Source organism: Sphingobacterium sp. 1.A.5 (genome assembly GCF_002734235.1).
Classification (GTDB): Bacteria; Bacteroidota; Bacteroidia; order Sphingobacteriales; family Sphingobacteriaceae; genus Sphingobacterium; species Sphingobacterium daejeonense.
Genome location: NZ_PEBA01000023.1, coordinates 1 through 115,343 on the forward strand (window position 1 = coordinate 1; position 115,343 = coordinate 115,343).

At 34.6% G+C, this 115,343-nt stretch carries 98 protein-coding genes and 1 other RNA gene (1 of these 99 running past the window's edge); 42 read left to right on the top strand and 57 right to left on the bottom strand.

The window, feature by feature from the left end:
* Positions 1-855: 855 nt before the first annotated feature.
* Complete coding sequence (locus CRT24_RS10490) at positions 856-1,926, bottom strand: hypothetical protein (protein WP_099371194.1); 1,071 nt, start codon at positions 1,924-1,926, stop codon at positions 856-858.
* A 274-nt stretch (positions 1,927-2,200) separates the two neighbouring features.
* Entirely contained in the window at positions 2,201-2,593 is a 393-nt protein-coding gene (locus tag CRT24_RS10495; RefSeq protein ID WP_257214017.1) for a RidA family protein, read from the bottom strand.
* 301 nt (positions 2,594-2,894) lie between these two features.
* Here CRT24_RS10495 and ssrA point away from each other — a divergent pair.
* Positions 2,895-3,263: a transfer-messenger RNA gene (ssrA, locus tag CRT24_RS10500) on the top strand.
* 310 nt (positions 3,264-3,573) lie between these two features.
* On the opposite strand, the gene CRT24_RS10505 is transcribed toward ssrA, so the two are convergent.
* A complete protein-coding gene (locus CRT24_RS10505) occupies positions 3,574-4,413 on the bottom strand; it encodes a tyrosine-type recombinase/integrase (RefSeq protein ID WP_099371196.1) in 840 nt (279 codons plus the stop codon).
* Between the two features lie 210 nt (positions 4,414-4,623).
* Between CRT24_RS10505 and CRT24_RS10510 the strand changes: the two genes are divergently transcribed.
* The 6 genes from CRT24_RS10510 (at position 4,624) to def (ending at position 9,195) form a co-directional block, all read left to right on the top strand.
* Positions 4,624-5,358, top strand: a complete 735-nt coding sequence (locus tag CRT24_RS10510; RefSeq protein WP_099371197.1) for an AraC family transcriptional regulator — start codon at positions 4,624-4,626, stop codon at positions 5,356-5,358.
* 72 nt (positions 5,359-5,430) lie between these two features.
* Positions 5,431-5,964 carry a dihydrofolate reductase family protein gene (locus tag CRT24_RS10515; RefSeq protein ID WP_099371198.1) on the top strand — a complete coding sequence of 178 codons (534 nt, stop codon included), beginning with the start codon at positions 5,431-5,433 and terminating at the stop codon, positions 5,962-5,964.
* Positions 5,965-6,218: 254 nt separating this feature from the next.
* Positions 6,219-6,662 (top strand): VOC family protein, encoded by a 444-nt coding sequence (locus CRT24_RS10520; RefSeq protein WP_099371199.1) that lies wholly within the window; start codon positions 6,219-6,221, stop codon positions 6,660-6,662.
* Positions 6,663-6,672: 10 nt separating this feature from the next.
* Positions 6,673-7,749: a winged helix DNA-binding domain-containing protein gene (locus CRT24_RS10525; RefSeq protein ID WP_144034559.1), complete on the top strand. Its 1,077-nt coding sequence runs from the start codon at positions 6,673-6,675 to the stop codon at positions 7,747-7,749.
* 239 nt (positions 7,750-7,988) lie between these two features.
* Positions 7,989-8,555: a Crp/Fnr family transcriptional regulator gene (locus CRT24_RS10530; protein ID WP_099371450.1), complete on the top strand. Its 567-nt coding sequence runs from the start codon at positions 7,989-7,991 to the stop codon at positions 8,553-8,555.
* Positions 8,556-8,613: 58 nt separating this feature from the next.
* Positions 8,614-9,195, top strand: a complete 582-nt coding sequence (gene def / locus CRT24_RS10535; protein WP_073582486.1) for a peptide deformylase — start codon at positions 8,614-8,616, stop codon at positions 9,193-9,195.
* A 186-nt stretch (positions 9,196-9,381) separates the two neighbouring features.
* Here the strand turns inward: def and CRT24_RS10540 are convergent, their stop codons facing one another.
* The 13 genes from CRT24_RS10540 to CRT24_RS20660 form a co-directional block, all read right to left on the bottom strand.
* Positions 9,382-10,002 carry a hypothetical protein gene (locus tag CRT24_RS10540; protein ID WP_257214018.1) on the bottom strand — a complete coding sequence of 207 codons (621 nt, stop codon included), beginning with the start codon at positions 10,000-10,002 and terminating at the stop codon, positions 9,382-9,384.
* A 4-nt stretch (positions 10,003-10,006) separates the two neighbouring features.
* Positions 10,007-10,918: a relaxase/mobilization nuclease domain-containing protein gene (locus CRT24_RS10545; protein ID WP_099371201.1), complete on the bottom strand. Its 912-nt coding sequence runs from the start codon at positions 10,916-10,918 to the stop codon at positions 10,007-10,009.
* Positions 10,899-11,288: a MobC family plasmid mobilization relaxosome protein gene (locus CRT24_RS10550; RefSeq protein ID WP_257214019.1), complete on the bottom strand. Its 390-nt coding sequence runs from the start codon at positions 11,286-11,288 to the stop codon at positions 10,899-10,901. Before CRT24_RS10550 ends, CRT24_RS10545 begins: the two co-directional genes overlap by 20 nt.
* A 45-nt stretch (positions 11,289-11,333) precedes the next feature.
* On the bottom strand, positions 11,334-12,287 hold the full coding sequence (locus CRT24_RS10555; RefSeq protein ID WP_180269114.1) for a toprim domain-containing protein: 954 nt from the start codon (positions 12,285-12,287) through the stop codon (positions 11,334-11,336).
* Positions 12,288-12,356: 69 nt separating this feature from the next.
* Positions 12,357-13,403, bottom strand: coding sequence for an AAA family ATPase (locus CRT24_RS10560; protein ID WP_099371203.1), 1,047 nt, complete (start codon positions 13,401-13,403; stop codon positions 12,357-12,359).
* Positions 13,400-13,738, bottom strand: a complete 339-nt coding sequence (locus CRT24_RS21415) for a DUF3853 family protein (protein ID WP_099371204.1) — start codon at positions 13,736-13,738, stop codon at positions 13,400-13,402. Before CRT24_RS21415 ends, CRT24_RS10560 begins: the two co-directional genes overlap by 4 nt.
* Positions 13,739-13,978: 240 nt before the next feature.
* Positions 13,979-14,365, bottom strand: coding sequence for a hypothetical protein (locus CRT24_RS10575; RefSeq protein ID WP_099371206.1), 387 nt, complete (start codon positions 14,363-14,365; stop codon positions 13,979-13,981).
* Positions 14,366-14,642: 277 nt separating this feature from the next.
* Complete coding sequence (locus CRT24_RS10580; protein ID WP_099371207.1) at positions 14,643-15,731, bottom strand: ImmA/IrrE family metallo-endopeptidase; 1,089 nt, start codon at positions 15,729-15,731, stop codon at positions 14,643-14,645.
* A gap of 20 nt (positions 15,732-15,751) precedes the next feature.
* Complete coding sequence (locus CRT24_RS10585; RefSeq protein WP_099371208.1) at positions 15,752-16,084, bottom strand: type II toxin-antitoxin system RelE/ParE family toxin; 333 nt, start codon at positions 16,082-16,084, stop codon at positions 15,752-15,754.
* A 167-nt stretch (positions 16,085-16,251) separates the two neighbouring features.
* Positions 16,252-18,219, bottom strand: coding sequence for a DUF262 domain-containing protein (locus CRT24_RS10590; protein WP_180269115.1), 1,968 nt, complete (start codon positions 18,217-18,219; stop codon positions 16,252-16,254).
* A 26-nt stretch (positions 18,220-18,245) separates the two neighbouring features.
* Positions 18,246-19,577 (bottom strand): DUF262 domain-containing protein, encoded by a 1,332-nt coding sequence (locus CRT24_RS10595; RefSeq protein ID WP_099371210.1) that lies wholly within the window; start codon positions 19,575-19,577, stop codon positions 18,246-18,248.
* 252 nt (positions 19,578-19,829) lie between these two features.
* The gene (locus tag CRT24_RS10600; protein WP_099371211.1) at positions 19,830-20,378 is read right to left on the bottom strand and encodes a hypothetical protein; all 549 of its coding nucleotides are present in this window, start codon (positions 20,376-20,378) and stop codon (positions 19,830-19,832) included.
* Entirely contained in the window at positions 20,333-20,518 is a 186-nt protein-coding gene (locus CRT24_RS20660; RefSeq protein WP_144034561.1) for a hypothetical protein, read from the bottom strand. Before CRT24_RS20660 ends, CRT24_RS10600 begins: the two co-directional genes overlap by 46 nt.
* 405 nt (positions 20,519-20,923) lie before the next feature.
* Between CRT24_RS20660 and CRT24_RS10605 the strand changes: the two genes are divergently transcribed.
* Positions 20,924-21,340: a DUF5367 domain-containing protein gene (locus CRT24_RS10605; protein WP_099371212.1), complete on the top strand. Its 417-nt coding sequence runs from the start codon at positions 20,924-20,926 to the stop codon at positions 21,338-21,340.
* 88 nt (positions 21,341-21,428) lie between these two features.
* Here CRT24_RS10605 and CRT24_RS10610 read toward each other — a convergent pair whose 3' ends face one another.
* The 3 genes from CRT24_RS10610 to CRT24_RS10620 form a co-directional block, all read right to left on the bottom strand.
* Complete coding sequence (locus CRT24_RS10610; protein WP_099371213.1) at positions 21,429-21,779, bottom strand: YciI family protein; 351 nt, start codon at positions 21,777-21,779, stop codon at positions 21,429-21,431.
* A 73-nt stretch (positions 21,780-21,852) separates the two neighbouring features.
* On the bottom strand, positions 21,853-22,425 hold the full coding sequence (locus CRT24_RS10615; RefSeq protein ID WP_099371214.1) for a Crp/Fnr family transcriptional regulator: 573 nt from the start codon (positions 22,423-22,425) through the stop codon (positions 21,853-21,855).
* A gap of 236 nt (positions 22,426-22,661) precedes the next feature.
* A complete protein-coding gene (locus tag CRT24_RS10620; RefSeq protein ID WP_144034562.1) occupies positions 22,662-23,447 on the bottom strand; it encodes a hypothetical protein in 786 nt (261 codons plus the stop codon).
* Positions 23,448-23,581: 134 nt separating this feature from the next.
* Here CRT24_RS10620 and CRT24_RS10625 point away from each other — a divergent pair, with 134 nt between their 5' ends.
* The 7 genes from CRT24_RS10625 to CRT24_RS10655 all read left to right on the top strand — a co-directional run bounded on the left by CRT24_RS10625 (position 23,582) and on the right by CRT24_RS10655 (position 32,467).
* Positions 23,582-24,343 (top strand): NYN domain-containing protein, encoded by a 762-nt coding sequence (locus CRT24_RS10625; RefSeq protein ID WP_099371216.1) that lies wholly within the window; start codon positions 23,582-23,584, stop codon positions 24,341-24,343.
* 116 nt (positions 24,344-24,459) lie between these two features.
* Complete coding sequence (locus CRT24_RS10630) at positions 24,460-25,716, top strand: acetylxylan esterase (protein ID WP_099371452.1); 1,257 nt, start codon at positions 24,460-24,462, stop codon at positions 25,714-25,716.
* A 159-nt stretch (positions 25,717-25,875) separates the two neighbouring features.
* Positions 25,876-26,898 (top strand): pirin family protein, encoded by a 1,023-nt coding sequence (locus tag CRT24_RS10635; RefSeq protein WP_099371217.1) that lies wholly within the window; start codon positions 25,876-25,878, stop codon positions 26,896-26,898.
* 177 nt (positions 26,899-27,075) lie between these two features.
* Positions 27,076-27,663: a hypothetical protein gene (locus CRT24_RS10640; protein ID WP_099371218.1), complete on the top strand. Its 588-nt coding sequence runs from the start codon at positions 27,076-27,078 to the stop codon at positions 27,661-27,663.
* Positions 27,664-28,010: 347 nt separating this feature from the next.
* On the top strand, positions 28,011-30,272 hold the full coding sequence (gene ggpS / locus CRT24_RS10645) for a glucosylglycerol-phosphate synthase (protein ID WP_099371219.1): 2,262 nt from the start codon (positions 28,011-28,013) through the stop codon (positions 30,270-30,272).
* Positions 30,273-30,282: 10 nt separating this feature from the next.
* Entirely contained in the window at positions 30,283-31,125 is an 843-nt protein-coding gene (locus CRT24_RS10650; protein ID WP_099371220.1) for a mechanosensitive ion channel family protein, read from the top strand.
* Positions 31,126-31,213: 88 nt separating this feature from the next.
* Positions 31,214-32,467 (top strand): YaiO family outer membrane beta-barrel protein, encoded by a 1,254-nt coding sequence (locus tag CRT24_RS10655; RefSeq protein ID WP_099371221.1) that lies wholly within the window; start codon positions 31,214-31,216, stop codon positions 32,465-32,467.
* Here the strand turns inward: CRT24_RS10655 and CRT24_RS10660 are convergent.
* From CRT24_RS10660 to CRT24_RS10710, 11 genes are all read right to left on the bottom strand, one after another.
* Positions 32,464-35,871 carry a sulfatase-like hydrolase/transferase gene (locus CRT24_RS10660; RefSeq protein WP_099371222.1) on the bottom strand — a complete coding sequence of 1,136 codons (3,408 nt, stop codon included), beginning with the start codon at positions 35,869-35,871 and terminating at the stop codon, positions 32,464-32,466. The two genes, CRT24_RS10655 and CRT24_RS10660, sit on opposite strands and share 4 nt — an antisense overlap.
* On the bottom strand, positions 35,868-36,935 hold the full coding sequence (locus tag CRT24_RS10665; protein WP_099371223.1) for a hypothetical protein: 1,068 nt from the start codon (positions 36,933-36,935) through the stop codon (positions 35,868-35,870). Before CRT24_RS10665 ends, CRT24_RS10660 begins: the two co-directional genes overlap by 4 nt.
* 3 nt (positions 36,936-36,938) lie before the next feature.
* Positions 36,939-37,295, bottom strand: coding sequence for a response regulator transcription factor (locus tag CRT24_RS10670; protein ID WP_099371224.1), 357 nt, complete (start codon positions 37,293-37,295; stop codon positions 36,939-36,941).
* A gap of 6 nt (positions 37,296-37,301) precedes the next feature.
* Entirely contained in the window at positions 37,302-41,195 is a 3,894-nt protein-coding gene (locus CRT24_RS10675) for a response regulator (RefSeq protein WP_099371225.1), read from the bottom strand.
* A gap of 325 nt (positions 41,196-41,520) precedes the next feature.
* The gene (locus CRT24_RS10680; RefSeq protein WP_099371226.1) at positions 41,521-43,968 is read right to left on the bottom strand and encodes a ThuA domain-containing protein; all 2,448 of its coding nucleotides are present in this window, start codon (positions 43,966-43,968) and stop codon (positions 41,521-41,523) included.
* A 140-nt stretch (positions 43,969-44,108) separates the two neighbouring features.
* Positions 44,109-45,245 carry an NAD(P)-binding domain-containing protein gene (locus CRT24_RS10685; protein WP_099371227.1) on the bottom strand — a complete coding sequence of 379 codons (1,137 nt, stop codon included), beginning with the start codon at positions 45,243-45,245 and terminating at the stop codon, positions 44,109-44,111.
* Between the two features lie 148 nt (positions 45,246-45,393).
* Positions 45,394-50,223 carry a DNA repair ATPase gene (locus tag CRT24_RS10690; protein WP_099371228.1) on the bottom strand — a complete coding sequence of 1,610 codons (4,830 nt, stop codon included), beginning with the start codon at positions 50,221-50,223 and terminating at the stop codon, positions 45,394-45,396.
* Between the two features lie 16 nt (positions 50,224-50,239).
* A complete protein-coding gene (locus tag CRT24_RS10695) occupies positions 50,240-52,357 on the bottom strand; it encodes a flotillin family protein (RefSeq protein WP_099371229.1) in 2,118 nt (705 codons plus the stop codon).
* Positions 52,358-52,380: 23 nt separating this feature from the next.
* Entirely contained in the window at positions 52,381-53,067 is a 687-nt protein-coding gene (locus CRT24_RS10700) for an OB-fold-containig protein (RefSeq protein ID WP_099371230.1), read from the bottom strand.
* Between the two features lie 34 nt (positions 53,068-53,101).
* Positions 53,102-53,794 (bottom strand): PspA/IM30 family protein, encoded by a 693-nt coding sequence (locus tag CRT24_RS10705; protein WP_099371231.1) that lies wholly within the window; start codon positions 53,792-53,794, stop codon positions 53,102-53,104.
* A gap of 2 nt (positions 53,795-53,796) precedes the next feature.
* A complete protein-coding gene (locus CRT24_RS10710; RefSeq protein ID WP_099371232.1) occupies positions 53,797-54,189 on the bottom strand; it encodes a YbjN domain-containing protein in 393 nt (130 codons plus the stop codon).
* Positions 54,190-54,294: 105 nt separating this feature from the next.
* On the opposite strand from CRT24_RS10710, the gene CRT24_RS10715 reads away from it, so the two are divergent.
* Positions 54,295-54,954 (top strand): helix-turn-helix domain-containing protein, encoded by a 660-nt coding sequence (locus CRT24_RS10715; RefSeq protein ID WP_099371233.1) that lies wholly within the window; start codon positions 54,295-54,297, stop codon positions 54,952-54,954.
* Between the two features lie 59 nt (positions 54,955-55,013).
* Here CRT24_RS10715 and CRT24_RS10720 read toward each other — a convergent pair whose 3' ends face one another.
* On the bottom strand, positions 55,014-56,516 hold the full coding sequence (locus CRT24_RS10720; protein ID WP_099371234.1) for an acyl-CoA dehydrogenase family protein: 1,503 nt from the start codon (positions 56,514-56,516) through the stop codon (positions 55,014-55,016).
* Between the two features lie 180 nt (positions 56,517-56,696).
* Positions 56,697-57,566, bottom strand: coding sequence for an AraC family transcriptional regulator (locus CRT24_RS10725; RefSeq protein ID WP_099371235.1), 870 nt, complete (start codon positions 57,564-57,566; stop codon positions 56,697-56,699).
* A gap of 271 nt (positions 57,567-57,837) precedes the next feature.
* Between CRT24_RS10725 and CRT24_RS10730 the strand changes: the two genes are divergently transcribed.
* A complete protein-coding gene (locus CRT24_RS10730) occupies positions 57,838-58,305 on the top strand; it encodes a response regulator (RefSeq protein WP_099371236.1) in 468 nt (155 codons plus the stop codon).
* A 16-nt stretch (positions 58,306-58,321) separates the two neighbouring features.
* Here the strand turns inward: CRT24_RS10730 and CRT24_RS10735 are convergent, their stop codons facing one another.
* From CRT24_RS10735 to CRT24_RS10750, 4 genes are read right to left on the bottom strand one after another with little or no spacing between them, the layout of a single operon-like run.
* A complete protein-coding gene (locus CRT24_RS10735) occupies positions 58,322-59,407 on the bottom strand; it encodes a hybrid sensor histidine kinase/response regulator (RefSeq protein WP_099371237.1) in 1,086 nt (361 codons plus the stop codon).
* A gap of 60 nt (positions 59,408-59,467) precedes the next feature.
* Entirely contained in the window at positions 59,468-61,639 is a 2,172-nt protein-coding gene (locus CRT24_RS10740) for a 7TM diverse intracellular signaling domain-containing protein (RefSeq protein WP_099371238.1), read from the bottom strand.
* Positions 61,640-61,659: 20 nt separating this feature from the next.
* Positions 61,660-62,742, bottom strand: coding sequence for a ThiF family adenylyltransferase (locus tag CRT24_RS10745; protein ID WP_099371239.1), 1,083 nt, complete (start codon positions 62,740-62,742; stop codon positions 61,660-61,662).
* Between the two features lie 3 nt (positions 62,743-62,745).
* The gene (locus tag CRT24_RS10750; RefSeq protein ID WP_099371240.1) at positions 62,746-63,558 is read right to left on the bottom strand and encodes a hypothetical protein; all 813 of its coding nucleotides are present in this window, start codon (positions 63,556-63,558) and stop codon (positions 62,746-62,748) included.
* A gap of 749 nt (positions 63,559-64,307) precedes the next feature.
* On the opposite strand from CRT24_RS10750, the gene CRT24_RS10755 reads away from it, so the two are divergent.
* Entirely contained in the window at positions 64,308-65,810 is a 1,503-nt protein-coding gene (locus CRT24_RS10755; RefSeq protein ID WP_099371241.1) for a PAS domain S-box protein, read from the top strand.
* Between the two features lie 10 nt (positions 65,811-65,820).
* A complete protein-coding gene (locus CRT24_RS10760; RefSeq protein WP_099371242.1) occupies positions 65,821-66,225 on the top strand; it encodes a response regulator in 405 nt (134 codons plus the stop codon).
* A 34-nt stretch (positions 66,226-66,259) separates the two neighbouring features.
* Here the strand turns inward: CRT24_RS10760 and CRT24_RS10765 are convergent, their stop codons facing one another.
* Positions 66,260-67,048 carry a methyltransferase domain-containing protein gene (locus tag CRT24_RS10765; RefSeq protein ID WP_099371243.1) on the bottom strand — a complete coding sequence of 263 codons (789 nt, stop codon included), beginning with the start codon at positions 67,046-67,048 and terminating at the stop codon, positions 66,260-66,262.
* A gap of 72 nt (positions 67,049-67,120) precedes the next feature.
* Here CRT24_RS10765 and CRT24_RS10770 point away from each other — a divergent pair, with 72 nt between their 5' ends.
* The 4 genes from CRT24_RS10770 (at position 67,121) to CRT24_RS10785 (ending at position 73,948) form a co-directional block, all read left to right on the top strand.
* Positions 67,121-67,468: a hypothetical protein gene (locus tag CRT24_RS10770; protein WP_144034563.1), complete on the top strand. Its 348-nt coding sequence runs from the start codon at positions 67,121-67,123 to the stop codon at positions 67,466-67,468.
* Between the two features lie 110 nt (positions 67,469-67,578).
* Positions 67,579-71,931 carry a CusA/CzcA family heavy metal efflux RND transporter gene (locus CRT24_RS10775; protein ID WP_099371245.1) on the top strand — a complete coding sequence of 1,451 codons (4,353 nt, stop codon included), beginning with the start codon at positions 67,579-67,581 and terminating at the stop codon, positions 71,929-71,931.
* A 1-nt stretch (position 71,932) separates the two neighbouring features.
* On the top strand, positions 71,933-73,267 hold the full coding sequence (locus CRT24_RS10780; protein ID WP_099371453.1) for an efflux RND transporter periplasmic adaptor subunit: 1,335 nt from the start codon (positions 71,933-71,935) through the stop codon (positions 73,265-73,267).
* Positions 73,268-73,348: 81 nt separating this feature from the next.
* Positions 73,349-73,948, top strand: a complete 600-nt coding sequence (locus tag CRT24_RS10785) for a hypothetical protein (protein ID WP_099371246.1) — start codon at positions 73,349-73,351, stop codon at positions 73,946-73,948.
* A gap of 1 nt (position 73,949) precedes the next feature.
* Here the strand turns inward: CRT24_RS10785 and CRT24_RS10790 are convergent, their stop codons facing one another.
* Entirely contained in the window at positions 73,950-75,425 is a 1,476-nt protein-coding gene (locus CRT24_RS10790) for a glycoside hydrolase family 130 protein (protein WP_099371247.1), read from the bottom strand.
* A gap of 171 nt (positions 75,426-75,596) precedes the next feature.
* Here CRT24_RS10790 and CRT24_RS10795 point away from each other — a divergent pair, with 171 nt between their 5' ends.
* The 6 genes from CRT24_RS10795 (at position 75,597) to CRT24_RS10820 (ending at position 81,487) form a co-directional block, all read left to right on the top strand.
* Positions 75,597-76,799 (top strand): glycosyltransferase family 4 protein, encoded by a 1,203-nt coding sequence (locus CRT24_RS10795; RefSeq protein WP_099371248.1) that lies wholly within the window; start codon positions 75,597-75,599, stop codon positions 76,797-76,799.
* Positions 76,800-76,816: 17 nt separating this feature from the next.
* Positions 76,817-77,890, top strand: a complete 1,074-nt coding sequence (locus CRT24_RS10800; protein WP_099371249.1) for a hypothetical protein — start codon at positions 76,817-76,819, stop codon at positions 77,888-77,890.
* Between the two features lie 84 nt (positions 77,891-77,974).
* Positions 77,975-78,184 carry a Rho termination factor N-terminal domain-containing protein gene (locus CRT24_RS10805; protein WP_099371250.1) on the top strand — a complete coding sequence of 70 codons (210 nt, stop codon included), beginning with the start codon at positions 77,975-77,977 and terminating at the stop codon, positions 78,182-78,184.
* The gene (locus CRT24_RS10810; RefSeq protein ID WP_099371251.1) at positions 78,184-79,215 is read left to right on the top strand and encodes a DNA topoisomerase IB; all 1,032 of its coding nucleotides are present in this window, start codon (positions 78,184-78,186) and stop codon (positions 79,213-79,215) included. The genes CRT24_RS10805 and CRT24_RS10810 overlap by 1 nt, the downstream gene beginning before the upstream one ends.
* 100 nt (positions 79,216-79,315) lie before the next feature.
* Complete coding sequence (locus tag CRT24_RS10815) at positions 79,316-79,774, top strand: PA2169 family four-helix-bundle protein (RefSeq protein ID WP_099371252.1); 459 nt, start codon at positions 79,316-79,318, stop codon at positions 79,772-79,774.
* Positions 79,775-80,371: 597 nt separating this feature from the next.
* Entirely contained in the window at positions 80,372-81,487 is a 1,116-nt protein-coding gene (locus CRT24_RS10820) for a PAS domain-containing sensor histidine kinase (RefSeq protein WP_099371253.1), read from the top strand.
* Here the strand turns inward: CRT24_RS10820 and CRT24_RS10825 are convergent.
* Complete coding sequence (locus CRT24_RS10825) at positions 81,468-82,151, bottom strand: DUF421 domain-containing protein (RefSeq protein ID WP_099371254.1); 684 nt, start codon at positions 82,149-82,151, stop codon at positions 81,468-81,470. The genes CRT24_RS10820 and CRT24_RS10825 overlap by 20 nt on opposite strands.
* Positions 82,152-82,240: 89 nt before the next feature.
* Between CRT24_RS10825 and CRT24_RS10830 the strand changes: the two genes are divergently transcribed.
* Positions 82,241-83,131, top strand: coding sequence for an SDR family oxidoreductase (locus tag CRT24_RS10830; protein ID WP_099371454.1), 891 nt, complete (start codon positions 82,241-82,243; stop codon positions 83,129-83,131).
* Here the strand turns inward: CRT24_RS10830 and CRT24_RS10835 are convergent.
* Positions 83,124-83,621 carry a CinA family protein gene (locus CRT24_RS10835; protein WP_099371255.1) on the bottom strand — a complete coding sequence of 166 codons (498 nt, stop codon included), beginning with the start codon at positions 83,619-83,621 and terminating at the stop codon, positions 83,124-83,126. The two genes, CRT24_RS10830 and CRT24_RS10835, sit on opposite strands and share 8 nt — an antisense overlap.
* Before the next feature lie 115 nt (positions 83,622-83,736).
* Between CRT24_RS10835 and CRT24_RS10840 the strand changes: the two genes are divergently transcribed.
* Positions 83,737-84,492 carry a Ku protein gene (locus CRT24_RS10840; protein WP_099371256.1) on the top strand — a complete coding sequence of 252 codons (756 nt, stop codon included), beginning with the start codon at positions 83,737-83,739 and terminating at the stop codon, positions 84,490-84,492.
* Here the strand turns inward: CRT24_RS10840 and ligD are convergent.
* Genes ligD through CRT24_RS10855 form a run of 3 tightly spaced genes read right to left on the bottom strand, consistent with a single transcriptional unit; the run spans position 84,489 to position 88,739 of the window.
* A complete protein-coding gene (gene ligD / locus CRT24_RS10845) occupies positions 84,489-86,987 on the bottom strand; it encodes a DNA ligase D (RefSeq protein ID WP_257214020.1) in 2,499 nt (832 codons plus the stop codon). The genes CRT24_RS10840 and ligD overlap by 4 nt on opposite strands.
* A gap of 14 nt (positions 86,988-87,001) precedes the next feature.
* A complete protein-coding gene (locus tag CRT24_RS10850) occupies positions 87,002-87,661 on the bottom strand; it encodes a response regulator transcription factor (RefSeq protein ID WP_099371258.1) in 660 nt (219 codons plus the stop codon).
* A complete protein-coding gene (locus CRT24_RS10855) occupies positions 87,654-88,739 on the bottom strand; it encodes an ATP-binding protein (RefSeq protein ID WP_099371259.1) in 1,086 nt (361 codons plus the stop codon). Before CRT24_RS10855 ends, CRT24_RS10850 begins: the two co-directional genes overlap by 8 nt.
* A 464-nt stretch (positions 88,740-89,203) precedes the next feature.
* Between CRT24_RS10855 and CRT24_RS10860 the strand changes: the two genes are divergently transcribed.
* On the top strand, positions 89,204-89,698 hold the full coding sequence (locus tag CRT24_RS10860; protein ID WP_099371260.1) for an RNA polymerase sigma factor: 495 nt from the start codon (positions 89,204-89,206) through the stop codon (positions 89,696-89,698).
* A gap of 119 nt (positions 89,699-89,817) precedes the next feature.
* On the opposite strand, the gene CRT24_RS10865 is transcribed toward CRT24_RS10860, so the two are convergent.
* The gene (locus CRT24_RS10865; protein WP_099371261.1) at positions 89,818-90,036 is read right to left on the bottom strand and encodes a hypothetical protein; all 219 of its coding nucleotides are present in this window, start codon (positions 90,034-90,036) and stop codon (positions 89,818-89,820) included.
* Between the two features lie 305 nt (positions 90,037-90,341).
* On the opposite strand from CRT24_RS10865, the gene CRT24_RS10870 reads away from it, so the two are divergent.
* The 7 genes from CRT24_RS10870 (at position 90,342) to CRT24_RS10900 (ending at position 95,912) form a co-directional block, all read left to right on the top strand.
* A complete protein-coding gene (locus CRT24_RS10870; protein WP_099371262.1) occupies positions 90,342-91,289 on the top strand; it encodes an aldo/keto reductase in 948 nt (315 codons plus the stop codon).
* 18 nt (positions 91,290-91,307) lie between these two features.
* Positions 91,308-92,030 (top strand): metallophosphoesterase, encoded by a 723-nt coding sequence (locus CRT24_RS10875; RefSeq protein ID WP_257214021.1) that lies wholly within the window; start codon positions 91,308-91,310, stop codon positions 92,028-92,030.
* 83 nt (positions 92,031-92,113) lie between these two features.
* Positions 92,114-92,566 carry a GNAT family N-acetyltransferase gene (locus tag CRT24_RS10880; RefSeq protein WP_099371264.1) on the top strand — a complete coding sequence of 151 codons (453 nt, stop codon included), beginning with the start codon at positions 92,114-92,116 and terminating at the stop codon, positions 92,564-92,566.
* A gap of 63 nt (positions 92,567-92,629) precedes the next feature.
* Entirely contained in the window at positions 92,630-93,634 is a 1,005-nt protein-coding gene (gene moaA, locus CRT24_RS10885; protein ID WP_218962611.1) for a GTP 3',8-cyclase MoaA, read from the top strand.
* A 2-nt stretch (positions 93,635-93,636) separates the two neighbouring features.
* Positions 93,637-94,830: a molybdopterin molybdotransferase MoeA gene (locus CRT24_RS10890; RefSeq protein ID WP_218962612.1), complete on the top strand. Its 1,194-nt coding sequence runs from the start codon at positions 93,637-93,639 to the stop codon at positions 94,828-94,830.
* Positions 94,799-95,320 (top strand): cyclic pyranopterin monophosphate synthase MoaC, encoded by a 522-nt coding sequence (gene moaC, locus CRT24_RS10895; RefSeq protein WP_257214022.1) that lies wholly within the window; start codon positions 94,799-94,801, stop codon positions 95,318-95,320. The genes CRT24_RS10890 and moaC overlap by 32 nt, the downstream gene beginning before the upstream one ends.
* Entirely contained in the window at positions 95,301-95,912 is a 612-nt protein-coding gene (locus tag CRT24_RS10900) for an NTP transferase domain-containing protein (RefSeq protein WP_099371267.1), read from the top strand. Before moaC ends, CRT24_RS10900 begins: the two co-directional genes overlap by 20 nt.
* Before the next feature lie 18 nt (positions 95,913-95,930).
* Here CRT24_RS10900 and CRT24_RS10905 read toward each other — a convergent pair whose 3' ends face one another.
* From CRT24_RS10905 to CRT24_RS10950, 10 genes are all read right to left on the bottom strand, one after another.
* Complete coding sequence (locus tag CRT24_RS10905; RefSeq protein WP_099371268.1) at positions 95,931-96,848, bottom strand: bestrophin family protein; 918 nt, start codon at positions 96,846-96,848, stop codon at positions 95,931-95,933.
* Between the two features lie 116 nt (positions 96,849-96,964).
* A complete protein-coding gene (locus CRT24_RS10910) occupies positions 96,965-99,364 on the bottom strand; it encodes an FdhF/YdeP family oxidoreductase (RefSeq protein ID WP_099371269.1) in 2,400 nt (799 codons plus the stop codon).
* Between the two features lie 17 nt (positions 99,365-99,381).
* A complete protein-coding gene (locus tag CRT24_RS10915; RefSeq protein ID WP_099371270.1) occupies positions 99,382-99,732 on the bottom strand; it encodes a hypothetical protein in 351 nt (116 codons plus the stop codon).
* Positions 99,729-100,598 carry a formate dehydrogenase accessory sulfurtransferase FdhD gene (gene fdhD / locus CRT24_RS10920; RefSeq protein ID WP_180269116.1) on the bottom strand — a complete coding sequence of 290 codons (870 nt, stop codon included), beginning with the start codon at positions 100,596-100,598 and terminating at the stop codon, positions 99,729-99,731. Before fdhD ends, CRT24_RS10915 begins: the two co-directional genes overlap by 4 nt.
* A 65-nt stretch (positions 100,599-100,663) precedes the next feature.
* Positions 100,664-101,080, bottom strand: coding sequence for a molybdenum cofactor biosynthesis protein MoaE (locus CRT24_RS10925; RefSeq protein ID WP_099371272.1), 417 nt, complete (start codon positions 101,078-101,080; stop codon positions 100,664-100,666).
* Position 101,081: 1 nt separating this feature from the next.
* The gene (locus CRT24_RS10930) at positions 101,082-101,324 is read right to left on the bottom strand and encodes a MoaD/ThiS family protein (protein ID WP_099371273.1); all 243 of its coding nucleotides are present in this window, start codon (positions 101,322-101,324) and stop codon (positions 101,082-101,084) included.
* A gap of 2 nt (positions 101,325-101,326) precedes the next feature.
* The gene (locus CRT24_RS10935; RefSeq protein ID WP_099371274.1) at positions 101,327-102,079 is read right to left on the bottom strand and encodes a sulfite exporter TauE/SafE family protein; all 753 of its coding nucleotides are present in this window, start codon (positions 102,077-102,079) and stop codon (positions 101,327-101,329) included.
* Positions 102,080-102,218: 139 nt separating this feature from the next.
* Positions 102,219-102,644, bottom strand: coding sequence for a hypothetical protein (locus CRT24_RS10940; protein WP_099371275.1), 426 nt, complete (start codon positions 102,642-102,644; stop codon positions 102,219-102,221).
* Between the two features lie 117 nt (positions 102,645-102,761).
* Positions 102,762-103,280, bottom strand: coding sequence for a hypothetical protein (locus CRT24_RS10945; protein ID WP_099371276.1), 519 nt, complete (start codon positions 103,278-103,280; stop codon positions 102,762-102,764).
* 81 nt (positions 103,281-103,361) lie between these two features.
* Positions 103,362-104,234, bottom strand: coding sequence for a DUF808 domain-containing protein (locus tag CRT24_RS10950; RefSeq protein WP_099371277.1), 873 nt, complete (start codon positions 104,232-104,234; stop codon positions 103,362-103,364).
* A gap of 467 nt (positions 104,235-104,701) precedes the next feature.
* On the opposite strand from CRT24_RS10950, the gene CRT24_RS10955 reads away from it, so the two are divergent.
* The 3 genes from CRT24_RS10955 (at position 104,702) to CRT24_RS10965 (ending at position 108,990) form a co-directional block, all read left to right on the top strand.
* Positions 104,702-106,090, top strand: coding sequence for an NAD(P)-binding domain-containing protein (locus CRT24_RS10955; protein ID WP_099371278.1), 1,389 nt, complete (start codon positions 104,702-104,704; stop codon positions 106,088-106,090).
* Positions 106,091-106,240: 150 nt separating this feature from the next.
* Positions 106,241-107,179: a Dyp-type peroxidase gene (locus CRT24_RS10960; RefSeq protein ID WP_099371279.1), complete on the top strand. Its 939-nt coding sequence runs from the start codon at positions 106,241-106,243 to the stop codon at positions 107,177-107,179.
* 119 nt (positions 107,180-107,298) lie between these two features.
* On the top strand, positions 107,299-108,990 hold the full coding sequence (locus CRT24_RS10965) for an APC family permease (protein WP_099371280.1): 1,692 nt from the start codon (positions 107,299-107,301) through the stop codon (positions 108,988-108,990).
* Here CRT24_RS10965 and CRT24_RS10970 read toward each other — a convergent pair.
* The 3 genes from CRT24_RS10970 to CRT24_RS10980 form a co-directional block, all read right to left on the bottom strand.
* Positions 108,987-110,321, bottom strand: a complete 1,335-nt coding sequence (locus CRT24_RS10970) for an SWIM zinc finger family protein (RefSeq protein WP_099371281.1) — start codon at positions 110,319-110,321, stop codon at positions 108,987-108,989. The two genes, CRT24_RS10965 and CRT24_RS10970, sit on opposite strands and share 4 nt — an antisense overlap.
* 2 nt (positions 110,322-110,323) lie before the next feature.
* Positions 110,324-113,491, bottom strand: a complete 3,168-nt coding sequence (locus CRT24_RS10975; protein WP_099371282.1) for a DUF6493 family protein — start codon at positions 113,489-113,491, stop codon at positions 110,324-110,326.
* 182 nt (positions 113,492-113,673) lie between these two features.
* On the bottom strand, positions 113,674-115,343 hold the 3' portion of the coding sequence (locus tag CRT24_RS10980) for a RagB/SusD family nutrient uptake outer membrane protein (protein WP_180269117.1). 7 nt of this gene lie beyond the right edge of the window; only the last 1,670 of its 1,677 coding nucleotides appear in the window; the start codon falls outside the window, past its right edge — the gene reads right to left on this strand; it ends in the stop codon at positions 113,674-113,676.

Genomic DNA, 115,343 nt, shown 5'->3' on the forward strand with positions numbered 1-115,343 from the left:
GGACCAGGGAAAAATATGTTATCGGAATAGTGAAATGACGGTACTTGGATAGACACATAAAATGGGTGACCGCTATACACCCCTTGCGGCATTGCGTCCGCTCTCATTGTAGTTTGCGGCACCCATACTTTACAAACTGAAAAAGACACTGCAGCCATAGGTCTGCTCATAGAAGGCTGTTTGAAAAGTAACTGTCATTTGGCTACCGGCGGAAAATCCGTCGGGCGGAAGGTCTATGGCCCAAAGCAAGGGAAAGGGAACGGAAAAACAACCATAGAGGCAAATAATCAAAAAAAAAATTTGGAATACAACATAGAAGGGGTGTAACTATTATAGAAAACGATTATATCAACCTACAACCCTTTAGGGGTGTAACTATAATAACCACTAATTATTTTGCCATTCCATGGCATGGGATGTTACTTTTGAAGCGCAAAAGTAACCAAAAACGCTTGCTCATTTAAGGTGGCTTGTCGCACAATCCCTCGCACATGAACAAAATGCCTTATTGCCGAGGATGCCGTTCTAATCTATTATCTCTTTTTTTGGAGATAATAGATTGAAAGCATCCAAGGTCAATCCCAACGCACAATGGCCGCGGCATTTTATCCATTCTTCCGCCACTGAAAATGAGCGGGGCTTCGTCTGCTGACTTCCACTGAAAACATGACTATGTCATTTAACCCATAAAACTCATTAAAGGTGCAACAATTATAAATGTGTCACATACAGAAAGGCATTAAACCCTGTAGGGGTGTAACTATCATAGAATTTTGATGCAAAAAATCCCGATAAACGGATTGATTAATCAATCCGTTTATCGGGATTTTGAATTTATCACCTTAACGGTATTTGCTATTTCTTTTTCTTGGACTTTTTGCCTTTATCGTCGCCCACAATTTTATTGTAGATTTCAGTGAATGCATTCTTTAATTTTTTCAAAGTTTTGCCTTCACTTTTCTTGATCTTTTTGGGTGACTTGTCAGCCTTAGCTTTTACAACATCTTTTTTAGCTTTTTTCGGAGCTTTTTTGTCTTTAGCTTTTTCCTCTTTTACCTTAACGGCATCTTTTGATTTCTTGCTGTCGTTGGTTTTTGGAGCTTTAGTTTTTTCAAGCTTGTTCTTTTTAGCCTTTGACTTTTTGTCCTTAGATTTTTTATCAGGATTTTCTTTTACTGTTTTATTGTTAGGAACCTCCTCTTTATACGAAGATTCTTTTTCAATTTTAGACTCTTCAGCCTTTGTAGGCGTAGTTGCTTTTGCAGGTGCAGCTTTAGACACTGGCTTCGCTGAAGCAGTTGTAGATTTAGCAGCAGCAGGTTTTGTTGCCGGTGCTTTTGTTGCTGAAGGCTTAGCAGACGCAGAAGCGGCTGGTTTACTTGCTGATGAAGCTGGCTTTGCAGCAGTAGTTTTTGCAGTTGCAGGTTTTGCAGCAGAAGTTTTAGATGCAGCAGGTTTTGCTGATGCGGCTTTTGTTGCAGTTGGCTTAGCAGCTGTTGTAGTTTTTGCAGCTGGCTTAGCAGTAGCCGTTGCAGCAGCTTTTGTTGCTGGAGATTTCGCGGCAGCAGTAGGTGCAGCTGAAGTTTTGGTAGCAGTAGTTTTCGCTACCGCAGCAGCTGGTTTTGCAGCACGTGCTGATCTGGAAGATGTGGTTGTTGTAGCAGGTTTTTCTGTTGAGCCACCTTCATGGATCGGCTTTGTTGGTGTATCTGGATCACTGCCTTTACGGGCATTGGTATTAGAACCTTCACCCTCAGTTTTTCCAGGATTTGGAGTATTCTTAGGATCTTCTTTTACAGCAGTAGTTTTGGTTGCAGTTGATTTTGCTGGAGCTTTTCTTGTTGTTGCTCGTGCAGGCTTCGCGGGACTGTTCTCTTTGGCAGCAGTTTCCGGAGCTGTAGTTTTAGCGTTGTTTTCCTCAGCCATTGTGTATAATTTTAGTATATTTTAGTAATTTGTTCAAGTCGGAATATGTATCTATATATCCGATCATCTATTATTTCTAAAGCAATTAAATTGCCCTTTTTGTTTTTTAATCATTTGGTTTTCATCCTGGCATTTCCATTTCCATTTGCCGAATGTTAAGAACGGGGATCAATTCTTCGCAGAATTATGTATTAGAATAGGTCAAAATTTTGACTTATCATCTTTTAAAACAGTAATATAGCAATTTTGTTTATATAATCCTATCCAAAAAGCACTATAATTTAGGTATTATAGCAGTTGCTTCAATTTCAATCAACAATTCAGGTCGGAACAGACTTTTAATTTCTACTAAAGTACTTGCCGGAGGGTGTTCCTGATTGATAAATTTATCCCGAACTAACCTTACCTCATCTATTCGTTCTAAATCTTTAATGAAATAGCCCAACTTTACAATATCCTTCATGGTACCACCATGCTGTTCCACCAATTCTTTTAGATTTGTAAAAACTTGTTCGGTTTGTTTTTCCATGCTGCCCTCTCCTATTAGCTTACCATTTTTATCTATTGCTACCTGTCCAGAAATGATGACCATCTTTGAGTTTTGAAGGTCGACTTCAACGGATTTTGAATATCCGATATAAGTTTGCGGAGTATTAAAATGTACCATAGATTTAGATTTTTGAGCTGAGGAAATAAAGGGAATAAAAATAAAAACCAATGATAATACTTTAAATATGTTTTTAAAACTCTGATTGTTTTTCATGATTTCATTAAAATAATTTTTAAAGTTCTAGATTAGAATTACAGCTAATTATACAAGAAATAAACGGTCAAAAAGAATTAATATTTTCTGTATTTGATTAATTGCCAGAAACATAGGCAAAAGCCATATTTATTTGGATTGGATTAAACTTTTTAAGGTTTTAGGAGTCCAATAAATTGATTACATTTGTAGCCCTACATAACATGGGGTCGACCGGAATTGACAGGATAGCGATGGTTATGTAAGCATGCAGTGCATTGTTAGTCTAGCACTTTAATCTGAACTTTCAACTTTTCAAATGGCGAAGAAAACTACGCCTTAGCTGCTTAATTTAGAATTAAGATTTAGCTTTTGTCTCGTCAAGTTCTGTTCTACAGCTTGACATCAGAGGCACCGAACAGTAGAACTGGTCCTTGCGACGTTGCTAAACAAGGATAAGATCCAGCAAATACGGAGAAAGGTATAGGTAAGCGACTCACCTTCCCTCTCCCGACAACCAAAGAGAAGCTAAGCATGTAGAAAGCGTAAATCATACTATGTTTGGACGAGGGTTCGAATCCCTCCGGCTCCACAAAACAACTTGAAATTCAATAATTTACAAGATTAACACCCAAAACTACACCCAGTTTTGGGTGTTGTTATATTAATACAATTCAAAATTATGTTGAAGAGTTTATTTAATAATATTCATTAATCGTATTTTGCTGTAACTCGCGAAAAGTGTATTAAAAGTTCGAATCCTGCCACCCCGACAAAAGCCACTGATAATCAGTGGCTTTTGCTATTTTCGGACTTATTTCGGACAGAATATGTTTGTTTCTCAGCTCAATATTAAGATAGAATAGGTTGTATAAAATCATGCGTGTCAAGCTTTTTTGGAGAATTTATAAAAAATCAAGTGGACTAGGGGTGCGCTTTTTATCAATATCGGTAATGTGTGTATAGATCATGGTTGTTTTTATGTTTTCATGACCGAGCAGTTCCTGAACAATTCGGACATCAATACCAGATTGAATTAAATGTGTAGCGTACGAATGACGTAATGTATGTACTGTGCCTTCGGTTTTTATTTTCGCGTTAGCTAATGATTTTTTCAATACAAGTTGCACGCTACGTTCACTGTATCGATTTCCTTTTTCTCCTTCAAAAAGGTAGTTTGTAGGCTTATAAAGCAAATAATAATCTCTTAAAATATCCAGTAATTTATCTGGTAAGGATACAATCCGGTCTTTGTTGCCTTTGCTTTGGTTGATTCGGATAATCTTTTCAGAAGATCGTATATCTTCTATCTTGAGGTTCAGCAATTCGCTTAGGCGTAAGCCACAGCTATAAATGGTCATTAATATCGCTCTATGCTTAATATTGTTGGTACTATCTATTAATTGTCGAATTTCTTCTTTGGAAAAGAATTTGGGCAGTTTAGAAAACGATCTTTTGGGATATAAGTAATCGAGCTGAACCTTTTGGTTAAGTGTCAATTCGTATAGCTTCTTAATAGCCCCAACTAAACCTTTCTGATAGGAAACACTGATCTGCTCTTTTTGAACTTTTTCATTGATGAAAGATTCTATAGCTCTCACAGGCACATCTTTTAAGGATGGATATTCATTGAGATGCTTCAAAAATAGGCTAGCATAGTCCATATATGACTTAATAGTATTCTTGGCATATCTCTGTGTATTCAATTTTGTTTGAAATGTTTTCAATATAACTTCGCTTTCCATATTTACAATAACTATGAAATAATAAGATTTGTTTCGCTATTTATGATTTTTTAAATTAATTAAACGGTTAAATAATAGCGTATTGTATTATATTTAATGCTTGTGACACGCAATTCGTCTATAGAGATGGATTAGCGAATATTTTTGTATATTAGTTTCGTGAAAAAGAAATGTTAGCGGTCATTGTAGCGAACAACACCGTAGAAACCGATGAAGTACGAAAAAGTTAAGCCTTACAGAGAATTAGAACCCTTTATTCATTTCTATTGGGAGCTAAAAGGAAACGAATGTGGGACGCAATGGGAAAGGGTTTTTCCAGATGGTTGTGCAGGTATTGTAATAAATTTGGGAGATACGTGTTTGACAGACAATGGTTCTGCCTCAATGGAATTTGGAAAAACATATGTAGTCGGTGCAATGAATACATTCAAAGACAGCTTTATTGATAGTAACACACATTTATTAGGAGCGTGCCTGAAGCCTGCAACATTTGCAAATTTCTATAACTATAATTCACAAAATGAATTGACCAACGACACTATTGAGTTTGAAAAATCCAATTCCTTTAATATTGATAAAACCCTCAAAGCCCCGTTCCATTATTTTAACCATTTTTTTTCCGAAAGAATAAATAGCAAACACAATCCATTACAATCGGTTATTAATGATATACACTCAACAAACGGACAAATAAGCATTTACGAACTGTCAAAACGAAATTTCACAACTGTAAGACAATTAGAGAGAAATTTTAAAAGGCTCATTGGCTTATCCCCAAAAGAATATTCAAATATTATTCGCTTTCAGAATGCTTTGAATACAATCAAAAATTCAAATGACAATCGTAGCTTGTTAGATATTGCTTTTGAATGTGGCTATTATGACCATTCACATCTTACCAACGAAATCAAACGAAACACAGGACTTTTGCCATCGCAACTTTAAAATGTCGCATTTTTACAAAGTACCAATGTTTTCTTAAAGGTAACTTTGCAGAAACTTTATAAATTTAAGCAAATGCGAAAAATATCACTTTTTATTGCAACAAGTTTAGACGGCTACATTGCAAAACCTAATGACGACCTTAGTTTTTTAAAACTCGTTGAAAAAGAAGGAGAAGACTACGGTTATGCAGCGTTTACAAACACAATAGACACGTTAATTATTGGTAGAAGAACCTATGATTATGTGCTTAAAGAAATCGGTTCTTCTCACTACGACAACGGACAAAGAGATGTTTATGTCATAACAAGAAATCAAAGACCAAAGGTAGGCAGAACAACTTTTTACACAGGAAACTTATCTGAATTGGTCAAACAACTAAAATCTGAAAAAGGAAAAAATATCTATTGTGATGGTGGTGCAGAAGTAATAAATGAACTTTTGAAACACGATTTAATAGACGAATTTATAATTTCGGTTATACCTGTTCTATTAGGCAATGGAACACGACTTTTTAAAGAAGGAAGACCCGAACAAACACTTGAATTTGTTCAAGCAAAAACATTTGAAACAGGGTTAATGCAACTGCATTACATACGAAAAAGATAAACAACGAACCGCTAACATCGGTTTTGCAAAAGAGCGGGTTAAGTGCAAAATTCAACGACAGTAATTCTATTACCGCATAAGCCATTTTTATTTCCTTTTTTGTAATTTAGCAAATAGAAAATGGCTTATGCTACGATAGTGCTAAACTGAGCTTTTGTGCTTCCTTTTCCGCTCCTTCGCAAAGCCGTTTTCCGTTAGCGGTCAATGCCAACCGACCACCCTGCCAAATTTCAACAACTTAAAAATAATGAACTATGGAAAATAAGAACGAAACAGAAATCAGACTTACTACGATTGCCTCAATAGTTTATCCTGCAAGAAACTTGAATCAAGGCATTGATACTTGGGCTTCTTTATTAGGCAAAGACCCAACTTGGCAAAACGAGGACTTTGCTTCTTTTAATATTGAGAATATGGACATTTCACTTTCACGACTTCCTTGGGTTGACTATCCATTGATTTTTTGGAAAGTTGAAGATATAGAAAAAGCACACAGCTATTTTATAACCAATGGAGCAAAAGCAATGGTAGAAATTGCTGACGGTTCTTTGGTAGAGATTGGCAAGGGCAAAGCAGTGGAGGGAAATAATCACAATCCTGATACAGGTGTCGTAGATATGCCTGGAGCAAGATTGGCTGTGCTGAAAGCCGCTGACGGTAATTTATTTGCACTAACACAAGAAGTTCCATTTGATTGATCAGAAAATAATGAATAATCAAAAACGAATGACCTTGAATGAAATTGCAATAAACAGACTAATTAATCAGCAAATTTCCAACCCGAAACTTAAAACACCGCAAGAAGTTTTAGAATGGATGGGTGCAATTCAGGCACAGGATTATGCAATGTCAAAATTGGCTATCGGCATTCGGTTACCTAACAATGCTTTTGACAAACAAATTGAAGATGATTTAAACAACGGAAAAATTATACGGACGCATCTGTTAAGACCTACTTGGCATTTGGTTTCTGCGGATGACGTAAGATGGATGATGCAACTTTCCGCACCGAACCTTAATAAATCTGTTGCATCAATGAACCGAAGTTTAGGTTTGGACGAAACAGTTTTGAAAAAAAGTAATTCTTTAATCAGAAAACTTTTAGAAAAAAATGAAATCCTGACCAGAGAAGAAATAATGAACGAACTCAACAAAAAAGGAATTGCCACAAATGATTTGCGGGCAAGCCACATTATGTTTAGGGCAGAAACGGAAATGATAGTTTGCAATGGCGAAAGAGTAGGTAAACAACTTACTTATGCTTTATTTGATAGAAAAGTACCTGCGGCAAAACCCTTACAAAATGATGAAGCATTGGCAAGATTAGCGGAAAAATATATCCAAAGCCGAAGTCCTGTAACGATAAAAGATTTTGTTTGGTGGTCGGGACTTAATGTTTCTGATGCGAAAAAAGCATTTGAAATGGTTAAGTCTAAATTCATTTCCAGCATCATTGAAAATGAAGAATATTGGACGAACGAAACAGATAATTTGAAAACCAATAAAGATAATTCGGTTTACTTTTTACCTGCATTTGACGAACTAATCATAAGTTATAAAGATAGAACCGCTACAATTGAAGCAGAAAACCAAGCCAAAGCATTTACAAAAAACGGTACTTTCTACCCAACAATTATTTATAACGGCAAAGTCATCGGAACGTGGAAAAAGGTTTCAAAAGGAAATGAAACTGAAATTTTTCCGTCATTTTTTTCATCACTTACCGAAAGCCAAAAAAAGAAATACAAAACAGCTGAAACCAAACTAAAATTGTTCTATGAATAAGACCGAACAAAGGCACGTGCCGCTAACATCGGTTTGGCGAAATGCGGGCTGAAGTGCTAAAACTCAACTTTCGGATTTCTATTCCGCCAATGCTGTTCGCATTGTCTTTTTTTGTAATTTAGCCAACGGCTCACAGCATTGGCTATCGTCCGTGCAAAACTGAACTTTCGTCCATTTTTGTCCCGCACTATCGCCAAGCCGCGGCCCGTTAGGTGCAAGCAGGACAAAAACCGTCAAAAATGGGACACATAAGAGAATACTATGAAAGAATCGTAAAGCTACAAGAATCGGAATGGGAATTTATAGCTTCACATTTTGACAGAAAGGTGTTTGCCAAAAACCAAATCATCACACGGCAGGGCGAAACGGAAAATTACCTTTCATTCGTTGAAACGGGCATCGTTCGGTTTTACATTCCCGATGATGAAAACGAACTGACTTTTAATTTCAGTTTCGACAAAGAATTTACCTGTGCTTACGACTCTTTTCTCACGCAAACACCGTCCGAATACGAATTACAGGCATTGACGGAAACCGTTGTTTGGCAAATTTCCTTTGACGATTTGCAAAAAGTGTATGCCCAGACCAAAGTTGGGAATTATTTAGGACGCTTCGCTTCCGAAAATTTGTTTTTGGCTAAAAGCAAACGTGAACTGTCCTTCCTTAAATACAATGCGAAAGAGCGTTATTTAAGACTGTTCAGCGAACAGCCCGACATTTTAAAATTCATTCCGCTAAAATACGTGGCTTCCTACATCGGAATAACGCCACAGGGCTTGAGCCGTATTCGCAGACAGATTACTTAACATAGGTTCATTGCCAACCTTGTTCATTCTTTGGAACTTTGCGATAAAAAGCAAAGGAATGAAACGACCTATTTTAGCATACGGACACAGCATTTTAAAACAAAAGTGCAACGACATCGAAAAGAATTATCCCGAGTTGGACAAGCTAATAGCCGATATGTGGGAAACAATGAAAAACGCCAATGGTTGCGGATTGGCTTCGCCACAAATCGGACTTCCGATAAGACTTTTTGTAGTGGACAGTAAAACAACTTTTGAAAATCTTGACGAAGCGGACAGGGAAATCTATTTTGACAAAGACGACAAAGGAATAATGGAAACTTTTATCAACGCAAAAATCATTGAACGTTCCGCAGAGCTTTGGGAAGACGAAGAAGGCTGTTTAAGTATCCCAAATTTATCGCAAAAAGTAAAAAGACCTTGGACGATTAGTATAGAATATTACAACAAAGATTTTGACTTTCAAACAAAGACATTTAGCGGAACGACCGCAAGAATGATACAGCACGAATACGACCACACAGAAGGAATTTTGTATCTTGACTATCTAAAACCATTGACCAGAAGGCTGATGGAATCCAAACTTAAAAAGATTGCAAAAGGACAGATAAAGACGAAATATCCAATAAAATTCGTGTAAAAATGCCAGCACCTAACAATGTATAAGCAATAGCGGGGAAAGTGCCAAAAGCAAAGTTTTTGCCTTTTAGCTATCTTTGTGCTAAACTGAACAGTAAGCGTACAAAACCCGCTACTGCTCATACACTTGACCGTTATTCAGAATTGCTTAAGTTCTCAATCTCTTGACGTTTTCGTTCGATGCTGTTTAATAATTTGTTTCCTCTTCCCTTTTAATCACCAAAGAATGGAATTTATCGGGGTCAAGAGAGTAGGTGGAATCGATATGCGATGTAACATTGGGTAGTTCCAATTCCATCATACGATAGCGCATCTCATACGATTTTCTATTGTTCAATTGTTTGTTTTTCTCAAACAGAACTCCTAAACCCAGTGATGTGAAGGTCGATAATAATATCATTATAATGATCACGGGCATTGATTTTAGATCGATACCATAATGATGTTTTATATTGACCTGATCAGGGATTTCAGCGAACTTTGAAGCAATCTCTTTTTCCTTGTCAACCAATCTGTTTACCTCTTGCCCTGTAGCATCTGCAATCTGAATAGCCAAATTCTGCAGTGAATCGTAATCCTTGACTATTTTAGACAGAACATCATTCTCACTCTTCATAAAAATCTGTATCTGGCGTAACAGTTCTTGATCCTTCACGCGTGTATCATGAAATTCCTTCATATTCTTCTCGTTCTCGGAAAGCAGGGATAAAATTGTCGGCATGATCCGTACGATGTCCTGCGTGATCAGTTCTGTATTCTCCTCTAAAGTGTTTACCTGTTGCTGTAGGTTTTCTAATTCTGTTCGCATATTCTTAACGTTTTAACCTGTAATTTTCTTTCTTTTTTCTTTTTTTGATCAATGGATCTTCCTCTTCTGGTACAATGTCAGCGATCGTAAACAAGGCAGCTGCAACTTCATCAATGGATTTTCCGATGCTATTATCTGCAGATAAAACTGCAGGTGAGCCACTGAAAGGAGTTTGGTAAAGTTCTTTTGAATTATCTATGCAGTTTAGGGCTTTATCGATCTGACCAAAGCTCAACGAACGGTCGATAGCTGATCCTCGGAAGACCTGTCCATTTTTGCTGAATGAAATTCCCTGAATCTCCTCAGAGCCCGATCTGTATTTAAACTGTATTTCTACACCTCTGTATCGAAGAAAGCTTCGTAACTCAGTCCAGTTCTTGCTATTACGAATACCTGCCTTTACAGTATCATATATTTGATATTTTGTTCTGTCGTTGCTTTTGAGCCTCCCTCTGTTTACATTTTGCTTTCCCTCGGATTTCTTAAAGCCATATAGCGCATTTAGTTCTTTGCAGGCTTTAAAGCTTTTATACCGACCATTGCTGTTTGAAATGGTTTTGCCATGATCGTTCACCCGATTATAGATGATGTGGATATGATCATGTTTGCGGTCGTGATGTCTGACCATCAGACACTGCGTATCCCTGATCCCCATTTTGGCGAGATAGCGTTTAGCGGAAGATACCATGATATCGTTGTTCAGCATATTCTTATCTGCCGTATTCCACGATAGTATAATGTGTCCAACGGCTTTGCCCAATCTGGGGTTCAGCATCCGCTGAAAATTAAAGTCCTGTACGATGGTCTTTGCCGAATCCGTCCGCAATCCATTTGCATGGATAATCTCACTGTCTTGCTTTAGCACGTACCCAACGCATCCCCCAAATGACCGCCCCTCAATTATCTTCGCTATCATGGTGCAATAGTTTATCGATACAGTGGTTGATATGGCCGATCGTATTCTGGCATTCCTGTGCCAGCTCAAACAATCCGGTCTGGTGTGCTTTTTTCGTCAGCTGGTTAAGGTTGTTCGAAGCACCTGTGATTGCCCTGAACGCTTTGATCTGCTCTTCGTTAAACCTCGGTACGACCTTTCGCAGGATCGCACTTTTGCGCACCCATTCCGATTTGCTCATACCTGCGGTCTCTGCGTTCTGCAGAACCCTTTTATGTTCCATTTCATCGAAGCGGACGTTGATCCTGAACTTCTTTTTATTTTCCAGTGCGGGTCTCCCGCCTTTCTTCTTGGAGTCTTTCATTTTATTGTTACTTTTAGCTGTGACCATCGGGAGCTAATAGGTTTTGGGGTCACCAAAACACAACCTTGCTACCTACATATTCGATAGCTTTCTCCCTGATTGGATATTATTGGTTTGTTCTTCGGACGATGTGAAAATCAGGTAGTCATTGACATCCTTTATATTGCAATTCTTTTTCTGCAATTCCTCCATTCCGTTTTTAAGGACGTGTGTTTTTTCGAAGTGACTTCGTAAAGTATTGTAAGATTTTACACCGCTGGCATCTATGTCCAGATAACTTGTTATACCGTTATGTTGTTGTAAGAATGGAAATGATTTTTCCAGATTTGCCGTAGTATTCAGGATGCAGTAATTAGCATTTAAATAAGGCTTACCAGCATTCTTTTTTAAAGTCATATAGGAAAGCCAGTCGGTAAAGCCCTCGAGCAGTACAACCTCCTTATAGCCGTTATTTATCGAAGTAATGTCCTTGGTCAATAAAGAACGTTTGTCATAGCTGTTTCGCAATTCAAATCCACCAGAATCATTCTTAAAACATATAGCAAAGAATGTCTGTCCTTTTGCCGTCCGATAATAGATTTCCTGGCAGTAAGCTTTGGCAATTTCAATATCTATTTTTCGTGAATCGGTCAGATAGTCGGTTAATGCTTTGTTCTCAAGTAGTTTTACAGAAAGTATGGTGTAACCACGTTCATTTTCATATAGCATTGCTGGCGCTTTGTCTAATATGGTCAGCTGGTGAAAAGAAAGGACATTTTTTCTTTCATCAGCCCAATCCAGTACAATAGATAGATTGTCTGTTTCCAGAAACTTCAACAAAAAATCAATGTTGTTACCTCCGAAGCCTTCTGAATGTGAATACCAAATGTTTCTATGGATATCGACTTTTGTCGAAGCCGTTTTTTCTTTCCCGCCATTGAATGGATTTCTAAACCATGCTTCACGACTGTTCATTCTGGCACATGGAATCCGAAGATAATCTAATATTGATATGAGCGGTATACGCTTTAATTCAGTGCATGTCATAATCATAATTTTAAATAGGTTTAGTTTAGTCTATTACTATATAGGGGCAGACTAAACTAAACCTGTTTTTTAATAGTAAAATTCAGGGTTGAACCGATAGGTTTTATCAGTCTTGATGATCATCCGTTTATTCTCCAAAAAGGTCTTTAGCTGTTTCGATTTATTAATTCCAAAATTGAAACCTTTTGCCAAATAAGCGTCCTTTAGTCTTGCGACAAAATCATCATAAGTACAGGTAATTTCTGAATCATTAAACAATTCCTGCAATACCTCTCGATGGTTCTCTTCTGATAATTCCTGATAGCTGAAACCTTTTTTAGCTTTCGGACTTGTTAAGTCGAAATTTTCGTCAAGTACAGGTATACCATCGTCAATAAAGAAGCTGAATGGTTCAAATTCGACATCTCTGATGAATTTTGGTGCTACGGTGCTGTAGTTGGCATCCAGATCACTTTTAGTTATTTGGAGAATGGATTCGGCTTTGTTGTTCAATTCTGTTCCTAAGTGCCCCCGAGTATTATCATCTCCTTTGTTTAAGTGTAGTACAGTATGAATATGGATATTGAGTTCCTGCGACCACTTCATAAGTTTGTTCGTGATTTCAGTCGCTTCGGTAGCGTTATTAATATCGTAAACCAAATCCCTGATTCCATCTATGATGACCAGTCCGATCCTGTCTGCATATTTGAAAAGTGCATATTCAATGATATTGATACGTTCCTTAGTGGGGTATTCTCTTAAAGAGATAAACTTTAAATTATCGTGGACTTCTGAAGTTGGATAATCAATGAGCTTGTATATTCTGGAAAGTAATCTATGGCAATGAAACTTACTCTGTTCCGTGTCACAATAAAGTATCACTGGACGGGTTGGAGGAACTTTAACCTTATATTGTAATACTTGTTTACCACTCAATGCAGAAGCGACCATTGAGATCACGTTGAATGTCTTCCTGCTCTTCGCCTTTCCCGTGGATGCGCTGAAATTCCCAAGGGTTCCGATAACGGAATCCGAATTGCTGATCGTTATCATTATAGGAGGTTCTTTAAATTCATCTGTTATTTTAACTGTAGACTTTTCAAGAGCTTCGACAATATTCTGATTAAATGGAATCATATGAACCTCCTTTTCTTTTGATTGGTATACTCCTTAAACAATTTTAAAGCAAGCCGAGTATCAACAATAATTGTCCTTTGATCTTGTTGAATCGCACCAGTAATTACACCACTGTTTTTTATTTTCTGTGCTTTCGATTTGCTACAATTAAACAATTGCATGATACCCGAAATACCGTATACGAATTCAGGTAATGTGCTTGTAGCTTCTTCTTTAGGTATTTCTGCGAAAGTTGAGCTTTTTTTTGTGGACCGAGGGGTTCGAACTTGCGATGGGCGGGTTCGACCCGAAGGGGTTTCAGGGTGTGAGTGCGGGAATCGAGGGGCTGAAACAATCCCACCGGCTCAATGTCATTAAGTTAAGGGAATTTAGCAAACATGCCACACCTACGGCGTTGGTGTTTGTCGCGATTTTCATTTCTGTAGATATTACATGCCGACGGCATTTTACCCCGATGGGGCTTATGGGGGTGTGTGGCCTTATTTTTTTCCTAACTTAATTACATTGCCATCCAGCTCCACAAAAAAAAATATTAAAGCTCAACTTTCGTTGAGCATTTGAGGCTTTTATTGCTATTAAAACTGTTGGTATCTTCCCCCTTTAATTTCACGATTTTGATATTCCTTAGAACTTGCAATTTCATCCCAATCTTTGTATTTATAATTTAAAGATGTGGTCAAATAATAATTCCAACGCCAAAAACAAAGTGGGTTAATTTTATATAATCTAAATAATTCACTATCCTTTTTATCTTGATTTGTTTCTTTAATAAAGAGATCAAATGCTAAATCTGTTAAACCAGGATCTTTAAATCCAAATCTGTCTATACAAGTAAAGGTTCCATTTAAATTTGAATATTTAAAAGTATTATTATCCGTATGATAAAGTATAAAATTATTTAATATCGGAGCATTTATTAGTATTAACAGAATGCCAATCAAGAAAAAGATCTTTTTTTTCATTTTAATTACATCTATTTTTTGGGATAGGTCCTGTACCTATTTTTACATTAGTATTTCCATTAACAGACATTTGTTGAACAGTTAAATAATTTGTGATGTATTATCATAAGGTGCAAGAAATTTCAAGGAACTTTTAAAGTTAGAAACGAATTTGAATCCAAGAGCTAATTGAACACCATTGATATACGTATATCCCTGATTTTCTAATAATGCTATAGCGAATTTTTCAATTTCGTTTTCGGTCATTGGTTGGTTAGAAATTAACTTAGCAGTAAGCTTAATTGAAATTTAATTTTTCGAAAAATTTTCTTCCAACAGAATAGTGAATTAATCCTTTTTTCTGCAATCGCCCTATAATTATAGCTGGATGCGTTACAAAACGTTCTGCAAATACTTTTACAACTTCCTCAGATATCTCACCATGTGCTAATAAATTTTCTTCCTCTTCTTTTGAAAGAGTCCACTTAATAGCAAAGTCATCAGCTTCTTTTTCTTTAGCTTTATCTAAATCTGAATATTCAATATCTTCTAAAAATATATCTTTTTTGCCATGCAATAGAATATGTCCCACCTCGTGAAAAAAAGTAAACCAAAATCGGTCATTTTGATTATATCTACCCGTTAACTGGATTACTGGGTGATCATTAATCCAGCGTGTTGCTCCACTTATTGGTGCCTTTTGGATACAAGGTGTATATATTACTTTTACACCACACTCAAGACATAAAGCTTGTAATTTTTGAAAAAATCCTTCCGGATGTTCAGCCATCAATGTTTTAATAGAAACCAAAATTTGCTGAAATTGAGATGGATTGTAAGAAGGAGCTTCAATTTGAGCAGCTTGTATTTCACCTTGTCTAATCCATGCCGAAAGCGCATGAGGGCTTTTGGTATTATGTATAGATATACGAAACGCCAACTTGAGTTGCTGTCCATAAAAATATTTCTCCCATGCTTTTTCAGATCCAAGTTGGAAGTATTTGAACAATGAGACTACTTTTTCTTCAACTTTGCTTGTTGGTATAACCCAACCCAATTTGGCCATTTCTGCATATGGAAAAGCACGCGCCCAATCTTTTGCTAACGCTTTAACACTTGCTCTTTTTTCTCTTGCTTTATACTCGTCGTATTCGTACTGACGCTTGAGCCAAAAACGCGCTGGAATATGTAGTACATCTTCAAAAAGTACTGCCATGTCTGGTGTGATAGCACTTTCCCCATTTAAAATTGCAGTGATTGTTTTCTCTGGTTTGCCTGTACGAATAGCAAACTCTTTAGCACCCATGTTTATTTCTCCTAACTTTTCAGCTAGTGTTTCTCCGGGATGAAAAGCCAGATCCAAATTAAATTCATTAACCTTTTCCATGTTGTTTCGTTTTTGAAGATTTAATGGTAATCTACCACTTCGATAATTTCAACACCTAAAATTTCTATCCAGATATATTGACCGTCTTCATTTGTAGGAATAGGATCTTCGTGTGGTTTAAATATCAATCGATAATTACCATCTAAGTGGCAGGCCCATTGACCTTTTCGGTTTTCTCCCAACTCATGAAACTTACCCGGTAAATGGCGCACATCTTCTAAAGTGTCGGCCGTTTTTAAATCGGATAATCGTTGCAAAATCTTTTTACTACGAATATTACCAAATTCTTTCAAACACTTTTTGGGATCGCTTGCTATTTTTTTTAAATTATTTTTAGAGAATGTAATTATCACTGCAAAGGTATAAAATAGTTTTTATTTTAAACAACACTTTATGTTAATTATTTTACTAAAACATCTTCCACCTCACCTCGACACTCATTAACTTTTGTAATAAGTAATCGCGAAGTTGAGCTAAGATTTTGTTATTGGCTGTCAATTTCGTTTTCGGTCATGGTTGGTTAGCAATTAAATTTTAGAATTTCATTTCGCTCAGCTAAAATTTTCACAATTTCGTAATAATGTTTTACAATTTGAGCTGTATTCCATTTATCCTCCTGTGAAATTGAATACATAATTTTTCGTTTAGGAGTCAAAATTCCATTAGAATAACGTGGATCTGTAGCTTTGTCCCAGGCAGATCGATCATTCAATTTTGAATTAGCACCTTTACTGATTAAACATAAATTTCCTAAACAATGTAAAATAATGTTTTTATCTAAATCTGTAGTTATAAGTAAGTCTTGTTGTGCTTGAGGAAAATGATGCTCTACGGAATTTCGATAAGTAAAATCGAAATTCGGTAAAATTCCATAATCAACTTCATTCCAAACTTGATCTACCCACAATAGGTAATCAATAAAATTAAATATAAAATGGGGTGTATCAGTACCTTTAAAATAAACATTTTGATGAATGAAAATACTTTCTCTATCATTTGAAAGTAAATCTAAAATATCTAATTTCTCGAATTGCTGAAGTGCAAAATCTTCTACTTTTTGTAAATATTCAACGGCACTAATATTTAAAGATGATGGATTTGATGGATTGAATAAACTTAAAATATACTGCAAGTAATTTTTATTTTTTCGTTGTCTGTAAGTCACTTGCAACATCGACAATAGTTTTACAATTCTATCTTGATAAGATAGATTATCCTTTGTTTCTTTAAAAGAATTTACAAACTTTAAAGTTCTATAATACTTAGCATATTTTTGTCGATTTTGCCAACGCATCACAGGTTTTTTCAAAGTCCATCTTGCCCCATTATCTTCTTCATCCAATAAATCATTATTTTCTAATCCAGCATTTGATTTAACGACAAATCTATCAAAAACTACACGAAAGAATAATAATTTTTGGACAAATTCTAAAGGTGTAACTGTTTCTAATACATTGTTAGGTATATCTTTAAATATTTTTAATAGTTGATCACTACTCAATGGTATATCCACTTGAGGATACACTAATTTTAATACTTGAATTAAAAAATTACTAAAATCAATTATTGATGTGTACGTAACATCATCATCTAACTCATCTTCATGTTCAACTAAAGCGTCGCTTCGTAATTTTTGATTTGGATTCTTTATTATATCAAGTATGGAGGAGGCCACCTCTTTATCAGTTTGATAGTCTAACTGCGTAATTCTTTTCGGGAAAATAGCATCGTAATCTTCTCCAAACAAAAATAAACGTTCGTCTGGTGTAAAAAACTTTTGCACAGGGCGATTCATTTCTGAGCAAGCATCCCAAACCTTTCCAAATAGATGTCGCTGTTTTGCATTTTTGATTTTGGCCATTAGTTGAGCTTTGATGATTTCATGCTCTTCTAATTGCTTTCCTCGGTTATTCATTATTTCAAAATAACTAGCTACATCGGTATCTTCTGGCATTACCACCTCTACTAATATTACCTTATGAAGTAAGTAATCTATAAAAGAATGTATTTCATCGTTTTCAATAAGATTATGAATTGCTAAAGTTGAATCAATATCACTTTCCAATTTGGTATTGAGAACCGTATCAATTGCTTTAAGAAAATTATTCAAATTAGCTTCTGATATTTCTTGAACTGTAGCTTCAAAATCGATTTGTTGATTTCTAAGATTGGTAAAAAATGAAACTACTTCTGGTCTTGAATCGTATGCTAACGGATAAATGCGATTTATCTCTTTCCAAAGTAAACTTAGAATAATATGTAAGGTTGTTAATCGTTGTTGCCCATCAATCACTTCATAAATTGACGCTGCTTGTCTTTTAAACACGATTAAACTTCCCAAGAAGTAATCTTGCTTTTTATCCTTATGATAACTTTCGTAGATATCTTGTAGTAATTGGGTAATTTCATCAATTCCCCAATTATAGTTTCTTTGGTAAAAAGGTATTATATAAGGCTTTGTGACAATATCTAGGATTGGCTTGGCCATATCAAGAGATCTCGAAGTTGTGCTCATTAGTACATTTCTACTTTTAGATGTTGATCAAAAAACTGTTCTACAATTTCATTATTTCCGTTATCCTTTTTCTCGATGGGTTGCAATGCATACTCGCGTATAAAACGTAAGTCTAAAATGTCTTTCGCATTGCAAATACCTGTAAATAATGAGGCAGGAAGTTTAGCCACACTAGCATATTTTACAAACTTTTTCTCTAGTCGAAATCTAAAGACACAAGCGTATAATAGCTTATAGTATTTGTTTAATCCTAGCGTACCAAAACGATCGAACACACACATGATTAATGATTTATACAATTCTAATAAATATTCATCACCCTTTTTTCTGAATCGTGTGCAATATTCCCTGTAAAAAGCGCGGAAATCTTTTATGTCTTCATTTTCAGAAGTAGACTCAAACAAATATTGATACATACTTACATAAGCTTGTATATAATCAAAAAAATGATCGCCATTTTTGATGCGTTGTGTTATTTCGAATCCAATTCCATATTTTTCTGTAGGAAATCGGCGTACCATATCTTCATTCAATATAGAACTTTGATACACATAATTTTCAAACGGATACAATAGTTTGGTAACGGAGCTTCCTTTGAATCCTTTAATGTGTTTTTTGGAGAATGCGTAAGCGTCTTGATTATTAGCCCAAACACGTGTACGATACAGTTGTTCGTGTATCACTTGTTCTAGATAGTCTTTGTGCTTTTCGTTACGAGCGCTAGATTCCCAATTTTTATCAATTTTTATTTTTTCGTCTTCATGTAAATGATCCAAGAAGCGCATATGATACGCTTTCAATAAATTATAGGCTTGAAGCGTTAGACCACGACCATTTTGAGTATCAAATATTTGAAAGGCAGCTGAAATATCGTTTACCTTAAGTATAGTTACCGAACAATGGTTGAGGATATAAGCATATAATTCTGAAGGCGCTATTAACTCTTCTTCTATCCATTGACGAAGTTCGTTACAATTGTTAAGAATGTTTTCAGCAGAACTTTGATGAAGAAATTGCTTTTCACTTAAAAAAGAACTGCAATATAAATTAGCTGTTTCTTCCTGATTAAGCATATATAATAGCAACGACAAAGTGGTTAGACGTTGTTGCCCATCCACAATTTCTAATTTTCCATTGTCTGAGTTTTCATGTAAAATGATTGTGCCTATTCTATAGTCTTTTCTGCCATGAGCCAAACTCTGTAAAATATCATCCCACAACTGTCGAAACTCTTTTAATTGCCAAACGTAGGGGCGCTGATAATCTGGAATTACCAATTCTTGAAAAGGCAATTCCTTAATAAATTGTACAGTAGCTTGTAAAGTACTCATGTTTATTTTGGTTGTAGTTAGCTTTATCTTTAAGGATCCGGATTTTTACACAGCTCCTTTATATTTTTACTTCTTCACCCTTACCTCGCCACTCATTAACTTAGGCAATAAGGTATCGCGAAGTTGAGTTAGGGTTTGGATTTGAAAATTATTATGGTTTATTTTCTTATAATTATTTGATACTAAATCATTAAACTTAAGAACTAAATCTTCATTTGGCATCATAAATTTATTTTCAAATAATAGTGATTTTTAATCAAGATTTTTGATGCCTGAACTTCCATTTTCTAAATTGAAAAATTCATCCTGATCATACAAGTATCTTAAATACAAATACACAAAAAATGAATAGTTTGAATCTTTTATTCTAATTAATCTACAAAAATTTGAGAATAATAACTCTTTACCAAATAATGATTTTATTTCATTATTTATAAAATATGCTCTACCAGTTGATTGATTTTCTGTACCTCCTGAAATTTCAATTATTATTTCACCTTCTTTGGGTTCTATAGATTGGAATTTCTTTTCTTTTACAAATCTCATTGGAGTTTTCGTTGGAATCCCTGTTAAAAAATCAGCGATATCAGTGCCTCTAACACAATAAACTTCTTTAATAAATTCACCTTGTATAGTTTCTTGCCCCCAATCTCCACCAACTGTTTCATTAATCCATTCAGAGAATGGAAGTTCCTCCCAATCCTCTTTTGCTTCTTCAATTGACCACTGACGGTACATAGTATCAGCCAACGCCTCTAAGGTTTGCTTTTGTTGGTGTAATAAGTCGATTTTATCATCCAAACTCGACAAGATCGATGCAATGGCTTTTGCTCGGCAAGTGGGGAAGTTGGAACTTTAACACATGCTGAATTGTTACCTACTGCAGTACCGCAAAAAACAACGTCTAAATTTTCTTCAAGTAAATCCTTTAGAATTTCCATATTCTCTTATTTTTTGTTATTTATTTTCTAATTATTTATTTAAGCAAAAATTTTAAGTTTCAAATTAACTACAATTAGTTTTTAATCAGCAGATTAAAAATGAACAATAACATCTGACCTAAATATTATATTTTTTTATTTTAAAACATTAAAAATTAAAAAACTATTCACATTATGGTTTAATAATATTTAATCACAAAAAATTAATCAATGAAGCTAATTTCAAAATAAAAAAAATACCATATTTACGGATTTCCGTAATTTTAAAATTTTTAAAGTGGAGTTCTTTAAAAAATTGATTGGTTATAAGGCTGAAGAAAAATTGTTTTCTATTGGCTTAAGGACCAAAGGTGCGTGGAGAAAGTATGTAATAGAAAAATACGTGATTTAATGTGAAATTTAACTATGGAAAATTCTAGAAAATCAGACGACAACTACATCAAATTCAGCTTAGCAGTAGGCTTCTTAGTCTGGCTGTTTGCCAGCATTATATTTAGGTTATTTGGTCAGTACTTTTTTATAACTGACAATCATTATGTAATGCTTGGCTTATACATTTTGTTGATTCCTGCTATGGCGATAATCGCTAATTGGGTTTTCAAACGATTCTCTTTAAATAAGCTTGAAAGTATAAAATCTGCTGTGTTAATGGTGATTTCAGGAATGATCTTAGACACTGTATGTATTCATTTCTTTGAATTTTTCTTTCCGAATATGGATGAAAAAGATGGTAGGTACTTTGGATCCTGGTTAATGTTTGCTTATTCAATTGTTTTGATAACAGGGCTTTTGAGGAAGCCAAGCTGCCGAATCATAATATAGCTTGATTTAAAAAATATTGACTTCTTTATTTAGACTTTTACGAAAAATAGTTTCCTTTCCCACAAGAAAAGGAAACTTTTTAATCATTCTACCCAAGTTTCAATGCTTCTCTTACTTCAACACTAGTTCCTTTTCCATTAAGTAAGGGACAGCCTTCAGCAAGTTTTACCGCATCATCAATATTTTCTGCACTCACTACTATATAACCATTGATTGATTCATTATTTACTGAATAAGGCTTCTCCTCTACCACATTATTTGGTCTCAACACTCTCCCTTCATTGGTAATATGCAGACCTCCGTCAGCTAGCTGACCTTTATCAATTATGCTATTGATCCATTTCATCCAATCTTGCATATAAGTTGCCATTTGGTCTTTTGAAGGTTGCATTTCGGGAGATACTATATCCATTCGAAATATTAAAATGTAAGTTTTCATAATGTTTTCCTTTTTAGTATTTAACAAAGGAACAGCAAATAAAAATCTTGAAATTTGACTTAGGTCAAAAAATTCATTTTGACTTCAGTCTGCTTAAAGTTTCCTGTGCGATATCTAAATAGGATGAAATAATCTTATTGGAAAGTCTCTGAATAAATTCAGGCCTTTCTTTTATCAATTGCTCATACCTTTCTTTTGCCGTTAACATAATGAGATCTTCAATCCTTTTATTTTGAAATGAATATGCCATTTCCAGCATTTTTTGATAGAAAAAAGTGAAGTTGGGAACTTCCTTATTTAATCTATAAAAATCAAAATGTGAAATTGCCAATACTTCTGAATCTTCCAATGCATCCAAGTATTCAAACGAGGGTTTCTGATAAACAAAACTTGAAAGCGCAGTTCCGATATTATTGTCCAACATAATATACCTTGTTCTTTCACGACCTTCAACATCTAAAAAATAAGTCCTTAAACAACCCTTATAAACAAAGTAAAATTCCTTGCAGATCTCGTCTTTTTCTAGGATAATGGTATTTCTTTTGAATGACTTTGGTTTAAAACAAGATGAAATCAGTTCAAGTTCTTGCTCAGTGAATTCCACTAAGTATGATAGTAGCTGTTTGAGGCTTTGGATGCTTTGCATGTAAAGTATTTCGTTTAAAGTATAGTTAGTGTGTGTTTTAAGGAGAATTTAGGAAATTTAGCTGGAATTTGAATAGAATATAAATTATTGAAATAAAAAACCTCATCAATATTTGATGAGGTCACATTCGATTTTCGCCTTACTATCCCTAGCAGACTTTCATTCTTTCGCCTTATCTCGGATAACTATATCATATGTTCATTCCAGAATTGCTATGTTTTTCTTTCCTATTTTTTCTAATAATAATTCATCGACACTGGTTCAATTTCCATGTTATTATTGTCATTTAGAGTTTTTAAGATATTATTAAAAGATACTGCCAATTTGGAGAAATTTTCGACATTATAGTCTCCGACTGATGGTAGGTTATCTGCCAACATATCACCTTGGAGCGGAAATCCAACGGACATTAATTCATAGGTAGCTGAGATATTTCCCAATTCCACATTAGCTGCTATAAAGGAGAGTTTATCCACGTCTAGCCTAGATCTTAATGATTTGATATGAATCATACATCTTACGCCAATTCCAAATTTTGAACGCTGTCCTTCGCAAGGAAAGGTGCTGTATCTTGCAAATTCTTGTATTAATAGCATTTCATTTCTTCCAATTGTGCCGGTAAAACCAAAGGCTTTAGCTTGTGCATTCATTGTGCTGTTGAATTTGAAGACTTTTATGTTTGAACCTTGCCTTAATAGACTGATTCTGGAAGGGAGATTACAGTTGTCAATATTTTCTTCGACGACTTCCATAATCGCATTTTCAGGATTGTTAACTTTTAATTCCCCGACCAACTTCACGCTGTCCAATGACACGGCTGGAAATTCATTAAAGTTTAACAATGTTTGAGATAAATCCTCTTCAGCAGCTGTCGATTCATCCATTGGAAATGAAGCGGCAGAATCCAACACTACATCTTCATCAGAGTTGGTGCTGCTTTCTACGGTTGTTGTTTCAGGTGCATTTCTGCAGCCCATTAATAACAGTGTGGCTATTAACAGGTTAGTTAATAAAATTTTCATAATATATTAATAATTAGGTTGTTTATTCTACTAAATCTCTGAAAATATTAAAGCAGATAAAATACCTAGGTTTGGGTATTTTAATAAAACAATATCTTATTTTTACTGTTAAGCCGATAACAAGAATTAATCAAATGCAAGACCTCAAATTAGCGGTACTAATTGATGCGGACAATATTCCCTCCTCGCATATTCAGGAAATGTTGGAAGAGATTTCCAAGAATGGAACCCCTACTATAAAACGGATTTATGGCGACTGGACCAAACCAAATCTAACAGGTTGGAAAAACGTTTTGTTGGAAAATGCGATTACTCCGATTCAGCAATACAGTTATACCACTGGCAAGAATTCTTCGGACAGTGCTTTGATCATCGATGCTATGGACATTCTATATTCTGAGAAGGTCAATGGGTTCTGTATAGTTTCCAGTGATAGTGATTTCACTCGTTTATCTACCCGTTTACGGGAGGCGGGCATGTTGGTCATTGGAATTGGTGAAAAGAAAACGCCTCAACCATTCATTGCTTCTTGCAACAAATTCATTTATATAGAGATTCTAAAAACTGAAGAAAAAGCAACTGTTGCAAAGACCCAGGAAAAACCTGAAGCAAAAAGTAAACCCCAGCCTGCCACCAAAGCATTGGATAAAGTGGATAGAAAAACGACTAAACTTATCCTTCAAAGCGTAGACGAACTTTCTGATGAATCTGGTTGGACGTTCTTAGGTTCTCTTGGCAGTTATATCAACAAGAAAAGGCCTGATTTTGACCCTCGAAATTACGGCTTTACCAAACTGTATGATCTTATCAAGTATATGGACAAATTTGAAATCGACGAAAGAGATTCGGGTGGCTATAAACACGTCAAACATATCTATATCCGTAGTTTGGAATAATCGACACCTTCTAATCAATTGATTTCTATTTATCTTGGAGTCTCCAAAATCCAAGAAAAATCTGTATATTAACATTTAACAGATAACCTATTCCTACACCTTAAATTATGGAGAAGATGAAATCAAACTTAATCTTTTCAATTATATTTTTTCTGTCATTTCAAATTTGTTATGGTCAGCAGAACGTGAACTACGATGAGTCCTTGGTTCCTAAATATTCACTACCTAATGTTTTGGTTTCCAATTCAGGAGAAACTATCAATAATAGACGAAAATGGGAGACAATTCGACGACCTGAAATACTTGAAATATTCAGTTCTCAAATGTATGGCAGAACTCCCAAGGAGGATATTCCAGTAAATTATGAATTGCTGACTGAGAACAAAGGTGCTTTAGACGGTAAAGCAACTTTACGCCAGGTAAAAATGACTTTCTTCAAAAATGGAAAATCTGTGAATGCTCTTTTATTATTAATGTTACCCAATCATGTCAAAGGAAAAGTTCCAATATTTGTCGGCTATAATTTTAAAGGAAATCACAGTACTTTGAATGACTCCAGCATCATCTATAGCGATAACTTCAAATTGGTTCGGGATTCTACCCATCAAGATTGGATCAGAGGAGTCCAATCTGGCCGTTGGGATTATGAACAGATTATCAAGCGGGGTTATGGCGTAGCAACTATGTGCTACCATGATATTTTTCCGGATAAAGATGGATTCAAAGATCAGAGCATCGCAGCCTTATTTTCGGATTATGAAGATAGTCAAGATCGCGGTGACAATTGGGAGGCGATTGGCGCTTGGGCATGGGGATCATCACGGATCGTTGATTATCTGGAAACATTGCCTGAAATTGACATAAAAAAGATTGCTCTATTGGGACATTCCCGTCAAGGTAAGGCTGCATTATGGGCTGGGGCACTAGATCCAAGGTTCAGCTTGGTCATCTCCAATAATTCTGGTGAAGGAGGTGCTGCACTCTCTAAAAGAGAATTTGGCGAAACAATCGCTATTGTCAGCAGTATCAAACCTGCTTGGTTTGCCAAAAACTATAATGCCTATCATCATAAGGAAAAGGAAATGCCATTTGATCAACATATGCTATTGGCATTGATTGCCCCTAGACCATTATATGTTGCTAGTGCAGAGGAAGATCTCTGGGCAGATCCAAAAGGGGAATATCTAGCGGCTTACCATGCTAGCCCAGTTTATGCTTTATATAAGAAAAAAGGCTTTAATAGTGATACAGCACCGGAGGTTCATAAGCCAATTTATCATGAAATTGGTTATCATATTCGTGCCGGGATACATGACGTAAATGCATACGATTGGTACTGTTACCTCAATTTTACTGACAAACACTTCAAATAATTTTTTATTGGAGCAAGAGGAGAATTTTCTAGATAGCTATTCATTTCATTTAAACGAAACGTTACTCCAAGGTAACTAGGTTACCAACAGGTAACTCACTGACAAATAAACACTTTTGGTGTGCCATTTGTTCATATAGAATAAATTAAAAACAAAGCTATGAAAATAAAAAATATAACTAAAGTTGTAGGTCCGATGCCTATTAGAGATCCATATATCTTAGGTGCTTACCATTATGATCAATATCCAAAAGGCAATGGTAAAATGGGTCCTGACCCAGCATTGTTGGCGGGGAAAAATTTAGGGAATGATTTTGACCGTGAAGCAAAATGGCGTATGTATCATGGAGAGACCATTCCAGGTTTCCCACACCATCCCCACCGCGGATTCGAGATTGTTACTATTGTAGAAGAAGGATTTGCGGATCATTTTGACTCCAAAGGTTCTAAAGGACGTTACGGAAATGGTGATGTTCAATTGATGAGTGCAGGATCAGGAGTATTGCATGGAGAGATGTTTCCAATGCTTGATGATGAGAATGACAATCCATTCCGTTTGTTTCAGATCTGGTTGAACTTGCCTGCGGCAAATAAATTCACTGAGCCAGACTATAAAATGTTATGGAATGAAAAGATTCCTAGAGGATCATTCCAAGATGAAAATGGAAAGAATATCAATTTGAAAGTTATTTTGGGAGAGTACTATGGCGTAAAGGCACAAGAACCATTAAAAAATTCTTGGGCTATTGATCCAAAACATCATGTTGGGATTGCTTTAGTTGAAATGGAACCAGGAGCGATATTTAAATTGAATGCAGTATCAAAAACATTGAATAGGTTTGTATTTTTCTATGATGGAACATCGACGATATCTGTAGAAGATTATAAAATGCAAGAAAGATTCATTGCAGATTTGGCAGGAGATGAAGAAATCGTGATTACGAATGGCGATCAAAAAGCTAAGATCTTAATCTTGGAAGGGGAACCTATTAATGAGCCTGTTTTTGCATACGGACCCTTTGTAATGAGTTCAGAAAAAGAATTGCAAGAGGCATTTAATGATTACAGAAGAACCCAATTTGGAGGATGGCCATGGGGTGAAAAAGAATCAGATTTGGTCAATCCTAAAGATTCGGGCAGATTTGCAAGTTATAATTTCGATAAAGAAATAGATAGACCATAATAGTCACTCGAAATTCTAAAATAAAAATGGGGTAAATTATTCAATTTGCCCCATTTTTATTTTTAAACCTCCTATTATTAGGTATTTTAAATCAGGATAATCATAAAATATATTTTTCCACGTTTTAGATAATATCTAACACTAACAATAAATCTTATCAAATCAAAAAATCATTTTATGAAAAGAAATCCGTTTAATTTAGTTTGGAAAACTCTGATCCTTTCACTAATAGTCATTGGATCGACCTCATGTTCAAAAGATAATGATAATGATGATCCTAAGGTGGAGGTGAATAATGAATTAACCTATAAGGGGCAAACCTATGACCTTAATATTGGTGCCTTCAATGATTATGGTTTTGAAGATGGCTATAGCAATATTGAATTCAGTATTTTCCACTTGGTCTCTGAAAGTGACCCTATTATTCCTGTTTTTTTATATTTAGATTTATACTCGACCAATCAAGATATTGAAAGCGGAACTTACCGGTTTTCTGATGGCGAAACCGATGTGGATGGCAATACATTTAGCGACAGTTATTTGGTGAGAAACTATTATTGGCAAGAAGATAAAGGTGATGAAGTTGCAACAATTGCTGGTGGCACAGTAAAATTGTCAAGGGATGGTGAAAACTTCAAGTTTGAATTCGATTTAGTTACTGACAAAAATGAAAAAATCCAAGGAAGCTATGGTGGAAAATTTGAAGACACAACTGGACAGATTAGTGCGAAAAGAATTGGTTTACCTAATATAAAGACGAGATAATTACTAAAAATAGACTATATATTAGAAAAGGAGATTGAATAATTCAGTCTCCTTTTTTTATGTTTGGAAAAGGCTAAATTTTCCAAAAACCATACTAAAACTTGCTTATTAGTTTAATTTTTCGTATCTTTGCTACTCAGAAAATAACGAATTAGCAAAAGAATAACCTGTTTTTTGCTAGGAAATCCACATAATTTGAAAGATAAAAGTGTTGTAGGCGGTGGAAGTTGGGCTACTGTTATCGTAATTATTAACCTCCATTTACCCATCTTAAATACAGCATATCGTTTTTTGTTAATCATATCTGTGGAGACAGAATTTATACTATTAGAAAGGAGCTTAAAAGAATGCTATTGGCAACAGATTTAGATGGAACATTTTTAGGTGGAAAAATGGAAGATCGTCTAAACTTATATAAAACGATAAAAAAGAATAAAGACATTAAGTTGGTATTTGTAACTGGTAGAGGTTTAGAATCAGTCATTCCTTTACTGAACGATCCAATAATACCTACTCCAGATTATATAATTGCGGATGTAGGTTCTACCTTGGTGAATGGAAGAACCTTGGAATCTATTGAACCGATTCAGGGTGAAATTGAAGCCAAATGGCCTTCAGTTTATAAAATTCAACATGCCTTGGCTGATATTACAACATTACAATATCAAGATGTACCGCAGCAGAGACGGTGTTCATATTATTATAATGGCGATACTGACTTGAACCAAGTAAAAGATATTGCAGAAAGATTCGGTTGCGATGTGATTACATCTGTCGATAAGTATTTGGATTTACTTCCTAAAGATGTAAATAAAGGGAGTACATTATTAAAACTTACGGATTATCTCCATATATCACCTGAAGAGGTTTTAGTTGCTGGTGATACCTTGAATGATCTTAGCTTATTTGGAGTTGGTTTTCATGGAGTAGCAGTTGGAGGATCAGAGATTGGTTTGGTGAATGAACTGAAAAATAATCCAATGGCATACTTAGCAGAGTCGAAAGGTGCTGGTGGAATCTTGGAATGTATCATGCAAAACCCTTTGTTCAAGAAATTCATCGATCAAGAAAAGGAAAGAATTATTCCTAAATCTAGTACATCAAAGAATCAATTGGTCATGGTCTATCATAGACTACCCTTCGAGCGGACTGAGGTCAATGGTGAGATAATAAGGAGCAAGCCTAAAAGTCCGAATGGGATTATACCCTCATTATTGGGATTATTTGAAAAAGGGAGATCGGGCATTTGGATTGGCGAAGAAGTGCATCAGGAAAGAAAAGAGCCTTATAAGAATGAAATGGTTGATGTTGATAGATATCCAAATTTGATGGCAGCTACCATTTCCTTGAGCAAAAAAGATATTGATCAATTTTACAGGGTATTTTCAAAGGAAGCATTTTGGCCTACTATTTTTTCATTTGTTGAAAAGGCGAAGTTCAATTATGATGATTGGGAACATTATTTAAAAATCAATAGAATTTTCGCGGAGCGCATTGCTCAGGAAGCTGATGAGGGCGCTTTAGTGTGGATTCATGAATATAATCTATGGATGGTTCCAGCTTTTCTAAAGCCCTTAAGGCCAGATCTTAAAATTGGCTTCTTTCATCATACAGCTTTCCCTGCTGCAGATATCTTTAACATTCTGCCCTGGCGTAGAGAAATTATTGGCAGTCTGTTATTATGCGATTTTATAAGTTTTCATATTCCGAGATACGTTGAGAATTTTATTGATGTATTGCGAAGTCATACTCCATTCAAAGTTTTGAAAAAAGTATCTGTTGCCAAGCAGTTTTTGACTTATAGCAGTGCCTTGGGTGTGGAACAAATGACCAAATTAATTGAGGTTGATGGCAGAAAAATCCGTCTAGGTGCACAACCAGTAGGCATAAATTTTCATCTGATCGAGAAAATCCTTCAAAAGAAAGAAATTCAGGAGAAGATTTCACATTTCAAGGAAGATAAAGAAAGGCGTGGTGTAAAGAGAATCGTTTCTATTGAAAGGCTTGATTATGTCAAAGGACCGCTGGAAAAGATTAAGGCCTTTGGTGCTTTTTTGAAGGAATATCCAGAATATAGAGGAAAGGTGGAGTTGGTCAATGTGTGTACTCCCCCATCGCAGGGCATGAAAATTTACGATCAGATCCAGGATAAAGTAAATCAGGCAATTGGTGAAATCAACGGCAAATATGCTACGATGGATTGGACACCAATTCAATATTTCTTTCAAGCGTTGCCATTTGAGGATGTCATAATTCAATATGCAGTTAGTGATATTGCATGGATTACGCCTTTAAGGGATGGTTTGAACTTAGTAGCCAAAGAATATGTTGCCACCCAAGGTCTTTTGAATGGGAATGGTGTTTTGGTTCTGTCAGAATTTGCTGGTGCATCAGTAGAACTCCCCTACTCGATTTTCACGAATCCTTATGACCGTGTGAATATGGTTTCGTCCTTATTGAAAGCATTGGTCATTGACCCTGAGGAAGCCAGTATTCGTTTAAAAAGATCATTAGAACAAATAAAACATTACGACATCCACTATTGGGGTACCGACTTTGTAACAGAATTAGAGAAATCACAGGAAAAAGTAACTATTAATAATAAATAATTGAATCATTATGCAAGGACCAGATTTAAACGGGATAGAGAGTAAATTAGAGAAATTCATAGATAGTGCTATTGCCTATGCTCCGATTTTTATAAGTTCATTGATTTCAGCAATGTTAGTCTTATTCATTGGTTTGTGGTTGATTAAACTATTGAGAAAGCTACTAGACAAGATTTTCATGAAAAGAGACGTTGATCCAAGTATCAGAACTTTTGTTGGGAATTTAGTGAATGTGATTTTAAAGGTCATTTTGTTTATTGTAGTTGTCAGTCAACTCGGGGTACAAACGTCTACTTTTATCGCAATCATTGGTGCAGCTGGTTTAGCGATTGGTATGTCGTTGCAAGGTTCACTTTCGAATTTTGCTGGTGGAGTATTGATTCTATTATTTAAACCATTTCGGGTTGGCGATTATATATCATCATCTTCGGGAGTGGACGGTACGGTAAAAGTTATTGATATATTCAACACAAAATTGGTAACTCCCCAGAATCAATTAGTTATTATTCCTAATGGGGAGCTTTCAAACAGTAACATCACAAATTACTCAGAATTAGGCACACGCAGAACTTGGTTTGATATTGGCGTTGGATATGATACCGATTTAAAGAAGGCGAAATCCTTACTGTTAGATACGGTTTCAAAAAATGAATTTGCATTCAAGGATCCTGCACCTGACGTGGTGGTAACTAGTTTGGGAGATAGTGCTATTAACTTATCTGTTCGAGTTACAACTTCCAATGAAAATTTCTGGGCAATGCAGGAACAACTGATCATTCAATGTAAAGAAGATTTGGACAAGGCTGGAATCGAAATTCCTTTTCCGCAACAGGATATCCATATCAGAAAATAAAAACGTGTTTTAACAGATAAAATTTCTAAGTATTGTTTTAAATTGATGAAAACAGCTTACCTTTGAGGCCTGTAGCATCTATCTACTTATGAATTTAAAATCTACACTACTATTTGGTTTAACATTTTTGTTTACCCTTCACAGTCTTGTTCTATTCTCACAGGAATCGACATTAACATCAGATGAGCTTTTTCAAAATGCCCGCAAGGAAGCTTTTGAAAACAAGAACTACCCAGTGGCAGTAGATTTGGTGAAATCAGCTTTGAAAAAAAGTCCTGATTATACTGATCTCAGTGTCTTTTTAGGAAGATTGTATACATGGATGGACAAGCCAGATTCTGCTAGAATAGTATTTAAGCAACTTGAATTGAAAGATGTTAGAGATGCTGATTTTTATTTAGCATATGGTTCGATGGAATACTGGGAAGACAACAATACTGAGGCTGCAAGAATAGTGAATAAAGGTTTGACCGTTGACCAAAACTCGTTGGACTTATTGATATTGAAGGCCAAAGTTCAAAATGTCAATAAAGATTTTAATGGTTCCAAGGCTACACTCGATAGAATTTTGGAGATTGATCCTCAACATACAGAAGCACGCAAGCTTCTCATTGGAATAAGAGACCAGGTTTCTATGAATGAGATCGGAATCAATTACAATTGGCTGTATTTTGACAAACAATTTGAAGACAATTGGCATATTGCCGGTTTGAGTTATAAGAGAGGTACTTCGATAGGATCTTTTATTTTCAGGACAAACTTCGCCAATAAGTTCGGAAGGAACGGTACTCAATTTGAATTAGAAGCCTATCCGCGTCTATCAAGAATTTTTTATATGTATTTAGGTGCAGGATATTCCAATAGCGATGGCATATTTCCAAAATTCAGATCTGGAGCATCCTTATATGCTAATTTACCTGCAAGCTTTGAAGCCGAACTTGGATTTAGACAATTGAAGTTCAGTGAGAATGTTTGGATGTATACGGCATCTGTGGGTAAATATTATAAGAACTTCTGGTTTAATGCTCGAACGTACCTTACGCCTGGTGAAAATAATATATCACATTCATACACAGGAACAGTAAGGTATTACACAAAAGGGTCGGACGACTATTTAGGTTTTATATTAGGTACAGGTATCAGTCCTGAAGAAAACCGCGAAAACCTTTTTGAAGGTACTCCTTATAAGATGAAAACATTTAAAACTGGGCTTGATTATAATTTTACAATCAAATCAAAGAATATATTTTCTATAACAGGAACGTATTACAATGTTGAATATAAACCTGAAATCAAGGATAATCAATTTGATTTAAGTATTGGATATAGGAGAAGATTTTAGTTATTGAAAAAATTCTGATATACACTATCGGGCATTAAAACTGGTTTAGAATTAAACTGTCTATTTACACTTTTGAATAGATCAAATTTTTCAAAAACATTTCTGGCTTCACCTTGATTATTTAACGGTTCTTCATCTAATTTGGAGCCAATTTGGAAAGCTGAGTAATCATTGATGTGGATATTACCAACCACAAAATCTACCAATTGGGATTTACTTTGCATAATTGGAATTCCAATGGGATTTTTCTTGGCACCTATATCTAATCCTTTTCCTAACCAATTAACTTTTGCTGGAACTTTCAAGTTATAGTTTTCTTTATAATAAGCCATTATGGTTGGAGTAATATCAAAATGGCTTACGATATTATCGAATTTTTTCTTGGTTTTCAATAAAGGTGAATAGACTATTAATGGAACATGATAGCGATCTATCTTACTCTCTAGCGGAATTTCTGGCATACTATGGTCACCGGTAATTATAAAAATCGTTTCATTAAAGTCTGGCCTTTTGCGATATTTTTGAAAAAATTCTTCTATGGCATGATCAACATTCATAATGGAGATCAGTTGTTTTTGATTATTCAATATTAATTCCCGCTGCGACTTATTTAACTTCATTGTTTTGACTCTTCTATCAAAAAGATCCGCAAATTTAGCTTCATCGTTAATCAAAAAAGGATTGTGGCTGGATAATGTCAGGGCGATATTAAAATAAGGTTTGGAATCAGACCCGCATAATCCAATTAATTTATCCATTACGACTTGGTCTTCAAATCCCCAACTTTCACCATTCACTTTTGGCAATTTTCTATAATTGCTGCCAAATGAGCTTTGATCAATTATTTCATCAATACCGCTTTTCTGCAAATATTTTTTCATAAAATCGAAATCAGCATTTCCGCCATACACAAATCCGGTATTGAAATTATTTTTTGCTAAGACATTGATTAAATTAAAATGATTTGGATAAGAAGGAAGTTCTAAAAAACCTGAATTTCCGAATGGTAAAGAGCCCAATATTGTAGGCAATACGGCGAATGTTCTACCGGATGAACTCAAATTATTTTCCCAAACTAAAGAGCTATCCTTTAGATTACTTAAAAAAGGTGTAAAATCTCCAATATATCCATTCGGGTTACTGTAAGCATCTCCTAACCCTTCAACAATTATTAACACCAGATTTGGTGCTTTGTTGCTTTTATTAAAGTATTGACCTAATATATCCTTGCTTTTATTTTCGAATAGAAATGGATATTCATCAGACAATCCACCAAAGGAAATATTGGTCTGATTTTCAAAAAGGTTATCTGAATAATCATCTATTAAGGATTCTAGATTACTAGAGATAAAAAATCCCAACTTACTTTTTTCCGCAGTTTCTAAAAGATCGTTTTTTGAGCCGAATTTCAGCTCTCCATAACTCGACAAAAACACTACAGCTAATAAAGATAGTGTCAGAAATGATACGGCAGTTTTAATGTTTCCTATATATTTTGAGCTAAACTTTTTTATCAAATAGTATATGCTAAAAAACCCTAAACATAGTATGAGAATATTCACCCAATTCAAAACTCCACTGGCCTTTAAAATATTATTCAACTCTTCCCATGAATAATAAAACAAATCATTTCCCAATAGATTTCGGGATTCTGTAAAATAAAACGCCAAGACTATTTGAAGAATGAGAAATATAGCAGCTAAAAATCTAACAAGGAACTTTGCAAAAACTTGATTAATTATTGATACTACCGAATACAGAAGGAAGAATAATAGTAGATAGCTTATGCCGTATAAGAAGTTATTGCATACCAAAGCAATTAGGGAGCCTATACCTTGAAACTGATCAATATTTTGATTATAAACAAACCATTCAATTATACTTATTACAAATAAGATTATAAGATATATTGAAGCAATTGGGCTAAATTCATTTAATAATAATTTGCATCTTCTAATAAGAGTTTCTTTGAATGTTTCATCTGTTTGTTGGTCAAACCCTTTGCGTTGCATATCCCCCCAGGCATGGTTTTTACCAAAATAATCTTTCATTCCTTTAATGCCTGCCCAAGTAACTATAGGATGGAAATAAAAAGGTTCTATTACAGCTGTAATAATAAGTTTGGTTAAGTCTTTACGTTTAGTATAAACCTGATGACTCACTAAATCAACGCAAATAGCATAGGTAGAATACAAAACACTTGAAAATAACACCAATGCCAATAAGGCGAAGAAAAACTGCCAGTTTAACAATCCCAAAAGAACAAAAATCCAGAAGATTATATAACCGGAAAATTCAACTAGAGGTCCTAAAAATTCAAAGAAAAACCAATATGGCAAACTGATCATTCCTAATTTTCCATATTTAGGGTTAAACATCAGTTTTCTATGTTTCCAGAGGGTTTCCATTGTACCTCGCATCCATCGATTTCTTTGTTTTTTCAAGATTTCGGTATCTTCGGGTACCTCGGTCCAACATAATGGATCAGGAATGGTTATAACACGGTGAGGGATTTTATGCTCGACCATATACCTTCTCATTCTAACTACGAGTTCCATATCCTCACCTACAGTTTTGGGATCATATCCCCCTGCTTCTAATACTATCTCTTTATCAAAAGCTCCAAAAGCTCCAGAAATCAGTATCAAACCGCTCGCCCTTGACCATGCCATTCGGCCCAAAACAAATGCTCTGATGTATTCCAAAGCCTGGCTCCTTCCCAACCAAGATTTTGGAAGATTGACCTCTGTTATTTTCCCATTTTCAACTCTACAGTTATTGGCCAAACGAATAGCTCCGCCACATGCAATCAGGCGTCTATCAGTCTGTTCCATAAACGGTTTGGCCAATTTCAGAATGGCATCCTGTTCAATAATGCAATCTACATCAATGCAAACAATATAATCGCTCTTAGAAATGTTGATACCAACATTGAGTGCATCAGCTTTACCGCCGTTGACCTTGTCTACTATTATAAGCTTTTTAAATGCGGGATTTTTACTTTTATAAACATTCCGGACTTCTTTAGTAGGAAGATTTCCTGGAATAATGTAGGAAACTTTCTCTAACTGATAAGCCTCAATAAGACGATCAATAGTATCGTCCTTAGAGCCATCATTCACAATGATTATTTCTAACTTGTGATAATAAATGGAAAGTAATGACCTAACATTCTCAACTATCGTTTTACCCTCATTATATGCTGGAGCAATCAAACTGAAACTTGGAGCATTTGGGTTGGAAGCAATAATGGAATAATCCGTATAGATATTTCCATGTTTGTACCGCAATACAGCTCCATAGGAGAATAAAGCTATCCAACTATATACGCTAAATATTCCGGCCGAATAAATTAAATAAAGCCAGATAATTATTTCATATATTTTGAGTACTACTTCGTTCATAACCTAGTTTGCAGTGCGTGGTTAAGAACTAATAAAGTTGGGTCAGCATGATCCAAGTTACGGCTTAGTCCGATTAAATAGTTTTCTTCTCCGAGTAAAGACAGTGCTTCTGCAGCGTGGACCTTTATCTGTTTTATTGGGTGATATTCTAATTGGGATTTCAAAAAGTCTATTTGATCTAGCGCTCTATTTTTTCCTAATCCTTTAATAATTTCTATTTGAGTTTTTTCTGCAAATTTTTGGAAATTATTAACTAATAAACTTGTGGTTTCACCAGATTCAATGGTAAATAGTGTTTTGACAGTCTCGGTTTGAACCTGTATAATAACATTTTCCAGGAAGGCTATCAATTCATCATGAATTTCAAAAACCTGAAATTTTCGGATGAGTTTTAGAGCAAACAATTTTGTGCTGACATTTCCTGAATACAGCCACGATTTAATATTTTCATTTGAACCAATTGGCAATGATTTAATTGAATTTAATAATCGAAGCTGCTGCCAATCTGATATCAAAATCGACGTATTATTCAAGAAAGCTAATCCTTCAAAACCCAAGAAATGAACCAATGAATATTGAACTTCTCGAATTACTAAATTACTATGATGATTCAACTTTGTTTTGATTTCTGAGAGGGACTCTATTACATTCATAATGGTTAGAGCTTGTATGCCTCTAGCGATCAGATAAGATTGATTACTTCTTAAAAGTACATATGCTTCTTTATCCAAATTATAATTATAGAACACAGATTTTAAGACTATAGCAGCTGCTCCAGAAAATTTTCTTTCTGATCCAATTAATTGACTTAGAAAGAATCTCCTGAAACTTTCTCTTTTACATAATGAAATTAATTCTTCAGAAATTGAAATATCACTGGATTTACCTTCAACAATTACCTCCATGAGATATTTGTCTATTTTATCCTTCCAAACCTGACGATTTGCTTCTGTTTTGTATTTCTTAAAACTGTAAATCAATAATATTAGGATAAACAAAAATACAAGAACCAAAACAAGTTGGATTCCTAATGTCAATTCATGAAGAGTCAACATTCTTTCCATGTTTTATTTTCTCAACAAGCGATTGATCCTAATAATGAGTTCATTTGGACTGAATGGCTTGACCATAAAATCAGCGGCACCTAAATCAAATGCTTCTAATATTATTTCTTCTTGCCCCATGCTAGATAACATCAATACTGGCATTTTTTTCTGCAAATTTTTGAGTTCAGCCAGGATTTCAATTCCGGAAGCAAATGGCATCATAATATCACTAATTAGAAGATCAAAGTTTTCTGATTTCAACAGTTCCATTGCCTCTTGTCCATTTCGAGTTAATCTAACTTCAAACCCTTCTTTTTTAAGTTTATGCTCAATAGTTTTGAGTATTAGTTCATCATCTTCAGCTATTAAAACCAGCATTATATATTACTTTATTTCGTTTAATAATTTGAGTAAAATTTCAATTTCATTTAATAGATCCTTCAATTTTTCCGACACTGGGATTTCATTTGAATATTCATTATCTATTTGAAGGACCAATTGATTGAGCTCTACAAGTCCAGAAGTGCTAGATGTACCCTTTAATTTGTGTAAAGTTCTTTTTAAAAGATCCGTGTCTTGCTCTTCAATGACTTGATTGATGCTCATTTCCTGTAATTGAAGTTCATGAATAATCAATCCTACAAACTCCTTTTTAAAATCTGCATCATAATCAGTTGCTTCATCCAGTTTATCGAAATCAATATGTTGCTTTTCAGGTTCTTCAACACTCACACTAAATACTGACTTGATAATAGATTTATGAACAATTTCCTTAAAGTCCTTCGCCTTGACAGGTTTGGTTAGGAATTCTGTTATGCCTGCTTGAAGACACCTTTCTCTTTCGCCCACTACATTTCCTGCCGTAATCCCTATAATTGGTATTTCTTGAAAAGCAGGCATTAATTTAATTTTTTTGGTAGCTTCTAGTCCATCCATCACAGGCATTTGGATATCCATTAAAATAAGATCAAATTGCTTTTTCTTACAAGCTTCAACTGCAAGAAAACCATTTTCAACATTGATGATTCTACAATTAGGGAGAATTTCTTCTGTTAGTCGAATATTTAATGCCATATTGACTGTATTATCATCTGCAATCAGAACATCGTATACTTCATTAAATATTTGCTGTTCATCATCATTCTCTTCGATTTTATCCTCAATTGGAATGGAAACATCAAGATTTGGCTGGCTGAGTATTCGGTATAATTCTTCAGATATTATAGGTTTTGGCAGACAGTATGAATTGGGTTCTTGCCTAAATAAATTAATGTATTGTTGATCTTCTGAGGAGGTACTCAAGACAAAAATTGGATATTGCTCAGCATTTTGCTGGAATAATTCTTTGATTTTAGCGATTGTTTCCAAGCCATTAAGAATTGGCATTCTATAATCCATAATTATCGCATCAAAACGTTTTCCTGTTGCCAACAGTTGAATAGCTTCAAAACCATTGCTTGCAGACGTTGTTTCTACACCTTTGTATCCCAACATGTGCTCAATAATTAGTCTATTCGTAGAATTATCATCTACAATTAATGCAGAGTCAATTACAAGGTCGTTCTCAGGATGAAAAGGTAATTCATAAGGCACTTCGATCTCAAATGAAAATTCTGAACCTACACTTACCGTACTTTTGAGGGTTAGTTCACTTCCCATATATTTCAGAATATTATTGGAAATCGTAAGTCCTAATCCTGTTCCTCCGAATTTCTTGCTAACCGAACTGTCCTCTTGCATAAAGGCATCAAATATTTTTTGTTGCTTTTCATCTGGGATTCCAATTCCTGTATCTCGAACTGAAAATTTCAAACCTAAATTTTCGTCATCTTTTTTGGTTTGAGCTACACGTAATTCTATTTCTCCAGACTCAGTAAACTTGACAGCATTACCTAAAAGATTGATAAGGATTTGCTTAATTCTAGTTTCATCAATAAAAATAAATGCAGGAATACCCTGTTCGATATTTAAAAGCAACTCAATTCCTTTATTCTGAGCTTGATAAAGTATTACGTGAATTACTTGATTGACAATTTCATAAAGGTTGTAACGATCAATATGGAATTCTAATTTTCCAGATTCAATCTTAGAGAAATCCAAAATATCATTAATGATGGACAATAGGTTATTCCCTGATTCATTAACGTACTTTAAATACTGTTTTTGAAGTTCGTTGAGTGGTGTTTTAAGTAATAAGTCTGAGAAGCCAATCACGCCGTTTAAAGGGGTTCGAATTTCATGACTCATATTTGCCAAGAACTCAGATTTTGCTTTGCTGGCTAAATCGGCAAGTTTCTTAGCGTTCTTTAATTCTTCATTCTTAAGAACTTGATCTGTAATATTTTGGAAAAAAATAATAAAACCGCCTACAGATTCATCAGAAACCCTCCAAGGGCGTACTTCCCAATGGTAGTTTTGATCTTGTTTTCCTTTAATATGAATTATCTCATTTGTATTTTTATAAGGGATTCCTTCCAATGCCTTACTATATATTTCTTTTCTGTAAGCAGGAACCTCTGGAAATAAATCATACAGATGTTTTTTGTCTGAAATATTATGTTGATTGAATTCATCTTTCCATTGCTGGCTAAGTGCTAAGACATTCATATCGTTACCAAACATTGCTACTGAGGCTGGCACATGGTTTACAAATGTTTGAAGCATTGCTTCTTGCATTCCTAAATCCAAGTATAGATTTTTACTCTGATCTATATCTTGAATAATTCCAAATACTCGGTCACATTTACCATCTATAAATTCTGGAATTCCTTTAATACGGACCCAAATATTTTCGTTATTAGGTTTATGAAGTTTTAGTTCAAAATCATATGGTTCACCTGTATTCACAGCATTTTGGAAGGATTGAGCTAAAAATTCACTGTCCACTGGATCAAAGAATGAAAAAACATTTTCCATCGTAGGAATAAAGTCTTTACTGACTCCATGAATATTTCTTGTAGAACCAGACCAGAATATTTTATTATTTGCCAAATCTGCTTCCCATCCCCCTACTTGTGCAACAGCACTCGTTTGTTCCAATATTTGCTTTGTTGTCAACAAATCTTTTTCTAGCTCAATACGTTCAGTAAGATTTAAGGCTGTACTTACCACATATTGCCTTCCTTGTGGATCTTTCTCTAGCATATTATTGTAGAGCCAATAGATCCACTCTCCGTTCTTATGCTTCATGACCATCATACCGCTGTCTTCACCTAGTGTTTCTATTCTTTCTAGGTAAGGATTTATTTGGTATTGTTTTACTTCCGGAACAAGGTCTCTTAGATTGAGCCCAGTTACTTCTGCCAGATCATATCCTAATGCCTTTCGCCCCTTTTCATTGACTTCTAGAATATTTCCATCAAGATCATGCATACTCATTAAGCCAATTCCATTTTCGAAAAAATTTCTGAATTTACGTTCTGAGATTTCTAATTTTATTTTTTCAGCATTTTCTTTGGTTATATTTCTACCGAATGCAAAGATTTCCTTGTTTTCTTTATTGTGTTTTAGGTGCCAATCAATAATGATTTTATTATCATCATTTAATATTGAAACTGTTTTCACCTGTACTTCATCAGCATTTGTTTTAACAGATTTTAGTTTTGTTAAAAGTTGCTGATCTGTAATATTAAGTAATTCAAAAAAATCTTCTTCCAATAAATCCTTTACGGGTTTATCAAAGGAATCTGCAAATGCTGGACTTATTTCTTTTATCGAGAAATCTTCATTTAATACACAGATCATATTCTGGGTAACAGAAAGGATTTCCTTAAAATAACTAGCTTGAATTTGTTTTCTTTTTGCCAATAAAACTGCAACTACCGCTTGTGCTAATTTTTCTAATTCTGTCAGCTGAGTATCTGTTAGTATATTGGTATGGTAATCGACAACACATAAAGTTCCTAAAGCATAACCTCTGTCATCTAATAGCGGAACCCCGGCATAAAACCTAATATGACCTGCTTGGATCAAAGGGTTTGATGAAGTTCTAGGATCCTCAAAAGTATCTTCTATCATCAATGGATTGCTACCCATTAAAGTGTATTGACAGACTGTATTTTTACGGTCTACCATATCGAGGTCGATCCCTATACAACTTTGAATTCTTTGGCTATCTTTCTCCATAATGGCTATTATGGATGTAGGGCATTCAGTAATACGGCAGGCTATTTCAGCAAATACATCAAGCTCTGGCATTTTACCTAGTCCGATCAATCCAAACGAATAAAGTATATTTAAACGTTCTAATTCATTATCTGGGACCATTGAGGTAGTCATATGTTATCTGGTAGATTAATAAGCCTGCAAGATAATTATATATCATGTTATAACATCTTATTTTATTAAGTAATACCTTAATATTGCTAATAAGTTCTAAAATTATTTTTCATTTCAATAAAAATTAATCATAATAAAATTGGGTAGTTAAAAAAAGTTTCTCCTTAAGCTATTTTAGTGTTAAAGAAGAATCTATTTAGAAATAGGATTTAATAAATAGAATAAAAATAACTGTGAGTTTAGAAAACAAATTTTAAGGTAGGTATTAAATTAAAAAAGGCGCGACCTTTTAAAGTCACGCCTAAAAATTCCCTTTATTTAAAATTTATTTTTGTGATAGGATCCATTTGACCATTTCACTTAAATCTTCATCTTTAATATTCGGGTGAGCTGCCATTGCTACTTCTCCCCATACGCCACTACCACCATTCTTAATTTTATCCATAAGAATCTTTTGGGCGTCTTTATTGTCTTTATAATGTTCAGCAACTTGTTTATAAGATGGGCCTACGGATTTTTTATCCAAGGCATGACAAGATTTACAGTCAGATGCCTCAATTAAGCTTTCTCCTTTAGGTTTAGTTCCTTGTTGGTGACCTATTGGACCAGCAGCTCCTGTAGCATGTTCTCCAGTTTTTGCGCTGGAATCACCAGCAGTATTTGGATTATAATCAATTCTAGAAATTGCAGCGTCAGGGTTTTTGCTGAACCAACCGCTACCATATTCTAAAACATATATTTTACCATCAGGACCAACCTCCATATCAATAGGACTATTAAATTTAGTGCCTGCCATAAATGGCTCCATTTTATCAAAATCACCGTTTGGCAACATTGTTACAGCTTTAATCCATCCGCGAATCCAATCATAAACGATTAGTTTTCCATCATAATAATCTGGATAACGGGTTTCCTTTGGAAATAAATCGGTGTAATAAATTGGGCCTGCCATTGCATTTCTACCTCCGGATCCTACTTGCGGGAAATCAACAGATTCACCATAAGGATACCAAATAAATGCAGGCATTGCCTCTGGAAGTTCTTTCTTACCAGTATTATTCCTCGAGTCGTTGATTGGCTTTTTGGGATCATATGCTGCACCACTTTCACCAGTTTCATAATTGTAGGCATTGTATGCATAATTATTTCCTACAAAATACGGCCATCCGAAAAACCCTGCCTTGCGAGCTTGATTGACTTCATCATACCCACGAGGGCCACGACCTGTTGAATCATTGCTGGCATCCGGACCTACTTCACCCCAATATAAGAAACCATTTTTCTTGTCGATTGAGATTCTATAAGGATTTCTGTTACCCATTACATAGATCTCTGGTTTTGTATTAGGTTCACCTTTCGCAAATAAGTTTCCTGCCGGGATATCGTATGTACCATCTTCCTTCACAGTAATCCTCAAAATCTTTCCTCTCAAGTCATTTGTATTTCCAGAAGATCTCTGCACATCATATTGCTCATGGCCTTCTCTAGAGTCCCTTGGTGAAAAACCATTGCTTACGTATTTTTGATTTGGTTCATCAAATGGTGTTGAATTATCACCTGTCGATAAAAATAAGGTTCTATCTTTTCCAAAGGCTAAGGAACCACCAGTATGGCAGCAGATATCACGTTGAGAATAAAATTGTAAAACTACTTTTTCAGATGCCATATCCAATTTATTGTCTTTGAAAACAAACCTTGACAATCTGTTTACGGAAGTATCTTTTGGACTATAAAAAGCATAGATGTAATTATTTTTTTCAAAATCTGGATCTATCGTCAATCCCATAAACCCTTCTTCTGCATTTACATTTGGGACTTCTGTTTTATGGTATACATCCAATAATCCTACTTGTGATACTGAATTTGTAGCTTTATTAAAAAGCAATAATTCACCACGACGTTGAGCAACCAAGATATCTAAATTAGGTAGGATTGCCATTTCAGTTGGCTCAAAGAATTCTCCCTCAACCATTGTTACTTTTTTAAACTGATCAGCTGCAGGAACTTGCTTAGTAGTTGCTTTTTTATAATCTGAAACATAATTTTTTCCAATGGCATATTCTATACCGCCCAACAAATGCTTCAAGAATTTAGGATCTGAATAAATTCCTTCTTCATGTCCGAGACTAGTGTAAAAAGATCTGCCGCCATCATAATCATGGTACCAAGCAACAGGAGTTTTCTCAACCTCTGTACTATTGAACACAGATTTGTCAACCGTCATTAAAACCTTCACTGGTTCATATAATTTTTTAAAGGTGTACCATTCGTCGGTGATTTCCCATGTATCGTCCATACCTTTTGTAGCAGGGTGAGATTTATCAGAAATTGATAAAGTTGCCTTTTTCAATACAGGTTCTGATCCAAAATATCCACCTACCAATCGATTATACCAGCCCCAATCAACTTCTGAATCAGCTGCTGAATGAATTCCTACATAACCTCCTCCAGCTTGAATATATCTTTCAAAGTCTGCTTCTTGATAATTGTTTAAAACATCACCAAAAGTATTTAAGAATATCACCGCAGAATAATTTTTTAGAGAATCTTCAACAAACCTATCGGCATTTGAAGTGGTATCTACATCAAAATTATTTTCAAGACCTAATTTTTGAATTGCCGCATTCCCTTGATTTATGGAATTGTGGTGAAAACCGGCAGTTTTACTGAAGACAAGAACCCTCGGTTTTCCGGGACGTTTTTGTTGGCAAGAACTTATCACTACTACCAAAATAAGCAGAAGATAAATCTTGGAAAAACAATGTTTGATCATATTTGAGTTTATTAAATTTTAGAGTGTTTTAGGTTTCGCTAATCCAATTTAGCAAATGTAAACTTAAAAACAAATATGCAACTTAAAATTTCAGTCTGATATAATGCATTAAAAAAATTAAAACTTTCACTACTATTAGGTTATTTCAATAAGTTTAAGGTTTCGATCAACTCTCTAGCTGCGACTCTTCCTGCCCTGTTGGCACCGATTGTGGACGCTGATGGACCATACCCGGTCAAATGGATTCTGGGGTCCTTTTTTACCTGAGTGGCCAACTTCCCTGACATCTCTATTCCTTCAAGATCATTCACTAAATCCAATGATTTAAGATGGTCTAATGAATGTCTAAAACCGGTATTCCAAAAAATCACGTCTGCCTCTATTTCGGTACCATCTTCCCATTTGACGCCTGTTTCGGTTATTTCTTGAAACATTGGCTTTCTATCCAACACCCCATTGGTCAACATATCTTGAATTGCTGGTGTTATGGGCAATCCCGTTACAGAAACCACAGATTTTGGAGGCAGTCCTTCTCTTACTCTTTCCTCGACCATGGCTACAGCTTCACGTCCTAAGTCAGGATTAAATTCATAATTCCGAAAATCAGGAGGTCGCCTAGTTACCCACGTTGTCTTTGTAACTTTTGAAATTTCACCTAACAACTGAACAGCTGAAATTCCACCTCCAACGATAATTACATGCTTACCAATAAACTCTTCTGCATTTATATATTGACCTGTATGCAATTGTCTCCCTTTAAATTTTTCCCAACCGGGATATTTTGGACAATGAGGGGTCTTCCACGTTCCGGTAGCATTAATAATTCCACGGGCAGAAAATTGGACATCATTAGTTTTAATCAAAAATCTTCCATTTTTTTCAGTCACTTCCTGGACGCGAATTGGTCGAATAACAGGCAATTCAAATGTTTTCTCATATTTTTCATAGTACTGAGGCAAGGCTACATTTGCTTGAAGTTTTTTATCATCTTTATTTACCGCTTCAGAAAACCCCATTCCCGGAAGATCATTAATTCCGTTAACATTGCTGAGTGTTAGTGAATTCCAACGATGTTGCCACGCTCCTCCTGCTCCGATTTCATCATCAAGTACTACAAACCCTTTTCCAGGTTCAATTCCTTCTTTCTTAAGATAGTAGGCAGCTGACAAACCAGCTTGACCAGCTCCAATAACCACTATGTCGACCTTATAAAAAATATCAAGTTTTGATTTTGGAGTGTCGGAACCTTCTCCTTTGTTACTTATAGCTTTATCCATGTGACCGAAATAAAAATTAAAGATTTATTTAGATAAATCTTATACCAAATTTAAAACAATCTTTTAAGGACAGGCATCAAATTCCAAAAAGAAATGGGCAACCTCAATAGATTTTGCCCATTCAATTTGTCTTATTATAATTTGAAATTTAATTCATTTTAAGGTTTTTAATAGCTTTAATAATACCTTCTAAATTATCATTGAAGTCCAAAAGTTGAGTATACATTGCATTATCTTTGCTTACTCCATTGTGCTTATTGTTCTTTTTGAAGATTTCTTTTATGTCATTCCACCTTTTTGATTCTTCTTCATTTATAAGTCCAGCGAGTTCTTTTAATTTCAACAAATTACTTTCAGTATCAGCGGTCAATGTTTGTGACTCGCTTTCGTAATGTGTTAGAATCAATTGGGAAATCTCATTTTTATTCATGATTGGAATAACTTGGGCTACGAGCTTATTCATATTTCTATAAGATCCTTGTAATTTAAAAGGTGGTTCTGAACGATAACTATCTTGCATAGCAGCACTCATTATATAGTTCTGATTTACCTTGACCACAATATCCCTTATTTTCAAAACATGATTGATCACAGCAATAAAGGCGTCAATATCTTGTTTCTGATAATTCCCTTCTAAATCTGGCAACTGATCTTTACCAGAAATCACATAATCTATTAATGCATAAAAATCATCATAGGATTTGCTAGCTATAACCTCTAGATATTTGTTTTCAATAGCTGCATTTTCGATAAGACTTAAATTGAATAAATCCTCGGTGTCTCCAATGACATCACCTAGATTGTAAACATCTGCTCTATTGGCAAGCATATCTGGAATTTGAAATTTCGAACCACTTTCAGTATACGGGTTTCCGGCCATTACGACACAAAAACGTTTGCCACGCAGATCATATGTTTTGCTTTCTCCGTCGAAGATTCCATCTATCTTTCTTTGTCCATCTGCCAAGGAGATAAATTTCTGAAGAAACTCAGCGGATAGATGTTGAATATCATCCAGATATAACATCACATTATCTGCCATTTCAAATGCTAAATTTATTTTTTTCAGTTCTTCTCTTGCTCCTGAGGTTTTTGCTTCTATCGGATCGATCGATGTAATCGAATGTCCTATTGTAGGGCCATTTACTTTCACAAAATGAAATCCAACAATCTTTGCCAGATATTCCATTAAGGTAGTTTTACCATATCCTGGTGGAGAAATTAACAATAGCATGCCCATTCTAGCAGTTCTCTTATTATCTCCAGCTTCACCGATTTGTTTTGACAGATTTCGACCAATCAAAGGAAAGTATACTTCATTAATCAGTTTATTTCGAACAAATGATGTTAAGACCTTAGGTTCTAGCTCATTTACTTTTAACTCTTTGTTATAATTCTTGATAATCGAATCTTTTATCATATTAAATGAATTAAAATTTGGAACCTTATTTTCAACAAAGTCATTCATTTTTTTCATAAAATCATGATACCCAATTTGCAAATGACCTTGTTTTAAAACAGGATGGTTTCCTTTTAAGCCCTGTACATCAAGCAGGTCTTTTCCAAACGAAATTTCGTATTTATTCTCAGGAAACAATAACAAAGTTGCTGTTTCCTCTACTACTCTTTCATATAAACCTTTTTGCTGTGTTTCCTCAATGAAGGCTTTAATCCAATTGGTGATTAAGTAAAATCTATCAATCCAATTAAATAGTTCTTCATTGATATTTTTTTCAAACTCTTGAGTTGCCTTTTTACTTTCCAAAAATCTGATAAACTCTTGTTTTAAGTGATCAGCATTTTCACTTATGGTGAACTTATTGAATTTTATAAAAGTTTGAAATAGATAATTAGCGGCATCATTCGTATTAAAATTGTCTAAAGGTACTGTAGGTATCCACTTGACGAGAGAATTTTCAATTTCTTTGACAACAGATTTATATTCTTGTGAAGTTGGGAAAAATTTCAACACGGATGACATTGTCTGAATCATAGAAGAAAGCCTCTTTTGTTCATTGGATTGCAGGCTATGCCAAAATAATTGCGCTGTAGCTCTTAAATTGGAATCATACCTCAAAAGTTCCAATTTATCATGAACCTGCTTTAAATCTTCAAATATCAGTAGTGCATCATAATTATGTACTCCTTTCACATAATTCTCGGAATAGTTTTTTTCTGCCGTTTGATTAATAAAGGATTCAGCATTAAAATCAAGATTCTCTGCTTCCAATAAAGTCTTATAAGCTAAATATTCGCTTCTATAAACCTCCTTGTTTTCTGAAACAAGTTCTTGTTCCCATATATCTTGGTAGTTCAATAATTCTTCTGACTTTACCTTTTGATAAAAGCTTGTTCCAGTGAGATGGAAGAATAATTCGTTATTCCTTCTTACCAAAGTAAGGTTCAACGCCTGTTTATTTACCGAAAATTTATGTTTGCCTAAAGAAATAACATTTTCACCATCTACAAACAATTCACTTTTATCCCTCAGAACTCTTAGCGCATCTTCTTGAGATTTTTTCAGCAAATTCTCTAGGTTTTCTGCTTTAGACACATCTGAAATTTCTCTCAGCTGAGTAACCAGCTGTCGGATTTTATCTATCATTAGGTCTGAAGCATAAAAGCTTAGTATTTCTTCTCTAGATTTAAAGGTTCCAGCTTTATTCTCGATATTTTTCAATACCCTCAACCCTATTTGCTCTAAAGAAGCTGAACGTTTGTTGACCTGCTCTATTATTTGCTCTCTTCTTGAGTTGAATGCTTTGATTATTTCATCTCTCTTTTCAGAAATCTTCAGTACAAAATCTGTAAAATCCGAAAATTTACTTTCAATCTCTTCTAACTGAACAATAATCTTGGTATAATATTCATCTACTTTTTCTTCTGTTGTTGAAAGTTCTAAAAAATTAGTCACAGACTGTTCCAACAACCTTAATTGTGCGGAAAATTCTGCTACTGCTTCAGTACTCTTTAAAGAGTCTAATTTTCTGGTCAATTGAGCTTTAACTTCATTCAATGAAGAGAAAATCAATGAAATCTTTTCGACAATCTTCGTTGTCTGAGTAGAGTCATTGATTTTTAAACTATTTAAAATATCAATCAGCAACTCCAGCTCTGCAGAAATTTCTATATTTCTTTCCTCAATTACTTTGGAATCGAAAACTTTTTCAATTTTTTCAACGCTTTCTTTTTGTTCAAGAACCTTTTGTTCATAAATATTTAAAGCTTCATCCTTCAGTAGATATTCGATTGTTTTGTCCGAAAGATTGGCTGTTATATTTTTTAGCTCTTCCAAAAGCTTATCGACCGAATCAACATTAACATACCTAACATTTTTCAGATCAATGACTTCCCCTTGCAAACTTCTAGCATCAGCAAGTTGATGCACTAATTGGTCTAAATTTTCAATTTGGGTACTGTTAATCTGAAAATTGAGGTTGACTAGTTTCTTATTTGAATGTTCAACCTGTTCTACCGCAAACTTCCTTTGAGATTGGACTTTAACGAACTCATCTATAGCAGAATTGGCAATTTCTTCAATTTGTTGCAGCGATTCACCTAAATTATTGAGTTCAGGATTACTTATCCAGAAATAACTATCTATTATTGACCTGGCCTTCTTTTGAATGTCTTCATACAATCCTTCGTAGCTATCCTCCTTATTGATTAATTGGATAACCTCTTGAGATTCAGCCATTGCTTGAACGATTTGTCTATTCCCAACTTTATAGATGGGATCATCCTGTTTTTCTTCCTTTTCCTCAAAAACAGTAGCATAGGGAGTATCCCAAATTTGCACCTGATGATGTCTAGTAGCTTCAGCCTCTGTCCTAAAATAAATTAAATCTCCATTTTTGAATATTGTAAATCCATTACAAATTATCGGAGTTTCAACAACTTGTTGAATGATATTATAAGACATTAAAATATAGGTATTAGACTCTACATGACAATAAACATATAGATAATCCTCCCCATTAGGAGATGCAACTTTTTTGAGAAAAGTTACATTTTCCAATAAACTGTCAAATATTTTATAAGAACCATTTTGAAGGTAATATCCGTTTGAAAAAATTACTCCTTGATTATCCGGAAGTAGAACAACTGAATTATTTAAGGATTTAATATTTACGACTTCTTTGGTCCGCAGGTTGAATATGTAAGCTCTAAAATCCTCTTGATAGGGTTTTATTCTAATGGCTATTAGATTTCCTAAATCGGCATAATAGTACTCTGCATCATCTAATTGCTGATCAGTATTAAAAACTTTCTCTGAATATATTCCTTTGCCTGAATCCGTATTATCTTCGATTTTAAAAGTAATATCACCATGCAATGCTTCAATAAAAACCTTGTCTAGAATAGAGATATGTGGAAATTTACCAAGCCTCCTGTCTTCCAGGTTAGTTTTTATCCAATCAAACTCAAATTGAATCGGTGTTTTGACTTCATGAATACTGCGATCATTTTCATAAATCAGCTTTCCATCCTTTATCAACCATTTGAAAGCTTTAAGATCTTCAGGATTTTTGCTGGTTTGAAAAATAAAATAAATATAGTTCTCTGTTCTCCGGAATTTTGAAAAGATAGAATCTCGATAATACTTATAAAGATTTTGATAATCATTCAAGAAATTCGGATCTTCAATTAGATTTAATGGTTGAGGAATAAACTGACCATCTTCATATTGATAGATACTGAATACATCTTCTAATTTTATCTCTGTCCTTAATCCAAAGTGAACATTATACCCAAAAATACAGATATTGTCTAAAGCATGAATACCTCTGGCAACGCAATTATTTTCAGTTGTAATCCTTTGGTTCGCTTTAAGCACGAAATTTGTAGAATTGAAAACTTCTTTACGGGCATTATTGAGTTCATTCAGTTTCCTCGTAAGGGTTTCCTTCTGCGTTGATAAACGCTTTTTAATAATTTCGTACGCTCCAGCGTCTAAAGTTTCATTATTCTCTACCATCCGTCAATAAACTGAGCTATAAATTGATTTTCTTGTTAGAAATTCCTAGATTTTTTGCCATTCCAAATAATGAATTGATAAAATTAGAATCTTCAACATCTTCCTTTGCTGTAGCTGCATTTTGTAGTTTAACTAGTGCTGCAGAAATCGTTAAGTTCTTAATATCATTTGATGAAACACCATATTTGTCTGCTAAGGATTTTATTTTCTCCCCTAAATCTCCATTCCCATCTTCACCAATCAGGGAATTCTTAATATCGGTTGCATGTGTTGAATTATTTATCAAATGGTCAAAACCTTTAGCATTAGAAACTTGACGCACAATATTCTCAAAGAACATAGTTTCTCCCCCTACGATATCAATTTTAGCAGATTTCAGGGCTTCGGCCAATACAGCTGATTGAGCATTTGCAATATCTTTTTGGATATTAATTTGAGCTAGATCAATATCGCGTTCTTTCTGTAAGTGCAATTTGAATTCTTCGTGTTCTTTGCCCACACTATCCAGTTGCTTCATTGCCGCAGCTTTTTCTTCGATTCCTTTTGCTTCAGCTAGTGCTTTTTCACGAACCACTTCAGCCTCAGCTAATCCTTCTTTACGTAATGCTTCTGCTTTTTTCTCGATAACAGAAGCTTCTTTGGTTCCTTGAATTTCTTGTGCTTCTGCTTTTGCTACCATTACTTCAGCTTCCGACAATCCAATTGCAGCTTCTTCCTTCGCTTGAGCTTCGGCAATGATTTTTCTTGCTTCAGCTTCTTTTGATGAAGCCTCTTTTTTCGCTTCAGCATCTATCAATAACTCTTGTGCTTTCTTCTCTGCAATTTTACGTGCCGCTTCGGCATCAATAACTTTTTTCTCAGCTTCTTGTTCAGCCGCAATTTTGGCAGCTTCAGCAGCTTTCACGGTAGCAATTAAACGCTCCTCTGCCTCTTGAGATGCAGCTATAACTCCTGCCTGTTTCTTTCTCTCCACATCACGAAACACTTCAATATCTTTAACCGCCTGTTGCTCTTCAATAACCCCTTTCTCCAATTGAACTCTTTCCTTTATAACTCCCTGAATGCTCTTCTGTTCGGTTTCTATAGAACGTTGCTTGTCAATTTGTGCCAATGCAACAATACGCTCCCTTTCAGTAGCTTCCAAAGCACGATCTTTCTCCACTCTTTCAGTTTCAACCGCATCAGTACGTAATTTGCTCTTTTCTGCAATAATGATTTGTCTTAACTTGTTCTCTTCTTGAATAGCCAAAGCTTCTTCAGTTGAAATCCTAACCGTTTCTGACTTCAAACGCTCTTCTTCACGAACCTTTACAATTTCAGCCTCTTCCCGAGCTTTGATATTGTCGACTTCGCGACGCTGTTTCTCTTCCTTCTCAGCTAATTGTCTTTCTAATTCCAAAATTGCTTCTCTAGCCTCAACATCCTGCTTTTTGATAACTTTCTCTTCTTCTCTACGAATTAAGTTAGCATTCATGTTTTGCCTAGCTGTCAATTCTGTAATCTTCTTGATCCCTTCGGAATCTAAAATGTTCTCAGTACTTAAGAACTTCAGTTCGGTCTGTTCGAGATAATCAATAGCACAATCATCCAAGATATATCCATTTAAATCTGTTCCGATAATATTCAAGATTTCATCTCTGAATTCACGACGAGCCTCATATAATTCGGTAAAATCAAATTTCTTGCCTACGGTTTTCAATGCTTCAGAAAATTTAGCTTCGAAGATGCTTTTCAAAGTTTCTGGATCAGAAGCTCTGTCACAGCCCAAATTCTGAGCAACATTGATAACATCATCCACAGACTTATTTACCCTGACGAAGAATGCTACTTTTATATCCGCACGGATATTGTCCTTACAGATCAACCCATCTCCCTGCATTCTATTGATTTCAATTTTCTTAACGGATATATCCATAATTTCCATTTTATGGAATACCGGAATTACATACATTCCTTTATTGAAGGCAACCTTTGTACCTCCTACACCAGATCTTACAATCGCTTTTCCCTGAGGAATTTTCTTGTAAAACATACTGAGTATCACAAAAAATGCGAAGATTATAAAAACAATGGCTCCAATAGCAATTAACACTACTCCTGTTATGCCATCTACAAATAACAACGTCTTGCTCATAAAATATAATTTTAAAAATTAGGTTAAATATTATTTAGATTAATATCCTTTTGTACGATATAGAATTTCTTGCCAGCATCTTCGTTAATGATCAATACATCATCTCCGTAATTTAAAGGCTCGCCATTTAGGCTTTTTACATTTAATCTTAATACATCAGATTGTATGATTATTTCTACCGATCCCAATTGATCCCCTTGAATAGATGACCTCATCTTTCCTTCGCGACCAATAAATTCTCTAGCTTCCTCTCCCATATATCCAACATTTTTATACAGTTTGACTACTGGCTTTGCGACAAAATGAAGCAATAAAAAACTAAGGATAAATATTGGAACCAATATTAAAACTGATTTCCAACCGTAAGCTGTTAAGTTGAGGATTATTGAGGAAACTATAGTTAAAATCCAACTGATAAATTTGAACATGGTAACAATTACCATTAACGGGGCTTTACCTATGTAAATAAACTCCATCGCTTTCGAAAAAAAAGAAGGTTCATGACTTATTTCAGAGTCCAATTCTTGATCGACATTTAGTTCTACATCTTGGATATCGGCCCCTTCGATCTGGATATCAGCATCCGGTCCAAAATCAAACCCATCACCCATCAGCATTGTGAACAACCAATAAAGCAATGATAGACCTGTTAACACTGTCATAATTGCATTTGGCAAGGGATTGAACAAAAGGTTAATAATTTCAGTCATTAGTAATTGGTTTTAATAGTTTTATTGATGGTGCTTATTCTAACCCCAATCTTTTTTTTAGTTCCAATAATTCGGTTTTTGAATTACTATCTTCTTTTAGAGCTAAATCAATATCTTTATCTATTTTATCTTGAACAATTTGATTCAAAGCTTCATTTACAGCATTTTCATCTTCAATTTTTGCTTTCATTTTTTTTAGCATATCAATTGTACTGTTCGAGTCAATATTGGCGATCTGACGGTTAGCAAACTCAGAGGCAGAAATAATTCTACTTTTGGCTTTTAAAGATGTCAATTCTTTTTCCCAATTAGTGATATTAAATTTCAACACTTCAATTTTATTGTTAATTTCATCAACCAATTCCTTGTGAATTAACACTTCATTTTCGATTGAATTAACTTCAAGTAACAAATTGCTTTTTAGTTCCAATGCTTCAAGTGCTAATTTCTCAGCTCTCTCAATCGACAATTCATTAGTTTTAACCTTATTTAAAATCAAATGGGCTTTTCTTTCATAGTCTTGAGCCCCTAGCTGTTTATCCTTGATAGCATTTTCACTTTTAATGACCAATGCTTTCGCAATTATGTAGGCTTCTTTGGTTTCTGAAAGTTGTGCCTTCATATCTTCAATCCCCTGCTCTGTTAAAGAAATTGGATCTTCCATTTTTTCTACTAATGCATGGATTTCTGCTTGTCCAATTTTTAATAATCTTTTAAAAATATTCATGATTACTTTTGGTTTGAAAATTGAATAATTTGTTCATAATATTCACTCAACAAAAAAGAAAGTGAATTTAATGCTGCCCCGAATTCATTCTGATCCAGATTATGAACTTGAAGCGTATATCGAAATAGAACATTCTTACCATCTTCAGTTAAAGCAAATCCTCCATGAATAATATCTCTGTTTTTTATTAATAGAGTTTTGAAAATTTCCATGTTGTCTTTATGGAGAGAAAATAGAAATTGTTCGAAAATTATAATCGGCGGAGTAACACCAATAATGAGGTTTCGGATTCCTTCATCTTCGCTTTCGACGATGAAAAATCCCTCCTTTCTATTTCTGGTTACAACCCTATATCCAACATCGGATAAGTATTTTTCAACTTTTGCAAATGGCATTGGCTAATAATTTTATATATTTGCTAATAATGTTTGCATAAAAATAATTATTGCAAACAATTTTTGCAAATTATTTTTGCATTTTAAGACAAAAAATTTTTAGTAATGACGCAAATTGGATCAAATATTAAAAAACTCAGAACGGTCAAAGGTTTAAGCCAACAAGCATTTGCAGACCTATTTAACCTTACTAGAGGAAATATTTCATCATACGAAGAATTTCGTGCTGAGCCAAAGATTTCTGTTATACTTCAAATGGCTAAATATTTTGGCATTCCCATTTCTAGTTTACTAGAAAAAAAACTTACAGTAAATGAAATATTGAATTTCGAAGACTATTTTAAAGAAGGTTCGGAAAAGGTTAACATCAAAAATTTATTAGAGGTTCCATTCTTAAGCAAATCCTATATCCAAGAAAATCCCGAGAATTTTGAAATCAATGATTTCCCCACATTTTATATGCCCAACATTTATAATGCTAATTTATTAGCTATTGAAAACAATTCATTGATCCCTAATCCTATTGATTTTAATTTTGAGGAATCTTCGATTTTATTTTTTGAAAAAGTAAAAGTCGAAATTCTTCATACCCTTCAAGATAACATTGGTTTTTACATGGATTTGAATGAAATATTTTTCGGGCGTTTCCAGGTCGATGGAAAAGAGATCAAATTAATTTTGAATGATTGGAAAGAGAAAAAATTCCAATTGAATGAAATCGAAAATTTTTGGAAATTACATTCCAAATATGAAAAGGTACATTAACAAAGAAGGCTATTAAAATTTTAATAGCCTTCTTTGTTATTTTATATAAGAACCAATCTTTAAGATAAGAAACTCATCCAATCTGAATTGTCATTATATTCTACAAGAGGGTTCGCAATATTTCGGCTTGCAAACTGACCTTGGAACATCATTAAGTCCATTAAAATATGTTGACGTGTAATTTCCACTAGCTCTGAGTTAAATCCATTCATTTGCAGAACAAACTGGAAGCTGATAACACGAGCGATCATTCTTCCTAAAGTAACCATATCTCTCTGGTTTAGACCAGTTTCTAAACTAAAATTCAATTGATTTTGGAAATATGGAGTACTTAAATTAGCATTGTTGTAACCTTTTAAGAACTCATATAAATTTGATTCTTTCGCTTTTCGCATCAGCTTTAATACCCCTTCAGCAATCTGAGAATAAAGCATTTCATTAGAGCCTTCAAAAATTTGGAATGGCCTACTATCTACCACAGATCTTCCGGCAATATGATCCAATCTATAGCCGTTTGCTCCAGCAAGTTGAAGACTAATTTGTGCAGATTCTTGCATTAAATCCGTAACCAATGCTTTAAGGGTATTTGCTTCAATGCTTAATCCAGAAACATCATGCTCAATACCACTTGATTCAACACTGTACGCACACATACCTGAACAAATGGTGAATGCCGCTTGAATTCTTGCTAATTGGTATTTTACAGAATCAATGTTAATCAACGGATTACCCCCTACTATTCTGGTTTGACAATGTTGCAGTGATTCATCCATTAGCCTTTTAATAAAACCTAGACCCATACCTGGAAATTGTAGCCTACTCCTGTGAAGCATGTCCAACATCAGTTTTATCCCGGTACTTTCAGGATTTAATTTTTGATCACCCGGAACGACAACATCTATTGGATTGATACCATAAGGAATGGCATACAGTCCTAAGTTGTTATAGCGTTCAACCATAGGGATATGCTGATCAGATTTTTTGTTTTCTGTTACAAAGAAATCTATATCTCTGGTCAGTTCACCTGTCGGTGTATATTTTCTTGCGGTTACAAGCCAGAAATCGGCTGCTCCACTAAGCCCCTGCCAGTGTTTTTCTCCCTTTATTTTATAGCTATCTCCAATTTGCTCATAGCCTGTCTTCATATTTAGGGCATCACTTCCATACGCTTTCTCCGTAATCATCAAACCACCCATGGCATTGTTTTCCATGAACTCTTTAAAAACTCTTTCCTGTACTGAGAAATTGCCGTATTTCGCTAATGGCTCCAAAAACAAAGCTATATTTATCCCAAACATTAAGGATAAAGCCAATGATTCATAAGATGCTGCAGAAAGAACACCTAAACATTCTTTCACAGAAACTCCTCTACCACCATGCAATTCTGGGATAGCTACTGCCAAAGGCTTTTTCTTCATTATCTCAGACAAAAATTCCGCAGGGAAATCACGCTTCAAGCTGATTGCTCCATAATCAAATTCTTCTCTGAACAAATGAAATAAATGTTTTCTGAAAGATGAGATATAGGTTTCAAAATCTAATTTTTCTACTACTCCATTCATATCTATTCTAATCTATTATTTTTTACAATTTATAAATGGCATTTAAACTATTGCCGTGTGGAGTTCTTACATAATGGATTATTTCCAAACTCCAATTGTAAAATTAGGATGATATCGACAAATTGACTATGATGAATACGATAATAGTTAGGACAAATCGTGCATGGATGTTAAAAATTATTAATTAACTGTTTTCCGATATTCGGTAGGAGAAATACCCACGATTTTTTTGAAAAGTCTGGTGAAATAAGAAGGATCCTCAAACTCCAATTCGTATGCAATTGAGGCTACGCTTTTATTTGTTTCCAACAATAGCAATTGACTATGAATGATTGCAACTTCCAATATAAGTTGCTTTGATGTCTTTTTGAAAACAGAAGATACACATCTATTTAAATAATTGACAGAGACTGCTAGTTTATCTGCATAGAAATTCACGGATTTTTCGGTTCCATAATTTAGGTGAACCAATTGTTTAAAGGCAATTGCAATTTCTTGACGTCTCGCCAATGATTTATTTGAATCTGAAATCTTAATGATTTTAAGCATGGCTGTTTTAAAGATACTTTCATAGTATTCTTTATACGGCTTTTGCGTATAGATCTCTTGGTACAGTAAATCAAATAAAGTATTCAATTCAGAATTATCAACTACATTAAGATTAATCAATGGCGAAATTGTGAAAATATTCAATATCTCTTGTTCTCGGAAAAGCGAGGTCATTGCCTGTTCTTTTATGAGAATGCAATAGCCTTGAGCGGATTTGTCAACTGAATCAATGGCAGAAATATTTCCATAATTTGAAATCAGGACTGCGGGTGCTTGAACCATAAAAGATGTTGATTCTATCTGATGCCTGAAATATCCCTTGTTTATATAGATCAATAAATTATATCCGAAGAAAATGGGAGGTATCGGTGTCTTGAGATAAGGTGCAATATCCCGCAATGGAAAAATCTTTATAGGAGTCTGGATATAAGTCAAATGTTTCAGACTTCCGTCCATAAACTTTTCTACAAACTCATCCGCATTGATTTTATTCTTTTCCATGGCTTAGTGTCACTCTATAAAACAAAATTAAGAAATATCAATCTTTTTGCTTTATATCTATAAAATTAACGAAATGAAGACTAATAAGGCAATACTATATTAAAGAAATGAGGATAAATAATCCTAGTTAAACAACTATTGATATTAAGGAATTGTAGGGTTTTTAGGATTAATTAAACGGATATTTTCAATTTTCTCATTATATTGAAATCTATTATCATAGAACACAAATTATTGCTAATTTTGAAACAGTTTTTCAAGTTAAAAAAGAATGAATTCAGAAAATAAAATAAACGTGTTGTATTTGGATGATGAAGAGAACAATTTATTTTCTTTTAAAGCCACCTTTAGGTTTAAGTATAATGTCTTTATAGCATCAAAGGGTGCTGAAGCATTAGATATTATTCGTGATAATGAAATCCATGTTATTATTACGGATCAAAGAATGCCAGAAATGACAGGTGTCGAATTTTTGGAGGAGGTGATAAAAATAAAACCTGAACCCATCAGAATTCTTTTAACGGGATATACAGATATGGCTGCAGTAGTAGATGCCATCAACAAAGGCAAGATATTTCATTACCTTAACAAGCCTTGGAAGGAGGAAGAAATAAGCGAAACTGTGAGCCGAGCCTTTGAAATTTACGAAAAGAAGAAAAATATCATAGACCAGAATTCACAGCTCGAAATATCCAACGAACAATTGGAGTTTCTTTTACGCCAGAAACTATTGTCTTAACCTCCTGAATTATTGTTTATTTCGATGGTATGGTAACTATAAATGTTGAACCATTATCTATTTCTGATTCTACTTCTATTTTCCCTTTCAACTTTTGAATCGCGGTTTTTACATTATAAAGTCCAAATCCCATACCCTCAGCTTGGTCGCTAGCCCTGAAAAACAGTCTGAAAATATCTTGGATTGCTTCTTTTGGAATACCAATTCCATTATCAGAAACTAATATTCTAGCATCTCCATTGTGAGTTTCTACAGACAGGTTTATTCGCTTGTCGTGAGAATCTATTTTCTGATATTTTATGGCATTTGACACCAAATTATGAAGGATCAATTCTAAGATTGATTTATCATTTATAAAAGTTTTGCTTTGATCGACCTTAATATTGAAGTCAATTCCACTATTTTGAGTATAAACTTTATAAAAATCGAGAATGTCCTCAAATAATAGATTGAAATCTATTTTTGACAAGTTTAGCTCTCCTCTTCTCAGTAAATAATAATCTCTTAAGCTATTGATGTAATCTTCCAATTTAACAATGGAAGCTTTCATTAAAAATAAGATTTCGTGAACCTGTTCAACACTTTTAAAGTCGAGTGCGATTCGAATAGCTCCTAATACTCCAGACAATGGGTCTCTTAAATCATGGCTTACACTATAGGCGAACTTATCCAATTCTTCGTAAGCTTTTTGAAGTTCCATATTCCGGGTCTCAAGAAGAGAATTGGTTACAAAAAACTTATTGGCTTCCTCAATACATGAAATAACTTCTGCCTCTTCCCATGGTTTTCTGATAAACCTAAATATATGGCCTCTATTGATTGAATCAATAACAGTATCCATATCGGCATAAGCAGTAATCAGTATTCTTATTGGTCTTGGGTACTCTTTCTTTATCCTGCTGAAGAAATCTATCCCATTTTCACCTGGCATTTTTTGATCACAAAATATTATCCGGATGTTCGGATTTGTCATCAATATATTCTCGGCATCAGTTGTATTGCTAGCAATATGAATATTATACTGCATCCTAAGAGCAGCTTTAAAACCAACTAAATTGTTGTATTCATCATCGATGTATAAAATCTCAATATTATTATCCATACTATTACCTTATTAGTTAGTGTGAACCAATTTTATTAGTGTGTATTAAAAACTTATCCTTTAGTTTTTAATGTGCTGTCGGATCGGCAAAATAATGGTGAAGGATGTCCCTATTCCTACTTCAGATTCGACTAAAATCTTACCATTATGTCTATCAATAGTTTTGTAAGCAATTGACATCCCTAGACCAGTGCCTTCTCCAACTTCTTTGGTAGTAAAAAAAGGTTCGAATATACGATTTTTAATTTCCTCAGGTATACCCACCCCATTATCATTTATTATAATTTTAACTTTAGATTTGTCTTCGTTCAGTTTAGTTTCAATCACCAATTCACCCCCTGGATTTCCGTTAAATTTTTTCTCCACTGCATAGATTGCATTTGAAAGCACATTCATAAATACCTGATTCACCTTACCGGCGTAACTCTCTACTAAAGGAATGTCCTCATACCTTTTCACAACTTCAATTCTTTCCTTCGTCATGCTGTTCAAAATAACAAGTGTAGAATCTAAACCTTCATTTAGGTCTGCTTCTTTCAAAATATCTTCATCAATCCTCGAGAAAATTCGTAAGCTTTTGACAATTTCTGCAGTACGCTCCGCTCCTTCTTGAATACCCTTTAGCAGAAAGTTGATTTCTGAATTCAAGTATCCTACGTCATGTTGTTTTTTAAGAGCCAGAATTCTTTGCTCCTTTTCAGAAATATCTATATCTGGATTTAATGCTATGGCTTCCATTTGATCTATAATATCCCATAGAATACCCACGTCCCGACGCAAAGGAGAGACATTCGAGGTTACGAAATTGATTGGGTTATTTATCTCATGAGCGACACCTGCTGTCAGTTGTCCTAAGGAAGCCATTTTTTCAGACTCCACTAACTGCGCTTGCGCGTCTTTTAAATTCTCAAGAGTTAAGCTTAAAGATTTATTAGATTCTTGGAGTTCCTCGGTTCTTTCCTTTACTCTTTGCTCCAATACTACATTCTGTTCCCGGATCAATTTTTCGTTTTCTTGAGAAATTGCGAGCTCTCTCACCTGAAGATCTAACATTTCCTTTCGATAGGTATTTATTTTGTCAGCTAATGCAAAAGACAGCAGTAATGCTTCAATAACAGAGCCTATTTGAACAGAACGTGTTGTGAAAACGTTTGTAGGCAGCACACCATAATCCTTCAACACAAAAACCAAGACACTGATAAGAAAAACACACCACGCAAACAAGAAAAATTTGGTCTGACTATATTTTTTTCTAGAGAGCTCAAATGCCAAAAGCAATACAATAGCGGCTCCACCACCTGCTACTAAATTGACAATACGATACGCTGGAAGAATATATCCAAGGATTAAGAGAATGATAGCTATTAAATAAAAAAACAAAAAGACATTCAGCAATCTATTGAAGTTTTTAGCATCTACAGCGGTATGGAGAAATGATTTTACAAATAATATGGCTGTAATCCCTGACATTGCCCCTGAGAATGTTAATATCCGACTTGATAACCATTCACTTCTAATATGAAAAACTCGTTCAAATAATCCTAAGACCGCCATCTGGGCAACAAAAACCCAAAAAATATAATTTACATAGCTTAAATAATGTTTCTCTTTTGTTGAAAAATATAAAAAGGCATTGTACAGCAGCATAGATAGCATTAAGCCAATATATATTGCCGATAAAATATCCTCTTGCTGTAAGGTTTTAAATAATCCTTTTTGAGAATGAATTGAAATTGGAACTATAACTTGGGTTTCATTTTTTATCTGTAGGAAACATTCCGCTTGCTCTCCTTTCTTGAGATTCAAATCAAATAAATAGAACTGATGATTATATTCCCGATCTACATAAGATGATCCAACTGCATACTTTACACTGTCAACCTCAGAATTAACAACAGAATAAAACCTCACAACATCAAGATTTGGATGCGAAAGATTAACTATTACCTTATCCTCATCTGAATCATTGACCACGATGAATTTTATCCATTGTGATGACCGCACGCTTCCCAAATTGGGAACTTCAGATTTACTGGGCACAAACCATTCTGGATGCTGCTGAACATCTTTGAAATTTTTTATGCCAGCGCCATCTTTTAAGATAAACAAATGCTTACCAATATTTTGAAGATCTTTCCCTTTAAAATAAACGACACTATCAACTGATGCGAGTCCACTATTAGTGAATAAGCATTGGAATATGATCAAGAGAAAAAGTGTATATCTAAACATTTGAATTTACGGCCATTTATTTAACTTATAATTTTTTCCAGGTCAATGTAGTACCTGCCTGATGGAATCTCCTTATTGAGCAATAATTTCCGAGAGGCCCAAGCTACCACTGCTCCTCCCAAAACAACTTCAGATGCTAATTGAGGCCAAGATTTTAATGTTTTACCAATTTCTGGCAAGGAAGATTTCATCCGATCAGATAAATGATCTGCACTAACAATTTTCATTAACAACCCCATCTTTGAAGCAGGGTCTAAATTTTTAACCATCTCCATTGAAAGATTTCCTGCTAGACCGTGAAATATGTTCATTTCAGAATCCAGATCAAATCTTTCCACGTCCAACATACCTCTATCATTTGTTTCCATTATGACGGGGATCTTATACTCCCTAGCTTTCAATCTACTTTCAACCTTTACTTCGAAGTTATCACAAACCTCAATCAACAAATCCAATTTTGCAGAACCGTCAAGGAAATCATTATAATTTTCTGATTTTATACCTTCCGGATAAATTTCTACATCTATATAAGGATCAATCTCGGCAATTTCTCGAGCGGCTAAAACTACCTTTGGCATTCCCAAATCAAGAACACCTGCACGAAGTCTGTTGAGGTTGCTCAAATCTACTGTATCAAAATCCGCGAGTTTTAATTTTCCACATATTCTTTCCATAGCAATACATAGCGCGACAGATTGCCCAACTGAAAGTCCAATGACTCCAACAGTTTTAGTAGAAAGCAACTCCTGTTCTTGTTGAGTTATTTTCTGCTTATTCCGATTTGTTCGAACTTCGATATAATGTTCACGGCTTAGGATGTGTACTAATGTTTTGCGCCATGGATAGTAGACCCACTCCCCTAACTCTTCCATTGATTTACCTTCAGCTAATAAACTAGAAAAATCTAGAAATTGTTCTTCATTTGTTGATAAACTAGGAAACCTGCTGACAAACAAGTCTTTTAATTGTCTTGTATATTCATCAATCTCAAATAATATTTCCCCACTATCCTTCAAGGTTTGGATTTTATTATTATCATGGACATTGGATTTATTAAAAAATATCGGCTTAAAGGTATATGAATTTTGGCGATGTGCTTCCATGTGTTATATAATTAGGATATCGTTTGGATTGGTATTATTATCCACTTTCCGTGGACCACTGGCCATATTTATGATTGCATTTAAGTCCCAGTCCTTGAGATTATTTAGTGTCAGATCATAAATTATTTCAATTTCTTTAGACCTAAGCACCTCAATTCGAGGGCCCTCAGCCATTTTTCTTAAGGAGAATATAGCTTCTTTATCTTCGTCAGATGCTGTTGGTAAATTCTCTACATCATCCAAAATCATGGTTGTTGCAAGTAAATCTAACTTAGGATAATAAAAGGTGCCATTGTTTCCCACTCCTGTTTCTTGCCTATAACCTACGGCCTTGGTTAGGTTGATGGTATATGGGGCACATAAGGCAAATAATGTTTTAAGTCCAATTCTAGGAGCAATTGCAATTGCTGCTCTAGTGAGAAAAATACTTCCTATTCCATAGCCTGCAATTTCTCTTGAATTCCAAAGTCCACAACCTTCTCCTGTCCCTTGTTGAGCGTAAGACCATACAAGATCAAATATCTTGCTATCCATCATCCCTGTAGCTTCCTCAATTGGCAATGCTTGTGTTCCGCCAGCTACATGTATTCTGGCTCCGCCATAAACATGCGACCCGTCCATTGATTCCACAATTAACACAAAAGCCGCTGGATTGAACATCCATTCATCTTTGGAAGAGGTAACCTTTTTGACGCCTATCGAGGTCAAAACATGTTCGTGTCCCTTTATAAATCGTAAGCAAGTTTCAGGATCATCTATCGCTCTAAATGCTCGTAACCTAACTGTTGGCCTTCCATTTTTTAAAATTAAAGTCACTTTTCTTGTCGCTAATTTTAATAAATAAATTAAAATTTAGTTTAAAACTAATATTTCAAATCCCCACTTAAAAGAACCACCACCTTATTAGTTAAAAACGTAATAATTTAGTTTCATCTCCACCAATTTTTATCAATTGAAAAATCACCTTAATTCTTTTCATATTAATTGTCCGGCACGGCAACAATTAACACGTATGGCCTGGTTATCATGTATAAAATCAATTCCGATAATTTAACACAGAGTCAACTTTAGGATTTATTGTTTTGTGATAAAAAAAACAACTTCAAAATTTCAGTTAACTTAATTAAACCACTTTTAATATTTTTTTTCACAGAAACATTTTAGCAGTTCGATTTCTTCGTGTTTTTTAATTTATACATGAAGTTTTTACAATCTACTTACTGGCAATTCCTAATTAAAATATATGATTTATAAAATCATAAACTCTTAATAAAGAAACTATTACCCATCATTTAGATTATTTAATTGTGTTTTATTAATAGTATGTGTCACATCCAAAAATGCTATTAGGTTAATAGCAGCAAGTTACAACTTTTTTTAATTTTATTTAATAGAATTTAAACCATAAAGTATCGATATTAGGTATTTTGTTAGTTTACTGAGGTAATTAACTCATTTTGGGTAATTATACTTATATTTGATTTACTTATTACCTAGATAAAACATTTATCACACGCAAACACCTTCACACTAGAAGATTAATAAAGCGGTAGTATTATTATATTATGGAAACGCTCCAGAAGCTTGATGAAATCATCCAGCTAAAACAGAAGATCAAGGATTTTGATTCCTTAGTAGAATCGATTGATGATATTATTTTTGAGGTCAGTCGGGATGGAGTAATTTTGAATTGCTGGACATCTGATCCCAAGCTATTGTTTTATGACAAGGAACATTTTATAAATAAGACTATTCATGAAATATTCCCCTCTGAATTAGCGACTTCCTTCAGCTATATCTTAGAAAAATCATTCAAAAAGAAAAAAGGCTATGTCATAAAATATAAATCTCCATTTTATGAAAACCCAGAACAGTTATATAGGCTGCAAACTAAAATCATCGGAAATAGAGACGATAAACTTACTGCCGTAGTGACCAATATTACTCGGGAACAGAAGCTATTGTCCAAAATTCAGTTAAAGGAAGAAAAATTCAATCGAGCATTCCAAAATTCATCCATTGGTATGCTCCTACTAGATCGATCTCTCAATGTAATAGAGTATAATCTCGCTCTTCAGAAAATTCTAGGCTATAGTGATGTTGAGGAGATGTTAGCCCGTAAAGTCCCTGAATTCATACATGAAAGCCATTCGGATAATGTGCAAGCAGCGTTTGATGATGTAAAAAATGGAATCAGAGAAAATGCAATAATTGAAGCACAATGTATTGCAAACGAGAATAAGATCCTATGGTGTTTAATAAACATATCCTCAGTTAGAGATAACTCTGGTAAAGTAATTTATTTTATCTGTCAAATTCAAGACCTCTCGCTCTTTAAAAGCAATGAAAATAAACTCAACTTGCAAAACGAGTTGTTGGAAAAAATCAATTATGAGCTCAAGGTAAAGGTAAATCAATTAGAAGCATTCAATCAAATATTGGCCCATAACCTCAGAACCCCGATTAGCAATATTGAAATGATAATAAACCAATTGTCTATCGAAACTGAACCAAGTCAAAAAGAACAACTTTTAAACATCTTAAAAACCAGCAATAAAAAGTTTTTAAATTTATTCGATAAATTAATCGAAACTGTAGAAGGTCAAAATTCCAGTAAGTCTCTTTTAGAAACTTCATATATAACAGTCCTGATAGATAAGTTGAAGGTACATTTCAAAAATGAAATTGAAACCAATATTTTGGACATTCAAAGTGAAATTTCTGTGAACACCATCTCATTTCCGATTGAATATATTTTATGCATTTACAAATATTTAATCAACGAATCCATTGGAACTTATAAGAATGGTTTTCCGATTCACATTGTAATTAAAAGCTGGATAAAAGAATCGACATTTTATATCTCGATTGAAAACAACTGCAACTCTCAACATTGTTTTGAAATAGCTTCTCAAATCTTGAAAGACAGTGAAAAAATTGATGATAGGGTATTAATGGAATTACATATGGCAAAACAACAGATTCACTACTTCGGCGGTTCTTATAAAATATATAGTAAAGAGGATAAAGGAAATATAGTTACTATAAGCCTACCCCTAAACAACTAAAAAATTGAAGATGAAAGTAATGTTGGTAGATGACGATCCTATTTTTACATTTTTGTTCCAAAAGTTATTGGAACAATATCCGGATGCTAATTTAGAATTTGAAAATTTCCCAGACGGATTTAATGCTGTGGAATTCTTTAGAGAAAATAAAAACAATAAAATTAGTTATCCAGAAGTACTTTTTATCGACATCAATATGCCCTTAATGAATGGTTGGGAACTGATTAGAGCTATCAATGAAGAAAATCTCTTTGGCAAGGAAAAAGTTAAAATGTATATTATTACTTCTTCTATAAGCAAAGCTGACTTGAATAACAGCAAACAACAAATTAATTCAATTGAATATTTAACTAAGCCCATTTCCCATCAAGAATTATTTAGTGCCCTAAACAAAACAACTCATAGGATTTCTTAAACATCCAATTAAGAGAATTAATTTGAAAAAAGCATCACAAATTTTGCCCCCTAACCTCCTTCAAAACCATCAACATTGAATCAGCTTCGGTCTCAATCCAATTTTGGTAGTCCTGAATAGCTCTATTTCTAAGTGAGTCTGAAACATAACCTTCTTTTACTAATTGAGTTGAACTAGCAACTTTTTTCCAAATTCCTATTTTATCATTGAAATTGGAGTTTTCACAACTATAAAATTCATTGGATTCTCTTACTTCAATATTTTTCAAACCTGCATGTTCAAACAATGATGGAAGATCCTCTGCCATTCTATTGTTCATTCCAGAATTCTTCCGCCACTTCAACCATTTATCATAAAAATCCAGCATACTTGAAGGAATATTGGGCTTCCACACTATTTCTTCATGATTATAATCTAGAATAGAAAGTGTTCCACCTTCAGCTAAGAAACTTTTCAATTTAGAAATTGCAAATGTTGGGTTTGATAGCCATTGAAAAGTTCTTGCAGAGACTATCAGATCAAATTTTAATTCAGTCTCATAATTCATTAGATCAGCATGTTGTAGATCTAAATTTTTATAACTTGAATAAGATTTCTTTCCGCTATCAATAAAATCTAAGGTATTATCAATCCCTATGACCACTCCCTCGTTTCCAATTAGCTCTGCTATATCTTTGCTGATTGCTCCGGTGCCGCAGCCTACATCAAGAACTCTTAATCCAGGTTTTATAATTGGTACAATAGTCTTAAAATCATTCTGCAATGTCCTACTATCAAAGATTTTGTCCGATGATTGTTGCGAACGATCTACGTATTTTTGCATAAAAAGATTTTGTTTAAATCAAAACTCCCTACAAGATAGACTAAAATTCCTATATTTGTCATAATGAGATTTATGTCCACACTATTAATGATTTATGTCTTGGTATTGACGTTTATACCTTGCAGTGATCATTTTGCAGATTCTCATTCCCACAAACAATCTTTTCAAACCTCATCCAATCACTCTCACGAACATTCAGAAAAACAAGATCATGAACATGAAAACCATGATTGTAGTAAGGACACATGCACTCCATTCTGCACATGTTCATGCTGTGGAATAGCATTGAATGCAGCTGATTTCCATTTATTCAAGCTAGAAAAACCATTTGAGGCATATTCATTTAATGAATTACCTATAAAATTCTATCCTTTAGTAAGCAAATACCAAGAAAATATTTGGCAACCGCCACAGGTATAAATTCAACTACTTCGTATTTCATGACCATATTGCTCATGATTCCTTTTATTGAATATGGATTTTCACCTATTCAATAATCATTATTATATGTTGAATTTAATTCCTTTCATGTGCTAGATAATATTATAAAATTTAGTATCAAGAACAAGATCATTATAGGCATAATGACCTTGGTACTAATCATTTGGGGAGTTTGGTCAGCAACTAAGCTTCCGATAGATGCCGTTCCTGATATTACCAATAATCAGGTGCAGATTTTTACAAGTACACCAACTTTGGCGGGTCAAGAAGTTGAGCGGTTGGTTACTTTTCCTATAGAACAGAGTATTGCTAATATACCTGATATCGAAGAAATCCGTTCTATTTCTAGATTTGGACTTTCTGTAATTACCGTAGTTTTCAAAGAAAATGTTGATATATATTTTGCTCGTCAATTAATCAACGAAAAATTAGGTGAAGCTTCCGAGGACATTCCTAACGGAATCGGAACCCCTGAAATGGCGCCTGTAAGTACCGGCCTTGGCGAAGTATACCAATATATAATACATCCCAAAAAAGGCAGTGAGAAGAAATACAGCTCCATGGATTTGCGGGAGATGCAAGATTGGATTGTGGCCAGACAACTTTATGGCACTCCTGGTGTCGCCGAAGTGAATAGTTTTGGGGGCCAACTAAAACAATATGAAGTCGCTGTTCATCCGGATCAATTAAGAGCAATGGGCGTAAGTGTTCCCGAGATATTCGATGCTCTGGAAAAGAACAACCAAAATACGGGTGGAGCCTATATAGATAAAAAACCAAATGCCTATTTCATTCGGGGAATTGGGTTAGTTACTTCCTTAGAAGATGTAGGTAATATTCCTGTTAAAACCGATGGTCTGGTTCCAATATTTATCAAAGATGTGGCAGATGTCAGGTTGGGTAGTGCTGTTCGTTATGGCGCTTTGACGTACAATGGTGAAGTTGATGCTGTAGGAGGTGTTGTTATGATGTTAAAGGGAGAAAACAGCAATGAAGTTGTAAACCGCATCAAGGAAAAACTACCTACCATTCAAAAAACATTGCCTAAAGATGTTGTCATCGAACCCTATTTGGATCGTACGGACCTTATTGACAGAGCGATTAGTACAGTTGAAAAGAATCTAATTGAAGGTGCTTTAATTGTTATTTTTGTATTGGTTCTTTTCTTAGGAAATCTTAGAGCGGGGCTCATCGTTGCATCAGCCATTCCCCTATCCTTGCTATTTGCACTGGGTATGATGAATGTATTTGGTGTGAGTGCTAACCTGATGAGCTTGGGTGCAATAGATTTTGGATTGATCGTTGATGGTGCTGTAATTGTTGTGGAAGCGACCTTACATCACCTTGGCCTTCGGAAATCCACACACAAATTGAGTCAAAAAGAAATGGATCAAGAAGTATTTGATTCGGCTTCAAAAATAAGAACACAGGCTGCTTTCGGTGAAATAATCATTCTAATCGTATATATCCCCATCTTAACTCTTGTTGGTGTTGAAGGGAAAATGTTTACTCCAATGGCTAAAACAGTGGGATTTGCAATCTTTGGAGCACTTATCCTTTCATTGACTTATATCCCAATGATGTGCGCACTTTTCTTGCCTAGAAAAGGTCATGATAAGAAAACATTCAGTGATAAATTCATCGAAAAATTACATGATATATATTCACCATTGTTGGACAAGGCCATTCGCGTTAAATATATTATTGTTTCCATTGCTGTAGCAATTTTCTTATTTACCATCTTTATTTTTAGTAGAATGGGCGGTGAATTCATTCCTCAACTTCAGGAAGGGGATTATGCATTTCATTGTATACTTCCTCCAGGTACATCTTTGAGCCAAAGTATTGAAACTTCAATGCAAGCATCCAGAATTATCAAACAATTTGAAGAAGTAAATATGGTAGTTGGAAAAATTGGTTCTGCTGAAGTTCCAACAGACCCTATGCCCCCAGAAGCTACTGACATGATGGTAATATTAAAACCTCAGGAAGAATGGACAACGGGTAGGTCGTATGAAGAATTAGGAAATGCAATAATGGAAAAACTTCAAGTTATTCCGGGTGTATTCTTTGAGAAAAATCAGCCTATCCAAATGAGATTCAATGAATTGATGACCGGTATCCGACAGGATGTTGCCGTCAAAATATTTGGAGAAAATCTGGACAGTTTAATGATTTATGCAAATCAAGTAAACTCTGTAATTCAATCCGTACAAGGTACCACCGCACCGCAAGTAGAACAAGTAACAGGACTTCCGCAAATCAATATAAAATATGACCGCGTCAGAATGGCAAATTATGGCTTAACCATACAAGATGTAAATGACATGGTCAGTACCGCATTCGCTGGTAAAAGTTCGGGTTTGGTATATGAAAATGAAAGAAGGTTCGATCTTGTCGTCCGGCTACATGATGAGCATAGGAATAACATTGATGATGTTAGTGAATTATTAATTCCTACAAGGGACCATCAGCAGATTCCTCTGTCACAGGTGGCACAGATAGATTTCAGCGTTGGGCCTGCTCAGATTAGTCGGGAAGAAGGAAAAAGAAGAATTGTTGTAGGATTCAATGTTTCAGGTCGTGATGTACAGTCCGTAGTGGAAGAGATTCAAAATAAACTCAATGCACAGGTGAAACTTCCTTCAGGATATTATTTCACCTATGGAGGACAATTTGAAAACCTTCAAATGGCAAGTGCCAGGTTAATGATAGCAGTTCCCATTTCTTTGTTCCTGATATTCTTGTTACTATACTTTACATTCCATTCTTTCAAACAGGCATTGTTAATTTTTACTGCAATTCCAATGAGTGCCATTGGTGGTGTATTTGCTCTTTTAATACGCGACATGCCTTTCAGTATAAGTGCCGGAGTTGGTTTCATTGCCTTATTCGGTGTAGCGGTATTAAATGGAATTGTATTGATAGGTAAATTCAATCAATTAGAAAAAGAAGGAGTAACGGACATTATTAAAAGAGTTAAAGAAGGTACAGAAGTTAGGCTGCGTCCAGTTTTAATGACTGCTACTGTTGCTTCGTTGGGGTTTCTTCCAATGGCAATCAGCACTAGTGCTGGTGCGGAAGTTCAAAAACCTTTGGCAACTGTTGTAATCGGTGGCTTAACAACAGCTACTGTTCTGACATTATTTGTCCTTCCACTATTGTATATCATTTTCAACTCAAAACTAAACTTTAAGAGTAGAACCATGAAAACCACAGCATCTATCATCGCTTTATTTTTTATGGGCCTTTCATCAGTAAATGCTCAACAAAAAATATCAATCGATGAAGCTATACAAATAACTCTAGAGAATAATAAAGGGATAAAATCAAACGAACTTGAAATTCAAGCAACAGAAAGTTTATTGAAGTCCGCTTCTGAACTCCCAAAAACAGAATTGAATTTCCAATATGGTCAGAATGATGGATTTGAACAAAATGATGCAATTTCAATTGCTCAAAACATTCCTTTCCCAACTTTATTTAAGTCAAGAAGAGAATTAATAAAAGAACAGATCAAAGAAAAAAGCATTGCTAAAGACGTTGGAATCATTGAATTGAAACAGCAAGTAAGAACATTCTTTTATCAAATTGCCTATTTGGAAAATAATGAAAAAGAGTTAAAGGCATTGGACAGTATTTATAGGGATTTCTTAAGGATTGCTGAAGTTCGGTACAATGCTGGAGATACAAAAAATGTAGACATCAATACAGCAGAAGCAAAAAGAGGAGAAATAAATTTATTATTGAGGCAGAATGAAATATTCAAGAAAAATGCATACAATAATTTAAAAACTTTAATGCAGGTTCAGTATGATTTTAATATTGAAACTCCTGAGGTCTTTGAGCCAATAAAAATCTCAGAGATTATAGATTCCAGTAAAATCAATAATCATCCTCAAATACAAGCTCTCTATCAACAAGCTAGAATTGCTGAAGCTAGCAAAAAAGTAGAAAAATCGTCTGGACTACCTGAATTCAACATAGGATACACGAATGCTTCCTTAATGGGTATGCATGAGCGTAATGGTATCGAAAAATATTATGGCCGAGGGCAACGATTTAGCTCTTTTGATGTTGGAATTGCAATTCCTTTGACTTATGGTTCTACAAAAGCTAAATTAAGATCCTTGGATTTTGAAAAACAAGCCTCAGAGATGGCCGCAGATTGGAAAAAACAACAATTACAGAATGTTTATCAAAACTTAATGAACCAGTATGAGCAAAATATTGCTCAATTTAATTATTTCAAAGAAAATGCACTGCCAAATGCCAATGAAATCATCAATGCAGCGAAATTAGGTTATTCTGCAGGAGACATCTCCTATGTGGAATACCTCTTTGCACTTCAAACGACAACAGATATTTACTTGAATTACTTACGCAGTATTCAAAGCGTAAATGAATCAGTCATTTCTATTAATTCTCTTATCAATCAATAATATGTGCTCAATATATAACAATAAATTATTGCTCTTCGGATTTGGTCTTATCCTTTCTTTATCGGCTTGCAATTCCGATAAAAAAACTAATGAGCAAACTGAAGAACATCCTGAAAATCATGAACATGAACATCCTTCAGGTCCTACCGAGAAAATAACTATAACTTCGCTGACACAAGAACAGATTAATGAAGTTGGAATTGAATTTGGCCATATTGAGCAGAAAAATTTGACTGCAAATATTACAGCAAATGGCGTGTTAAATGTTCCAAATAACAATAGGTCAAATGTTACTCCTCTTTATGGTGGTGTGATTCAAAAATTAAATGTTCAATTGGGGGATCATGTAAGAAAAGGTCAAGCAATTGCAACGATTATTAATCCGCAATTCATTCAAATTCAAGAAGATTACTTAAATGCAAACAATGAAATTGTAGCTGCTGAACAAGAACTGCAAAGGCAACAAGAATTAAATGCTGGAAATGCAGGCGTAAAGAGAAACTTGCAAAACGCAGCAAGCAATTTAAATGTTTTAAGAACGAGAAAAGCAGCAACAGCGAAACAACTTCAGTTGTTGGGAATAAACCCAAATAGTATCACTAGTTCAACCTTAAGATCTGCACTTACAATAACAAGCCCTATCAATGGAGTAGTTTCTAATGTGTATGCAAAATTAGGGTCTTATGTGGATGTATCGTCGCCAATTGTGGAGGTCGTGGACAATAGTATGATTCATTTAGACCTTCAAGTTTTTGAAAGAGATTTGCCAAAATTAAAACTCGGCCAGGAAATAAATTTTACGACAACAAATAATCCAACAAAAGTATTTACGGCTAAAATATCCAGAATCGGAGCATCCTTTGAGAATGAAAGTAAAACTATTGCTATACATAGTTTAGTTGTAGGAGATAAAACGGGTCTTATAGATGGCATGAATACTTCAGGCTCAATTAGTGTTGACAATGTTACTACTTCTGCTGTTCCAAATACCGCAATTGTTGAAGCTGATGGCAAGAATTATATTTTCATAGAAACTACTAAACAACCTGCTGAGAAACATGAAAATCATAATCACGGTTCCGATGATACACAACAGCAACAAGAACCTGGTGATCATGAGCATAAAGATGGCGAAGAACAGGAACATGAACACGATAGTCCAGCTGGTTCTAAAAATATCAATTTTGAAAAATTTGAAGTCATAAAAGGTGTTTCACACTTAGGATATACGGCAATAAATCCAGTTATTGAAATCCCTTCTAACACCAGAATCGTTATAAAAAACGCTTTCTTTATCAATGCCAAGATGAGCGGGACGGTCGGGCACAGTCATTAATTAAATCAAAAAATGTCCTCAAAATTGAGGACATTTTTTCAACCATTCCAGTCCATTAATTGTTCTATCAAAAAGCACATTATGGAACACAACATACCAGCCCAACATAACGGCAAAAAAATGGATATTGAGGATTCAGTAGAATTTGAAAACGAAATCCTTGCTAAAAACTTTTTCTTGGAGGCAAAAGGTCGTTTAATTAACATCAACAATTGGTATGAAATAGCTGAATTACCAGCTTCAACATTTGAACATCTTGATGTCTTTGGTAAACATAGTAATGAAGAACCCCAAGAAGGTGACTATATAAAAATTGATATTCCAGGACCAGGTTTAAAAAGTACAGGAGGTTATGACTATGTTCAATTAGAACAGATTAGTGAATCTTCAGATTCAGGACACGACCTCATAACCATAACCGTACGTCCTAGTTCAAAACCAAATGCAGAAGACGATCATGAAACCAAACATTTCTTCAAAAATATGGCAAGCTCCACTTTCCAAGTCAAAAGAGATGGTAAAACTGTAGAAGCAAATTATTATGGTCGAAATGAAATGATGAACCTTCAATTAGATTCCTTTATGGATAGATTAAGAAACCTATTTGTAGCACTTGGTGCCAAAATGGGGGCATCTTTTCCACAATGGAAAGCTTTAATTAAAGGTATTTTAAAAACCTAAATTAATGGTCTCCATTTCCCAATAAAGTATCTAATAATTCATCAATACTGATTGTTGCATAAGTAGATTCATGGTCTGAATATGCATATGGTAAAATCAAATGGTTATTATGAATGATTTGACCACATGAGTATAGTACATTAGGGACATAACCATTTCTTTCTTCTTCGTTTGCAAACAACAGGGGTTCGGTAAGTTTACCCAATACCTTGGTGGGATCTTTTAAATCCAACAACATCGCTCCTATTACATATTCACGCATAGGACCAACAGAATGAGTAATAACCAGCCATCCCTTTTCTGTTTCCAGCGGTGATCCACAGTTTCCAACCTGAATAAATTCCCATGGAAATTCCGGTTCTGCAACCAAATGAATTTCTTCGTGCCAATTCGTTAATGAATCTGAAAATGAAACATAACTGTTTTCGCCATCAACTCTACACAGCATGGCATATTTACCATTTACTTTTCTTGGAAATAATGCTGCACCTTTGTTGGCAATTTTCCCATTTATAGGTTGAATTTTAAAGTGTAAAAAATCTTTAGTTGAAAGAAGCTTGGGTAAAATTGAGTGCCCATCATAGGCTGTATAAGTTGCATAATATGTTATTCTACCTTTGCTGTCTTTATATGCCACAAATCGAGCATCTTCTATTCCATTCTTCTCTGTATCACTGATAGGAAATATGACGCGTTCCGAAATAGAGGTGTCTAAGGAATAAGCAATTTCATAATGAGAAGATGCCAACCAAAGCATTTGTTGCATCAATATCTGACTGTCGTGACTTAACTCATTCTCCTCTTCAATTTCTTTTATAAACCGGACGAGCTCATCATAAATAAAAGTATCCGCTATTTTATCTTCTACAATTTTTAGGATTTTCTTTTCTGGATTATGAAGCTGCAATAACTTCTCCATAAAGTCATCCTTTTTATATCGATAGTTTTTTACATGTTTAGGTTTATCCAATAATATTCCTACCTCATCTAATTCAATGTTTAAATTTTTATCAATGATTCCTGATCGGAATACAATTGACGACAGGTGCCCTTCTCCTACTGCCCTAAAGCTTAATATTACTCTTTTTTCACCCTCATGTGTTTGCGATTGGTCAGGAGAAATTACGATCGATGGATTAAAATAGGCTGCGGCTTCAATTGAATATTCCATTGTAAAAAAGGACCCGATTAACAATTTCTCCACATCACTCAGTTTTTTTGAATCTATTTTAAGATCTTTTAATTCTTGTTCTTTGAACTTAAAGTTTCTTTCTAATACATTTAACACGCTACGGTGCCTGCGGGCATAATTCCTCAATATCTGAGTAATTAAACTATTTTTCTGTTCATCCGACAAAGCCAGTACTCTTTGAATGATCCTTTTCGATCTCTCAGGCGACAAATTGAATCTCCGAGCCAGAACTCTATCCAATTTTGGCTTAAATAATATATTCTTTCTGTTAACTGTAATTCCCATAAAAACGATGTTTTGACAGACATGTCAAATTATAAAACGTATAAAAGGCATTCTTGTTTATTCTTTGTCATATTTAATTTATTTGTCGATGAGCGTCGAACAATTTAGAATAAAGCTTTGTTCATAAGGTACTACAAGATTTTTGTACTAACATATTGCAAAAGGATATCTATGAAAATTTTAATCATCGGAACTTATATGCCTCGAAAATGCGGCATAGCTACATTCACACACGATTTATTTCAATCTATTGAAGACATTACCAATGAGGTCGAAATCATCGCCATTTCTGATGGTACAGAATCCACATACCCTCCAGAGGTTGTCAATACAATCAACAGGAATGATAAATCAGATTATTTAAAAGCCGCTGATTGGATCAATAAACAGAATTATGATTGTTGTATCCTACAGCATGAATTTGGAATTTTTGGCGGTGACGCTGGAAACTTTATCCTCGACCTAGTTTTAAGGATGAATATCCCTTTGATTACAAATCTTCATACTATCCTACAAGAACCAAGCAAAGATGAATTAGATGTTATTCAAAAACTTTCCGCATTGAGTGATAAAATTACAGTGATGACACAACGTGGAATTGAGATGCTTAAAAAAGTATATAAAATAGATTCTGATAAATTAGAATTAATTCCTCATGGTGTTCCAAATTTTAAAATCAGCCGTGAAAATGCAAAAGCCAGATTAGGGTTGGAAGGAAAGAAAGTCATGCTTTCATTTGGTTTATTGGGACGAAGCAAAGGTTATGAAGTGGCTATCAAAGCTTGTTCAAAAATTAGGGATGAAGAATTTGTATACATTATAGTTGGTGCAACCCACCCGAATGTTTTAAAAGAAGAAGGCGATACTTATAAAAATAGTTTAATTCATGCAGCTGCTGAACTTAAGCTATCTGGGAAAGTCTTTTTCGTAGATCATTTTGTAAGCGATGAATTGCTTCAGATTTATCTTAAAGCTTGTGATATTTATGTAACCCCATATCCAAATATCAATCAGATGAGTAGTGGTACACTTTCATTTGCATTAGGCGCCGGTGCAGCTGTACTTTCAACTCCATATTGGTATGCGAAGGATCTACTAGCTAATGATAGAGGAAGATTATTTGATTTTAACGATTCGGATGGACTAGCCAATATTATTAATGAATTATTAGAAAATCCAGTAATCATGAGAAAATACATGAATAATGCTGAAGAATTTGGTAAATCAATGTCTTGGCAAAACGTTGGAAAATCTCATTTAAAGCTAATTTCAAAGATTATCCAACCTAAAAATAAAATTCAGGATTTTAAAAGCTTGAATATGAATATTAAATTCTTGAACCCTGGAAAATCAAACAATTTAATTTCATCATAATATAAAAAGAAATAAGATTGGATTTAACAGACTATAATAAAATTGTAAAGCATTTTTTTGAAGATGTACCACAGATCAATTTAGGATACATAAAAGGTTTCACAAGCGAAACTGGAATTTACCAACACGCAAAATTCAATATCCCAGACTATCATCATGGATATTGTCTCGACGATAATTCAAGAGCATTATTGTTATTGCTAATGTTTTCAGTAGAGGAAAATAAACCCATAGAGAATGGATTGATCAAAACATATCTATCTTATATCTATTATTCTCAGGAAGAAAACGGGTGGTTCAGGAATTTTATGTCCTATGATTTAAAGTTTTTAGAGTCCATAGGTTCAGAAGATTCTATGGGTCGAACAATATGGACTTTAGGTTATCTAATAGCACACAAACCTTTCTTAAAATATCACCCAATTGCAAAAGAAACCTTCGATAGAATAATTAATCATGTCGTAACCTTTAAGTCAATTCGTGCAGTAGCATATAGTATACTTGGAATATTATATTTCCTAGAAAAATATCCGAATCAAAAATCACAATTGGAGCAGTTGTCTGTTTTAGTAGAATTTTTGGTCAAGGAATTTGAATCTGCATCTTCGGATAATTGGCCGTGGTATGAAGGAATATTATCTTATGACAATGCAATTATCCCATTAAGTATACTCAAAGCTGGGAACTTTCTAAATAATGATGAAGTAAAAGAAATCGGCCTAAAAAGCTCAATTTTCCTAGATCATATTCTTTTCAGAAATGGTCATTTATCATTGATTGGAAATAATGGCTGGCTTACAAAAGAAAACAAAAACAATACTCAGGGACAACAGCCTATTGAAGTTGCTAGTATCATACTTTGGTATAAGGAATTGTCAAAACTTAATATTGATGTAAATGCTTCTGAAAAAATAAGGCTTTCCTTCGCATGGTTCCTTGGAGTCAATGATCATAACGAATCATTATTTGATTTAGAAAATATGGCTTGCTTTGATGGACTTGAACCTTATGGTGTCAATAAAAATATGGGCGCAGAAAGTAACATTGCTTTTTGGATGTCATATTTACATGCAAAATCATATTGTAAATAATATTCTTTTTTAAAATCTATATTGAGATTAACCGAACTTTTTTAATTATCAACGTGTTAATAATATAAACAAAAGGAGATTTCTATGAAAAATGAAGATAAACCAAATTTCCCAATGGATAAGAACGATGAAATTCAATCAAGCTCAAAAAAAAGAAAAGAACATCCAGTAGATATGCTTGCAAATAAAACAAAAACAGAATTACTAGCTGAAGCTCACAGTGCAGGCATCAAAGGAAGGCATAAAATGAGAAAGGATCAATTAATCTTATCCATTAGAAATCATTTAAAATAATGGCAAAACCCTTTACCCCTGATTCTTCACGAAAAATTAAAGGTATTAAATATGTTGACAGTACCATAGCTGGTTTTTCGAGATTAAAAAAAGGTAAAGGGTTTTCCTATATTGATCAGCACAACAAGAAAATATCAGACCCTAAAATTATTGAGCGCATAAAATCTCTTGTTATTCCTCCTAACTGGAAAAATGTTTGGATCTGCCCTTACCCATCTGGGCACATCCAAGTTACAGGTGTAGACATTAAGGGAAGAAAGCAATATATCTATCATGAGAACTGGACTAACGTCAGAAATGTTGATAAATTTTCCACTTTGCTACCTTTTGGAAAAGACCTACACAAACTAAGAAATAAGATTAATAGGGAAATCAAAAGAGATAAATTTGATCTTCAAAAAGTCTGCGCTTTAGCACTTAAAATTATTGATCTAACTTCCATGCGGCCGGAAAATAGTTTTTATCAAAAACAAAATGGATCTTATGGACTTACCACTCTAGAAAAAAAACACCTCATCCTAGATCAAAGTTCAATTTCTTTCAGATATAAAGGCAAAAAAGGAGTTGAACAGTTAAAAGAACTCAAGAAGAAAAATCTATCCAAGTACCTAGAACAATTGAAATCAATACCTGGAAAAAGACTCTTCAAATATTATGACGCTGAAAATAAAATCCATAAACTTGATGCCTCTCAACTCAATTCATTTTTACAAAAATATTTTAAAAATGATATAACCTGCAAGACTTTCAGAACTTGGAATGCTTGTTATTTAAGCTTGGAATTCTTAATAAAACAGGGAAAGGTCGAATCTGAGAAAGAAAGAGAGAAAATATCCAAAAAATTAGTTGAAAAGGTTGCCCATGACCTAGGAAATACCGTAGCTGTGGCTAGAAAAAATTATATTTTACCCAAAATAATATCTGAATATATTAACGGGAACCTCAATACTTGGATTCATAATACAGCAAAAAATTCCGCTCCAAAAAACAGAATCCATAAAAAATTATTGAAAATTATTACTGAGGGATAGATGTATTTCTACTGATTTCATACGAAATAATACTTAATTATCATTTTTATTCAACTAATTCATATTTCCGTTAGTTCTAATAACATAAAAACAAAATGTTATGGAAAATACAGAGAAGCAAATTGATTTAGTCAATGATGCAATAGAGATAAATAATGATAGAATTAAAGGGTATGAGAAAGCAATTGAAATTGCAAAAGATGCAAATTTAAATGAATTGCAAGTACTTTTTAATGGGTATATAGAACAATCCAGGCGGTTCCTTGCAGAATTAAAACCTTTGGTAAATCGAACTGCTGAAGAACCAGAAGAAGGAACAAAATTCTCAGGTAAAATATTCAGAATTTGGATGGATATTAAATCCGCTATCTCACCATCAATCTCAACTGCCCTCTTGGAAAGTTGTGAAAAAGGTGAGGATGAATTCAAAGAAACTTATAAAAACATATTAAGTGATAGTTTGAATGAATATCCTAGCTTGGTGGATATTCTTCAAAATCAACTTTCCCAACAATTGGAAGCTCATCAAAAAATCAAAGAGCTAAGGGATTTACAATAAGCTTCAAATAGCCCATTTCCATATACCAGGTGAAAGGTATACCAAAATATCTTTTGCCTGGATTCTTCAAACACAAAACTTAAGTATTTTTAAAAAAAAATACGGGATTTTAAGATAAAAATACGGGATTTGTGATAATCAATGGGTTTATATATAATTTAAAATTAAATTTATTAAAGTAATAGAGCAATGGATTCAAGTTTAGTCAATATCTTTTTTTTCATTGTAATAATTGTTGTTATTGGATTTACAGTCTATGGAATTCGAAATAATAGAATTAAAAAAAAGAACAAAGAATAGAATTGAAAAATTATAAAACATTGAATTACAAATTGCATTGGGTAAACAATAAAATATTTATAATCTGTAATCGTTTTTTATAAAACCTTCATTTTCCAAAAATTCCCCAAACTCTCCGTTTGGGGATATCATTTTTATCTGAGTAACTTCTGATAATCATTGAAAAATAAAAAAAACGGAAACATGCAATTATTAACTATTACTACAACCAAATTAACAACCTTTGATTAAAACTCATTCACATTTTGTATCGAATTTATTATTTTTAGTCGCCGGTTAAACTCACACAAACTATTTATGCCAACGACTGAAAATATTAAATTTTTAATAGATATACTTTATCATTCACCCTTAGCAACAGCAATCTATGTTGGTCCTGACATTCGGTTCGCTTTTGTCAATCATGAAATGAGGAAAGTGTTTGGTACCCATGAGAATTATATTGGAAAACCTTTCGGAGAATCCTTTCCAATATTAAAAGAACAGGGATTTTCAAAAATCCTTGAAAATGTTTGGAGAACAGGCATTACTTATAAAGCGACAAATTTCCCAGCAAGAATTTTAAATACTGATCTGAATCACACACGTTTTTTTGATTTTGAGTACAAAGCACTCCTAAATGAAAACAATGAAACTTATGCAATTCTTCATACAGGAATTGAGGTTACAGAAAGGAATATTGCCCTTCAAACCATAAAAACTCATGAACAGAATCTATCCCTAAATAATGAATTGGAACTAATTACTCATACATTAGCTCATGATGCTAAAAATCCACTCTCCATAGCAAAAATTGGGATCGAAACTATTAAGGCAAATGCGCAAATGAATCAAATCGAAAGAAATAATTGGCTTACAATTATTGATGAAGCAATTTTAAGCCTAAATCAAATTATTGATAAGACAACTCAAATTAGTGAAGCCAAAACTTTTAAAATTTCAAAAGAAACTATTTATATGGATGAAAAAATCCACTTTTGGATTAAAGAGTCAAAACTTATAAATAAAGTTGATAACGTAAATGTTATTTTTGGCGAACTTCTACCCCTTTATTCTGAGAGAAGTGGAGTATATCAAATATTTGCTAATATAATTGGAAATGCAATTAAATATTCCTCAGTAAATATTAATCCAACATTAACCATATTCAGCGAAAAACAAAACGATGAAATAGTTTATACAATTGAAGATAATGGCATTGGAATTCCTAAAGATGAAATTGATAAAATCTTTTCAAATCTTCAAAGGGGATCCAACACATTGGATCATCAAGGAAATGGTATAGGCCTTTACATTGTTAAATCAATAATAAATCGATTAGATGGTCGAATTGAAATAGCAAGTAATTTAGGCGAAGGAACTAGAGTGAAAATATATTTTCCGGACTATAAACCTATGGATAAGGAGTATTAATAGCAATTGTCCACCTATCCTTCTTACATTTTGGGCAAACAAAATTATGAGGTAAAAACTCTATTATTTTTCCACAAAACATACATGCAAATGGTCCTTTATCATTTTCTGTGGGGACTATTTCTTTATAGAGATCAGGAAATAATGGCAGGCCATATTTTACATCTTCATTTTTATATTTTAATACACTCATGGTTCCGTCTGTTTCCAAAACAGCCATTCTAACTTGACCTAAATGTTCAATGGAGACATTCCTCAATTCAGAAAAAAACTCCATTTTATTGAAACTACTTGTATTGTTATCCGTTACAGCAAATTCACCATCCCTAACGACCACTAAAGGCTCACCTTCTAATAATTTGTTTACGGTATCAAATCTGGCTACTAACCAAGTGATTAATTTATACAACAAAATTACAGTAAGGAAAACCAAGAGTGCATGGAAAATAGGAATATCATCTTGAAACATAGGGTCGCCTGCAGCTGAACCAAGGCCTAAAATAATAGCAACTTCAAATAACGTCAATTGCCTGACCCCTCTTCTACCAGAAATCCTGAGAATCGCCAATATTAACAAAAACATTATGAGGGTTCTTAATACTATTTCTGTCAATAAACTAGGACTAGCACCATCAAATAATATTTCATATAAACTTTTGTCCATTTCTATTTCTATTTATTATTTAGTTGAACGATTATTCATCGAATTTGTTCTATATGGGAACAAATAGAGTTTCAATTAAATATATTCTTATGAACAACAATAATTCAGAAAACCCAGAAACAAAATATCCTAAGCCTCCATTCAAAAAACAACCTCAATCTCCTCCAGGAGAAACGAAATTAATGGATCCCCTGCCGGATCATGGTGAAGAAAGTTATGTTGGGCATAATTTATTGGAAGGAAAGACGGTGATTATAACGGGTGGAGATTCTGGTATTGGAAAAGCAACTGCAATCGCCATGGCACGCGAAGGAGCAAACATCGTCATTGCATATAAAGATGAAATCGAAAATGAAGATGCTTATGATACTGCTGAATGGGTAAAACAGGCTGGTAGTCAAGTCATTTTATTTAAAGGTGATTTACGTGATGAGTTAAACTGTAAAAAATTAATAGATGAGACAGTTACTCAATTTGAAAAAATTGATGTACTCATCAATAATGCGGCATATCAAATGACCTACAAAGAAATCGAAGACATCACAGCGGAAGAATGGAACAAAACTTTTGAAGTAAACTTGAGTGCCATGTTTTATTTGGTAAAATATGGTAAAAAATATATTCCAGCTGGTGGAAGCATCATTAACACGACATCAGTTAATGCATATGATCCAAATCCTACGCTGCTACCTTACGCTGCAAGTAAAGCTGCAATTCAAAACTTTACAGCAAGCTTAGCAGAAAAACTTCTCCAAGATGGCACTGGAATTCGCGTAAATGCTGTAGCACCTGGTCCAATATGGACTCCATTAATCCCCAGCACAATTCCTGATCATGATAAATTTGGAGACAATACGCCAATTGGAAGGCCAGGACAACCTGCTGAAATAGCACCAATCTATGTCTTTCTTGCCTCTGATGCAGCATCATACATCTCAGGAGCAACAATTCCAGCAACAGGTGGTAGGATAACTATTTAGAGTCAGCCTTTAATATAGATTCTAACAAGTCTAAACTTGCATTAAAAGATTCAATAAATACCTCAGCAGCATTCCTAGAATTACAATGAATTTTAAGAGATTTTAATACATTCTGAAAAGAGATGCATAGAAATACATCTCCTGCCGAGGTATTGTTGTTATCTTCACAACCTGAGAATGCTTTCCCTGTTACAGCTATGTGTATATCTGCAGGAATAAGAATTTTCAAACCTTCGAGCATAGACTCAGTTACTTCAATAGATTCAGCTGAATACTGTTTTATCAAAGAATTTTGAACATTTAAAACATTGATTTTTACATCTTCAGCATAGCAGACGATTGAACCTTGTAAATAATTACCAGCCTCGGTCTGTAAACTCCATATACTTGTAAAAAATCCAGCAGGCATACTTTCCGCCAAAGAAAGTTTATAGCCTCGATCAGACATGAATTCACCTAACCTATTTAATTTTTCTTCATTGATATTCATAAATCAAAATCCTTCAAATTCATTTATCCTAAAACAACTTATCTGATAAAACGTTTAAAATTTCATTTTACCGAACTATATCTATCATAAATTGTTTTTAGAGAAAAGTTAATTTATGAGAGCAATTTGGACTGGAGCAATAGGATTTGGACTTGTTAATATACCTATAAAAATTTATTCGGCTACACAATCAAGTAGCCTCGACCTAGATATGTTAGATCGTAAAGATCTCTCCAACATAAAATATAAAAGAGTAAACGAAAATACAGGGAAAGAAGTAAGTTGGGATAATATCGTAAAAGGATACATGTTAAAAGACAAATATGTTGTTCTTGAAGATGCTGACTTTGAAGACGCTATGCCTGAAAAGAATAAAATGATCAATTTGCAGACTTTCGTAAAACTTCAAGAAGTAGACAGTATATATTTCGACACACCGTATTATCTCGAACCCCAAAAATCGGGAGAAAAAGCATATCAATTACTTATGCAAGCCTTGGAAAAAAGCAAAACTGCAGGTTTAGGGACTTTTGTTATGCGAAGTGTAGAAAATCTTGCAATTATCAAACCATACAATAATATTTTAGTCCTCAATAAAATTAGGTTTGAAGAAGAAATCAGAGATACCGAAGATTTGAAAATTCCTAAATCAAGTAAAATATCTAAAGCAGAAATGGATATGGCATTACAACTTATTAAAGCAAACAGTAAGGAATTTGACATCTCAGCCTTCAAGAATGAATATTCCAAAGAGTTGATGAAAATTATTAATCAAAAAAGCAAAGGAAAACGAGCTACAATCCGTAAAATCAATGTGGAAAATACGAAAGCCTCTGATTTACTGGAAAAACTGAAAGCATCTCTAGCTTAATATTTAGCTAGAGCTTTCTTGATATCTACTTTGCTACTGAATATTTTTTCCCAAGGATCATTGATGGTTGTAACCCTGTCATAGATATTGAATATTGTAAAATCTTGAATAGACAGATCATTATCAACTTCATCCCAAGATATGGGGGTACTGACTGTTGCCATAGGCTTTGGACGTGCAGAATAAGGTGCTGCAATAGTTTGGCCTTCTTTATTTTGTAAATAATCCAAATATATTAAACCCTTTCTCTTTTTTGGATCCCTTACCATACTGGTCGTATCAGGATGTTCTTGTTGAACCAACTCTGCAATGAATTGCACAAAGCTCCTTGCAATTTCATAATCATACTTAGCTCCAACATTGATAACAATATGTAAGCCCGTAGACCCAGAAGTTTTTATAAAAGCTTCAATATCACCTCGATCTAATACCGCCCTTGCTGTATGCGCCACTGCAATTACATCCTCCCACTGTGCACCATTAGGATCTAGATCAAGAACAACAAACTCCGGCTTCTCAGGCTTTTTATAAGTAGACAACCAAGGATTTATCTCAATCGATCCTAAATTGGCAATATATAATAAACTCGGCAAATCATTACACAATAAATAGTCAATAGTTTTATCCGTGCTTTCGGAATAAACTTCAGTAGTTTTTAAATAACTTGGTATCTTAGAAGGATCCACATCTTTCTGGAAAAAACTCTGACCTTCAATCCCATTTGGAAATCGGTTCATCGATATGGGCTTATCCTTCAAATAGGGTAAAATAAAATCCCCCATTTCTTCATAATAGGCAAGCAAATCACCTTTGGTAATATTATCATTCGGCCAATAAATCTTATTTAAATTAGTAAGATTTACAGTCTTTTTACCAAACTTCAACTCTTTTTCATTTTCCATAGCAAGCGCCTCCTTATCTTCAATTTTAGTGTCTTCAGCAGATTTGTCCTCTCTCAATCCCTTAAATACTGGATGCCTTAAATGCTCATCTCTAGTCCATTCAGAATAATACACATCACAGACCAATTCTGGCTTTAACCAAGTGACATTCCTTTCTTTTGCAACATCTTCGCTGCTCTCAAATGGTTTTGTTTTTTGAATTAAAGGTGTAAACTCATCAAATAACTCTTTAAGTGATTTTTCGTTGAAACCTGTACCACAGTTTCCGATATATTTAAGTTTGCCATTGGACATCAAACCTAAAACCAATGCTCCAAAATGTGACCTCCCTCCCTCTGGTTTTGTAAAGCCGCAAATAATCGCCTCTTGGGTATTTCGTAGTTTAATTTTTAACCAATTTCCATTTCTTTTCCCTTCCTGGTAGGTACTTTCTTTTAATTTGGCGATTATTCCTTCCCATTTATTATCTTCTGCAAAACCTAAAACCTTATTTTGATCTTGTTTCAAATTAGGTACAAATTCAATGGCCTCAACCTTATATTTTTTTATTAATAACTCTAAAAGCTCCTTCCTTTCAGTCAATGGAAATAAACGTAAATCATTACCATCCAATTGAATAATATCAAAAACATAATATTTTAGTTTAAGGTTTTTAGGAATTGGTTCTCCCGATTGCAACAGTTGAAAATATGACTTTTCATTCCTATCCTCAATTACGATTTCACCATCAAGAATACAATCGGTTTTGATACTACTTAATTCATTGACTATGGAGGGGAATTTTTTGTTTAATTTATTACCATTCCTAGATATAAGGTCGGCTTCAGGATTCTTTATTTTAGCAATTGCCCTAAACCCATCGAATTTCTTTTCATAGATCCAATCGTCAGAATCAGGGACAGATTGACTCAATTTGGCCAACATAGCATCACCTTCGAGTTCGGTATCTTCATTATTACCTGAACTAGGTGTTTTTACTTTTTTTTTTGAGGATGATTTTTTGAATTCCTTACCTTCTTTTTTTACAGCATCTGAGACCAATTTTTCTGAGTCATAAGGCTTGTCTGTCGAGTAATCATCTTTATGCTTTATCAATAGCCAATTTTCCGAGCTATCTCCTTGCATACGAACTAACGCAAAATCGCCTTTTAAAATCTTGCCCTCTAGCCTGAATTTTATGGACCCTTCTTTCCAACTTTTCAAAAACTCCTTATCTGTCTTTACCTCTAGTGGTGAATATTGACCTTCATCGAAAATGGACACAGTACCTGCACCATAATTTCCCTGAGGTATCCTACCTTCAAAAGAACCGTAACTTAGAGGGTGATCTTCTACTTGAACTGCTAATCTTTTATCTTTTGGATTCATGGATGGGCCTTTGGGAACAGCCCAACTCTTTAATGCACCATCAATCTCCAATCTGAAATCATAATGAAGCCTACTGGCATGGTGTCGTTGAACAACAAAACTATGGGTAGTCTTATTTAAACTTTTACCCTGAGCTTTCGGTTCAGAAGTCTGGGTAAAATCACGTTTTTTATTATAAGTATCTAGATTCGGCATGTCCTTTTTGATGAGAACAAACCGAATCATAGAATAGTTTTTATTTAATGAATCAATCCATTCAACACCGCAAATTTGATCAATGCCGGCGTATTTTTGGATTTTGTTTTATCAATTAAATTTTGCCGATGACCTTCAACAGTCCGTTTCGACAAAAATAATTTCTTTGAAATCTCAAGATTGGTATATCCTTCCCCTAACAACTCCAGCACTTCTAATTCTCTTGAAGTCAAATCAAGTTCTATAGGTTCAACCTCGAAATTCTTACCTTTCAGCCTCTCAATACCACTTTGGATAAAAGACATCGTAAGATCTTCGCACAGATATCGTCCACCCTTCGAAACATGCCTGATGCTGAAAATAAGTTCATCCGAACCAACGTTCTTTACTAAATAACCCTTTGCACCATATTCAAATGCCTTGATGACATGCTGCTCACAATCTAACATTGTCAAAACAATCACCTTCAACTTAGGAAAACGGTCAGATACTTCTTGAATTAATTGCAAACCATCGATATTATGCATCCCCAGATCCGTAATAACGACATCAACTTCAAGACCGGAATTTAAAATCTCCAAGGCTTCCTTACCACTGTTTACATCTGCAACAACATTTAAATCAGATTGAGAGTTCAAAAGAAGTTTGATACCATTTCTTACTACCAAATGATCTTCGGCCAACAGTATTCTTATCTCATTCATTATTTAAAAGGTTTAGTTTTACTTCCACTTTAGTTTCCTCGTCCAAATTCAAAACTTTTATCTCTCCTTGGTATAAATCAATCCTATTTTTTATGCTTCTCAATCCTGTACCCTTCTTATTATTTATTATAAAATCCTCATTAAATCCAATACCATTATCAATAACCTCTATTTTCAATAACCTTGTGTTTTTTACAATTTTAACTTGAACCTTTGTCGCATCCGAATGTTTCAGGCAATTATTCAACAATTCTTGAATAATGCGATAAATTACCAGCTTTAAATTTTCATCTAATTCCTCAATCTTAGCCGGAATCTTGCTTTTCACTTGGAAATCAGGTAATGATATCCTATTGATCATAAATTGAATTGCAGCTTTCAAACCGAAATCATGAAGAACTGCAGGAACTAAATCCGTTGAAATATGCCTAATTTGCAAAATAGCTTCATTGAGCAATTTTTTGATTGAATGAACCTCTTCATCACAAGTATGATTTTGCTCGAGATGATGGATGTTTAATTTTATAGCATACAGTATCTGTGCAACACTATCATGCAATTGAGTACCAATCCGGTGTCTTTCCTGTTCTTGGGTATCAACAATGGCTTGAAAAACCTCCTTTTGCAGTTCAACCCAATGCTCATGCGGATAGAACTCTTTGTCAAACAATAATAAACAGTACTGCTGCTCCTTGAATTGATTGATGTATTTTTTAACAAAGGTTTCAATTTTCAAGTATTTTTTATCTGTATGCTTAAAACCTAATTCAATCAATAAAGGCTTTTTGGAAGTTTGGCGGTTCTCAAAAATCCCACGTAACCTATAGGCATCTTCGGTGTTCAAAAACTCAAAAATATCTCGACCGACCAGGTCACCCCCCTTAAGTCCAAAAATATAATCAAAACGACCATTTAACCGCTTTACATGGAAGTTTTTGTCCAAAACAACAATAGCAAAGGGACCTTCATTGAAGAAAACATCAAAGCATAAAAAATCGCTCTTGTTGATTTCTTCCAAAAGTGTATAACTCCTTTTATAAGGGTTGATTTTAAATAATTTGTTGTTTGAAGCTAGCATGACTAATTAATCCCATCTCCTATTTTTTTAATTAGTGTACCCCTATTTTATGCGTGATTGTTGTATTATACTTCTTTTTGAAAAACATTAAACAAACGACTAGATTCTAGCTTTTTTAAAGAAGCTATTAAAATTAGTTAAAAAATATTGCTCTATCTTCTTTCATGAATATCAATAAACACAATTAAGTATTAAATAATTCAATTCACGTATTTGTCGCAAATCAGCTACAAAATTACGCTGATATATTTATTATAAATTTTAACAAATTATACTTAATTGATAGATATTTTTACATATATGATTACTATATCATTAAACACATAATTCACCTATTTGTTACTTTGTGAAAAAAATACCTGTTAAAAGTATTAATACCCGTTTTAATCCAATTCAATAAAATCTCAAAACATACTCATAAACAAGGCGTTATATTTAGACTGTTAACATATAATCGCATAACCATGAAAAATTTAATCAATGCCACAATCGAAAAAAATTCACCTATTTTAAAACGGCTCGCAAATAATTTCACAACAGACCCAAATGAGAAAGATGATCTTGTGCAAGAAACTTTTATTAGATCACTCAAGAGTCTTGAGAAGTTCGTTAATCATCCAAAAATAGTCTCATGGCTCTATGTCATCATGAAAAATGTATATCTTAATAAATATAGAAGGAAAGCTTTACACCGAACTGCTGAAAAAGAGTTAACACTAAATGGCCAAAACAGTAACTCTAGGAATAAAGCCGAATCAAAGTTTATCCTGAATGACATTGAAAATTCTATTAAATCTCTTTCAGAAGAAAACTATACGATAATTAACATGTATTTGGAAGGATTTAAATATCATGAAATAGCAGAATATACCAATATTAAAGAAGGAACAATTAAAACAAGAATACATACCATACGCAAGATATTACGCAAAAAACTTACAGTTTATATGCCTAATTAATAGCAAAATATGGTTATAAAAAAAGTGGTTGTGTCAAGTACAACCACTATGGGAAAGATTTAATTTCTTATCAAGCTTTTCAAAACCTAAATCATAATTGAAAAACCTAATGTTGGCCATTATTCTTCGTACAATTGTTCAGCATTGATCCCTAATGCCGTAATTGATGAAATAATGGAATAACTCGCGATATTAATGCCCTCAACTGACAATAAATATCCATTGATATAGGGAGCAATTTGCCAGTCATTGATATTCGCGATATCATTCATAGCATCTTTAACTCTATTTAATTGATGCAAGGTTACTTTCCCAATTTCAAATTTTAAACTGTCCATGATATGCCTCCTATTTTTATTTTATTATCGAAAATGTTAATTAAATTGTTAATAATTCTGAATTGAAAGGATAAATTATTATCCACCAACCGGCTAGCTCTCAACAAGTTACAAAATTATATCATTTCAAACAAGCAGATTTTTGAAATTATTAGTAGGAAACACTTTTCTCTAAATATTCATTATTTAAAATGAGTTTGCATTAAAGATTTAGCAAATGATCTAAGAAATATAAAACTTATTGACATTGTAAAGACCTGAACTATAAACTCCTTTTCTTAAATTTAAAAACAAGCAAATTCACTATGAAAAAAATAACAATCAACAATACAGATTTAGAAATAGCACCGGTTTGTTTTGGTGGAAATGTTTTTGGATGGACCTTGGATGAAAATCAATCATTTGATATACTTGACAAATACATAGACCTTGGATTTAATTTTATTGATACGGCCGATACTTATGCGTGGTGGGTCAATGGAACCGGAGGACAGTCTGAAGAAATTATCGGAAAATGGATCAAATCAAGAAATAGTAGAGATAAAATAATAATTGCTACAAAGGTCGGTTCTGAAACCAAAGAACACGGATTCGATATTAGCAAAAATCATATCCTAAAATCAGCAGATGAATCATTAAAAAGATTGGGTGTAGAACAGATAGACCTTTATTATACCCATTTTGATGACAATAGAACACCAATTGAAGAAACACTCGCAGCTTATCAAGAATTAATTGAGGCTGGTAAAATAAAACACATAGCAGCATCTAATCTTACACCTGAAAGATTAATGCAGAGCTTTAATATAGCTGAACAGAATAACCTTCCCAAATATGTTGCACTACAGCCGCATTATAATTTAATGGAAAGAGAAAACTTCGAATCCAACTATGCTCCACTAGTAAGCCAATTTAACTTAAGCGTATTTCCATACTGGTCGTTGGCATCTGGATTTCTAACTGGGAAATATAGAACCAAAGATGATCTCTCAAAATCACAACGTGGTGGGGCCGCTGAAAAATATCTCAATGAAAAAGGAACAGAGGTTTTAGGTGCATTGGACATCGTTGCCAACAAGCATAATACAACCCAAGCTTCAATAGCATTGGCATGGTTGATTAACAATCCATTAATTACTGCACCAATTGCAAGTGCTACAAATGAAAATCAATTGAAAGCAATTGCTGAAGCACCAAATTTAATATTAGACGATGAAGACATCTCTATTTTAAATAATGCGTCTCAATATTAATGTGAAAATGAACCGATAATGAAAATCGCAGTCATAAGTGATATACATGGAAATTTACCCGCATTAGACTCTGTGCTAAATGATATAAGCACTAGGAATATTGACCAGATTTACTGTCTAGGTGACCTGATAGATTTTGCACCCTGGACTAACGAAATTATTGACATGTTTCGATCATCCAGGATCCCAACCCTTTTGGGAAACCATGATGAAAGAGTAGCTTTTGACCAGCCAATAAATCGTAAAAAAAAGCACTCCCCCGAGGAAACTGTGGCTAGGGAAATTGCAATAAATCATTCTAAAAAACATATTACTTTGATCAATAGGAATTATTTAAAAAACCTTCCATTTTCATTAAAACTGAATTATAAAATAGGTCAAAAACATTGGAACATTCTTTTGGTTCATGCCCACCCAGATAGTAATGATCAGTACATATTTGAAGATGAGGAGGAATCAGTAGTTGAGAGTTTAATAAATAGAGAACAGATTGATTGTCTCATCATGGGACATACGCATTATTCTTACATTAGAAAAATTAATAACAAATGGGCTATAAACCCAGGTGCAGTTGGAAGATCAAAAGAAAGAAATAGACTGGCATCCTATTTAATATTAGAAATAAATGAAACGGAAATCAAACCCGAAATCATCCAAATACCATTTGACAAACAAAAAGTCATCGAGGCAATTGTAAACAGTGGTATTCCCGATTTTTATGCAAAATTCTGGGAAAATTAAACTCTATTCCATTAAGCACTAACCCTCTTTATTCTTAGGACATTTTTCCATATATTTACTATGCCAACATAATAAACAATATCATGAAGTTTAGAAAAGCTGAAATTCAAGACCTAGAAAGAATCATTGAACTCTTGTCGGATGATAAATTGGGAACAATGCGAGAGGCTTTCCGAAAACCTCTCCCACCTGAATATTTTACTGCTTTTAATAAAATCTGTGAAGATAAAAACCAAGAATTGATTGTATTGGATGATGGTAATGGACAAATATTAGGTTGTATGCAACTATCGTTTATACAATATTTAACTTATAGAGGTGGCATTAGAGCACAACTTGAGGGTGTGAGAGTTGATAAAAGTGAAAGGTCTAAAGGTTTGGGAAAAAAAATGATCAAATATGCCATTCAAAGGGCAAAAGACCGAGGAGCACATTTATTGCAATTAACAACAGATAAGGTGAGACCCGAAGCCTTAAAATTTTATGAAAAACTCGGTTTTAACTCAACTCATGAAGGAATGAAGCTTCATTTATAAGAGCCTTAACTTTTTAAAACTCAAATCCTCACCAAAGTATCCCATTTTTTCCTTAATTTAAACATGATTAAAACACCTATGATGTTGAAGGATAAGTTTGGGAGAGAAATAGATTATCTGAGGCTTGCGGTAATAGACCGCTGTAATTTACGCTGTACCTATTGTATGCCAGCGGAAGGCCTAAATTGGTTAAGTAAGAATGAGCTCATGTCAAATGAGGAAATGCTCAGGATTTGCAGGATTTTCACAGAAATGGGAGTATCTAAAATCCGAATTACCGGTGGAGAACCCTTCTTGAGGAAAGGAATTATGCCTTTTTTAAATGATTTAACCCAACTCAATGGATTAAAAAATATCGCCATAACGACAAATGGACTAAACACTTTTAAAAACATTCAGGAACTGAAAAATCTTGGAATAAAATCTATTAACCTTAGCCTAGATAGTTTGGATAGTGAAAGGTTTTTCCAAATAACAAGGCGTGATGAACTTAGCAAAGTACTTGACACATTAGATCAATTAATTGAAAATCAATTCGAAGTAAAGGTCAATACCGTGGTGATGGATGGTGTCAATACAGCAGATATTTATCCCTTGGTTGAACTGACCAAAAATAAACCTATAAGTGTCCGTTTTATTGAAGAAATGCCTTTCAACGGTGGAACTCATGAAATATCATTAAAATGGGATGCCAATTGTATCATAAAGCATATTCAATCAGCTTATCCTAAGCTGGATAAAATTGAAGATGAAAGAAATTCTACGGCCATGAATTTTAATATTCCAGGATATCAAGGGAATATAGGAATTATTGCTGCATATACACGTAATTTCTGTGGTTCTTGCAATCGACTGAGATTGACTTCCGTTGGGGAACTGAGGACATGCTTATATCAGTCAAAAGGCATAAATCTTAGAGATCTAATGCGACAAGGTAATTCAGACCAAGAGATTAAAGAATTTATTGAATTAGCCTTAATTCATAAACCTAAAGATGGATGGGAAGCTGAAAAACAATATTTTTCAATGGATGAAACCCATCAATCAATGGCAAGTATAGGAGGATAGTGATGATTACAGTAGAAGAAGCAGAAAAAATCATTCTCAATGAATCTTTTGATTTCGGTACTGAAATGGTGCCTTTAGTAAAATCATTGGGTAGAATATTGGCAGAAGACCTATATTCTGACCGTGATCTACCCCCCTTTAATCGAGCAACTGTAGATGGAATAGCCATAAATATTGAAGCATACCACTCAGGAAATAGAAACTTCTTGATCAAAGGAACCCAAGCTGCTGGGGATAACCCAATCAATGTTACAGATAAAAACTCCTGTATTGAAATTATGACCGGTGCAGCAGTCCACGAATGCTTTAATACCGTTATAAGGTACGAAGACATAACTATAGAAAATTCATGCGCCACAATTAATCAAGGAGAATTCAAACCATATCAGAATATTCACTTACGTGGAAAAGATAAACTGCAAGGAGAAATTCTTGTTGAGAAAAACAAGGTGATTAATCCGGCAATCATAGGAATTTCTGCATCAATTGGTAAAACCAATCTTTTAGTAAGAAAGCTTCCTAGAGTGCTCGTAGTTTCAACCGGAGACGAATTAGTAAGAATAGATGAAACACCTAGCCCTTATCAAATCCGACAGTCGAATGGGTTGACAATTCTGGCTACGCTCCAAAAATATAAGATCAGAGCCCATAAAATACATCTAAAGGATGACAAGAAAAATATTGAATTAACATTGAAAAAGTCTTTTGAAGAATACGATGTCATTTTGTTGACCGGAGGAGTTTCAATGGGGAAATATGATTATATTCCTGATGTACTGCAAAGGCTAAAAGTGAAAAAAATGTTCCACAAAGTGAAGCAAAGACCTGGAAAGCCATTTTGGTTTGGAAAAAAAGCTAAAAACAAATTTGTTTTTGCATTCCCCGGAAATCCAGTATCTGTTTTTATGTGCTTACACCGATATTTTGTTCCTTGGCTTAGAAAAAGCATGGAGCTCAAAGAAACTAAAGAATATGCCATTTTAGGGAATGATTTCGAATTCCCAACTGAACTGCAGTTTTTTGCACAAGTAGAACTTCATACGAATGATGAAGGACAAACAATTGCTTCTTACCATAACACAAATGGTTCAGGTGATTTTTCTCATCTTGCTGAAACAAATGCTTTTATAGAATTACCAGCCAATCAGGATACATTTAAGAAAGGTGAAGCATTTAGAATATGGAGATATAATTAATCAGAAAATCAATATGGGAAGTTTCTCACATTTAAATGATAAGTCACAGCCAATCATTGTTGATGTAAGTGGCAAGGAAGTGACTAAAAGAACAGCAACAGCTCAAAGTATTGTTTATTTACCTCAAGAGGTAATGGATCAATTAGAGAAGTCTGATTTTAACAGCAAGAAAGGATCTGTATTTCAAACGGCCATTTTAGCAGGCATCATGGCTTCTAAGCGAACTTCTGAACTGATACCTTTATGTCATCCCCTCTTTTTAGAAAACTGCAATGTGAGCATCGAAATGACGTCAGAGAACGAACTACTCATCCAATGCACAGCATCAGTCACAGCAAAAACAGGAGTTGAAATGGAAGCATTGACCGGAGCGTCTATTGCGGCTCTCACTATCTATGATATGTGCAAAGCCTTGAGCCATGATATTATCATCAAAGAAACCAAGTTAATCCAAAAGTCGGGAGGAAAGAATGATTTCGAAAGAAAATGAGTTGCCAAAATTAAAAGGATTAATCCTAGCAGGCGGTAAAAGTTCCCGTATGGGACATAATAAAGAACAGATAGATTGGCATGGTAAAGAACAAAAATACTATGCAGCGGATTTATTATCTCAATTTTGTTCTGAAGTTTATATTTCCTGTCGCCAGGACCAATTGCAGCATATTGCCGAGGGGTACAAAGGTCTGAGCGATAATTTTATTGGTATGGGACCTACTGGAGGAATATTGACAGCATTGAGATCTGATCGTGAAGTAGCTTGGTTGGTGATTGCATGTGATCTTCCGCTAGTGGATGAATCAATCTTAAAGAATTTAGTTGAAAATCGAAATCCTGAAAAAATTGCAACTACCTACAAAAGTCCTTTTGATGGTCTTCCAGAACCGTTAATCACTATTTGGGAGCCTGATAGCTATCCGATACTCTTAGAATATCTTGGAAAAGGAAAAACTTGCCCCAGAAAAGTCTTGATCAATTCTAACTGCCTTATCCTTGAGTCCGACCAACCTCAAAAGCTAATGAATGTTAACACTCCTCAGGATCTTGAAGAAGCAAAACAATATATATCAAAAAAAATGCTTTAGAATAAATAAAAAAACTCGTTAATCTACTATCTTTTGACCTTTGCTAGTTGTAACTGCATCAATCTCCATACCGGCCAATTCTTTAATTGACTCCTCAATCATCACGCTCATGCTATTTAATGCCAAGTCATTTGCTTCCTGACCAAAAGGTTCTTCTATTTCATCAGCAATAGCCTCGAAAGCAACAAATGTATATGCAATAAATGCGACAATAAATGGAGTGAACCAACTTAAGCTATCCACCAACCCGAATGGTAAAAGAAAACAATAAATGTAAATAGTCCTATGAAGCAAAACCTGATAACTATATGGAATTGGCGTAGAAACTATTCGTTCACAACCACCTAAGACATCCGATAAAGTATTCAAATTCTGATCTATACTAGCTTGTTGAATTGAATCTAAATTACCTTTCAATTTTTGCTTTCCTACCCAATCACCTATCAGATTTAAAATAAGCGCAGGCTTATATTTAGAATTTATTACTAATTGGTAATCAGCACTAGACAACTTTTCTTTTAAATCATCACTAGAATCAGTTTTTCGTAACTGATGGTTTAAAGCATAGACAAAAGCCGACAATAAATTAATAAATTCTTTAATAGATTCTTGATCAATATTTCGATTTAACGTTAGGACTTGTCGAGTCAATGATCTCGATACGTTCAATAATGATCCCCATAATTTCCTGCCCTCCCAAAACCTATCATAACTTGCACTATTCCTAAAGCCAAGAAACAACGCAAGCACAAATCCAAATAAAGTAAAAGGTGCAGGATTCAGTGGTACTTTGTAAGACAATAAGGTACCGTGAAAATATACTACAGCAATGGAAAGCACGGTTAACAATATCAGCCGTGGAAGGACTTGAGGCAAAACCGAACCATGCCAAACAAATAGCATCCTGAACCAGTTTTCCTTCTTACGAATAATCATAAATCAGATAATATGAGTAATTGAAACTACTTTGAACAAAAGTAAGGTTAATTTAATTAAAAAAGTCATTAGCGATACCAATGACTCTTATAATCAGATTATTATAATTTAAATTTTCAACTATCGATTTCTCCTTGAATCAACATTTCATCCACTTTATTATAAACAGCTGGATCATGCTTTTTTATTTGAATCTTGACATACTTTGATGCCGGCATATTACTGTCTTTTACAACATTATTTACGGATACCAAAACATTGGTTTCAGGAAAATAAGTCATAGTATTTTTTTCAGGTATTTGATAAGAAACAATGACAAATAATGGAGCAACGCGTTCAATGCCATCATCAAAATTGTAGAGATCCACTTTATCGCCAGCCTTGAATCCAAGAGAATCAATATCTTTCTGATTCATAAAAATCACCCTTCTCTCATTTTTAATACCACGATATCGATCGTCTAAACCATAAATGGTCGTATTGAATTGATCATGAGTTCTAGTTGTGGCCATCATAAATTCATCAGCTTCAAGTGAGTTAACCGGTAGTTCAGTTAATGTAAAAGGAGCTTTTCCATCCAATTGAGGAACGAAATATTGTTCATCTCTCGCTCTGTTTGGAAGATAGAACCCACCTTTCTCTCTCACCCGGACATTGAAATTTTCAAACCCTGGTATACATTGTTCAATATCGTCCCTGACCGCATCATAACTATCATGATACCGCTGCCAATCCACCACAGACCTATCTTTAAGCGTTTCCATAGCCATTCTACAAGCGATCTGAGTTTCATTGATCAGATTATCCGAAACTGCGTCCAACATACCTTTAGAATATTGAACCACACCCATTGAATTCTCTGCTGTCACTATTTGAACTTCTCCATTTACGATATCCTTATCACTTCGTCCATATGTTGGAAGGATAATCGCTTCCTTACCATGAATTAGATGTCCTCTATTCAATTTAGTAGATACACATACCAACAGTTCCAATTTCCGCATGGCATTGGCGGTATAAGTAGTATCAGGTGTAGCAGACAGAAAATTTCCACCCATACAAAACATAAACTTAATTTTTTCTTCGTGAATTGCTTTGATGGCACGAACTACATCATATCCATGTGCTCTAGGAACCTGAAAGCCAAAATACTCTTGTAGACGGTCTAATTGAGCTTCGGTTGGCTTCTCATTGATAAGCATAGTCCTATTACCTTGGACGTTACTATGACCCCTGACAGGGCAAACACCACCTCCTTTTATACCAATACTTCCTTTTAACAAAAGGATATTGACAATCTCACGGATCATATCTACACCATTAGGTTGTTGGGTCAAGCCCATTCCCCAACAGACAATAATTTTTTTCTTAAAAGCTAGCATCGACGCAGCTTCTTCCAAATCCTCTCTTCTAACCCCGCACTCACGTGCAAGTGCATCGATATGGTATGAAGGGTTTTCAAATTGTTCAGCAAATGCCTCAAAACCCATAGTTTTTTCAGAAATAAAATCCATATCCAAAACTTGACCGGGAAATTTGGCTTCCATTTCTAATAAAAGTCTTTCTAAAGCCTTCAGCAAAGCCATATCACCATTTATTTTCACTGGCAGATAAAGGTCAGCTAGTTTCACACCATGGCCTATCACACCATTTAATTGCTGTGGATTATGAAAGCCCATAAGACCTGCCTCCGGCAAAGGGTTGATAGCAATAATTTTACCGCCATTGTTTTTGGTTTTCTCTAATGCCGACATCATCCTCGGAGCATTTGTTCCTGGATTCTGACCAATAATCACCACCACATCCGCATCATCAAAATCCTCGAGCTTCACTGTTCCTTTCCCAATACCTATCACAGGAATAAGGGCTGTCCCTGACGTTTCATGGCACATATTAGAACAATCAGGCATATTATTGGTCCCAAATTCTTTTGCAAAAAGTTGATATACAAATGATGCCTCATTGCTAGTACGCCCAGAAGTGTAAAAAGCCGCCTCATTAGGCGAATCCAACTTATTTAGGTGTTCAGCAATTTTTTTAAAAGCATCATCCCAAGAAATTTTTTGATAATGAGTTCCTCCATTCGGAAGATACATGGGATCTGTCAATCGCCCTAACTTACCAATTTGGTAATCATTCATCTTTGCTAAATCATAAACCGAGTTGTTAGCAAAAAATTCAGGTGTTACTCTTTTTGTAGTTGCTTCTTCTGCCAATGCTTTTGCTCCATTTTCACAATATTCACCCAAAGGTGACCGCTCATCATCAGGATCCGGCCAAGCACAACTTGGACAGTCAAAACCGCCAAATTGATTCATCTTAAACAATGCACGTGTACCACGGATCACAGTCTTTTCCTCAAAAAGATCTGATATAGCAGCTATAACTGCCGGAACTCCAGCTGCCCATTTTTCAACAGGAGTCAGCTTAAGATCCAATAACTTATATGGGTTTTCAGCATCAGGAAAATGCTTGATCTCCGATTTGATTTCCTCTATTGACTTTCCCTCTTTCATGGCAGCAATCGATTATGTTAGCAAACTAAATTTGGATTTGGATAATTATCGCTTTGATCCTCTTCAGGACGATCAATGCAGACAAAATCCTTCTCTAATAATATCAAAATTTTATTATGGGTTTCTTCAAAAGTTACTCGATCAGTATTTACCCACTCTTCAACATAGGACTTCGGCATCTGAACCATCATTTCCTCATCCTCAAAACTTATAGAAAGACCATCTTGGTAAAGTATTTCAATTCCATACACAAAATCCTTGTTTAAAAACTCTGTCTTGCTGATAATTCTACCATTTTCCGACAGCGATGCCACTTCGGATTTTGTCAATCTGATCCTTACTGTATTATCTTTAATTCTTATTTTCATAACATACCATCAATGTGAATGTTTTCATTCTGGTTGTAAATATTAAAACGATTATTTTTTAAGAATCCTATCAAAGTGATGTTAAATTCTTTGGCCAGTTCCAAGGCAAGACTGGATGGAGCACCAATAGCAGCAACAATTGAAATACCGGCCATAGCTGCTTTCTGGATCAGTTCAAAACTAGCTCTTCCACTTAACAATAAAACAAATCGGTTCAATGGTAATAATCCTTCTTGCAAAGCATGACCTATCAGCTTATCTAAAGCATTATGCCTACCAACATCTTCCCTCAAAAACTTTAATTCCCCATCACTCGTAAATATTCCCGAAGCGTGTATACCTCCCGAAACTTCAAAATTATCCTGTGCTGACCTCAATTTTTCAGGTAGGTCAAAAAGAACTTTTGCTCCAAACGATTGTATTTCAGGAACCATCCCCTGAAATTTACTAACCGTTTTAATTGACTGGATCGAACCTTTTCCGCATACCCCACAACTCGAAGTTGTATAAAAATTCCGATCTGCCGTACCAAGATTAGGCTCAACACCCTCATTAAGCTCAACAACAACAATGTTTTCTTTATTATTGGAACAGTCAACCTTTAAATATGAAACAGATTTGACCTGATCAAAAGAATCTATTATCCCTTCAGTAAACAAAAAACCCAATGCCAGGTCTTTATCATTTCCTGGCGTACGCATGGTGACTGAAATGCTTTTCATGCCCACTTGATTTCCATAAGAAAAAGAAATCCTAATTTCTAATGGTTCCTCTACAGCGAGTAAGTCCTCACGTGAATCAGAATCCAAGTCTGAGAAACGCTGAATTTGGACTTTTTGGATGGAAGAATCAATTAATTGGGTCATGATATGTTTTCTTCGGTAATACTATTAAATATACTCATTAAAAATATAAATCTCGCCCTAAATAACTAAGGATGAGCTGAAACCCATTGTTCGCCATCCTCAAAGACTTCTTTTTTCCAAATCGGAACAGTTTCTTTCAATGTATTTATGGCATATTCACAAGCTTTGAATGCAGCGTCTCTATGAGGAGATGAAACAACAATAACAACGGCAGTCTCCCCTGGACTTAGTATCCCAACCCGATGATGGAGCACAGCATGCTTTACTCCTAAATTATTCACACAATGCTCAGCAATTTTTTTCATCTCTTTAACCGCCATAGATTCATAGCATTCGAACTCTAATCGAAGCACCTTTTTCCCTTTTGTCTCATTTCGAACGGTTCCAACAAAACTTACTGTCCCTCCACAGCTATCATCTGCTTGAATATCCAAACATAGTTCCGGATCTAAATGAAAATTTGAAATCTTGATATCAATCATATTAACCTCCACTAACAGGCGGAATAACCGCTATTTCATCATCACTCTCTATCACTTGATCGCATTGCCCATATTCTTCATTTATAGCAATAAAATATGACTTCAACCTAGCCAATTCTGGATAAAGTTGCTCAAGTCTAGATTTTAATTCTTCAAGTTTAATCCCATCCGCAACTTCTAGCTCAAGTTCTGAAGAAGAAAAAATTTCCTTCACTATACCAAATGCCAATAGCTTAATTCTCATACTTAAAATAATTGTGGTACATATTTAATCAATACATTTACTCCTGCTATAAAGACCAATACAGCAGTGATTCTCTTTATAATAACTGGACTCCATTTTATGGAAACTCTCGAACCTATTTGCCCCCCAATAAAAACTGCCAAACATAGTAAAATCAATCTTTGATAGTCTATATCAGAATTTATGGTTTTCACTTGTCCCAATATCCCAGAAATAGAGTTCAACAAAATAAACAAACTCGCAGTGGCTGCAATTTTCTTTGCAGAATCCCAACGCATCAAGTTCAGAATCGGTGAAAGAAAAATACCACCACCTATTCCTACTAATCCAGAAAGAAAACCAATGCCAGCGCCAATACCAGCATCTTTTAAAATCGATTGATGCTCAGAGTTTTTGAAATTATTCTTTCTCGTCTTCTCAATCCATAAAAGTACAGAAGCAACAATCAAGCTTATCCCTAAAATAACAAAAAAGGTTGATTGACTGATTTTGAGAATCGCCCCTAAGAAAGCCATAGGAACGCTTACCAAAACTAAGGGTATTGTTTTTTCCCAATTCAACTGCTTATTTCTTACATACACAACAACTCCTCCTGTAACCACAATAACATTACATAATAGCGCAATTAACCGTAGTTCTTGAAAAGGTAAACCATAGACTGCCAATAAAGCTAAATAACTGGAACCTCCACCAAATCCTACTGAAGAATAAACAAATGAAATAACTAGAAAGAAGAACATGATTTCCCAGATCATATATGCAGAGGTAAATGATTATGTAGAGTAAGGTAAGAAATAGTTAAGGTTTAAGCAAGGAAGATTCTAAGTCTTATTCCATAAAAAAGCCCCAATTTAAATTGAGGCCCAAACTTATAAATATATAGAGAATAGAAAATTAATCTGTTGTAAATTCTGATTTTTCAAAAACCTCTTCTTCAAGACCTGGTCGTTTCAAAGTTAATTTTAGATCTTTCACCCCAACGGAGTATTCCTTGCCACAACTAGCAAATTTGAGATTTACAGGCATCAGTTCAGATGGAGAACCACGATAGGAGTAATATTCGTATGAGGAAGATTCAGTATTTCCTAATTTATTATTATTCGAACAGAGTTCCCCATTTTCTATTGTCACTTTTCCATCCTCCGTAAAGTGCAATATTTTGGCCTTCTGCTCATTGGAGTCATCCTTAAAATTAAGTACCCAATAACCAATTAAATCTTTATTATCAAGCATGACTTTTTCATTATCTTCATCTTTATCACATGAAATAATAAAGACTGACAACACAAGGATGATTACGGAATTTAGAATCTGTTTCATAGGATTTGCTTTTTAAAAGGTTATAATTTACTTAAACGAGGACCATTGTGAAAAAGCTACAATAAAAATAAAAGCCTGACTCCAATGAATCAGGCTCTAATAATTTCTTTTATATAATTAACCTCCAGTGCCAGGATCCGTTGGCTCTTCAGGGTTCTCAGGTTCTTCTGGTACTTCAGGATCAACTGGTGGTGTTACGGAAACTCGCTTGTAACGTTCAGAAGCATCTCCACCAAATCCCAATGTAAGAATATCACCCTGCAAAGTTACGGGCATCCCATTGCCACAGAGCTCAAATTTAATCCTGTCCATGGTACCGTTAACATTTGTGCTGGTAGAATAATATTCAAATGAGCCACTTTTAGAGTCATTATGAACAGAACTGAGATTACAAAAATTTCCTCGTGTAACCGTTAAACTATTTTCAGCAGTAAACTCCAATAATTTAATACTATCTAAATTTGTTGTTTCATCAACAACCGTCTCAGCAGTGATATCTCTTTCAATTTTTGCCCATTTTCCAATGAGTTCTGTCGTATCCAATGGATTTCTTACAACTTCAACATCATCCTTTGTACAAGATGAAATACCAATTGCTAAAACCAAAATATAAAGCGTATTTTTTATTTTTCTCATAGTATCATTTAAAAAATTATTAAGTACTCTCGCAAATTCATTTGGCACAATTTGCTAAATTTTTGATCGTATTACAAATTATTAGTGTTTATCCTTTCCCAATCCAAAAACCTTTTTCACTAAAAGAACTATCCCTAAAACTAACATCCCAGCAATAAGTCCAATTGCAAATTCTTTTACAATCGATGGTATATTCGGCAACAAATGATGCAAATAATCAATGTTGTGAACAAAAATGCCACCAGCTACCAACAATAAAGCAATTGTACCGATGATACCTAAAGCCTTAATAACTATGGGCAAAGATTTAACCAATAAATGCCCTAGTGTAGAAGCGAAACCTTTGTCTCCAGATCGCTTTATTAAGGAATGACCAGCATCGTCCATCCTAACAATTAAAGCAACAATACCGTAAACTCCGACGGTTGCTAAGATAGCTACTACCGAAACCGTTAATATCTGAATGGCTAAAGTTTCTTCAAGAACAGTACCTAGTGCAATGATTACAATTTCAACTGAAAGAATAAAATCTGTTGTAATTGCTGATCTAATTTTTACCTTTTCAGCTTCCTCACCCTCCAAAGCCTGTTCCTCTATTACTTCATGTCCTTCTTTTTTCCGGTGGAATAAATAGTGAATGACTTTTTCAGCACCCTCGTAAGCCAGATAGGCTCCCCCAAGAAGCAAAATATATTTTATTAAGATGGGAAGGAAGGCATTCAACAATAATGCAATTGGAACAATGATAAGTTTGTTGACAAATGACCCCTTGGTAATAGCCCACAATACAGGGAGTTCCCTAGAAGCAAGAAAGCCAGTAGCCTTTTCTGCGTTTACCGCTAAATCATCGCCTAAGATACCTGCAGTTTTTCGAGTAGCAATCTTACTGGCTACTGCAACGTCGTCCATTAGAGCGGCGATATCATCCAAAACCGCGAATATTCCTGATGCCATATATATTGTTTAATAGTTCACTAAAATAATTAGAATTTGGTCATTTTCAAGATATGTTCAATCCAAAATGATAATATTTGTTCAGTTGAAAAATAAAATATGTTCAGTGAAGCAATTCACATACCAATTAAAACTCTCATTTGTAGGATATTGTTTAAAAATTCCAAATGATTATATAAATTAGAAAACCTTAGCGATAACTAAATTTAATCATTAATTTCAGCACAAAACCATTGATTAACACAGATCATATCTTTATTAAATTTTTTAATTAATGTTATTTTTGTTATCTTTGTACCACATTCACCTATTATTTCGCGGTTAATCATTCTTGCCTAAAGGCACTAATTTTTTACGCATTCTATTTTTCCCATTGGTGGGAATCTCAAAGCCTTGTTGGATCAATCAGCATTTTTTATGGCTATTTGAAATATTGATTTAAGGATTAATAAATTAAAATATAATATATGACAGATTTTAAAGTTGGAATTATTGGTGCTGGCCCTAGCGGTTTGGCGATGTTAAGAGCATTTGAATCAGAACAGAAAAAAGGTAATCCCATCCCAGAAATTAAATGTTATGAAAAACAAGATAATTGGGGCGGTATGTGGAACTATACTTGGAGAACAGGCGTAGGAAAATATGGCGAACCCTTACATGGAAGCATGTACAAATATCTATGGTCCAATGGACCAAAAGAATGCCTAGAATTTGCAGATTATACATTCTCTGAACATTTTGGACAACCTATTTCTTCGTATCCTCCACGTGAGGTGTTATTTGACTATATCCAAGGGCGAATCAACAAAAGTAATGCCCGAGATTATATAAAATTCAATACGGTCGCCCGTTGGGTAGATTACCTGGAAGATAAAGAACAATTCAGAGTAGTATTCGATGACCTTCAAAAAAATGAAACTTTCGAAGAATTTTTTGATTACCTAGTAGTAGGAACCGGACATTTCTCAACACCAAATATGCCCTATTTCAAAGGGATTGATAACTTCCCAGGAGCCGTGATGCATGCGCATGATTTCCGCGGGGCCGATCAGTTTGTAGATCAAAAATTATTACTGATTGGAAGCAGTTACTCAGCTGAAGATATTGCCGTGCAATGTTTTAAACATGGTAGTAAATCAGTAACGATTTCCTACAGAACGAATCCTATCGGAACAAAATGGCCAAACGGCATTAAAGAGAAACCTTTGGTTACTCATTTCGAAGGAAATACCGCATTTTTTAAAGATGGAACAACCGAAGAGTATGACGCAGTTATCCTATGTACAGGTTACCAGCATAAATTTCCATTCCTGCCTGACGAATTAAGACTGAAGACAAAAAACTGCCTCTACCCAGATAATCTGTATAAAGGTGTTATTTTTAATGACAATGAAAGATTGATATTCCTTGGTATGCAAGATCAATATTATACTTTCAATATGTTTGATACACAAGCTTGGTATGCAAGAGACTATATGTTGGGTAGAATAAAACATTCAATAAAATCACTGAGAGATGCTGATATCCAAAAATGGATGGATTACGAAGCTAAGACAGTAACTGGACCTGATCATGTAGATTTCCAAACAGATTATATAAAAGATTTGGTAAGCTATACAGACTACCCTACTTTCAATTTGGACAAAGTAGCGGATATGTTCAAAAGCTGGTTGAATGATAAAGAAATAAATATTCTCAATTATCGTGACCAAGTTTATAAATCCGTCATGGACGGAACCAGTGCCGAACCGCATCATACACCTTGGATGAAAGAATTGGATGATAGCTTGGAAAGATACCTCAATGAGGAGGTTACAATGGATGAAAAAGATTTAGATAAAGTAATAAACTACTAATAAGGAAGGCCGCTAAAAAGCGGCCTTTATATTTTGCCTAAGATGGTCTTTCTTTCTAAACAAGATTTATTCTGAATTGTATTTATTGTGGAAATCACAATTCATTTTCATTATTTTAGATATAACTATTAATAAAACACTATCACGGAAATGGCTCATAGATCTCAAAACGTTACGGACTATCCAAATAACAACACTATTTTTTCTGTTTGGAAATTTAAAGAAGGTTCAGATTTTAAACCTGTCTTTGAAAGGCTATGTGCCTTGGTTTCTAATTTAAATCATTCTTTCGTCGTGAGACTTCCAGATGGAAGGACCAGTTGTATTATGGGAATTGCGCACGATGCATGGGTAAAATTAGGAATGCCTACCCCACTACCGAAAGAATTAAAAACCTTCGAACCAATCGTTGGTGGAAAATACACCGCAATATCGACAGAAGGCGATATCCATTTTCATTTGAGAGCAATCAATGCTGGTGTTTGTTATGAAATGGCAAAAGATATCTATGATATTATCAACCCGGTAGCTGACAACTTAGTCGAAGTGCATGGATTTAGATATTGGGATGGAAGATCTATTTTGGGTTTTGTGGATGGCACCGAAAATCCTATTGGTGATGAAAGGGCACAATTTGCAATGGTTGGAGACGAAGATCCTCAATATAAAGGTGGTAGTTATCTGTTTGTCCAGAAATACTCACACAATCTAAAAGCATGGGAAAGTATACCTACATCCGAACAGGAAAAAGTTTTCGGTAGATATAAACAATCAGATATTGAAATGACTGACGAGGTTAAGCCTAAGAATTCCCACAGTGCTTTAACAAGCATTACTGACGCTGAAGGAAACGATCTCAAAATCGTAAGGGACAACCTGCCATTTTCAAATCCTTCTAAAGGCGAATTTGGCACTTATTTCATTTCTTATGCAAACAAGTTCTCAACAACACACAAAATGTTGGAGAATATGTACCTAGGAAATCCAATAGGAAATTATGATCGTATCTTGGATTTTAGCACTCCTGAAACAGGAACTTTATTCTTTGTGCCGACACAAGAAATGTTGGACAATTATTCTGCAACATAACAGGAAAATAGATCCTTTAAAGAAAAATCCAAAACCCTAGCTTGACAATTCAGATAAAAATCAACCTAGGGTTTTATTTTTTATCTATTTTTGCGAGCATTAAATCAATAGGCAAACAAATGAGAAATAAGCTTTTCAAAAGGAAGAGTCTAGATCTGATCATCAAGGAGAAAGGTGAATCCGAAAGTTTAAACAAAGTCCTTGGCGTTAGAGACTTAGTATCCTTAGGAATTGCAGCCATAGTTGGAGCGGGTATTTTCAGCACGATCGGACTTGCAAGTTACGAAGGTGGTCCTGCAATTTCTCTATTATTTGTATTTGTTGCCTTTGCATGTGTTTTCACTGCATTATCCTATGCCCAATTCGCCAGTACCATCCCTGTTTCAGGAAGTGCTTATACGTATGCGTATGTTGCTTTTGGAGAGCTTTTCGCTTGGATTATTGGCTGGGCTCTTGTGCTGGAGTATGCTGTATCCAATATAGTGGTTTCCATTTCATGGTCTCAGTATTTTGTTACGATGCTTGAAGGATTTGGAATCCATATACCTGCCTGGTTATCAATGGCTCCACAATATGCAATTGAAGCCCAACAGAAACTCACCCAACAAGGACCTGAAGCAATGACCATCGCAGACAACCTTGGTCTTAGAGCTTATGAAACAGCCCCAAGAATCGGTGATATACCTGTCATTTTTGACCTACCTTCAGGTATAATAATCGCATTAATAACATGGTTGGTTTACAGAGGCATCAAAGAATCAAGGCGCGCCAGCAATATCATGGTCATGGTAAAAATCGGAGTAATTCTTGCCATTATCGTAGGAGGTGCATTTTTTGTAAATCCTGAAAATTGGGTGCCATTTGCTCCAAACGGTTTAACAGGAGTTATGGGTTCGGTAGCAGCAGTTTTCTTTGCTTTTATTGGATTTGACTCCATTTCAACTACTGCTGAAGAATGCAAAAACCCGCAACGAGACTTACCGCGTGCGATGATCATAACATTACTGATCTGTACAATACTTTATGTAGCCATCACACTCGTTTTGACAGGAATGGTCAATTATACTGAACTAAATGTAAAAGATCCTTTGGCATTTGTTTTCAAATATATTGGAGTTGATTATTTAGCAGGGATTATTTCGGTTACCTCTGTGATTGCTATCACAAGTGCCCTATTGGTTTATCAATTGGCGCAACCAAGGATTTGGATGACCATGAGCCGCGATGGCCTTCTGTGGAAGAAATTCTCAACTATTCATCCTAAATATAAAACACCCTCCTTTGCTACCATTGTAACTGGATTTGTGGTAGCAATTCCATCCATGTTCTTTAAAATGGACTTCTTCGTAGATCTGACCTCCGTGGGAACATTCTTTGCCTTTATCCTAGTATGTGCAGGTGTACTTTACATGGACTATTCAGGATTGTCGAAACAGTCAAAATTTAGAGTTCCATATATCAATGGGAAATATCTGATCGGAATGGCCCTATTAACTGCTTGGATATTGATCTGGAAGTTTAATCAAGAAGCCCTATTAGAATGGAAAAACCTTGATTTCATGTACATCGTTGAACATAAATCCCTCATCATAATCTTTTGGCTCGTATGGTTAGTATTATCTGTTATGGGCTTTAAATTTAATTTCTCTTTACTTCCAGTAATTGGGATTTTGATCAACCTCTATTTAATGACTGAACTTGGCACAAGCAATTGGGTAATATTCCTAATTTGGTTGGGAATAGGTTTGATAGTTTACTTCTTCTACGGATATAAACACTCTAAACTAAACAACTCAGCATTTGAAAGTTAACCATCTTTCGTAAGCATTTTAACAGCAAGGATATGTTTACATAACCCTCTTTGTCCTTGGTGATTGGTAAACCAATTACAAGTACATCTGAATTGATCACCATTGATAATTACAGTATGTTCAACATCCGTTCCTTTGACTTTTGCCTCGATATATGGCGGAGTATTGACCTTAAATTCCACTGATTCATCAGATACTAACTTTCGTGCATTTTTCAATCTCGGGTTCAAGGCCAATATCCTAGACATTTTAAAAGGTAATCTTCTGTAATAATGCTGACTTTCATTCAAATCATATCCCAACAGGCCTATGGATGAAAGAGATGCTGTAAGCGCATCCATTGTATCAAAATTGACATCATGTTCAATCGACAGCAACGTTGGATCAAACATTTCATTCGATTTGAGCAAAGAATTGACAGCTTGGACCCATTCATCAGGAACAGTTTGTATCATATTCTCCAAAACGTTGCCCTCACCTGAAAAACCTCGATATGCAGACGGTGATAAAGCAAGACTTAGTCGCATCTTTCCAAAATCCATAACAAAACAAACAGTTTCAGCATCTTTTTCTTGATATACAATCAAATGATCACAATATGGCAAAAGACCTTCCAATAACCGCAAACGATGAATCCCTCCTATAAAAACTGAATCTTTAGTTTGGATTGGTGAAAACACAAATTTATTGGCCCTTTTACTTAGATAAAAGTTTGATTTTACAGCAGTTTTAGGAATAGACTGAAAAAGTGGAATGATTTGAATTTTATTTAACCTAAACCTTTCCTCCATTCCTGCTAGGAAAAGCTGAACCGATGTCAAACCTTTGATCCAGCGAGTCGGTAAACTGACTTTACGCTCGACAACCTTTGATTTTGCTGTGCTCACCGAAACTTCCTTACTTCCCACTCCCATTACCATTTTTTCACCTTTTTTTATTGAATTTAAGGCATGCAACATGGGCTCATTAAAATCGACATTCGTGGTGCCACTCGCAATAAATTCTCCATCAATCGCATCTTCCAACAAGTCCAATCTAGCATATACTCCATTGCACGATGAAAATCCCTCGAAACGAAGCTGATCAGTACCTGCAGAAACTATAGGATCAAACAACGTTAAATCAACAGGTCCATAATTTGCTCTAACAACTCTTGAAATGGTCATAAGGCATTTTGCCGTTAATAATGAATCCGTAATGCTACCCCAAAAAAAACATGGAATGTTAGAAATTTCTTCCAACTCTGAACCATGGGAAAGTACCAACTGCTGAATTCCTGACTTTTGAGTTAACTGTGAACTGCTCGTATATAAAACATCTACATCAGACATAATTATGGTTTTAAGATTTTATTGATTATAGGCTGTAAAGATTTTATACTATTCAACTTTGAAAGTGCTTCTATTTCAGTTGAATTTAAATGATAACCTTCTTTTTGCTGAAGGTCAAAAAGTATTTCCAAGATTTTTTTAAAACCATTTGGCATTTTATCAGCAATATCGACCTTATTAATTAAAGTGGTCAATAGCTGGATCAGTGCTTGATTATGCTTAGAACTCACATCTTTCACCTGTCCCAAAATATCAGTTACTCTATTGAGAGGGCCATAATTATTGCTGATCAGGAAACCCAACCATTCCCCGATTTCCTTAACTGGCATTCTATTTTCTAAAATCGCCTGGATAAAAAGTTCCACCATCATTGCCCGACCCGGTTTAGATTTATCGTACATACATGTAGCAATGAAAATCGCAGAATTATAACTCATCCTATAGTGAGGGCTAAGCATTCTCTCAGTGAATTTACCAGTGGCAGAATTATTCCAAGTAGATACCCCATTCACATTAATCAAGAGAACCAATTCTAAAGGTTCAGTATTTAATGGCATAATAGAATGCATGAATTTTATATCGCTTGCATCTATAAACGAAGTCCAATATACATTATTTTGTTTGGTCTGAAATACGTCTAATCCATAGATAAAACAATCAGAATTAGGCTGTTCAGATGGAAATGCGGCTTTTATATCAGTTCCAATCTGTTGAGGTACTGTGGTATGAGTGTAGTAGTTATATATTTTTTCAATTTTGGGTTCCAATTTAAATTCTGGCCTAAATGGTTTTGTAAAAAATGGAATTTTTGAAATGGAGCGATTTTCAAACTCTTTAAACTCAGCATCTGGAAATCTCGAACGTGCAATATTTGCCCAAAGAGACAGATGATAGAGCTCAAAATTTTTGTCAACAGGGGTATGTTTATCAAGCCACGGTTTGTTTTTTAATTCAGTGTTATCCGTTAAGCCGATGGCATATTTTATCAAGTCCCTATAGAATCGGCTACTAATTAATTCAATTTTTTCCTCAATTCCTTCCAGATTCTCAGGAACTACTCTATTTAGTGCTATAGCCAAATCCATTTGGTAAATCGTTGCCTTTTGCTTTTCATATTTCAATATTCTTTCAACCAAAACTTGTGGATCTATCCAATGAGGATAGTGGGTAGGTAAGGATAACAGCGGCAAGCCGACAGCACCTAAAATATAACTTTGGGCGATCACGCTTAAATTACCAGTGATATCTGCATAATTACTTTTCGCTAGAAAATACTTGGTTTCAGTGATAAACTTGCTATATACTTGAACCTGAGATTCTAAAAAAGAAAGGAAAATCCTAAAATTATTTACACAATATGTTTCTACATATCTCGCATTAGCCTGCTTGACATAAGTTGCGATTTGCTTTTTATGATCATCCGGAAATGAATCCATATGCTGTAGCCAGGCGCTATACAGGATTTCCATTTCCAGCGGATCATCAGATTTAAGTACCTTGCCAATATGAAAAAGCACATCATTCCAATTTTCAGGCATTTCAATTGGATCTGTAAGAAAGTCCGGATACATCGGAGAATATTCATATCCAGTTTCTGTCACTTCTGTTCCATCATCTAAACTAATATTTATTTCCTCAGATTTTTCAGGAAGAAATCCCTTCAATTCTTTAGAAATTGTCCCTAGCATTGAAGAGCTATACAGCTCTAGCTTATTCGAAAGTTCATCATCATTTAAGTCACCATATTTCAAGATAAATTTTGCCGCTTTTTCCTGCAACTGCAAATCCTGTATCATAAAAATATCTGAAACTAAATGAATAATCCTACCTTTTAATTTAGAATCTGTTTTCAACAATTTTTCAAACTGTGAAATGAGGGTCTTGACCCCTGTCTTCAGATCATTACGCATAAAAACCGGCTCTACCCAATTCAGAAATTCCTCTAGCTTAAAATCCTTTTCATGAATGATAACTTTCAAATATTTAATTGCATAATTTATAGGCGTGGAATTTTCTGAATGCAATAAGGGAAAGAATGATTCTTGATGCTTAAGAATTTGGTCAGTTTTCAAATCCATATCATCGATAATGGTCCTGAACAATGCTTTTAAATTATTATTCCAATTCTTAGTCTGCGTTTCTAATGCTAAGTCGAGAATTTGATCGATATCAATCTTATTATGAGCTTTGAGTTCCTTAAACATTTCAAGCCAGAAATATTCTACTTTAGGTGCTGTTTGGGAGTCAATAATATAATAATTCGTGTGAAGAGGAGTTTCGTATTCAAACACTCCATTTAAATCTCTTTCTATTGCAATTTTATCATCTATAAATTTTTTTATTTGCGAGTTTTTTTCCGACTTGTCCTTGGTATAACTATAATCAGGTAGACTATGAGTAAGGATTTCGGCATCATACCTGATGTAACCTAAGTCTTCCATTTCTCTGAGACTCCAATATCCTAAGCCAATGGGTTGATGTATCCGTATTTCATTCCTAAAATATTCCAATAACCAATTAGGTTTTTTCAGCTGAATTATCTCCCAAATCAATGGCTTGAAATTATCAAAATCCAAATCACGTTCATTGAATAACATCCAAAGGTCGGGCGCTCTTGTAGCTTCAGTAAGATTGAAAGTTGCTAATGATAATAAGTTAATGATCATTTGATGGTTTTTATTCCCTCTCCTGCCATACTGTGCATATGGATTATCGGAAGCATATTCAGGATCATCGCTCAAATCTATAATTGGTAACCAATATTTTGCAGCAACCTTAACTTCTTTACGGATTAATAGTTCATGGTCATCTGAAAACTCTTTTAAAAACGGAATGACCAACTCTCGTTTCTGAGAATAGATCAGTTCTTTAACTCTTCTCGAAACCTCCGCTTCTTCTTCCTTCTTGGACATAGCCTTCCCAGATTTCGAAATTCTACTATCAGATTCTTTTGAACCAGATGTTCCATCCTCGGAATAACCTTTCTTTATTTTCTCATTGATTAATTTCTTGGCATCCTTTTCACATTCCTCCTCTGAATCAAACTCCTTTGTTTTACTTTGACCTGAGGTTCCGTTTTTACCATAGGTGACTGTATGACTTTTACCATTCGTACTGATTTCCCAAAACTTATCTGAACTACCGTCAATATATTCAAGGTGTGTAAACATAACTATCCGTTTAATAATACATACCTAAAATTAAAGAATAATGAATTTAATCTTTAGAAGTTAAATAAGAAAAATCAAAAGTTATATGGTCGAATTATAAAATTCCGATAGGAATTTGAGTCATATAATCAATAAAAAGGGCTGTCCGAATGAACAGCCCTTTCCAAAAAATCCTATAAAAATTACCAGCCTGGATTTTGTCCTAAGTTTGGATTTCTGTCAATTTGGGTTTGTGGAACTGGCCACAAATAATTCTTAGGACTTTCGAATGCGCGGTTCCATTGAACCACCAAAAAGCCCTGAGCATTTTTTCTGTAAGCAGAACCTGCCAATGAAGGAAACCAAGAAGCTTTCACCCCTTCGATGTCCTTACCAAGGCGGTCTCCTTCTTTCCATCTTCTAACATCAAAATAACGTTGTCCTTCCAAAACCAACTCTACCCTTCGCTCACGACGGATTTCTGTGCGTACATCCATGCCATTTTGTGCCAAGAAACTTAACTCCATGTGTTTCATCCCAACACGGTCACGCAATAGGTTAATAGTTTTGTCTAAATCATCTTGCGTTAATTTCCCTTGTTCCATCCTTGCTTCTGCATAAGTCAACAAAACTTCAGCATAACGGATATGATGGATATCATTATCATCACGATTGTAATTTGGAACAGCAGAAAGGTCTACATATTTCTTGTAATAATAACCTGTAGTAGTAACAGAGCCTCGACCATCCTGAGTGAATTTCGGAACCATAAAAATACTTGGATCGGCATTCTCAGAAACTGGTCTTCCATCATAACGGCCACCCCATTTATCACCTGGCGTAAGGATCGTCTGAGTCATCCTTGGATCCCTGTTCTTGAAAACATCCTCATAAGTAGCATCTTTATACAATGGAGACTTCTCAATCGGTAACCCATCAATACATAGATAAGAATCTACTAGAGATTTTGTTGGAACGAAACGAGCAAATTGATCTGGAACTTGAATCTCCCTGCTCAAGTTGTGCATAATGACATCCATTTTATGTAAACGGGCAAACAATGTTTCCTTATTGTTTCCTAATGCCAATTTGCCATTGCGGGTAAATAAATCGTAATATGCTGTTTTTGGATCGCCGTTGCTGTACAATTTATATACGCCCATATCCATTACGTCCTTAGCAGCCTTTTCAGCCACATCATAACGGCCATAAGCCAAAGCAATTCTAGCTTTCAGAGCCAAGGCTGTCCCCTTGCTTACACGACCCAAATCCTTGCCCGAAGGAATTTTCTCTGGCAAAATTGCCGCAGCCTCATCCAACTCCTTTAAAAGAAAGTCAACAACTTCTTTTTGAGAATTTCTACCCTCATATAATTGAGGATCATCGGGATCCAAAGGAACCAATACCAAAGGAATATCTCCGTAAAAGGAAGTCAGAAAGCTGTACCCAAGCGCACGGATGACCCTGACTTCTGCGGCTAATCGTGCATTTGCACCTGGTTCGGTTTCTTGAGCACGCTCATAATTCGCCAAGAAGGCATTCGACTCCCGGATATCACGGTACATATTGCGCCATTCATTGTCAACTGTGGGTTGGGTAACTGGAAAAACCCCAGATCCAATATCTTTGTATTCTGTCGTCGTTGGCCACATGGTATTCTCACCCATGTTTTCCATATCGACGATATTCTTAGCCTTTACCCTCGAGTAAATCCCAGTAACCGCCATTTCTAGCTGTTCCTGAGTCTGCCAGTAAGTTTCATCAACGATCTCATCCTCTGGAACGCGATCCAAGAAATCACTGCAGCTGCTCAAAGTACCAATGCCCATCATAAAAATGGCAATCTTGATCTTACTTATTTTATTGAATGATA

What these genes read in the sequence shown, in the direction of transcription:
- CRT24_RS10915 (WP_099371270.1), bottom strand. Translation starts at nt 99,732, where the DNA reads ATGAAAATAAGAATTAAAGATAATACAGTAAGGATCAGATTGACAAAA.
- CRT24_RS10725 (WP_099371235.1), bottom strand. Translation starts at nt 57,566, where the DNA reads ATGGAAAAGAATAAAATCAATGCGGATGAGTTTGTAGAAAAGTTTATG.
- ligD (WP_257214020.1), bottom strand. Translation starts at nt 86,987, where the DNA reads ATGATTCGGTTTGTTCTCATCAAAAAGGACATGCCGAATCTAGATACT.
- CRT24_RS10670 (WP_099371224.1), bottom strand. Translation starts at nt 37,295, where the DNA reads ATGCTGGTTTTAATAGCTGAAGATGATGAACTAATACTCAAAACTATT.
- CRT24_RS10840 (WP_099371256.1), top strand. Translation starts at nt 83,737, where the DNA reads ATGAGAGCAATTTGGACTGGAGCAATAGGATTTGGACTTGTTAATATA.
- CRT24_RS10490 (WP_099371194.1), bottom strand. Translation starts at nt 1,926, where the DNA reads ATGGCTGAGGAAAACAACGCTAAAACTACAGCTCCGGAAACTGCTGCC.
- CRT24_RS10700 (WP_099371230.1), bottom strand. Translation starts at nt 53,067, where the DNA reads ATGACTGAAATTATTAACCTTTTGTTCAATCCCTTGCCAAATGCAATT.
- CRT24_RS10510 (WP_099371197.1), top strand. Translation starts at nt 4,624, where the DNA reads ATGAAGTACGAAAAAGTTAAGCCTTACAGAGAATTAGAACCCTTTATT.
- CRT24_RS10945 (WP_099371276.1), bottom strand. Translation starts at nt 103,280, where the DNA reads ATGAGAAAAATAAAAAATACGCTTTATATTTTGGTTTTAGCAATTGGT.
- CRT24_RS10715 (WP_099371233.1), top strand. Translation starts at nt 54,295, where the DNA reads ATGACGCAAATTGGATCAAATATTAAAAAACTCAGAACGGTCAAAGGT.
- CRT24_RS10590 (WP_180269115.1), bottom strand. Translation starts at nt 18,219, where the DNA reads ATGGCCAAGCCAATCCTAGATATTGTCACAAAGCCTTATATAATACCT.
- CRT24_RS10555 (WP_180269114.1), bottom strand. Translation starts at nt 12,287, where the DNA reads ATGACATGCACTGAATTAAAGCGTATACCGCTCATATCAATATTAGAT.
- CRT24_RS10890 (WP_218962612.1), top strand. Translation starts at nt 93,637, where the DNA reads ATGATTACAGTAGAAGAAGCAGAAAAAATCATTCTCAATGAATCTTTT.
- CRT24_RS10865 (WP_099371261.1), bottom strand. Translation starts at nt 90,036, where the DNA reads ATGGACAGTTTAAAATTTGAAATTGGGAAAGTAACCTTGCATCAATTA.
- CRT24_RS10620 (WP_144034562.1), bottom strand. Translation starts at nt 23,447, where the DNA reads ATGAAAATTTTATTAACTAACCTGTTAATAGCCACACTGTTATTAATG.
- CRT24_RS10770 (WP_144034563.1), top strand. Translation starts at nt 67,121, where the DNA reads ATGTCCACACTATTAATGATTTATGTCTTGGTATTGACGTTTATACCT.
- ggpS (WP_099371219.1), top strand. Translation starts at nt 28,011, where the DNA reads ATGCTATTGGCAACAGATTTAGATGGAACATTTTTAGGTGGAAAAATG.
- CRT24_RS10685 (WP_099371227.1), bottom strand. Translation starts at nt 45,245, where the DNA reads ATGGATAAAGCTATAAGTAACAAAGGAGAAGGTTCCGACACTCCAAAA.
- CRT24_RS20660 (WP_144034561.1), bottom strand. Translation starts at nt 20,518, where the DNA reads ATGGAAATTCTAAAGGATTTACTTGAAGAAAATTTAGACGTTGTTTTT.
- CRT24_RS10730 (WP_099371236.1), top strand. Translation starts at nt 57,838, where the DNA reads ATGAATTCAGAAAATAAAATAAACGTGTTGTATTTGGATGATGAAGAG.
- CRT24_RS10615 (WP_099371214.1), bottom strand. Translation starts at nt 22,425, where the DNA reads ATGCAAAGCATCCAAAGCCTCAAACAGCTACTATCATACTTAGTGGAA.
- CRT24_RS10870 (WP_099371262.1), top strand. Translation starts at nt 90,342, where the DNA reads ATGAAAAAAATAACAATCAACAATACAGATTTAGAAATAGCACCGGTT.
- CRT24_RS10560 (WP_099371203.1), bottom strand. Translation starts at nt 13,403, where the DNA reads ATGATTCCATTTAATCAGAATATTGTCGAAGCTCTTGAAAAGTCTACA.
- CRT24_RS10735 (WP_099371237.1), bottom strand. Translation starts at nt 59,407, where the DNA reads ATGGATAATAATATTGAGATTTTATACATCGATGATGAATACAACAAT.
- CRT24_RS10755 (WP_099371241.1), top strand. Translation starts at nt 64,308, where the DNA reads ATGGAAACGCTCCAGAAGCTTGATGAAATCATCCAGCTAAAACAGAAG.
- CRT24_RS10815 (WP_099371252.1), top strand. Translation starts at nt 79,316, where the DNA reads ATGGAAAATACAGAGAAGCAAATTGATTTAGTCAATGATGCAATAGAG.
- CRT24_RS10550 (WP_257214019.1), bottom strand. Translation starts at nt 11,288, where the DNA reads ATGGTCACAGCTAAAAGTAACAATAAAATGAAAGACTCCAAGAAGAAA.
- moaA (WP_218962611.1), top strand. Translation starts at nt 92,630, where the DNA reads ATGATTAAAACACCTATGATGTTGAAGGATAAGTTTGGGAGAGAAATA.
- CRT24_RS10610 (WP_099371213.1), bottom strand. Translation starts at nt 21,779, where the DNA reads ATGAAAACTTACATTTTAATATTTCGAATGGATATAGTATCTCCCGAA.
- CRT24_RS10635 (WP_099371217.1), top strand. Translation starts at nt 25,876, where the DNA reads ATGAAAATAAAAAATATAACTAAAGTTGTAGGTCCGATGCCTATTAGA.
- CRT24_RS10760 (WP_099371242.1), top strand. Translation starts at nt 65,821, where the DNA reads ATGAAAGTAATGTTGGTAGATGACGATCCTATTTTTACATTTTTGTTC.
- CRT24_RS10785 (WP_099371246.1), top strand. Translation starts at nt 73,349, where the DNA reads ATGGAACACAACATACCAGCCCAACATAACGGCAAAAAAATGGATATT.
- CRT24_RS10680 (WP_099371226.1), bottom strand. Translation starts at nt 43,968, where the DNA reads ATGATCAAACATTGTTTTTCCAAGATTTATCTTCTGCTTATTTTGGTA.
- CRT24_RS10825 (WP_099371254.1), bottom strand. Translation starts at nt 82,151, where the DNA reads ATGGACAAAAGTTTATATGAAATATTATTTGATGGTGCTAGTCCTAGT.
- CRT24_RS10705 (WP_099371231.1), bottom strand. Translation starts at nt 53,794, where the DNA reads ATGAATATTTTTAAAAGATTATTAAAAATTGGACAAGCAGAAATCCAT.
- CRT24_RS10580 (WP_099371207.1), bottom strand. Translation starts at nt 15,731, where the DNA reads ATGGAAAAGGTTAATGAATTTAATTTGGATCTGGCTTTTCATCCCGGA.
- CRT24_RS10790 (WP_099371247.1), bottom strand. Translation starts at nt 75,425, where the DNA reads ATGGGAATTACAGTTAACAGAAAGAATATATTATTTAAGCCAAAATTG.
- CRT24_RS10910 (WP_099371269.1), bottom strand. Translation starts at nt 99,364, where the DNA reads ATGAAAGAGGGAAAGTCAATAGAGGAAATCAAATCGGAGATCAAGCAT.
- CRT24_RS10805 (WP_099371250.1), top strand. Translation starts at nt 77,975, where the DNA reads ATGAAAAATGAAGATAAACCAAATTTCCCAATGGATAAGAACGATGAA.
- CRT24_RS10625 (WP_099371216.1), top strand. Translation starts at nt 23,582, where the DNA reads ATGCAAGACCTCAAATTAGCGGTACTAATTGATGCGGACAATATTCCC.
- CRT24_RS10965 (WP_099371280.1), top strand. Translation starts at nt 107,299, where the DNA reads ATGAGAAATAAGCTTTTCAAAAGGAAGAGTCTAGATCTGATCATCAAG.
- CRT24_RS10720 (WP_099371234.1), bottom strand. Translation starts at nt 56,516, where the DNA reads ATGAATGGAGTAGTAGAAAAATTAGATTTTGAAACCTATATCTCATCT.
- CRT24_RS10745 (WP_099371239.1), bottom strand. Translation starts at nt 62,742, where the DNA reads ATGGAAGCACATCGCCAAAATTCATATACCTTTAAGCCGATATTTTTT.
- CRT24_RS10795 (WP_099371248.1), top strand. Translation starts at nt 75,597, where the DNA reads ATGAAAATTTTAATCATCGGAACTTATATGCCTCGAAAATGCGGCATA.
- CRT24_RS10695 (WP_099371229.1), bottom strand. Translation starts at nt 52,357, where the DNA reads ATGAGCAAGACGTTGTTATTTGTAGATGGCATAACAGGAGTAGTGTTA.
- CRT24_RS10955 (WP_099371278.1), top strand. Translation starts at nt 104,702, where the DNA reads ATGACAGATTTTAAAGTTGGAATTATTGGTGCTGGCCCTAGCGGTTTG.
- CRT24_RS10640 (WP_099371218.1), top strand. Translation starts at nt 27,076, where the DNA reads ATGAAAAGAAATCCGTTTAATTTAGTTTGGAAAACTCTGATCCTTTCA.
- CRT24_RS10710 (WP_099371232.1), bottom strand. Translation starts at nt 54,189, where the DNA reads ATGCCATTTGCAAAAGTTGAAAAATACTTATCCGATGTTGGATATAGG.
- CRT24_RS10850 (WP_099371258.1), bottom strand. Translation starts at nt 87,661, where the DNA reads ATGAATGAGATAAGAATACTGTTGGCCGAAGATCATTTGGTAGTAAGA.
- def (WP_073582486.1), top strand. Translation starts at nt 8,614, where the DNA reads ATGAAACGACCTATTTTAGCATACGGACACAGCATTTTAAAACAAAAG.
- CRT24_RS10860 (WP_099371260.1), top strand. Translation starts at nt 89,204, where the DNA reads ATGAAAAATTTAATCAATGCCACAATCGAAAAAAATTCACCTATTTTA.
- CRT24_RS10975 (WP_099371282.1), bottom strand. Translation starts at nt 113,491, where the DNA reads ATGTTTACACACCTTGAATATATTGACGGTAGTTCAGATAAGTTTTGG.
- CRT24_RS10830 (WP_099371454.1), top strand. Translation starts at nt 82,241, where the DNA reads ATGAACAACAATAATTCAGAAAACCCAGAAACAAAATATCCTAAGCCT.
- CRT24_RS10820 (WP_099371253.1), top strand. Translation starts at nt 80,372, where the DNA reads ATGCCAACGACTGAAAATATTAAATTTTTAATAGATATACTTTATCAT.
- CRT24_RS10595 (WP_099371210.1), bottom strand. Translation starts at nt 19,577, where the DNA reads ATGAGTACTTTACAAGCTACTGTACAATTTATTAAGGAATTGCCTTTT.
- CRT24_RS10940 (WP_099371275.1), bottom strand. Translation starts at nt 102,644, where the DNA reads ATGAAACAGATTCTAAATTCCGTAATCATCCTTGTGTTGTCAGTCTTT.
- CRT24_RS10665 (WP_099371223.1), bottom strand. Translation starts at nt 36,935, where the DNA reads ATGGAAAGAATGTTGACTCTTCATGAATTGACATTAGGAATCCAACTT.
- CRT24_RS10520 (WP_099371199.1), top strand. Translation starts at nt 6,219, where the DNA reads ATGGAAAATAAGAACGAAACAGAAATCAGACTTACTACGATTGCCTCA.
- CRT24_RS10655 (WP_099371221.1), top strand. Translation starts at nt 31,214, where the DNA reads ATGAATTTAAAATCTACACTACTATTTGGTTTAACATTTTTGTTTACC.
- CRT24_RS10675 (WP_099371225.1), bottom strand. Translation starts at nt 41,195, where the DNA reads ATGACTACCTCAATGGTCCCAGATAATGAATTAGAACGTTTAAATATA.
- CRT24_RS10515 (WP_099371198.1), top strand. Translation starts at nt 5,431, where the DNA reads ATGCGAAAAATATCACTTTTTATTGCAACAAGTTTAGACGGCTACATT.
- CRT24_RS10740 (WP_099371238.1), bottom strand. Translation starts at nt 61,639, where the DNA reads ATGTTTAGATATACACTTTTTCTCTTGATCATATTCCAATGCTTATTC.
- CRT24_RS10605 (WP_099371212.1), top strand. Translation starts at nt 20,924, where the DNA reads ATGGAAAATTCTAGAAAATCAGACGACAACTACATCAAATTCAGCTTA.
- CRT24_RS10540 (WP_257214018.1), bottom strand. Translation starts at nt 10,002, where the DNA reads ATGCGAACAGAATTAGAAAACCTACAGCAACAGGTAAACACTTTAGAG.
- CRT24_RS10780 (WP_099371453.1), top strand. Translation starts at nt 71,933, where the DNA reads ATGTGCTCAATATATAACAATAAATTATTGCTCTTCGGATTTGGTCTT.
- CRT24_RS10530 (WP_099371450.1), top strand. Translation starts at nt 7,989, where the DNA reads ATGGGACACATAAGAGAATACTATGAAAGAATCGTAAAGCTACAAGAA.
- CRT24_RS10690 (WP_099371228.1), bottom strand. Translation starts at nt 50,223, where the DNA reads ATGGTAGAGAATAATGAAACTTTAGACGCTGGAGCGTACGAAATTATT.
- CRT24_RS10660 (WP_099371222.1), bottom strand. Translation starts at nt 35,871, where the DNA reads ATGAACGAAGTAGTACTCAAAATATATGAAATAATTATCTGGCTTTAT.
- CRT24_RS10880 (WP_099371264.1), top strand. Translation starts at nt 92,114, where the DNA reads ATGAAGTTTAGAAAAGCTGAAATTCAAGACCTAGAAAGAATCATTGAA.
- CRT24_RS10545 (WP_099371201.1), bottom strand. Translation starts at nt 10,918, where the DNA reads ATGATAGCGAAGATAATTGAGGGGCGGTCATTTGGGGGATGCGTTGGG.
- CRT24_RS10925 (WP_099371272.1), bottom strand. Translation starts at nt 101,080, where the DNA reads ATGATTGATATCAAGATTTCAAATTTTCATTTAGATCCGGAACTATGT.
- CRT24_RS10495 (WP_257214017.1), bottom strand. Translation starts at nt 2,593, where the DNA reads ATGGTACATTTTAATACTCCGCAAACTTATATCGGATATTCAAAATCC.
- CRT24_RS10855 (WP_099371259.1), bottom strand. Translation starts at nt 88,739, where the DNA reads ATGCTAGCTTCAAACAACAAATTATTTAAAATCAACCCTTATAAAAGG.
- CRT24_RS10765 (WP_099371243.1), bottom strand. Translation starts at nt 67,048, where the DNA reads ATGCAAAAATACGTAGATCGTTCGCAACAATCATCGGACAAAATCTTT.
- CRT24_RS10650 (WP_099371220.1), top strand. Translation starts at nt 30,283, where the DNA reads ATGCAAGGACCAGATTTAAACGGGATAGAGAGTAAATTAGAGAAATTC.
- CRT24_RS10960 (WP_099371279.1), top strand. Translation starts at nt 106,241, where the DNA reads ATGGCTCATAGATCTCAAAACGTTACGGACTATCCAAATAACAACACT.
- CRT24_RS10905 (WP_099371268.1), bottom strand. Translation starts at nt 96,848, where the DNA reads ATGATTATTCGTAAGAAGGAAAACTGGTTCAGGATGCTATTTGTTTGG.
- CRT24_RS10835 (WP_099371255.1), bottom strand. Translation starts at nt 83,621, where the DNA reads ATGAATATCAATGAAGAAAAATTAAATAGGTTAGGTGAATTCATGTCT.
- CRT24_RS10810 (WP_099371251.1), top strand. Translation starts at nt 78,184, where the DNA reads ATGGCAAAACCCTTTACCCCTGATTCTTCACGAAAAATTAAAGGTATT.
- CRT24_RS10935 (WP_099371274.1), bottom strand. Translation starts at nt 102,079, where the DNA reads ATGATCTGGGAAATCATGTTCTTCTTTCTAGTTATTTCATTTGTTTAT.
- CRT24_RS10970 (WP_099371281.1), bottom strand. Translation starts at nt 110,321, where the DNA reads ATGTCTGATGTAGATGTTTTATATACGAGCAGTTCACAGTTAACTCAA.
- CRT24_RS10525 (WP_144034559.1), top strand. Translation starts at nt 6,673, where the DNA reads ATGAATAATCAAAAACGAATGACCTTGAATGAAATTGCAATAAACAGA.
- CRT24_RS10630 (WP_099371452.1), top strand. Translation starts at nt 24,460, where the DNA reads ATGAAATCAAACTTAATCTTTTCAATTATATTTTTTCTGTCATTTCAA.
- fdhD (WP_180269116.1), bottom strand. Translation starts at nt 100,598, where the DNA reads ATGACCCAATTAATTGATTCTTCCATCCAAAAAGTCCAAATTCAGCGT.
- CRT24_RS10900 (WP_099371267.1), top strand. Translation starts at nt 95,301, where the DNA reads ATGATTTCGAAAGAAAATGAGTTGCCAAAATTAAAAGGATTAATCCTA.
- CRT24_RS10875 (WP_257214021.1), top strand. Translation starts at nt 91,308, where the DNA reads ATGAAAATCGCAGTCATAAGTGATATACATGGAAATTTACCCGCATTA.
- CRT24_RS10575 (WP_099371206.1), bottom strand. Translation starts at nt 14,365, where the DNA reads ATGAAAAAAAAGATCTTTTTCTTGATTGGCATTCTGTTAATACTAATA.
- CRT24_RS10950 (WP_099371277.1), bottom strand. Translation starts at nt 104,234, where the DNA reads ATGGCATCAGGAATATTCGCGGTTTTGGATGATATCGCCGCTCTAATG.
- CRT24_RS10505 (WP_099371196.1), bottom strand. Translation starts at nt 4,413, where the DNA reads ATGGAAAGCGAAGTTATATTGAAAACATTTCAAACAAAATTGAATACA.
- CRT24_RS10930 (WP_099371273.1), bottom strand. Translation starts at nt 101,324, where the DNA reads ATGAGAATTAAGCTATTGGCATTTGGTATAGTGAAGGAAATTTTTTCT.